75 protein-coding genes, 1 pseudogene and 1 riboswitch (2 of these 77 cut by a window edge) are annotated in these 115,343 nt (G+C 41.2%); of the genes and pseudogenes, 26 read left to right on the top strand and 50 right to left on the bottom strand.

The features are described 5' to 3' along the window. Window positions 1–215: the start of a hydrolase gene (locus tag AC07VK_RS22230; RefSeq protein WP_492959688.1), read on the bottom strand. It extends 418 nt beyond the left edge of the window; 215 of the gene's 633 nt are visible here — the first part of the coding sequence; its start codon is at window positions 213–215; its stop codon lies off the left edge, out of view. A 496-nt stretch (window positions 216–711) separates the two neighbouring features. On the opposite strand from AC07VK_RS22230, the gene AC07VK_RS22225 reads away from it, so the two are divergent. The 4 genes from AC07VK_RS22225 (at window position 712) to AC07VK_RS22210 (ending at window position 8,821) form a co-directional block, all read left to right on the top strand. Next, on the top strand, window positions 712–2,403 hold the full coding sequence (locus AC07VK_RS22225) for a sigma-54 interaction domain-containing protein (protein WP_492955034.1): 1,692 nt from the start codon (window positions 712–714) through the stop codon (window positions 2,401–2,403). 6 nt (window positions 2,404–2,409) lie between these two features. Continuing rightward, entirely contained in the window at window positions 2,410–4,764 is a 2,355-nt protein-coding gene (locus AC07VK_RS22220; RefSeq protein ID WP_492959690.1) for a tetratricopeptide repeat-containing sensor histidine kinase, read from the top strand. Between the two features lie 6 nt (window positions 4,765–4,770). Then, window positions 4,771–6,690: a sigma 54-interacting transcriptional regulator gene (locus AC07VK_RS22215; protein WP_492959692.1), complete on the top strand. Its 1,920-nt coding sequence runs from the start codon at window positions 4,771–4,773 to the stop codon at window positions 6,688–6,690. A gap of 175 nt (window positions 6,691–6,865) precedes the next feature. Next, entirely contained in the window at window positions 6,866–8,821 is a 1,956-nt protein-coding gene (locus AC07VK_RS22210) for a sigma 54-interacting transcriptional regulator (RefSeq protein WP_492959694.1), read from the top strand. 379 nt (window positions 8,822–9,200) lie between these two features. On the opposite strand, the gene AC07VK_RS22205 is transcribed toward AC07VK_RS22210, so the two are convergent. Next, a complete protein-coding gene (locus tag AC07VK_RS22205) occupies window positions 9,201–10,820 on the bottom strand; it encodes a Na+/H+ antiporter (protein ID WP_492959696.1) in 1,620 nt (539 codons plus the stop codon). Window positions 10,821–11,178: 358 nt separating this feature from the next. Here AC07VK_RS22205 and AC07VK_RS22200 point away from each other — a divergent pair, with 358 nt between their 5' ends. Further along, a complete protein-coding gene (locus tag AC07VK_RS22200) occupies window positions 11,179–11,997 on the top strand; it encodes an alpha/beta fold hydrolase (RefSeq protein WP_131032265.1) in 819 nt (272 codons plus the stop codon). A gap of 451 nt (window positions 11,998–12,448) precedes the next feature. Here the strand turns inward: AC07VK_RS22200 and AC07VK_RS22195 are convergent, their stop codons facing one another. From AC07VK_RS22195 to AC07VK_RS22170, 6 genes are all read right to left on the bottom strand, one after another. Further along, the gene (locus AC07VK_RS22195) at window positions 12,449–13,390 is read right to left on the bottom strand and encodes a hypothetical protein (RefSeq protein WP_492959698.1); all 942 of its coding nucleotides are present in this window, start codon (window positions 13,388–13,390) and stop codon (window positions 12,449–12,451) included. Between the two features lie 35 nt (window positions 13,391–13,425). Further along, window positions 13,426–14,634 (bottom strand): DUF4998 domain-containing protein, encoded by a 1,209-nt coding sequence (locus AC07VK_RS22190; RefSeq protein WP_492959700.1) that lies wholly within the window; start codon window positions 14,632–14,634, stop codon window positions 13,426–13,428. A 12-nt stretch (window positions 14,635–14,646) separates the two neighbouring features. After that, entirely contained in the window at window positions 14,647–15,915 is a 1,269-nt protein-coding gene (locus AC07VK_RS22185) for a DUF5000 domain-containing lipoprotein (RefSeq protein WP_492959702.1), read from the bottom strand. A gap of 12 nt (window positions 15,916–15,927) precedes the next feature. After that, window positions 15,928–17,853 (bottom strand): RagB/SusD family nutrient uptake outer membrane protein, encoded by a 1,926-nt coding sequence (locus AC07VK_RS22180; RefSeq protein ID WP_492959704.1) that lies wholly within the window; start codon window positions 17,851–17,853, stop codon window positions 15,928–15,930. Window positions 17,854–17,864: 11 nt separating this feature from the next. Continuing rightward, window positions 17,865–21,107 carry a SusC/RagA family TonB-linked outer membrane protein gene (locus AC07VK_RS22175; RefSeq protein ID WP_492959706.1) on the bottom strand — a complete coding sequence of 1,081 codons (3,243 nt, stop codon included), beginning with the start codon at window positions 21,105–21,107 and terminating at the stop codon, window positions 17,865–17,867. A 138-nt stretch (window positions 21,108–21,245) separates the two neighbouring features. Beyond that, window positions 21,246–22,655 carry an alpha-L-fucosidase gene (locus tag AC07VK_RS22170; protein ID WP_492959708.1) on the bottom strand — a complete coding sequence of 470 codons (1,410 nt, stop codon included), beginning with the start codon at window positions 22,653–22,655 and terminating at the stop codon, window positions 21,246–21,248. Window positions 22,656–22,890: 235 nt separating this feature from the next. Between AC07VK_RS22170 and AC07VK_RS22165 the strand changes: the two genes are divergently transcribed. Together AC07VK_RS22165 and AC07VK_RS22160 are read left to right on the top strand one after the other, a co-directional pair. Then, complete coding sequence (locus AC07VK_RS22165) at window positions 22,891–24,324, top strand: sensor histidine kinase (protein WP_492959710.1); 1,434 nt, start codon at window positions 22,891–22,893, stop codon at window positions 24,322–24,324. 13 nt (window positions 24,325–24,337) lie between these two features. Then, a complete protein-coding gene (locus AC07VK_RS22160) occupies window positions 24,338–25,042 on the top strand; it encodes a response regulator transcription factor (protein WP_492955022.1) in 705 nt (234 codons plus the stop codon). Window positions 25,043–25,272: 230 nt separating this feature from the next. Here AC07VK_RS22160 and AC07VK_RS22155 read toward each other — a convergent pair whose 3' ends face one another. The 5 genes from AC07VK_RS22155 to AC07VK_RS22135 form a co-directional block, all read right to left on the bottom strand. Next, window positions 25,273–26,196 carry a DUF4886 domain-containing protein gene (locus tag AC07VK_RS22155; protein WP_492959712.1) on the bottom strand — a complete coding sequence of 308 codons (924 nt, stop codon included), beginning with the start codon at window positions 26,194–26,196 and terminating at the stop codon, window positions 25,273–25,275. 112 nt (window positions 26,197–26,308) lie between these two features. Beyond that, window positions 26,309–27,988 carry a sodium:solute symporter family protein gene (locus tag AC07VK_RS22150; protein WP_492959714.1) on the bottom strand — a complete coding sequence of 560 codons (1,680 nt, stop codon included), beginning with the start codon at window positions 27,986–27,988 and terminating at the stop codon, window positions 26,309–26,311. A gap of 22 nt (window positions 27,989–28,010) precedes the next feature. Then, window positions 28,011–30,290, bottom strand: coding sequence for an FAD-dependent oxidoreductase (locus AC07VK_RS22145; protein ID WP_492959716.1), 2,280 nt, complete (start codon window positions 30,288–30,290; stop codon window positions 28,011–28,013). A gap of 14 nt (window positions 30,291–30,304) precedes the next feature. Continuing rightward, complete coding sequence (locus AC07VK_RS22140) at window positions 30,305–30,517, bottom strand: hypothetical protein (RefSeq protein WP_492959717.1); 213 nt, start codon at window positions 30,515–30,517, stop codon at window positions 30,305–30,307. Between the two features lie 5 nt (window positions 30,518–30,522). After that, complete coding sequence (locus AC07VK_RS22135; RefSeq protein WP_492959718.1) at window positions 30,523–32,367, bottom strand: glycoside hydrolase family 97 protein; 1,845 nt, start codon at window positions 32,365–32,367, stop codon at window positions 30,523–30,525. Window positions 32,368–32,582: 215 nt separating this feature from the next. Here AC07VK_RS22135 and AC07VK_RS22130 point away from each other — a divergent pair, with 215 nt between their 5' ends. After that, window positions 32,583–33,596 carry a LacI family DNA-binding transcriptional regulator gene (locus AC07VK_RS22130; RefSeq protein ID WP_492955017.1) on the top strand — a complete coding sequence of 338 codons (1,014 nt, stop codon included), beginning with the start codon at window positions 32,583–32,585 and terminating at the stop codon, window positions 33,594–33,596. Window positions 33,597–33,636: 40 nt separating this feature from the next. On the opposite strand, the gene AC07VK_RS22125 is transcribed toward AC07VK_RS22130, so the two are convergent. The 7 genes from AC07VK_RS22125 to AC07VK_RS22095 are packed head-to-tail and all read right to left on the bottom strand — an operon-like array spanning window position 33,637 to window position 49,566. Further along, window positions 33,637–36,477 carry a hypothetical protein gene (locus AC07VK_RS22125; RefSeq protein ID WP_492959720.1) on the bottom strand — a complete coding sequence of 947 codons (2,841 nt, stop codon included), beginning with the start codon at window positions 36,475–36,477 and terminating at the stop codon, window positions 33,637–33,639. Continuing rightward, entirely contained in the window at window positions 36,474–37,883 is a 1,410-nt protein-coding gene (locus AC07VK_RS22120) for an SGNH/GDSL hydrolase family protein (RefSeq protein WP_492959722.1), read from the bottom strand. The genes AC07VK_RS22125 and AC07VK_RS22120 overlap by 4 nt, the downstream gene beginning before the upstream one ends. Beyond that, complete coding sequence (locus tag AC07VK_RS22115; RefSeq protein WP_492959724.1) at window positions 37,876–41,286, bottom strand: hypothetical protein; 3,411 nt, start codon at window positions 41,284–41,286, stop codon at window positions 37,876–37,878. Before AC07VK_RS22115 ends, AC07VK_RS22120 begins: the two co-directional genes overlap by 8 nt. 8 nt (window positions 41,287–41,294) lie before the next feature. After that, the gene (locus tag AC07VK_RS22110; protein ID WP_492959726.1) at window positions 41,295–43,883 is read right to left on the bottom strand and encodes a glycerophosphoryl diester phosphodiesterase; all 2,589 of its coding nucleotides are present in this window, start codon (window positions 43,881–43,883) and stop codon (window positions 41,295–41,297) included. Then, entirely contained in the window at window positions 43,880–44,779 is a 900-nt protein-coding gene (locus tag AC07VK_RS22105) for a DUF5017 domain-containing protein (protein ID WP_492959728.1), read from the bottom strand. The genes AC07VK_RS22110 and AC07VK_RS22105 overlap by 4 nt, the downstream gene beginning before the upstream one ends. A 17-nt stretch (window positions 44,780–44,796) precedes the next feature. Beyond that, a complete protein-coding gene (locus tag AC07VK_RS22100; protein WP_492959730.1) occupies window positions 44,797–46,368 on the bottom strand; it encodes a RagB/SusD family nutrient uptake outer membrane protein in 1,572 nt (523 codons plus the stop codon). An 18-nt stretch (window positions 46,369–46,386) separates the two neighbouring features. Beyond that, a complete protein-coding gene (locus AC07VK_RS22095; RefSeq protein WP_492959732.1) occupies window positions 46,387–49,566 on the bottom strand; it encodes a SusC/RagA family TonB-linked outer membrane protein in 3,180 nt (1,059 codons plus the stop codon). A gap of 347 nt (window positions 49,567–49,913) precedes the next feature. On the opposite strand from AC07VK_RS22095, the gene AC07VK_RS22090 reads away from it, so the two are divergent. Beyond that, complete coding sequence (locus AC07VK_RS22090; protein ID WP_492959734.1) at window positions 49,914–50,930, top strand: GntR family transcriptional regulator; 1,017 nt, start codon at window positions 49,914–49,916, stop codon at window positions 50,928–50,930. 598 nt (window positions 50,931–51,528) lie between these two features. On the opposite strand, the gene AC07VK_RS22085 is transcribed toward AC07VK_RS22090, so the two are convergent. From AC07VK_RS22085 to AC07VK_RS22065, 5 genes are all read right to left on the bottom strand, one after another. Further along, window positions 51,529–52,662, bottom strand: coding sequence for a redoxin domain-containing protein (locus tag AC07VK_RS22085; protein WP_492959738.1), 1,134 nt, complete (start codon window positions 52,660–52,662; stop codon window positions 51,529–51,531). Window positions 52,663–52,674: 12 nt separating this feature from the next. Then, window positions 52,675–54,084, bottom strand: coding sequence for a RagB/SusD family nutrient uptake outer membrane protein (locus AC07VK_RS22080; protein WP_492959740.1), 1,410 nt, complete (start codon window positions 54,082–54,084; stop codon window positions 52,675–52,677). A gap of 9 nt (window positions 54,085–54,093) precedes the next feature. After that, window positions 54,094–57,372 (bottom strand): SusC/RagA family TonB-linked outer membrane protein, encoded by a 3,279-nt coding sequence (locus tag AC07VK_RS22075; protein WP_492959742.1) that lies wholly within the window; start codon window positions 57,370–57,372, stop codon window positions 54,094–54,096. Between the two features lie 147 nt (window positions 57,373–57,519). Next, window positions 57,520–58,677, bottom strand: coding sequence for a FecR family protein (locus AC07VK_RS22070; protein ID WP_492959744.1), 1,158 nt, complete (start codon window positions 58,675–58,677; stop codon window positions 57,520–57,522). Between the two features lie 108 nt (window positions 58,678–58,785). Continuing rightward, window positions 58,786–59,355, bottom strand: a complete 570-nt coding sequence (locus AC07VK_RS22065) for an RNA polymerase sigma factor (RefSeq protein WP_492955002.1) — start codon at window positions 59,353–59,355, stop codon at window positions 58,786–58,788. Between the two features lie 186 nt (window positions 59,356–59,541). Between AC07VK_RS22065 and AC07VK_RS22060 the strand changes: the two are divergent. Next, window positions 59,542–59,745 (top strand): annotated as a pseudogene (locus AC07VK_RS22060) (DUF2000 family protein); the annotation flags it as partial. Window positions 59,746–60,012: 267 nt separating this feature from the next. Here AC07VK_RS22060 and AC07VK_RS22055 read toward each other — a convergent pair. The 7 genes from AC07VK_RS22055 to AC07VK_RS22025 form a co-directional block, all read right to left on the bottom strand. After that, window positions 60,013–60,744: an SDR family oxidoreductase gene (locus tag AC07VK_RS22055; RefSeq protein ID WP_492955001.1), complete on the bottom strand. Its 732-nt coding sequence runs from the start codon at window positions 60,742–60,744 to the stop codon at window positions 60,013–60,015. 116 nt (window positions 60,745–60,860) lie between these two features. Further along, entirely contained in the window at window positions 60,861–61,820 is a 960-nt protein-coding gene (locus tag AC07VK_RS22050) for an AraC family transcriptional regulator (protein ID WP_492959746.1), read from the bottom strand. A 298-nt stretch (window positions 61,821–62,118) separates the two neighbouring features. Further along, window positions 62,119–63,681, bottom strand: coding sequence for a malate:quinone oxidoreductase (locus tag AC07VK_RS22045; RefSeq protein ID WP_492959748.1), 1,563 nt, complete (start codon window positions 63,679–63,681; stop codon window positions 62,119–62,121). A 31-nt stretch (window positions 63,682–63,712) separates the two neighbouring features. Next, entirely contained in the window at window positions 63,713–64,900 is a 1,188-nt protein-coding gene (locus tag AC07VK_RS22040; RefSeq protein ID WP_493052995.1) for a cation:dicarboxylate symporter family transporter, read from the bottom strand. Window positions 64,901–64,934: 34 nt separating this feature from the next. Further along, window positions 64,935–66,527: a phosphoenolpyruvate carboxykinase (ATP) gene (pckA, locus tag AC07VK_RS22035; RefSeq protein WP_492959752.1), complete on the bottom strand. Its 1,593-nt coding sequence runs from the start codon at window positions 66,525–66,527 to the stop codon at window positions 64,935–64,937. A gap of 10 nt (window positions 66,528–66,537) precedes the next feature. Next, entirely contained in the window at window positions 66,538–67,845 is a 1,308-nt protein-coding gene (locus tag AC07VK_RS22030) for a cation:dicarboxylate symporter family transporter (protein ID WP_492959754.1), read from the bottom strand. A 15-nt stretch (window positions 67,846–67,860) separates the two neighbouring features. Then, entirely contained in the window at window positions 67,861–69,213 is a 1,353-nt protein-coding gene (locus AC07VK_RS22025) for a hypothetical protein (RefSeq protein WP_492959756.1), read from the bottom strand. Between the two features lie 239 nt (window positions 69,214–69,452). Between AC07VK_RS22025 and AC07VK_RS22020 the strand changes: the two genes are divergently transcribed. The 4 genes from AC07VK_RS22020 to AC07VK_RS22005 all read left to right on the top strand — a co-directional run bounded on the left by AC07VK_RS22020 (window position 69,453) and on the right by AC07VK_RS22005 (window position 73,654). Further along, complete coding sequence (locus AC07VK_RS22020; RefSeq protein ID WP_492959758.1) at window positions 69,453–70,481, top strand: sensor histidine kinase; 1,029 nt, start codon at window positions 69,453–69,455, stop codon at window positions 70,479–70,481. Further along, a complete protein-coding gene (locus AC07VK_RS22015) occupies window positions 70,478–71,158 on the top strand; it encodes a LytR/AlgR family response regulator transcription factor (protein WP_492954993.1) in 681 nt (226 codons plus the stop codon). The genes AC07VK_RS22020 and AC07VK_RS22015 overlap by 4 nt, the downstream gene beginning before the upstream one ends. 521 nt (window positions 71,159–71,679) lie before the next feature. Continuing rightward, complete coding sequence (locus tag AC07VK_RS22010; protein WP_492954992.1) at window positions 71,680–72,618, top strand: hypothetical protein; 939 nt, start codon at window positions 71,680–71,682, stop codon at window positions 72,616–72,618. Between the two features lie 25 nt (window positions 72,619–72,643). Continuing rightward, a complete protein-coding gene (locus AC07VK_RS22005; protein WP_492959760.1) occupies window positions 72,644–73,654 on the top strand; it encodes an OmpA family protein in 1,011 nt (336 codons plus the stop codon). 120 nt (window positions 73,655–73,774) lie between these two features. Here AC07VK_RS22005 and AC07VK_RS22000 read toward each other — a convergent pair whose 3' ends face one another. From AC07VK_RS22000 to AC07VK_RS21970, 7 genes are all read right to left on the bottom strand, one after another. Further along, a complete protein-coding gene (locus AC07VK_RS22000) occupies window positions 73,775–74,161 on the bottom strand; it encodes a hypothetical protein (RefSeq protein WP_492959762.1) in 387 nt (128 codons plus the stop codon). Window positions 74,162–74,247: 86 nt separating this feature from the next. Further along, on the bottom strand, window positions 74,248–75,465 hold the full coding sequence (locus AC07VK_RS21995) for a serine hydrolase domain-containing protein (RefSeq protein WP_492959764.1): 1,218 nt from the start codon (window positions 75,463–75,465) through the stop codon (window positions 74,248–74,250). Window positions 75,466–75,959: 494 nt separating this feature from the next. Next, complete coding sequence (locus AC07VK_RS21990; RefSeq protein ID WP_492959766.1) at window positions 75,960–76,454, bottom strand: RidA family protein; 495 nt, start codon at window positions 76,452–76,454, stop codon at window positions 75,960–75,962. Window positions 76,455–76,529: 75 nt separating this feature from the next. Then, window positions 76,530–77,393: a subclass B3 metallo-beta-lactamase gene (bla, locus tag AC07VK_RS21985; RefSeq protein ID WP_492959855.1), complete on the bottom strand. Its 864-nt coding sequence runs from the start codon at window positions 77,391–77,393 to the stop codon at window positions 76,530–76,532. A 354-nt stretch (window positions 77,394–77,747) separates the two neighbouring features. Further along, window positions 77,748–78,854, bottom strand: a complete 1,107-nt coding sequence (locus AC07VK_RS21980; RefSeq protein ID WP_492959768.1) for a serine hydrolase domain-containing protein — start codon at window positions 78,852–78,854, stop codon at window positions 77,748–77,750. A 169-nt stretch (window positions 78,855–79,023) separates the two neighbouring features. Beyond that, window positions 79,024–79,653: a carboxypeptidase-like regulatory domain-containing protein gene (locus AC07VK_RS21975; protein WP_492954985.1), complete on the bottom strand. Its 630-nt coding sequence runs from the start codon at window positions 79,651–79,653 to the stop codon at window positions 79,024–79,026. Window positions 79,654–79,663: 10 nt separating this feature from the next. Beyond that, a complete protein-coding gene (locus AC07VK_RS21970; protein ID WP_492954984.1) occupies window positions 79,664–80,251 on the bottom strand; it encodes a hypothetical protein in 588 nt (195 codons plus the stop codon). A 212-nt stretch (window positions 80,252–80,463) separates the two neighbouring features. Between AC07VK_RS21970 and AC07VK_RS21965 the strand changes: the two genes are divergently transcribed. From AC07VK_RS21965 to AC07VK_RS21930, 8 genes are all read left to right on the top strand, one after another. Beyond that, window positions 80,464–82,470, top strand: coding sequence for a tetratricopeptide repeat-containing sensor histidine kinase (locus AC07VK_RS21965; protein ID WP_492954983.1), 2,007 nt, complete (start codon window positions 80,464–80,466; stop codon window positions 82,468–82,470). Continuing rightward, window positions 82,463–83,092, top strand: a complete 630-nt coding sequence (locus AC07VK_RS21960; protein WP_492959770.1) for a response regulator — start codon at window positions 82,463–82,465, stop codon at window positions 83,090–83,092. The genes AC07VK_RS21965 and AC07VK_RS21960 overlap by 8 nt, the downstream gene beginning before the upstream one ends. Window positions 83,093–83,497: 405 nt before the next feature. Next, window positions 83,498–86,635: a SusC/RagA family TonB-linked outer membrane protein gene (locus AC07VK_RS21955; protein WP_492959772.1), complete on the top strand. Its 3,138-nt coding sequence runs from the start codon at window positions 83,498–83,500 to the stop codon at window positions 86,633–86,635. A gap of 11 nt (window positions 86,636–86,646) precedes the next feature. Continuing rightward, window positions 86,647–88,116 carry a RagB/SusD family nutrient uptake outer membrane protein gene (locus AC07VK_RS21950; protein WP_492959774.1) on the top strand — a complete coding sequence of 490 codons (1,470 nt, stop codon included), beginning with the start codon at window positions 86,647–86,649 and terminating at the stop codon, window positions 88,114–88,116. A 4-nt stretch (window positions 88,117–88,120) separates the two neighbouring features. After that, on the top strand, window positions 88,121–88,789 hold the full coding sequence (locus tag AC07VK_RS21945) for a hypothetical protein (protein WP_494939829.1): 669 nt from the start codon (window positions 88,121–88,123) through the stop codon (window positions 88,787–88,789). 24 nt (window positions 88,790–88,813) lie between these two features. Next, window positions 88,814–89,767: a hypothetical protein gene (locus AC07VK_RS21940; protein WP_492954978.1), complete on the top strand. Its 954-nt coding sequence runs from the start codon at window positions 88,814–88,816 to the stop codon at window positions 89,765–89,767. Window positions 89,768–90,026: 259 nt separating this feature from the next. Further along, window positions 90,027–92,429, top strand: coding sequence for a glycoside hydrolase family 127 protein (locus AC07VK_RS21935; RefSeq protein WP_492959778.1), 2,403 nt, complete (start codon window positions 90,027–90,029; stop codon window positions 92,427–92,429). A 62-nt stretch (window positions 92,430–92,491) separates the two neighbouring features. Then, window positions 92,492–93,892, top strand: a complete 1,401-nt coding sequence (locus AC07VK_RS21930) for a DUF6055 domain-containing protein (RefSeq protein ID WP_492959780.1) — start codon at window positions 92,492–92,494, stop codon at window positions 93,890–93,892. 194 nt (window positions 93,893–94,086) lie between these two features. On the opposite strand, the gene AC07VK_RS21925 is transcribed toward AC07VK_RS21930, so the two are convergent. From AC07VK_RS21925 to AC07VK_RS21895, 7 genes are all read right to left on the bottom strand, one after another. Further along, complete coding sequence (locus AC07VK_RS21925; protein ID WP_492959782.1) at window positions 94,087–94,641, bottom strand: peroxiredoxin family protein; 555 nt, start codon at window positions 94,639–94,641, stop codon at window positions 94,087–94,089. A 36-nt stretch (window positions 94,642–94,677) separates the two neighbouring features. Further along, window positions 94,678–96,210, bottom strand: a complete 1,533-nt coding sequence (locus tag AC07VK_RS21920; RefSeq protein WP_492959784.1) for a RagB/SusD family nutrient uptake outer membrane protein — start codon at window positions 96,208–96,210, stop codon at window positions 94,678–94,680. A 10-nt stretch (window positions 96,211–96,220) separates the two neighbouring features. Next, window positions 96,221–99,232, bottom strand: coding sequence for a SusC/RagA family TonB-linked outer membrane protein (locus AC07VK_RS21915; protein WP_492959786.1), 3,012 nt, complete (start codon window positions 99,230–99,232; stop codon window positions 96,221–96,223). 15 nt (window positions 99,233–99,247) lie between these two features. Beyond that, entirely contained in the window at window positions 99,248–101,470 is a 2,223-nt protein-coding gene (locus AC07VK_RS21910; protein WP_492959788.1) for a transferrin receptor-like dimerization domain-containing protein, read from the bottom strand. 76 nt (window positions 101,471–101,546) lie between these two features. Next, window positions 101,547–101,651, bottom strand: a riboswitch (SAM riboswitch). 579 nt (window positions 101,652–102,230) lie between these two features. Next, complete coding sequence (locus AC07VK_RS21905) at window positions 102,231–103,409, bottom strand: serine hydrolase domain-containing protein (RefSeq protein ID WP_492959790.1); 1,179 nt, start codon at window positions 103,407–103,409, stop codon at window positions 102,231–102,233. Between the two features lie 109 nt (window positions 103,410–103,518). Then, window positions 103,519–104,073 carry a magnetosome magnetite crystal formation protein family gene (locus AC07VK_RS21900; RefSeq protein ID WP_492959792.1) on the bottom strand — a complete coding sequence of 185 codons (555 nt, stop codon included), beginning with the start codon at window positions 104,071–104,073 and terminating at the stop codon, window positions 103,519–103,521. A 495-nt stretch (window positions 104,074–104,568) separates the two neighbouring features. Then, window positions 104,569–105,969, bottom strand: a complete 1,401-nt coding sequence (locus AC07VK_RS21895; RefSeq protein ID WP_492959794.1) for a serine hydrolase domain-containing protein — start codon at window positions 105,967–105,969, stop codon at window positions 104,569–104,571. Between the two features lie 57 nt (window positions 105,970–106,026). Between AC07VK_RS21895 and AC07VK_RS21890 the strand changes: the two genes are divergently transcribed. Together AC07VK_RS21890 and AC07VK_RS21885 are read left to right on the top strand one after the other, a co-directional pair. Beyond that, window positions 106,027–107,769, top strand: coding sequence for a histidine kinase (locus AC07VK_RS21890; RefSeq protein ID WP_492959796.1), 1,743 nt, complete (start codon window positions 106,027–106,029; stop codon window positions 107,767–107,769). Between the two features lie 5 nt (window positions 107,770–107,774). Beyond that, window positions 107,775–108,473 (top strand): LytR/AlgR family response regulator transcription factor, encoded by a 699-nt coding sequence (locus AC07VK_RS21885; protein WP_494939828.1) that lies wholly within the window; start codon window positions 107,775–107,777, stop codon window positions 108,471–108,473. Window positions 108,474–108,573: 100 nt separating this feature from the next. Here the strand turns inward: AC07VK_RS21885 and AC07VK_RS21880 are convergent, their stop codons facing one another. The 3 genes from AC07VK_RS21880 to AC07VK_RS21870 all read right to left on the bottom strand — a co-directional run bounded on the left by AC07VK_RS21880 (window position 108,574) and on the right by AC07VK_RS21870 (window position 111,300). Further along, complete coding sequence (locus AC07VK_RS21880; protein ID WP_492959800.1) at window positions 108,574–109,113, bottom strand: 6-phosphogluconolactonase; 540 nt, start codon at window positions 109,111–109,113, stop codon at window positions 108,574–108,576. Window positions 109,114–109,596: 483 nt separating this feature from the next. Next, window positions 109,597–109,863: a helix-turn-helix domain-containing protein gene (locus AC07VK_RS21875; protein WP_492959802.1), complete on the bottom strand. Its 267-nt coding sequence runs from the start codon at window positions 109,861–109,863 to the stop codon at window positions 109,597–109,599. 288 nt (window positions 109,864–110,151) lie between these two features. Next, a complete protein-coding gene (locus tag AC07VK_RS21870; protein WP_492959804.1) occupies window positions 110,152–111,300 on the bottom strand; it encodes a hypothetical protein in 1,149 nt (382 codons plus the stop codon). Between the two features lie 558 nt (window positions 111,301–111,858). On the opposite strand from AC07VK_RS21870, the gene AC07VK_RS21865 reads away from it, so the two are divergent. After that, a complete protein-coding gene (locus tag AC07VK_RS21865) occupies window positions 111,859–112,671 on the top strand; it encodes a sensor histidine kinase (RefSeq protein WP_494939827.1) in 813 nt (270 codons plus the stop codon). Next, a complete protein-coding gene (locus AC07VK_RS21860; RefSeq protein WP_492959808.1) occupies window positions 112,668–113,405 on the top strand; it encodes a LytR/AlgR family response regulator transcription factor in 738 nt (245 codons plus the stop codon). The genes AC07VK_RS21865 and AC07VK_RS21860 overlap by 4 nt, the downstream gene beginning before the upstream one ends. Here the strand turns inward: AC07VK_RS21860 and AC07VK_RS21855 are convergent. Further along, window positions 113,402–115,343, bottom strand: the 3' portion of a protein-coding gene (locus tag AC07VK_RS21855; RefSeq protein WP_492959810.1) for a lantibiotic dehydratase. 1,073 nt of this gene lie beyond the right edge of the window; only the last 1,942 of its 3,015 coding nucleotides appear in the window; its start codon lies beyond the right edge, outside the window; it ends in the stop codon at window positions 113,402–113,404. The two genes, AC07VK_RS21860 and AC07VK_RS21855, sit on opposite strands and share 4 nt — an antisense overlap.

Raw genomic sequence — 115,343 nt, 5'->3', positions numbered from 1 at the left:
ATTTCTGGAAAAACAGGGCCGGCAAACGACTCTTCGGCAACTGTGGTTACAATAGTGGGTACGTTAAAGATTTTAGATGCACCACAAACAATGGCCACATTTGTACGGAGTTCGGTAATAGAGATGCTTTTTGTTGCAAAAGCCATCTGTCCCTCGAAATCGATTAATACTAATGCATGATTTTCCGGAGATAATAAGTCTGGTGATGGTTTCATAATTAAATATTTTTGTTTCCCTCACTGTTCCAAGAAACATACCATCAAGCAAATAGCTATAAATCAGAATATTACATAAAAACACACAAACTATGATTAACTATATATCGTTGATTTACGAATTTTATGTTTTGTTTTACCACAAAAGGGTGCTTTAATCGAAACCTGTTTTTTAACCACAGCGCGAATAAAGGAAATGCTTCTTAAGGAATCAGTACCAGTTAATGACAGGAAAGATGCTGAAACAAGTTCAGCAGGACGATGCGCAGGATTATTGCGCAGATATTAGATATGATTCTGCGGAGATCTCCTAAATCTGCGGGATAAATTAATTTAGCACCTAAATACTAACGAAAAAAAACAAATAAATATTAACACTAAAACACAACATAACTTACTAAAAATCAATACAAAATATAAACAACTAACGAAATTTCGTTACCGATTTAACAAACCGAAAGTCATTAATTAAAATTATAAACCTTACTTTAGCGACATGGAAAGCAAGGGCAATTTATCTGAAATTCAAAATCAAGAACATGCCATCCCAAATATCAATGGAGCAACAGTACTTGAAATCGAAAACGCCCGCTTGGTTAAAAAACTCGAACAAAAAGAAAGAGAAAATGCAGTTTTGTTATCGTTAAGCAACTCCATTGCTTCCATCAGGAATAAACTTGATCTCTTCGATGTTATAGACCTAAAGCTTAAAAAATTATTTGATTTTGATGACTTTGTAATCTGTTTGATTAATGACGATCAGGAGACCCATAGTGCTTTCATCTATAACCAAAAAGAGGATTTTCTTAAAACAGCCGGTATAGCACCAGAATCATCGAAGAAATACACGCTCGATGACGGCATGTGCAGGGCGATGATTTCTTCAGCAAAACCAATCGTTTTTAACGTAGAAGAAGTTTTAAAGTGGGATGACGCACCTGCCTGGTTATCATTTTGGCACAATAAAGGCATTAAAGAAATGATTGGCCTTAAAATGGTGGACCGATCAGCATGTATCGGTTTCTTTTACCTCTACACCAAGAACATGAATTCCTTATCGAATATCTATTTTGACCTGCTGCAGGGCATTTCGCAGCAGATTTCAATAGCGATATCGAACATCCGCGCAAACGAAAAAATAGAACAACAGCTCTTAGAAATCAACGCGTACAAACAAAAATTAGAGGATGAAAAAAGTTACCTTCAGGAAGAGATCCAACACAAATACAATCATACAGAAATCATCGGACAGAGCAAGTCGTTAAAAGACATTTTCCATCTGGTTGAGGCTGTTGCTGCTACCGATAGTACAGTACTTATTTCTGGGGAAACAGGAACAGGCAAAGAACTCATTGCAAGGGCATTACACAATTCCTCACTTCGCAGCAATGAATTGATGGTTAAAATTAATTGTGCCGCAATCCCTGCTAGCTTGGCTGAAAGTGAACTTTTCGGTCATGAAAAAGGCAGCTTTACAGGTGCAACCGACAGGCGCATCGGCAAGTTTGAACTGGCACACAATGGGACGCTTTTTTTAGATGAGATTGGCGAACTTTCCTTAGAACTTCAGGTAAAGCTGCTCCGCGCATTACAGGAAAAAGAAATTGAACGGATTGGCGGCAGGGATGTAATTAAAACAAATGTGAGAATTATCGCTGCCACGAACAGAAATCTGCTAAAAGAGGTAGAAAAAGGAAGTTTCAGGAGCGACCTATATTACAGGTTAAACGTATTTCCAATTCCAGTCCCACCGTTGAGGGACAGATTGGATGATATCCCCCATCTAACAGCCTTCTTCATTGAACGCATTTCAAAAAAAACAGGAAGGCAGGTAAACGCCATTTCCAAAAGCGCGCTGAACAAACTCATGCTCTACCCCTGGCCGGGAAACGTAAGGGAACTGGAGCATTTGATTGAACGGAGCATATTATTAACATCCGGCAATATATTAAAAGAAATCCACCTGCCTAAAACAGATAGAAATGAGGCAATTAACAATACAGATGAGCAAAAAATTAAAAGCATCCACGAAAACGAGCGCGACCATATTCTATCGGTTTTAAAACGTTGCAAGGGAAAAATATCCGGCATCGGTGGAGCTGCAGAAATATTAAATATCCCTGCAACCACCCTTAACTCAAAAATTAAAAAATTTAAAATTAAACGGGAACATATCCTGAATAAGTAACATTTAATGATAGAATTAAACAAACTGTTTAAAAAAGCTGCGTCAGTAAAGCACGTCAATAAAACGATCGTGCTCATCATGCTATTTGCAATTTTCAGTTTAATACTCATTAAGAGCAGTAATACTTCAGCCAGAAATCAGGTAGATCGTTTAAATCCCACAGATTCTCTTCAAAAGCTACAGAGACTTTTGGCTGATTCAAAACCCGATACAAACCGCATACAATACCTGCTAAACATTGCCGGTCATTTTATTAATCAACAAGAAAACCAAAGCATAAATTTAGCGAAGGCAATGCCTTATCTGCAAAAAGCACGCATTTTAAATGATCAACTTAAATCCCCAAACTCGGAATTCCGGATCCTTATGGCCTACGCCCGGTTTTTCAACAAAAAACATTTAAGCGTACAGCAGGCACTCACCTATGAAAAGGCAATTGCTGTTGCAAAAAGAATTGGCAATAAACATTTCGAAGCCAGCGCATGGTATGCTTATTCTGTTCATGTTCCCGATACGGTTTCTGATTATAAAAACAGAACATTTTACAACCGGGCAGCTACAGCACATGCCTTGTATAAAGAAATCGGCACCTCCTTCCAGGAAAAATACAGAGAGGCAACGCTTCTAAAAACAATGGCCGACTTCCATTTAGAGGAAGAAAAATTCGATTTATCGATAAAAGAGCTTTTTGAAGTTATAGCGCTGGATAAAAAATTTAAACTCCCCGACCTCCCAATGGCTTACGATTTACTTTCGGCAGTTTACGAACGAAAAGGAGAACTGAGCAAGGCCTTAAATTATGCTTTACTGAGTGTAAAAACAGCTCAAAGCAGTCATGAGGAAGTACTCGGCACCTATTTAAACAGAGTAGGTTCTGCCTATGAGGCCATGGGCAAAGCTAAAGAAAGCATAACCTGGTATCACAAAACCCTTGATAGTGGCGATAAAAAAGATCCTTTCCGCTTTGTTACGGCTTATTCCATTACGAGCCAAATGATCAAACTGGGTGAAGCCAAAAAAGCACTATCCATACTCCAAAAAACATGGAACGAAGTGAACAATCCATCAAGCGGGCATCAATATTTTATGTTTCTGGCATTTGGCGAGTGTTATGCAGCGTTAAAAAAGTACGATCTGGCTAAAAAGTATTTCGATAAACTGCTGGAAGATGCTACATTAAAAACATATTCCAACACTTTCCAAACTTCAGTTTTCTTCTCTGTAAGCGAATTTTACTTTGCCCAAAACAAATACGGGCTAGCTTTACAATTCGCTGAAAAGGCGAGAGAAAACCAGATCAGCATGACCCTGCCAAGACAGATCAGGTTAAATGAAATTCTTTACAAAATAGATGTAGCTACAGATCGTCCGGCTGAGGCCATTGTTCATCTGCAAACCTTTCATAAGCTTAGAGATTCGATGCTTAGCCAGGAAAATTTAAACACCATTGAGCGATTGAAGATTGAATTCCAGGCTTCGCAAAAGGAGAATGAAAATGAAATCCTCAGGAAGAAATCACAATTGCAAAGTCAGGAACTTAACCGCATTCAATGGATCAAAAATGCCACTATAGCCGGACTGGCATTTTTAACTATCGTGCTTGTTTTAATTTATGGCAGGTTTCGGTTGAAAAAGAAACTTCATGATATTTTAGTCAGGAAAAAAGCAGATATAGACCTTGCCTACGCTGAACTTGAAGTCAATATTCAACAAAAAAATAATTTAATTGAAGAGAAGGAAAGCTTAATTAAGGAAGTGCATCACCGGGTTAAAAATAACCTGCAATTAACAATGAGTTTACTAAACAGCCAAAGTTATTACCTGGAAGATTTATCGGCAATTGAGGCCATAAAAGAAAGTCAGCACCGTTTGAAAAGTATTGCGTTGATTCATCAAAAGCTCTATCAAACAGAAAATCTGGCTACCATAAACATTCAGCCTTATATTGTAGAATTGGTTGAATATTTAAAGGAAAGCCTGAACGATGATAAAAAGATCAGTTTTGAATTGGATATTTTAAATCTCGAACTGGATATTTCGAAAGCTGTTCCACTTGGCTTAATTATTAACGAGGCCATTACCAATATTTTCAAATATGCTTTTCCTAATCGGCATGGCGGAAAAGTGATCATTAGCCTAAAAGAATGCCATGCAGATCATTATCAACTATTTATTAAGGATAATGGCATTGGTTTACCCGCCGACTTTGATTATGAACAGAGCAACACATTGGGTATTATTTTGATGAAGGGACTAAGTGCCCAAATTGATGGTATTTTTACGATGGAAAGCAAAGATGGCGTTTCGTTAAGTTTGATTTTTATAAATAGAAGTGAAGATTTATTCCTGCTGAAAGATTAATTGAAGATGAGGACAGAAAAAATTCTAATCGTTGAAGATGAATTTATCGTTGCGCACGATCTGCAGATGATTTTGCAGCGTGCCGGCTATCAGGTTGTCGGCATTGCCGATTCTGTTAAAAATGCTCAGGCTCTACTGGAAAAACATCAGGTAGACCTGGTGCTTTTAGATATCTATTTAAAGGGCAGACTAACTGGTATTGATCTGGCCTACGATTTGATGAAAAGCCAGATCCCATTCATTTATATCTCTGCAAATTCGAATGAAAAAGTGCTGGAGGCCGCAAAGTCAACTTGTCCATACGGGTTTATTGTTAAACCTTACCGCGACCGCGACATTTTATTAAGCATTGATATTGCCAGGTACCGCAAGGAAAACAGCAATAACATGAAAATGAGCAGCGAGCGCTTTATGCAGGATTTCATTGTAGATATCTCGATGAAATCGTTAACCTGGCAAAAGAAAATTTTAGCCACTGCAGCTGCCTTCCAGCCATATATTCCTTTTGATTTTATTGCACTTTCTGGTATCGCAAAAGATGGAAAACGATATAGCGAAATTGGAATCACCAGAAAAAACTTTGACCAGTACGACTTATTTACAGCAAATGACTTCTTAAAATACGCGGGTTTAAGCAGGGCAGAATATGATACCATCAATCAACTGGTACCCGAAACAACAGCCGACGCCATTTACATTGGTGATGATTTTGAGGGGGTGAAAAAGGCTGCTCCAATGAAAAATTTAATCGCCACCACTTATCATCTTTATTCCAACCTGGTAAAAACATTCTACCTGGAAAACGGCGATCAGATCAGCTTTTCGTTTTACAGTAGAACTGAAAACATTTACCAACCCGCACACATGGAGTTGCTTAACTTTTTATCAGGCACTTTAGAGAAAAAATTGGTCCATATTATCGAGCTTGAAAAAGCGGGAACGGAAACAGTTTTACATCAGGAAAGCGGCAACTATCCTGTAGCGAAAAAAGATTTCGAAAATATTATCGGCAAAAGTACGGCTTTGCTCAGTGTTTTAGACAAGATTAAAATTGTTGCACCAACTGATACATCTGTATTGATAACCGGAGCGAGTGGGACAGGAAAAGAAGAAGTTGCCAAAAGCATCCACCGATTATCGCATAGAAGCGCAAAGCCAATTGTGGCCGTAAATTGTGCTGCATTGCCTGCAGATTTAATTGAATCCATTCTATTTGGCCATGAAAAAGGCTCGTTTACAGGCGCTGTTAACACCAGAATCGGAAAATTTGAAGAGGCTAACGGGGGCACCATCTTCCTCGATGAAATCGGAGAAATGCCCTTCGATCTGCAGGCAAAACTACTTCGGGCCCTGCAGGAGAAAGAAATTGAACGGATTGGTGGCAAACAGCCCATTGCTGTTGATCTAAGAATAATCGCTGCTACCAACCTCAATTTAGAGAAAGAGATTGCAAAAGGCAGATTTAGGCTGGATCTTTTCTATCGTCTTAATGTTTTTCCAATCCACGTTCCTCCGCTTTGCCGACGAAAGACCGACATCCCACTATTGGCAGAATATTTTGTTCAGAAACATGCAAAAGCAGTAGGTAAAAACATTACCGAAATTCCCACTGATTTTATGGATAGGCTGATGTTATATGATTGGCCAGGTAATATCAGGGAATTGGAACATGTGATACTGAGAAGTATACTGCTTTCATCAAATGGAAAACTTAATCCCGATCATTTGGAACTTGGAATTAAAAATGAGGAACCGCTTTCGCCAAATGGGATTAAAACGATTATTGACAATGAAAGAGACCATATCATCAGGGTTTTGGAGCGCTGCAAAGGCAAGGTTGCAGGCAGTGGTGGTGCGGCAGAATTATTGGGCATTCCGGCAACTACGTTGAGTTCTAAAATTAAAAAGCTGAATATAAAACGTTAATGACATTTAGTAAATCGACGATATATCATGAATACCAAAAACCAACCAGCACAATAAAACACTGATAAACAAAAACTTAAAGATTGGTATTTTTCTTGATTTGAATAGACTGTACCAATCAAAAAGGGACCTTTGTTGGCCTTGATTTATATCTAACGCTCGCCCGAAATAGAAAATGAAACAGAAAATCTTAATTGTAGAAGATGAATTTATTGTAGCCAACGATCTTAGGATCATGCTTGAAAAAGCTGGCTATAAAGTGTGTGGGATAGCACCATCGGTGGTAAAAGCGCTTGAGTTGATTGCAGCCAAAGAACCCGACTGGATACTGTTGGACATTTTTTTGCAGGGCGACAAAACGGGAATTGATCTGGCTGGCCAGCTTACCGAAATGGGAGTTCCTTTTATTTATATTTCTGCAAACACCAATCAGGGGATTTTAGAAGCCGCAAAAGCAACCCTGCCCTATGGCTTTCTGGTTAAACCTTTCCGCGAAAAAGACCTCATGGTAATGTTGGATATTGCCCGTTACAGACATGAACAAAACCTGAAATATAACCATCATAAAGAGCCACCGCTCCATAAACAGATTGAACATATTGCGCAAAAGCAGGAACCGGTTTCCCTGCGTTTGAAACAAATCAGTGCCGCGATACACCCCGTTGTACCTTTCGATTTTATGTGGATTACCAGATCAAAGCCACGCACAACTACGAAAGATGTTTACATCAACCGTGTTTCCGACGGAACATTCAATATCCTCAGCACCGACGCTTTATTGAAAAAAACCAATATTTCAGATCGTGATTTTAAAACCTGGAACAGCACTGCAATTGCCCATAATGGGAAATCAATCTTTAATGGATATGATTTTCGGAAATTGAGAATGGAAAGTCTATCGGTACAAGCACTTTCAGACCATTACAAACTTGAATCAGCCTTGATTACCGAGATTGAAATAGATACCGATGTATTTCAGTTCGTTTTTTTCAACCAGCTTTCAGATATCTACACAAAAGTTCATTCGGGTATTATTGGCCAGTTTAAGAAAAGCCTGGAGCTCATTTTAGCTAAAATTATTTTAAGTAAGGATAGTATAGCTCAAACTCCAGCTACGGGCTTACCTGTAGTTGAAAAGCCAATCATTAAAAAAGAACAAGCTATAGAAACCCAAAAGGATTTTAATGGCATTATCGGCAACAGTGCTTTACTGCACGACGCATTTAAGAAACTGGAACTGGTAGCACCAGATGATACTTCAGTGCTTATTTTGGGAGAAAGTGGTACCGGTAAAGAAAAAATCGCCCAGACTATCCATAAATTATCTCCCCGTAAAAACAAACCTTTAATTACCGTAAACTGTGCAGCCTTACCCTTAACCTTAATTGAATCGGAACTTTTTGGGCATGAAAAAGGTGCATTTACAGGTGCAAACGAAAAACGGATCGGTAAATTTGAACAGGCCGACGGAGGTTCGATTTTTCTGGATGAGATAGGCGAACTTCCCTTAGAAGCCCAGGTAAAACTATTAAGGGTACTCCAAGAAAAAGAAATTGAACGTTTGGGCGGAAATTACACCAAAAAGATAAACGTTAGAATCATTACGGCCACCAACAGAAATCTGGAGAAAGAAGTTGCAGAAGGCCGTTTCCGCCTTGACTTATATTACCGCTTAAATGTTTTCCCGATAGAGTTGCCTTCCCTGAGAGACCGAAAAGAAGATATACCTGCTCTGGCTGCTTATTTTATTGACAAATATGGCAAAAAAGGATCTTCATCGGTTACTTCAATATCTACAGATGTATTGAATGAAATGCAGGATTATTACTGGCCTGGAAATGTCAGGGAATTGGAGCACCTGATAGAAAGAAGTATGCTGTTAACTATAGGGGAAATGATTACTAAAGTTGATCTTCCAAACCCTACCCAGGCAGCAAGCTTTGCTCATGGAGATCATTTCAAAATTAAAACGATGGAAGAGATGGAGAGGGAGCATATTATGAGCATTTTGAAGATGTGTAAAGGCAAAATATTTGGCCCGGGCGGCGCGGCTGAAATCCTTAATATCCCTTCTACGACATTAAATTCAAAAATTAAAAAACTAGGAATAAAGTTCGAATTTGTTAAATAGGCTGTCAGGTAAAATTGAGGTTTTAGTCCAGAGTTGGTAGTTCTGAGTCTGGAGTCGATTAAGCACTGTGATTTGTTATCTTGAAAAGTAATTTATTGTATAAGACTGATATCAATAGCAGTGGATTTTAATGAATTAATATATTCTGCGGGGTCGTCATTCCCAACTTGATTGGGAATCGTAATGCAATAAGCTTTAAGATTCCCGCCTACGCGGGAATGACGACCCTAATCTTAGAATCTGTCATCGTAGCGGAGTCGCGAGGTATCGTCATCTCCGCAGTGTTCCATAGGAATTCCTTTGGAGAAGAGATCTTTGAACGATGTTAAAATATTTTATTTTGTAGCGCCCCGCCACTGCTGTATCAACCATTTAGCCATTATTTTATTGCTATTTTGCCATGTGGAATTTTAGTATCAGATAAATCGATCTGCATTTCCTGCTTCCTGATTATTTCATCACTAAATTGTTTCTCCTTGCGGATTTTGTGAAGTTCTTGTCGCTGGATATGATAAATATCTTTTAAGATATGGTTATAAACTTCCATCTCTGCATTTTCGATTGCTTCGCACTCCATCGATTCGAGTCTTCTGGAGGTATGGTTTAAGCTGTTCTCGAGTTCATTTTTCAAACCGTTTACCAATCCGATTCCTTCAATTTCCTCTGCATAGTTTTCCCTTAAGCGGTTTAATGAAACATTTAACAGCCGCTGTTTAATGCTGGCCTCTTGTTGCTCATCAGGCACCAGTGGATCAATTTCGTAAATGTTGATCGCCTTGATGATATAAGGCAAAGTAAGCCCCTGAAAAACCAGGGTAACCAAAATAACCACAAATGTGATGAAGATGATCAGGTTACGGTGTGGAAAATTAATATGGGCAGCAGTAGTAATGGGCAATGAAAGTGCCGCGGCCAAAGAAACTACTCCTCTCATTCCGGCCCAGCCGATAATTAACGGACCTTTCCAGCCTGGGTGGGCTTCACTCCTTCTTACCCTGGCAGATAGCCACCTTGGTATAAAAGCTACCGGATAAATCCAGGCAATGCGGAGTACAATTACAAGTGCACTAATAATTAGTCCATAACTAAAAGCTTCCCAAATTGAATAACCTTCTAAGCCGGCCATAATTACAGGCAGTTCCAAACCAATTAAAATAAACACAAAAGCATTTAGAATGATGGTTAATGTTGCCCAAACATTAATGGCCTGCAAGCGGCTTTGCCCATCTACAAAAATTTCGTGCGAACGATAAGATAAGAACAAACCACCGCTAACCACTGCCATTACGCCCGAATAATGGAATTGCTCTGCTGCCAGATACATAAAATAAGGCGAAATTAGCGTAATGGCAGCGTCGATACTTGGAGTGGTGGGTAAAAAACGGTGAATAAGATACAATACGTGTGCAATGGCCAAGCCGATCACAATGCCCATTACAGTACTTAAGAAAAAATCGCCGGCTGCATTCGAAAGTGAAAACTGTCCAGTAATTACCGCAGCCAGGGCAAATCGGAGTACAATTAAACTTGATGCATCGTTAACCAAACTTTCGCCCTCCAATATCGTGGTAATGCGTTTCGGAATCTTTATATTTTTAAGTACCGACGTGGCTGCAATAGCATCAGGCGGAGATACAATTCCGCCTAACAGAAAGCCCATAGCCAGTGTAAAACCGGGGATCATGGAGGAACTTAAAAATGCCACAGCCAGTGATGTAATGATGACCAAACCAAAAGCTAGCAAACTGATTGGTCTTCGCCAGCGCCAGAAATCGTTCCACGAAGTATACCAGGCAGCCTCATAAAGTAAGGGCGGTAGAAAGATCAGGAAGATCACTTCAGGATCGATCGACATGGCAGGAATCCCGGGAATATAACTTATTCCCAAACCCGCCAGCACTAAAAATATAGGGTAGGAAATTTTTACCTTTTGAGCCAACATGATTAACAGGAAAGCTACTGAAAGTAAAATAAGAAACTGAAGAAGGGTGTAATGCATGGCTTGTCTTTAACAAAGAATAAACCACAAATATAATCAACAAATAACCAGTTATTTGAGCTTTAAAGGGTTGTTGTTTTAACAAAACAGCTAACGATATAACGTGATTTTACCTGGAATAATTGCTAAAATCCGTTAAGACAATAACTAACGTAAATTAACGAAATAACGCAAATGAATATTCAACAAAAAACCACTAAACAATTAAAAATCAAATACTTAAAAATTGGATCACAAATTGTAATAAGTGAGTACGAAACTTAACATACAGTTTAATGGTTACCTTAACATCAATTATTAGTTTTGGGTAATTCGCAAAAACTGCTTTAAACAATTAAAATTAATCTATAAAAAAGCTATGAGTACAATTAAAGTAAAAGACGGAACTGAAATTTACTACAAAGATTGGGGAACAGGACAGCCTATCGTTTTTCATCATGGATGGCCATTATCTGGAGATGACTGGGATACACAAATGATGTTTTTCCTGAAACAGGGATATCGGGTGATTGCGCATGACCGCCGCGGGCATGGCCGCTCAGGTCAAAGCGCCAATGGTAATGATATGGACACCTATGTAGCCGACATTGCAGAACTTACAGCGGCACTCGACCTGAAAGATGCCATCCATATTGGCCACTCCACAGGTGGTGGTGAAGTAATCCGTTACGTGGCAAAACATGGAAAAGGCCGCGTTGCAAAAGCAGTTTTAATCAGTGCAGTAACGCCGATTATGATCCAAAATGAGAGCAATCCGGAAGGTGTGCCATTGGCGATATTTGATGAAATCCGTCAAGGTACAGGCTTTACCAGAGCCCAATATTTTTACGATTTCCCTGTAGCATTTTACGGCTGGAACCGGGATGGTAAAACCGTTCAGGAAGGAATAAAACACAACTGGTGGCGCCAGGGCATGATGGGGTCTGTATTGGCACATTATGAAGGGATTAAAGCATTTTCGGAATCAGATTTTACCGAAGACTTAAAAAGTGTGGAAATTCCGGTATTGGTGTTGCATGGAGAAGACGACCAGATCGTTCCTTTTAATCAGGCACCAAGAGCGGCAAAATTGTTGCCAAACGGTAAACTGATCTCTTACCCGGGTTTCCCTCATGGTATGCCTACAACAGAGGCAGAAACAATTAATAAGGATATTTTAGCCTTTATTAAATCGTAGAGCATTTATAAATCTGTCACATTGAGCTTGTCGAAATGCCTGTAATTTTATAAACAGGTTATTCGACAAGCTCAGGATGACAAATAACTAAAACGGGCCGTCATTCGCGCGCAGGCTGGAACCACGCAGTGCTCAGCGAAGCTAATCTTAATGCAAGCTATTAACCCTATCAAGGCATTACGATTATTCATAAGCTTTCTTTTCTTTAAATGTATTCATGAGCACTACTTTACTACCTGCTATCCGAACTGGATTGCTGTATAAATAAACATAGGCCTGGTATCCACCACAGCCTATGTTTTACTAAATTAATCAGCACATAATAAGAATCAGATCTCATTAAGGCTGAATTTATGACCGGTCCTCACCGGATACCTCATCCATTGATGTCTGCTCAGGCTCCTGATTTAACAGAACATCAAAGCGAATATTTTAAATGATAACAAGCACCTTATCTGCTGCTACCTTTAGTTTCATAGTTTAGTTTCGGAAAATCCTTTTGGGCCTGTTTAAACTGAAGATCATATTCGATCGGCCAACCAAAGGCTTTTTCTGCAACATCCTGTAGGTTTACTCCAGATGCACCACTCCAGAAATGAATAAATTCTCCAAAATTCAGATCTCTTTTGTACCGCCCATTTTTGTTTTTTGGAAAGTTTAGTGCCAGGAGTTCAAAATACCTATTGAGTAGCTTTCCTTCACCATACTTACTATAAATAGGGAAAAACCAGTTTTTGAACCACTGTGTTCCCGATCTCGGAAAGTCGTCGTACTGGGTCTGCATTTGGATAAATACTTCATGGGCTTCGTTGGTCATACCTATGTTTTTGAGCACATCATAATTAAAAATCTCCATAAACTTACTATCTCCCCACAGTACATCAGCAGGCGAGCCTTTTGTACCATGGCTGGCACTGGTTACGATATGTCCCATCTCGTGTATCGGCATGCCAATCTGTTCGCCTGTAGGATTATTCCATTGCGCTAAACCACAATCGATCACGTTCCGGTAATCATGGCTCGCATCAAAAAAAGGTGATGGATGCCCTCCTCCATAATCCTTACCCATTGCGCGGTGTAGGATTACATACAGTTTTGGGTCCGGTCCGAAATCGCCATAGTTGCGTTTAACGTAGGCCCAGCAGTCTGCCATTACAGCAATAGGCCATTTAACGTTGAGCGGCATGTTTTTATCATAAAAAACAGCCACATGTGCATTGCTTTCTATCAGTTTCAGTTCTTCCTGATGTTCAAACCAGTGCTCTTTCCATACAGAATCAGGGGTGTTTATCGCTTTGTTCGACTGATCCTTAGCCTGGGCTTTGGATTTTGAAACCAGTCCCAATAAAAAAATTGGGACTAGTAAATAAATGCTTGCTTTAGTATTATTCATAATCGTATTGTTCCTCCATTATACAGAAGAGCCCCCTATTTATTCCAGAACGATACTTCACTAATATTGCTGTAATAGGCATCGCCACTGGCCACTTCAATTACCCGAATCCGGATATACCGCATTGCGGGCAGGCCATCAGGCAAGGCAACTTTAAATGGTGCCGATCCATCATCTGAGCGTTCTACCGTTTTAAGCAGTGTCCATCCTCTTCCTTTCGATTCTGCTGTCCACCCTGGTGAATTGCCTGGCGACTGGGTTTCCGCTCCTGTAAGGTCGGCGATTCCCCAGATCTCAAATTTGGTAGGATTATTATAACCATTGCGCCCGATGATTTCAAACTGTGTAAGGTTCGTTATTGCTTTTCCCATATCAAAAGTGAAGTGATGCGGAAGCGGCGTTTTGTCATCGCTATGGAAAATATCCGGATATGCGGTTGGTGCTTTATTGCCATTCCAAAGTTGCGATAACGAGGTTTCGCTCGAATAAGTACCCACATCATTCGCTAGCTTTAGCGGACGGAACAGTGATTTATCCACCGGCACCATAATATTGCTCAAAGAATCGTAATCAGCTGTATAAAAGGTATCAATAGCCGATTTTACCGGCACATAGGCCGACCTGAAATAAATCTTTGTTCCGGTTTTGTAATCGGCCAGCCTGATCGAATTTTCATCAGGACTTAACGCACTTTTATGAATGGTACCATCTTTATAGGTATAGCGTATCTCAGTTGTAATATTGATGGTATCTGGTTTTTCAAAATTAAGTGTAATGCCGTTGTCATCCAGCTGATAAGGATCGGTTGAAACCAGAAACCTGTTGGTTAGACTCGATTTGTAGCTATCGCCATAAACCTTTACGTTGCTAATCTGAACAGGCACCGATTTATTGCCAGCCTTATCATAAGAATAAATGATAAAGGAATAATTATACTCTACCAGTTTGGGAATAATTATCGATACATCAGTGATAGTGCGGTCTGGCGCTTTCATTTCCAATGAATCTGCCGAATTGTTCCAGAATATCCGGTAATGGGTTACACTTGGATCGGGACTTGCCTTCCAGTTCAGTTTTATCCTGTAATTGCCTGGCGCTGCACCAACTTTGCCGGCAAAGCCTGGATATATGCGTTCTTTTCCATCAAGGTATTTTCTGTAATCAAGTGCATCCTTGCTACAGCCACAAAGAACTATAATGGCCATAAAAACCATTAAAATGCTGTTGATATGTTTAGTTGTCATCTTCTTTAATTTTTAATTGGTATTTCCCCAAAAAGATAATTCCATCACGTGGGCAAAATCTGCATTTCCCCAGGTCGAGTTAACGGCCAGCCTGATAAACCTCACTTTAGGAATATCAAGTGCAATGTTAAATTCAAAACCGGCTTTTACTGCGGCCAGATCCACAGGTGTGGTTTGTCCGGGTGCATTACCAGAGGGAGGCGGAGGACAGGTAAAATTCCCCAGGTTGATCCAATCGCCTACAACAGTTCCTTTTGCCGAGCTTACCGGTAATTCGATATCTGCCGGTGCAGTTTTGGCTGATCCCCAGAGTGTCCAGGCCTTAGGATTACCGTGATTATAAGAATAATCGTTACCATAGGCTTCTCCCCTTTCCCACAATTTATATCGACTGAGTTTGGCAAGTACACCCATATCAAATGTGCAGAGCTGAAGAGGCTTGCCATAACCGGCCTCTGTATGCCAGCCGGGATCGGAAGTATTGTTATCCCATAACCTCGAAGTATTCCAACCAAGGCCTGTTGCACCCAATGGAGAATCTGATGGTAGCCGATATTCGCTGAACTGCGCTTTTGGTACCATAATCTCAAATATGGGACTGATTGATTTATATAAGGTATCGGATATATTTCCCCATCTATCGGTTACATATACGCCAAAATCTCTTTTTAGGGTGTCAAATCCCCTTACACTAAAATTAATATTTTCGGCTTCGGTGTAGAACTGTTCTATCGGAAGCATTTTCCCAGTTGTTTTATCATTGGAAATCACAATCACCCCTATTGGTTTCTTAGCCGGGTTACTGGCGATTACATTTACCCCACCAAAATCAGCCTGAAGCTGAACTGTTGGATAAACGGACAGATAAGATGGGGTTGCAGGGTGTACACGTACCTGTACAGGATCACTTTTCACATTCGCACGCGATACTGCGTAAAGCGTAACATCGTAATCTCCGCTTTTTTCGAAGCCTTCTACCTTGATCGTGTCGCTATAATAAGAAGATTTACTCTGCCTTACAGTCCGCGAATTGATCCGGTATTCTGCCTGTACATACAGCAGGTTTTCGGAATTGGGCAGCACATAAGAAATTACCGCAGCTCCAGCCAGGTTTTCTACTTTTACTCCGGTGAGTGCTCCAGGTTTTGTCATATCTTTCGATACCACCTCATTAAAACCTTCACTTTCTTTACACGAGTAAAACGAGCAGGCCACAAGTAGCATGGCAATAAACTGCAATGCAAAAAGCCTGTTATATATTTTTGATCTAATTTTCATCATCTTCTATTTAATTTACCAATAAGGATTTTGAACCAGGTTCGGATTTACAATCAGGTCGTTATATTTAAGTGGCCACAAATAGTCTTTCAGGCCAAATACAGGAATTACCAGATTACGCTGACGGTAATAACCTTCAGGTGTGGTATCCTGGATATTCCAGCCCTGAAGTGGTTTGCTCAACACATCCTGCATCACTTTCCAGCGCCTTAAGTCCCACCCTATTCTTCCTTCAAAACACAGTTCAATGCGCCTTTCCTGTTGAATGATCGACCTGAGGCCATCTTTGCTGGAAGCCTTTCCTGGATTAGTAGAATAGCTTGCCCACGATTCTTTAACACCTTTTAAACCTGCACGTGCGCGTACTTTATCGATATAAGTATAAACATCTGCCGTAGGGCCATTTACCTCGTTAAGCGTTTCTGCGTACAGCAGATAAAGTCCGGCCAGCCTGATTAGCGGCATCCTGAAACTTGCCTGGGTAACCTCGGTACCAAAAACAGATTGGTAATTTACCAGTTTGCTTGGCCAGTAGCCCGATACATTAACCCTGATATTGTCTTTAGGGCCGGCCAATGAAGTTCCGCCACGGGCCTGCACATAGAGCATATTCTCAGGATCAGTTTGTCCATTGCCAAAAAAGCAGCTTCCATCGAAAGACAGATCGGCATAAAAGCGAGGTTCCCGGTCCATGTGCATTTTTATGGTCTGGTAACCGTTTTTTAAATAGTATTTACTTTCCGTACCTGCCGCAGCGACAGTGTAACGTCCTCGGTAATCATAGCCCGCATCTTCAGCCATTGGCACGCCATTTTTCGAATAAAACAGTTCGGCCATCCCAAGAGGCACGGCAAAATTGCCCGGTGCGCCGCCCATATTCTGCACCATGGCATTGGTGAGCCTCGGCATAGCCATTGATTGTAAACCGAATTCAGGATTCAGTGCCCAAATTACTTCCGCGTTTTTTTCCCAGTTTTCGGTAATACTCTGCCTGATGTCCATCACGGTTTTCAATGGCCCAGGTATAGTTGGAAGGTTACCCGGAGAGGTAAAACGGTAAAGTGAAAGGTTACTTTCCTCGCATGATTTTACTGCAGCCTGGCAGGCCAGCATGGCTTTGTTCCATTTTTCTGCGCTAAAGGCCGCAGGAAACAGGTTTACACCATCTTTATCCTTAAAACCAGTATAATCGGGATTGCCATTAAAAAAAGGACTCGCCTGTGTGGTAAGCACCTCAGCTTTAACTGATAGGACAATATTCTGTGTAATTCGGCCTAAACTCCTGGCAGGATCCTGTATGGTACGTGGAAGGTCGGGCGTGGCCTCATCCAATAACGATACGATATAAGCAAAAGCCTCGTCAACGGGCGCACGTTTTATCCTTACCTCATCCGTACCGGCATCTATGGGCAGGTTCTGTTTAATCAAAGGAATAGGGCCATACATCCTTAACAGATAAAAGTGATAATATGCCTTTAAAAACTTTACCTCTGCAATCCAGCGGTTTCGTTCAAATTGTGGTAGATCCTTCGGACGGTCGATATTTTCCAGAAAAATATTACATCTCCTGATTGCTTTAAAAATAGGCTGGCCAAGCTGTTCCCCGTCCCAATAATTTAAAGATGGATTATCCGTAGACTGTACACCCCTAATCAGGTGGAACCCCTGCTCCGCATCCCTGCTGCCCAATGTCGCCTCGGTTAAGGTGTTGGGGAAATAAATCTCTCCGGAAGTGGTAAAAGCAGCATCGTTATTGGACGGCCCCATGTTCTGCAGGGTAGAGTAACAGGTAAAAAGATAGTTTTCGGCCTCGTTTCTGTTTCTGAAAGCATAATCGATTGTGGCCACATTATCTGGCGTTACATCCAGGTATTTCTTGCAGGAAAGGACCATTCCCGAAATCACTGCAAGGAGTATGAGAAGTTTTATGTTGAATTTCATTACAAACGTGCTTATAGGTTTACATTGATGCCGATGTTATATACCTTCTGGATCGGATAGCTGAAGCCATTTGAAGCCAGTTCCGGATCCCAGTCTTTGAACCTGCTCCAGGTGAGCGGGTTTAAAGCATTGAAATAAATCCTGCAGTTAGACAGAAATGCCTTTTTTGATAACTTATCAGGAAAAGTATAGCCGATTTCTACCGACTTGAGCCTGATAAAAGCACCATCACGCATCCACCAGGAACTGGTTTGGAGGTTATTACTGATCTCGGAGGTGGTGGTTCCCAAACGCGGATACTTTGCATATAGATCCTGATTTTCTTCTGTCCAGTGGCTATCGGCAAAGGGCTGAAGTACCTGCCTGTTGGATAGGAATGGACTAACCTGAGATGGATCAATAAAGAAACTCGTCCGGCCTACACCTTGAAAGAAAAGTGAAAGGTCGATCTTTTTAAATCCCATTGACAGCCCTGCGCCATAAACAATTTCGGGTGTGGAAGGAAGGCCAATAAATACCTGATCGGCTTCGGTAATCTTGCCATCATTGTTTACATCGGTATATTTGATATCTCCTCCCTTAGGCGCCGAGGCGCCAGCGCCAAAAAGCTGCGTAGGAGAAGCTGCAGCTTCCTGATCATCAACAAAAAGACGTTCGGCAATATAGCCCCATCTTACGCCTATTTTCTGCCCGGAAAGTATCCTCCATGGCTCTTTATAGGCTGGCTGCTCATATTGTCCATATTTATTCTGCGAAAAGGTAAAGTTCATCCTGCCCGACATCCAGAACCCGCCCCTAAAAGTTTTACTGTAATCTGCTGAGAAATCAATACCTCTAGAATCTGCAGTACCCAGGTTGGCACTTACCCCCGATTCTAAGCCCATGCTTGATGGAATTGAAGCACGCTCCATCAGGATGTTATAACGGTGTTGTTTGTATACTTCGGCAATGATATTCAGGCTTTTAAAAAGGCTGATTTCCAATCCGATATTCGTTTGTCTGGAAGTTTCCCAGGTAACAGCATCATTTGCATAATTGGTAATGCTTACCCCTGGCCTGGTAACGCTGTTGGCCTGACCGAAATAAGCGGGGTTACCACCATTTAGGTTCACGTTGGAAAGATAGAAGAAACGCTGTGCGCCAATGGCATCATTACCTACGAGGCCATAGCTGGCGCGCAGTTTAAGCCTATTTACAGCATCTTTTAACCCTCCGTTCCAGAAAGCTTCGTTCGAAATCACCCACGAACCGCCAATAGTTGGAAAGAAACCAAACCTGTTCTTTTCGGCAAAGCGCTCCGATCCGTTGTAGCCAAAGTTAAATTCGGCAAAATAACGGTTATCGTAATTATAACCCAACCTTCCCGATAGGCCAACATTCCGATAGGGAAGCGAATATTGAAGACTGGATAAATTGGTTGCCGGATCTACTGCATTGGCATATAAACGCTGTTGCCTTGTGGCTACCAATGTACCGCTGATATTGTTTTTACTACCAAGCTGCCTCGAGTAATCCAAAACAGCCTGCATATACACAAATGTATTAATGTCTTTAAACCCTGGTTCAAAACTCAGGTACTCTGAAGCCTGGCCCGGCTGGTTGTTGATCCAGTTGAGGCTATATTGATTGCTGATCCTATCATAGGATGCCACATTGTAAAAAAACGGCGAATATTTTCTGGTCAGGTCGAAATAAGAATATCTATTGGTGTTAAACATTCCTTTAAAAGACAGGCCTTTGGTCAAGAAGTTAAGGTCTTGGTTCAGCTCGAGCTGGGCAGACATTCTTGACCTGGAAAAAGACTTATATCCCTTCATCATATCTGCATAAGGATTGGAAAAACCAACAGTATTTCCTGTGCCTTCGGTTGAGCTGTTTCCAAATAGGATGTGGGTATCGATCCCCAGCGAAGGATCGGCCGGGTAAAAGGCCGGGAATAGCACAGGGCTGGTATGAAGCGCCTTTTTATAAAGGTCGGCAGAGAAAGAGCCATCATCGGTAATCGGCCCGTTGTACTCATCAAAAGTTCCCGACAGCCTGAGTACCACTTCTGTGGTCGGCGTAACATTGATGTTTACATTTGAGCGGAGCTGGTAGTTTTCGAGTTTAACGTTATTGTTGAAATTATTCACCGGACTTACCTTTAATATCCCGTTATCGCGGTTATAAGAGGTACCGATGTAGTATCTTGCAATCTTTCCGCCTCCGCTTACGCTTCCGTTTAAGCGTTGGTTATTGGTGCTGGTTTTAAAAAGTTCATCAATCCAGTTTACAGCGGGATAAACATACTTGTTGCTCCCCGGCGCACCACTTAAAGTCTGCTCGCGGTTATAAATATCGTTCTGGCTAAACCTTGGCACGCCTAAAGGATTTCGTGTGGTGATGGCCTCATTGTACATCTTCATAAAAGTAATGGGATCGGCAATTTCGAGGTTTTGTGTAGCCTGCGAAATCGAATTTTCAAAACGTACATTTACTTTCGCATTGCCTTCAACGCCTTCCTTTGTGGTAACCAAGATTACCCCGTTAGCCCCTCTGGCACCATACAAGGCCGTGGCACTGGCATCTTTTAAGATCGAGAAACTTGCAATGTCGTCAACTTGTAGCCGAGCCAGATCGGTTGGCGTAAGCTCCACGTTATCCACCAGGATCAATGGATCTTGCTTGTAACCGAAGGTAGTTACCCCACGGATAAAAAAGGTAGAATTATCCAATCCTGGTTGGCCGCTCCGCTGGTAGGCCACTACCCCGGCAATCTGTCCGGCCAGGGCATTGGTTAGGTTGCTGGATGGGATCTTCAACTTCGAAGGGGTAATGCTGGTAACAGATCCTACCATGGCTTCTCTCCGCTCCTTCTTTCCAAAGGCGGTAACCACTACATCCGAAAGATTGTTATCATCCGAATGCAGTACCAGATCTACCTTTAACTTTAGCGGATCGGCTATAAAAGTGACCTGTTTGAAACCCACAGATGATACCACAACTGTAGATTTGGCTGTGGTGTTCAGCGAGAATTTACCATCGCCATCGGTAATGGTTCCCATGCCGCTCTGGCCTTTAACCTGAAGGCTTACGCCCGGAATGCCCAGGCCAAGCGAATCTTTAACGGTACCGGTAATTTTGATTGTTGCACCCTGTTGCGCATAAGTGGGACTGCCCAAAAGCAATAAACAGGCACCAAATACTGCGAACAGTACCCAGAGGTTTCCCAGATAAGGCAAATGCCTTACCTTAATAGTAAAATTTTGGTTCATAAAGTTTGGTTGGTTTTTATGTTAGGTTATTTTAAAAAATGTTTGTCGGTATCGCTTGGAGTAGTCAATTTCCATCCGTATATCAAACAAGAGCGGTTAATAAATTAGCCGGGCCAAAAATGATCCGGCTAACCCATCTTATTTTCTTTCGTTAAACACCTCTAGCTCAGCAATAGCGGGCGGGCTATCGAAGCCTGTAATGATTACCTTTATTTTTTCGCACCAGATACGCTCGAATCTAAAAATACTCACCTTTTTCTCCCCCTCATTTTTTGCAGCTAATGCATTCCATTTACCATTTGCATAGTACTGTAAACTGTAGGTAGCTTTTCGGTTATTGCCCGCAGTAAGTACCACCAGGTTACAGGGAACGGCTTTTTCGAAATTCAGTTCATACCATGGCGATTTTACGGTGTGATTGGACGACCAGCTCGAACCAAAATCATCATCATTGGCAAAATCCATGATATTCATATCATCGCTCCAGCTGCTGTTACTTTTTACGTGCTTGGCTATGTTGCTCGAAATAATCGGCGCAGCATGCGCAGGAATACGTGGAAGATCTGTAGATTTTTTATAAATCTGCCCCATTTCCTTAAGCGCTGCCAAAGCGTTATCATCTATTAAGCCGTTTTTACCTGGCGCTACATTGAGAATAAAATTGCAATATGCTCCGTTGTAAGGAATGATAAATTTGTTTACCAACTCAGGTACATTTTTTACCGGAGTGGTTGGGAAAGAGGTTTTCCAGAACCAGTTGGCCTGCAGGGGAAGACAGGCAAGTGCCGGGAGCTTGTTGTTTTCTTTAGAAATAAACTGCCCTGCACCCTGTTCGTAAGATTTGATATCGGTATAAAATAGCGCCTGTGTAGGATATTTTGCTGCATTTAAATCCATTACCAAACAGTTTGGCTGTAATGATTTAATCAGGTAGTAGATATCTTCAAAAGGTACCTGATCATAAGAAATCCTCGACCATGGGGCGTCCCACCCATCGATAATCAGTGCTGTGATTTCGCCATAATTTGTCAGCAGTTCGGTAATCTGATCTTTGATCATCTTAACATCGGCTGCTGTAATCTGGTTTGGGCGGATGCCATGGTGGGTATCCAATATGGAATAATATAACATTACCTTTAATCCGTTTTTGCGGAAAGCATCTGCATATTCCTTAACTACATCGCGCTTTAGCGGCGTATTCATTACGTTATAAGCTGTTGTTTTGGTATTCCAGATCGGGAAACCACTATGGTGTTTTGTGGTAAGGCAACCATAGGTCATGTTAGCAGATTTTGCGGCTTTTGCCCACTGGTCTGCATCGAGTTTTGGCGATTGGAACAATGAAAGGTCGGCATCAGGGTCAGACCAGTCCTGATCCATAAAAGTTGGCATCCCATAATGGATAAACATGCCCAGCCCAAGGTCAACAAAATCCTGTTGAAGTTCGGGCAGTGGCTTATTAGCCGATTTTTGTTGGGCCATTACCGGGTAAACAGCTATCGTTCCCGAAACGATAAGCAATAATGATAAAATCCTTTTAAAGGTCATTTCTCTTTTTTTGTTATGTGATTGGTGTTATTTGTTTGAAAGAGTTACTGGATTACAGATACTTATTCATCCCGGTAGATCAACATTGATCTGGTTTTTATTGAGATCTGTTTTCCAGTATTCAAAGCTACACCCGACATTGAAAGAATTTGTCGAACGAAAACGTAACAGAAACCTAACAAAAGCTTAACGTTATGGTATTTATGAAATAATACGGCTATTTTTAAAGGATAAAATGAAAGATCGTATATATAAATCAGTGGTGTTGGTCAGTTTTCTGATTTTGCTTCTGGTACAGCTCAGGTTAACCTATAATTCTTACGTTCTGAGAGACAGGGACTATAGCTTAAAAGAAAAAACGCTGATTAACGACGAATATGGGCGCAGTATATCTGAAGACAAAGTATATAAGGGCGGCGGAAAGATTATCGATTCGATCCTCTCCAGAAATATGCCCGCGCTCAAACAAGCATACTTAAGCAACAAAAAAGAATTTGTTAAACGCGCGCAGAGCGTTAGCAACACATTGTTAAAAGACCTGCAGAAGGAAAGCACTATGGATAGTGTTTTCCGCTCGATCGTTAAAAGGAATGGGTTAGATTCCAATCTGCAGTATTTGCTCACTTTCCAGTCAATAGAAATTAACTTTGATACCAATATCGGCAACATCCCCATATTTGACACCAGTACCGATACCTTGTTCAAAGCAGACCAAAAAACACCATTTGGCGTTATAATTGATGGCACACTGACTGATCCGAACGTTCAGAACAGGGTAACCAACCTCTCTGTTAGTGGCAAACTGGTATACGATTACAGAGTTACCTTTAATCTTTTTGTCGATCCTCCGGGCCGCACATTAAAAGTTGCCTATCAAATGCTGCCAACATTTTTATTGGTTGCACTTTGCATCATTATTATCGTAGGCATTAATTATTACACCTATATCAGCTGGATGCGGCAGAAAAAAGAAACGGATGTTAAATCCGATTTCCTAAACAGTATTAAACATGAATTTAACACCCCCATTACCACCATTTTGGTAGCAAGCAAAAGCCTGCACGAAGATGAGGTACTTAATGACAGGATACGCGTAAATGCACTCGTAAATATTGTAGAAAGACAAGCCCGACGACTTCACTCTCATATTAACCAGATGCTCGAGATTTCGGAAATCAACAACAACGTCCATCTGGAAGAAACAGACCTTAACTATGCGGTTCTTACTTTGGTTAACGACTATAAAATAAAAGTCCAGGCTCCAGACAGCCTTACTTTTGATCCTCATGGTTCGGAAATACTGATTATGATGGATCCTTTTGTATTTACCACCATGTTACAAAATATCCTCGACAATTCCTTTAAGCACAATCATAGCGATATAAAAATGACTGTACTCTTTATCACCACCAATAAAGATGGTTATACCCTTCACATTAAAGATAATGGGAAAGGAATTGAAGACGCAATGAGAGAAAAAATATTCGATAAGTTTTTCCGTGCAGGCAAGGATAATGCGGTTTCGGGCCTGGGGCTTGGCTTATATTACGTTAAACAATGTATTGATATTCATGGCTGGGAAATCAGCGTGAGAACAGAACCAGGAAACGGTACCGAATTTCTGGTGCATATCCCTAAGGAGCAAGCTATAATAAGTACAAATCATTAATCCAAAGAATTTTATGCTTTATGATATCGTAATAATTGAAGATGAAATAGACCTGGGTAATGTGATTTCGGAATACCTGAAATTGCGGGGATTTAGTGTGCTATGGTTCAAGACTGCTACAGAAGCATTGGTATATTATAGCGCAAACCGCCTTGATAACAAATTGGTTATTATTGATGTACAGTTGCCAGATATGAACGGCTTTGACCTGGCCTCAGAGATGGTAAAAATCAACGCCAGCCAACCATTTTTCTTTCTTACCGCACACAACGAGAAACAGGATCGTCTTCGCGGTCTCAAGATTGGTGCAATAGATTATATTTCGAAGCCCTTCGAAATTGAAGAGCTGGTACTTAGGATAGGCAATATCATCAATAAGTTTTCAGGCGTTCCAACTGTACAATCTTCATCCAGTTCAGGATTTATCAATATAGGCGATATCAGGTACCAAAAAGATCAGCTGTTTCTACAGATGCCCGACAGTAAAGAAGTTTCCTTAACCGTTAGAGAATCCGAAGTATTAGACCGTTTGGCCGGAAATATTAATCAGGTAGTTAAAAAGAAAGATATTTTATTGGCGCTGTGGGGAAATGACGATTATTTTAATGGAAAGAGCCTTGAAGTTTTTATTTCCAGGCTAAGGCGGCTCTTTAAGGCCTCAGACCACGTAAGCATAGAAAACGTATATGGCTTAGGCTACATTCTAAAGGTAAAATGATAAATTAGGAACAAAAAAAATGAGGCAAAATCATTCGAAAATGTCTTTGCCCCAAAAAGGGTCGTCAAAATTTCGGATAAGCAATAAATTTATAACTGATTTAAAGCGAATCGCAAGCTAGGCACTAAATTGACAGAATACAACGAGCATGCTAGACTGATGAAATTGAGAAAGAGAAGAGAAACGTAATTGTCAAATAACATTATTGAAGGAGATTGATATCACAAAAATCAGTTTTTGGAAACCTTTATAACCTTATTCGCAACCTCAAGCAGATAACTTTTAAAATCATCTGAAACAGATGCGGGTTTAAATCTTATTTTTTTTGGTGAATCCTTAAAAAGTATCCCGTACCAAATCAAACCGCCTAAATATTTCCCGGCATCATTAGCATGGTTTGGATCAAAGGCTAATTCTTGTTTGTTCCAAAAATAGCCCACATTGATAGAATGAGTTTGATCAGGTAAATTGGATGCAACAGGATGTTCAAAATTGAAAGTTGTATCCTTTTTATAGCCATATTTTTTATTGGTTGCCACTTCTTCAAACGCATCGCCAACAGGTAAAAGCCTGGCATTAAACTGTTTTGCTAGTTTGTGGTATGCTTCACGGGATTTCTGCCACATTTCCAACTGGTTTTTAGCCAATTGCGCTGGCCCAACTCTCCCGAATTTCTTTGCATCAGCACGGTAAGCCCAGGTTTGGTGAATCGCGATTTCTGCATTTGGCTGAAGTTTTTTAATATAGTCTACAAGTTTTTTCGCATATGGATTGTAGCTTGATGAATCGCCGGAAAGGTATGAATATTGCTGAATGGTTACTACATCCCAGGTACCCTGCGATAATAACATTTTCAACGATTTGCCTCCGTATGGCTTTCCTTTAACATCGGTTGAATCCTTTTCAAATTTTTCTACATAACCCCAATGTTGCTCCAAAGAATGACCGCCAAGTTCTGCCCTGCCAATAATTAAATTTTTACCCGTTTCTTTGGCCATTTGAGGCAGAAAACTGGTCGCATTTTGCGAAAAACTATTTCCAATTACAAATAAGTGTAATGTATTGTTATTGGTTTGGCTGAAAGCATTCAGACTAAAAACAAGCAAAAAAATGAATAATCTGCTGCTTCTGTACTTTAAAAAGAATTGTATCATATTAATATATTTTTGTTTTTACCTCGCCTTTGGATGGGCTTTCATGTATTTATAGCATTCTACTCCTGATCGTAAAAAAGCACCCACTCTATCAACTTTTGTACTGTTTGCCTTAAGCAATCAACTTTTTACTGGCCACCCGCCATATTAACCCTGCCGATATCAGGATTAGGCCCCCAACTGTCATTACTGTAATTGAAAAATCCTTTGCGATATACCCGAGTATTCCAATACCAATCCCCACAATGCCCATTGAAAGTGCAATTACACCTATTCCGAATTTATTTTGTTTTGCAGCCTCAATATGGAGGGCCGGATCTAGAACATTAACCGCGGTAAGCTCTTTTTCCTGCTCCATTTCTTCTACCTTAATGGAAATATGTCCCTTAGCAGTATAATATATTTCGAAAAACAAAAGAACCGCTATTGGAATGCCCATCCCCATGCAGGTTTCCATGGTACGATCAAGCTTTAAACCCCAGATACCGGGTGTAATTACTTTAAAGAACAGGTTGATCAGCAATGACGCCACAGTAGCGGTAACCACTGAAAATCCGGTTTGACGTTTAGAAAAAAGCGTCCAGATGATCGGTGCAAACAATGCTCCCCCTGCGATAGAGGCAGTACTTAAAACCACTTCAACAATTCCACCTGCACTTGGAATCCAAATGGCAACAACGATTGTTAATACGCCAAAAACCAGGGTAAAGAATCGGGCCATCCAGATCACCTCTTTTTCTGAAGCTTTAGGCCTGAGCAGGTTTTTATAAATATCCTGCGCAAAAACGGTTGAGGCCATATTAATCGTTGTATTGGCTTTACTGGATGTGGCAGAAACCATTCCGGCCAGCACAAGCCCTATCAAACCTGCCGGCATTACTTTTTGGATCAACATCATGTATGCATCCTCACTTTCCAATCCCTGAAGATTTGGATTGATTATCCGGTAGATCATCGGTGGGATCATCCAGATAAAAGGGCTTACAAAATACAATATAGTAAATATACCCGCTACCTTTTTTGAGTTTTTCTGGTTAGACACACTGGTATAACGTTGCACGTACGACCAGTTTCCGCCGATATAAAAGGTCTGATATACAATAAAAGCAAGCATAAATCCAAAGGTATAGTCCTGGTTAAAAGGCTCAAAGAAATGGGGAGGGGCTTTTGCCACAAGGTTTGCCGGTCCGCCGATCTGGGAAAAAGCAATAGGGATCACAATCAGTACCGCTGCTGTAAGTATTACAAACTGAACTACGTCAGTCACTAAAACCGCCCATAATCCACCAGCAGCTGTATATACCACAATGATCAACCCGATTACAATAATGCAGGTTTCTAGTGAGTATGGCGTTGCTACATGTACCATTTTACCAACCGGATACAATACTGCAGCAGTAGTGAACAGGCTCAGCAGTAAGGTCATATAGGTATAAAACTGTTTTTCGGCCGCACCGAAACGTTTGCCGATGTATTCGGCTGCTGTTGCAACTCCTGTTTTTTTCCATCTTCCGGCAATAAAAAAGGTGACAATTAAGCCACTGATGGCCATTGTTAACTGTATTGCATTGGCAACCAGCCCATGTTTATAAGCGATAGATCCCCAAACCACAAAGGTTCCGGCCGAAAAATAGCTGATAAACAAGGATAAGCCATTGATCCACCAGGGTGTTTCTCCCCCGGCTTCGAAAAAAGCTTGTCCGCTTTTACTTCCCACACGGGTAAATGTAAGTCCGATACCGAATATAAGTAAGGCAAAAACGGCCATTACCACAAAATCTAATTTTCCCATTTAATTTATCTGCTATTTAGTATTATTGATAACAACGCACGGAGAACAAAGCCGCAGGTACCTCATCTGAAGGATGTTCCAAATATATTGTTAGGCTGCTGGTCTTTAAAGGCTCAGTTAGCTCAATGATGTTCCGGGTTTGATAATTACCGGTTTTAGTAAAAACAACGTTCTCTTTATCGTCTTTAATTATATAATTTCTTACGCAAAACGGCATCACATTTTCGGGGTGCCCCATCAGGACAGACTCCATCGGATGATCAAAATCGGTATCAAATAATAACTCGATCCGTTTAACGGTCTTGATTTCTTTCCAGCTGATGGTTAGTGCCGGATTCTTATCTTCCCAATCGGCCACCCATGCATTTGGCGCAGAAACTGGCCTGTCTATACCATTGGTAACATTTGCAGCACCAAAAGCATTGATGCCAGATGCGTAGTTAAATGCAATATTGTGCCCTTCGGGCCTGCGCTTTGGGCACCAGAATTCAAACTCATCTACCCCGATATCCGCTGGCGGGCTTTGTTTTCCATAATTGGAGACCTCCTTATTAATGGCGTTGAACACAGACAATAATCCCGTAACCCGCTTCGCTGAGAACTGCAGTTTAACATCAGGATTCTTCATAAAGGTAAGAAATGCATAAGTTTCTTCGGGCATTGCCGCATCAAAGCTGATCTGCAAGCAATTGCGCCCAACATTTATTGGCAGTGAAACTTTACTTATGGTCAAATCTGGCGTATGGTTGCTCTTTTTACTGCTGATCCTAAGTTCCACTTCCAGCTCCGTTGCCACATCTCCTTCCGCATGTACAACAAAGGCCCCGATTGCACCTGCTTTTAGGGGGATCATCTGTGCAACAGAAAACTCAAGTGGCTTAAACAGTTCACTTTCAGGAAGACCTGTCAGCAATAGCTCGGAGGATGCTGTAACCTGCGCACTTCGTACAAGATCGAGCGCATCGTTGAGTACAAGATCCGGAATATGATGCCCACTGCGCAGCAGCTCAGTCTGTAGTTCGGGTATAAATCCTTTATGATAGATATCCGCTGGCAACAGATTTTTGTCTTTACAGATTTTCGCTGCCATGGCTACTGCCTGTGCCGCATGGGCAGCAGTAGCCATAACCCTAGTAGAGCCAAAGGCAACATGTGTTGCACTGATAATCCTACCAGCCAGAAAAAGATTTCTGATGTTGCGGCTGTACAAAGCGCGGTAGGGAATCTGATAAATGCCCTTGCTATGCCATTGATTGCAACCGGGTTTCTCGCTGAACACCCCGTCTGCAGGGTGCAAATCTATGCTCCAGCCACCAAATGCGACAGCGTCATTATGCAGTTGCTGATTAACGATATCCTGTTGTTTGATGATGTATTCGCCTTCGAAACGGCGGCTCTCTCTTTTGCCCGGTATGGTACCTACCCATTCTAGCGTCAGGTTTTCGGCTTCGGGAAAATTCCCTGAGTTTTTTACATAGTTCCATGCACCGTAGGCTACTTTCCAGAGTTCCCATTTTATTTTTTCGGTATCATGCACGGTATCCAGTCTTCCTCCATACTCCAGCCACCAAAGTTTGCATCCGTACTCCCTGGCATTAAAATTTTTAAACCTGGGGATTTTTGTAATATCATCCAGCGCATAAGAAGGGGCTACAAACTTTACGGGTTTGCCGGTATCCTTGCTGTAAAAATACAGGCTATGGCCAAGCAGTTCCCCATATTCTTTTGTTGGCGCAAACTGTTCTCCAAATTCTTCTTTGGCCTCGGCACCCATCCTAAACGCTGCACCTGCCAGAAAGGCCACAATGCCATCTCCTGATGCATCGCAAAAAAGTGGTGCGTGTACGATATATTCGGTAGAATTCTGACTGCAAAAAGCTTTTATGGCGCTCAGTTGATCTGCGGCTGATTTCTCTACATCATATACTCCGGTATTCAGTAATAAAGTAATATTTGGCTCTGAAACAACTTTATCGAGCAAAACCGTATCAAAAATCAACGGATTTCCTTCGGGGTTACGGTACATATTTTCAACCATCAGCTCATCCACAACACCACCTTCCCTGGCCCAGCGGTTATTATTTCCCATATGTGATGTAGCGCCCAGCATCCATAACCTTACCTCACTGCTCGCATTTCCGCCAAGCACGGGCCTGTCCTGTATCAGGACAATCTTTAACCCTTGCCTTGCAGCCGTAATTGCAGCACAGGTTCCAGATACCCCGCCGCCTATAATGGCAAGATCTGCCGCGAGTTCGTTAGATCGCAGCTGTCTCTTTTCGCCTCCTTGATTTGTGATCATAAAAATATTCTGTATTATTTTTTTCCTTCTGTTATACTTTTCCAATTGTCTGTTCTGAACGGCGACAAGGGAAATCCTTCTGCATTGAAAACATTGGCACCATTACTTTCTACCGGACTGCCGGTCCAGGCATACCTTGTGGCAACTTGTTTTCTTATATTCGATTGGCTAAATGCAGCCAGTGAAAACACAATCAATACTATAGAAGGGATATGTTTTTTCATCATCAGAATTAATTACCTGAGGGACTGATCTCCATCACCAGTCCGGCATTGGGGCCAATTACTGTTTGTATAACCTCAGTTGCACCGATTGTTGACCTTGTTCTCAAAAAACCGCCATCGGGTGCATCGTTGATCGCGATAACCTTATATTTTTTCTTCGTCTTTAAAAAATCTGCATTAAAGGAGATTTCTTTATTTTCCGTTGAACCATTAATTGCAGCGATGTACCATGTATCTCCTTTCCTTCTTGCGAAGGCCGCAATTTCTCCGATGGCACTGCATTTAAGTACAATTGTTTCATCCCAGATAACAGGCAGTTTTTTTAGCAAGGGAATAACAGGCTTAAACTGGCTATCTGTCAATAATTTTATCGGATTTTCGGCCATACACTGGAAGGGGGAATTAAACAGAAAAAACAATGCCAGCTGGTGTATATTGGTGGTATTGGCCTTGTTAGAGAACAAGCCGGGGGTATAATCGCCATGGCCGAGTACCAGCCTGGTAAAAGGTAGCGCAGCATTGTGCCAAGCTGGTATGGGTTCTTTCATGATATTCAGTTCCATCCCACGGATCCCCTCCCTGGTCATTTCATTTGGATAGGTTTTTCTTTCTCCGGTAGGCGCATGGCAGCCATGGAAGTTGACCATCAGTTTTCTTGCTGCACAGGCTTTTAAAAATCCGATCTCAAAATCGATCAGTTCTTTTGCCTCACTGTCCATAAAGTCTGTTTTTATACCAACAGCGCCTGCATTGCACACACTATCCAGAAAACTGTCTCTTTTTGAGGGCTCTCTAAGTGCTTTTGAGTTCTTCCATACCCATACGCCCACCTTTTTACCTGCTGCGAAACTGCAGATTTCAGTTAACTGCTTCCATTTGTCGGGCCAGATCGTTTCCCATCCCTCATCCAATAAAGTATATTCAAAATTCAGTTCGCTGGCAGCTGTTATGAATTTCATTTCTTCCTCAGGCTGCATATAGTTTTTATCCCTGGTAATCCAGCTCCAGACTGATCTTCCGGGTTTTATATAGCTTTGGTCAGCGTACAATTCCTTATCCGGTTCAGGGTTCAGGTCATTGATCATCGTACTATTCACCAGCGTATTCAGGTCTTTGGCATACAATAAAACCCTCCATGGCGTAATCAGGTTGCCCGTAACTTTAAACCCGTTCTTTTCTGTATAATCAACCTGCAATACCCTATTGTTTAAAGCTTTGAAACGCATTCCGCTATAATTATACAGCGCCGCTTCGGTAAGCATTGCGTATTTTTTGCACGGAAGTTCGAATAATAAAGGTTTCCCCTGTACGGGCCCCTGACCTGATATTATATCCAGGCTATCTGCCGTGGTATTTTGCCATAAACCTGCGTAACTTTTCAGCTTCCACGCACTATTCCGCTCAAAAAACCATACCCTCGATTTTGGAAGCACAAAGGAAGTAAGCTCTTTGCTTACATGTTGTGCTGCTTTGCTATCAAAAATGTACCGAAAGGCAGCCCCCTCATTGGAAAACCGAAATTCGATGTTATATTTTCTTCCTGCTTCTTCTAACAACAATGTGTATATATGATACACTTTATTTCCCGTACTGGCTGTACGCTTTGCTAAAATAGAAAGGCTGTTAACACGGCTCCCGTATGCAATGCCATCAATAACCAGCCCCATTGTGCCATTATTGACCAGTAACTGCTGACCAGCCTTTACGGTATAAAATAAACGTCCGTCACTTTGAGATATTTCAGCTGAAATATGACCATCGGGACTGATCATTTTAATTTCAGTATTCAAAACTGCCCCTTTCACTGTAGATACAAGAAGAAGTAGCTTGATAAATAATATCGCTTTTTTCAAGTTTGATGTTTTTGACCTTTTTAGGGTGAGATTTATAAATGGTTAATTCAAATATAAGGTACAGTAAAAGAACCTCGCAGCTTTCAAAAAACTTATTGCTTTGGGAACGGTCCCAATATTTGGGAACATTCCCAAAATCCTTTCCCCAATCAATTAATATGTTGTATATTGTAAATAATGAATTTTGTGATTGCACCACAGCAGATATTTTAACGATGAAAAAGCACCAGGTTACCATTATAGATATTGCCAGGGCACTTAACCTGTCGAAATCAACTGTATCAAGGGTTTTAACAGGCCATGCCAATGTAAGCCTCAAAACCAGGGAAGCGGTATTGGAACTGGCAAAAAAGCTAGATTATCAGAAGAACATGCTTGCCATAAGCCTGATCAGTAAAAAAACAAATACTATAGGCATCATCGTTCCCGAGTTTTCGAGTTCCTATTTTCCACAGGTAATCATAGCCGCGCAGGAAGTAGCTACCCAGGCTGGCTACAATACCGTTGTCAGCCAATCAAACGAAACCTACGAAACTGAAGTAGCCAACACCAAAGTGATGCTGGCCAACCAGGTTGATGGCATAATCGTATCTATTACCCGCGAAACCAAGAACTACGACCACTTAAAAATCTTTGAAAGAAAGGGGATTCCAATCGTATTCTTCAACCGTGTATGCGATGAAATGAAAGTTCCAAAAGTAATTGTGGATGATTTTGAGGGTGCTTACAATGCCGTTGATTATTTAATAAAAAATGGCAGAAAACGAATTGCCCATCTTGCGGGTCCGGTTTCGTTGAGAATAAGTGAACGCAGGCTCAATGGCTATAAATCTGCACTTAAGAAAAACAATATAGAAATAGATGAGGAACTCATCATTTCTTACGACCTGGGCCTTTCAAAAGTTAAGATTTATGTAAACCACCTGTTAAATCTGGAAAACCCGCCCGACGCGATCTTTGCGGTAAACGATCCAACGGCAATAGAAGCCATTCAGGTAATCAAAAAAAGAGGCTTAAAAATTCCCGAAGATATTGCCATTATCGGCTTTAGCAACGATTATGCGTCGGCACTAATGGCCCCCTCCTTAACAACTGTCGCTCAACCGATAGCAGAGATCGGGATGACCGCAGCCCAGTTGTTGATTGATCAGATCAACAGGGATGTGAGCGACTGGAAGGCCGTGACAAAAGTATTGAAAACAGAACTGATCATCAGGGAGTCAACCTGAAAACCTGTTGATATCCAAAAGCTATTGTGGGAAATAAATATTATTTGCCCAATTCCTTTTCTTTGGATTTCGTCAACTTTCCATTGATATCTGTTAATTCCAGGTGAAAACGAACCGCTTTATCTTGATCAACAGGCACTGTAAATTCAAATGGATATTCATTTTTATCAATGCTCTTTTCCTTGCTTCTATTGATTTTGTAGACCAACCTGGCCTTCTTCCATTTTGTATCATCTTCCTGAAGGAATACAAAAAGCTTTTGCGCATAAGCACCAAGTTTAAATAGTAATGCCTTTGTATCTCCTTCCGGGATATTGACATCATCACTTCTCTGGTCTTTTTTCACATTCAGGATCTGGTCCTGAAAAGCACTGCTGATTTTTACGCCCGGGATAGCCAGTGCAGTAATGCCGCCGGCAGGGACATTGATCTGGAAAGTACCCTCTTTTAAATTCAAAACTCGCACCGTTGGACATAAAGTCTGAACTCCAGTACTGCCTGAAAAATCTACCCTTGAAGCATCTACAGAAACACGAGTGCTGATATCCGCTCCGGATTGGTTCATAAAAGCAAGCAGAAGTGTATCTCCTTTTTTTGCACTGACATAGTTTAAACCAATATTTGCCGTCTTCAACAGACGGGACGGCATCCAGAGTTGCACATTTTCGAACTGAAAGAACCGGCCTTTCTTAGCGCCATAAAACTTATTCTGCAAATAGGCATATCCTTCTATATAATCGCTCGGAAAGTCTATCCTGCCACCACTTTTTACATAAGCATCTGAAACCAGATAATCAACAAACATAGAAGCCATGGGCAGGATATGATTGTAATGAAAGGAGTTTACACTCTGGTCCTTATGCTCGTGGAGTGGAAAATCGGCTTTTTCGTAGGCTGTCGTTCTCTCTGTATTGATATGATATCCCGGAAAACTTTCGGAACGGCCAACAATCGAAGCTTTAGCTACCTTCATTAAAAATGGATCATTGGTATGATAACCTATCCTTAACAGCCAGGGTGCATAGGTTGACATGAAAATACCCCTGTGCCCGGTTGAAGTTCCTGACGATTCTGGTGTAAGCCCCATCTCAGAAAGCCTCCATGCAGGAACTTTTTCTTCAGGATAATACATTTGATGATGTCCTTTTGATTTGAGGTACCAATACATCGGTGCTTTCCCTCCCTTATTTACAGTAACCAGATCATTCGGTATAGCAGGTGTCATCCAGGTAAATAAGGTATAATGCCTGGCCCCATCCTGTGCAGCTTCCAGATACCGGCGATCGGCAGTAAGTTCATATAACGCTAAAAGAGCAGACCAGTTATTGGTAAAGGTTGGCCAGAAGAAGTTGGAACTAAACAGGGGATCGCCAAACTCCTTTAACCTTGTATTTACTCTTTCTTTCAGATATTTATCGGCCAGGGCCTTGCTTAAACCTAAATAAGCAGAATCGGATGTCAGTTTAAACATAAACATCGCATTGACCCAGTTGCGGCCTTTCTGCTCTTCATCAAGATTTCTGACACGCGCCTTTCCAAACTCTTTTTTTGCCATCGTAGTATAAAAGGAGTTATTACCGCCAAAAACACCTGATAATACCTGTAATTCAGATAATGGCGCAATAGGCCCTCTCAACTTTCTGGATGGAGATTGAATTTTCTGATTGCTGTCAATCGCAAACAGGAACTTTTCGCGCGACAACATAAACTCCATTAAAGGATATGCCCTTTTATCAAACATTTCCTGATCATCCCTCACTATAGCCAGTTCAAGCGGGTTCAGACTTGAAACATTTTTTACTGCACCAGGCACATCCGTAGCATAAGCAAAGCCTTTCAGGCTATCGATAAACCAGGCAAAACGGGTTTTTGAATAATCAATCAGGTTATCCAGAGTTGTATTCATAGAAACGGTGGCATTGGTCCGGTAATCCTTAAATCCAAACACAGCTGTTGCCATTTGCTCATATGTTTTAGTGATGCTCAAGGGCTCAACAACAAGATTCATTGAAAACTCAAAAGAATGTCCTGCCATCATCTGCGAATTGAAACCACCCGGCATAGGAGCGAAAACCTGGGGCTGTAATGCTGATTTGTTATTTAGAAGTGCGATTCCGAACTGGCTGTTGGTTAAAAGCGGCAAAGGTTGAAAAGGCAAATACCTGGAGGCAGCCAGTACGCCTATTGAGTTATACCCGTCATTAACCAGTGTAGTAGGGATTGTTGCCATAAACGACGGAGTAAGATAGGGTTGCAGGGGAACCCGTTTTTCAGTCCAGATCAGGGGCTGCCATACTTCATCAACATGATCACTTTTAAAGGATGGCGCCCCGATGTAGCCCACACTATAAAAACCTTTCTTTTTAGGTGTAAACAAAAATTCTATTTTAGGATAAGGCAAACTACTTTTAATCAGCCACGCTTTTAGCGTAAATAAGGCATGTTCCGGAAAGATAAAACGAATGGAATCTCCAGAACTGATTGTTTTGATTGCGGTAAGAAAATGAGTTTTTCCGGCGTGATAGATATTGGCCGTCCTATCTTGCTCCGCACTTCTTAATATTTTATCGTCAAATCCATCTCCGGCAACACTGGCACTAACAATTTGTTGGTGATAATCGGCCAGACTGTCTGTGGTTTTCCAGGTGGGAATATTGTAAGATACTTTTTTTAAGCCGGAAGGTTTCAATGCCAGTTCAGGATCCTTTTCGTTCCAAATAACAACAAAATCGGGCTTAAACAGGTAAGTTTTGCCCTTTGATAAAATTTTAAAGCCCTGACTATCTTTTACAGTTTGCGCATTCGACTGCACATATAAACAGCATGCGATTGAAAAGCAAATGAATTTAATATGCTTTTTTAATTTAAAAATCTGTTTCATTTCAATAATGTTCCCCTTAATAAAATCCGGCCTAAGTAGATCACTGTCTGATTATATTTTTCAGGATGTTGAACAATATCCGCTCTCTTATCTTCAGGCAGTATCATAAGTTTATCGGCCTTCTGGCCAGACAGGGTTACTTTCACCAAATGATTACCCTGCGGTACTTTAATTACATCAAACTGTCCACGGTAACGGTTATTGCAGTAGCTGTTGAATCTGTTCAACACATCTGCAGCGGTTGTATCTTTTGCCTGGTAATAAATAAAACTCTCCTCCTTTTCTCTGCTTAGTTTTACAGGTTTCCCATCTATAATCCACTCCAATTGTCCAACCTCTGGTCCGCCAATATCAAATACGCCTAGCATATCTCCCTTAAAACGAAAACTAAATGTGGCCCCTGGCTTATTTGCAGAAAGTACATTAGAAAACCAGGGACTGAATTTTTTAAGGTTTGGATCAGTATCTGTTGGCAACACTCTCCAGCCCTTATCAGGAACCGGAAAAGTTGAAGGATCTACCATCATTGCGTCATCCCATGCGGCACTAATTAAAGGCTTTGGCAGTGCATTCTTTTTTAAAGGCTTTGCTGCCTCAATTTTTTTAAATGCACGGGCTATGGCTGCCGCATACAGGTTCCCGCCTGCTGTTGTCGGGTGGATTCCATCCTCAGAAAACAAAATTTTATTCGGATCAGCCTGGTTCCCTTTCCAAATCAATTTACCTGCCGCTTCCAGCGTTGCTGACTCCACACCTAAATTTACAGAAGGCAGTTCGTAGTATGCCGCAATCTGCTCCAGACCTTTGATATTTGGTGGCAGCTTATTTCTTTGATAAAAGGCCGTTTGCCCGGTTAAAATGGTATACAGCAAACAAATAGCTGTATTGGGGTTCTTCCTGATTGTTTGACGGATCATCCCTTCCATCCCGGCGGCATAAGCGCCGTTAACGGCAAACTCTATAAAAATAAGATCGGGCTGGTGGCTGAGCACCTGTTCATTGATCCTAAATGCACCAAGCTCTGTTCCTGTGCCCGATACACCTGCGTTGATCCATTGAAAGCTAGCCTGAGGATAAGTCTGCTCCAGGTACCGGGCCGTTTGAAGGCGATAACCAAAATTTGCCTGGGTGATGCTCCCTCCAATAAAAGCAACCACCACCTTTTTACCCGCATTTACTTTTTCAAAAAAGCCCGGAAGGCCTGCCCTGGCATTACATTCCAGCTCATTATTGAAATTACCAGCCTCAATTACAGGGATATTAGCTGCAGAAACGTCAAAATAAAGAGGAGAAGCCCCTGCCTGGGAGGCCGCAATCTTATCGCTATCGGGCCTGGTTTGAGAAAATGCAGTAGCAGACATTAATAAACAACCAAGCAATGCAGTTTTCACACCTTTTTTATTCATTACCATTGAGTACAATTTTTTTTAATTTTGTTTTCCCATCATTGCTCTTAAAAATGAGCTCCAGTTTTGCGCCCTCACCCATTGCCAGTTTATTAAAGCTCCATTCGTAAGGATATTGCTTTATTTCCTGTGTTTGATTGTTACAATTAACGGTTACGGAATATCCATTTAAAGGAGCTGTTTCTGCAAATCCATAACAGGTATCCCAACCAAAGGGAGAACGGATACGGAACAAGAATACACGTCCCCAGGGAGCCCCAAGATCAATCACCTTCATTCCATCTTTTACCGGCTGATATTTCTTTGCAACCGGAGCTGCCTTTAACGGAATAGCAATGGCCCTGAATCCTTTTGCAGGGACAACAACATCAATCTTAGCCGCTTTAAAATCCTGGGAGACTGACTGATCGCTTTGCGCATAAACCAGGGCCTTCCCATCCTTTAACGCAGCCGTAGCATCAGTCCATTGTACGGCTACTTTTTGCTCAGACTCAGCTTCCGAGGAAAGCAGGATCCAAAAGTTCTTATCCGAAATTGCAGTAATATAATTGATTCCCGGATTCTGAATATTTACCAGGCCCTTATGCATCCAAAGTGTGGCCTCCTGATCGCCAAAGATCTTTCCTTTTCCACCACCATATACCCGGTTGTTGAACCAGACAAATCCTTCCTGTTTACTATAAGGAAAAACTACATTTCCATTCGAGCGCTGTATACTTTCTGAGATGAGATAATCGAGACTAAAAGCGATATGCGGTGGGATATGATGATAATAAATGGAACTCACATCCGGCCCTTTATAAGGGAAATCAACCGACATGGGTATATCTGTAAAACCCGTACCGTAATACCCCGGATAGTTTGTATAACGACCGATTACTGCATTGCGGGCATAGGTTTCGTAGATAGGTTTGTGCTCGTATTGGAACAAGCGCAACAAATGGGGTGCCCAGCTACTCATAAATACCGGACGAACTGTCTGATCTTTTACGCGGGTAAAATAGGTACTGGGCTGCTCCAGGCCCAGGCCTACCGGCGATACCAGCCATTCGGGCACTTTCTTTTCCTGTACATCGCCATTTTTCCGTGGAAAGCCTAAACGATAAGGTTCGTTGCCTTTCCACCAGATGTGTGTAACGCCATCATAATGATTATTCTTGTGGATTGTTTGCAGGCTATCTTCCACTTTCGGATAACTGCGTATTCCCGCAATGGTAAAATGTGCTCCATATTCTGCGGCTTTCAGGTATTTTTTATCTTTTGTCGTTTCATAGAGATCCAGCAGGTCCCACCAGGGTGCATAAAAACTGGCATTGTAAAAAGGTACATGACTCAATACTTTACTGGTATTGTTATATATTTTTTGCTGAATAAAAAGATCTGCATCTTGTTTTGCCTGCTGCAGCCATTTTGCCTCTCCTGTGAGCTGGTATGCCCAAAGCGCCTGGTTCCATGAATGGAAATCTGTTGAGTAGCCTTTTGCCATCCTAAGGCTATCTCCCGGTAATGCTATATTTTTCAGCCAGGGATTCAATCCACCCAATAAACGATCCAATCCTACATAATAAGAGGTAGTGAACTGAGAGGTAAGCGGGTTGAACTCCAGTGTTTTTCGTGTAGCATTATACGCTGTCGGGACAATATCGGTCGCCCATCGGTACCCGCTTCTGGAAAGCGTAAATTCTATGGTTGGCAAAGACCGGCTGATGTAAAATTCTTCATCATTCTGCAATACAGAAAGTGCAATATTGGCCAATGGTGTGGCATTTACAACTGTAGGTGCTGTTTTGGGGTCACCTTCAATATCAAAAAAACCTTTTAGCTTAGTCGACCATCCCGCAGCATTGTCGTTTTTCACCAGCTCAATCATGTTGAATACCGCATCAGTAAGCGAAGCCTGTTCTTGTTTCCGGTAGTCCTTTATCTCAAACACTTCATTCGATACATAATCCATGGCCGAATCCCAGTTGCCCGACTTTACACCAATAATAAATCGTCTGTCGATCAACTCCCCTGCACGGTATTTAGAATCATTCATTCCCAGGACTGGAGAAAACATAACCGGCTGTATCTGGTTATTATGGTTCTTCAGTGTAAAACCCGCAGGCGCATAGTCTACCGAACCCCAGTCTTTTTTAAACAATTCAGGACTTGTTGCAACATAACTAGAAACAATACCTTGCCCTGTTTTCGAAGAAACAATGGCCAGGGGTTGCTGCATCATAGCAGTAATCATCATTTGCGGACCGTCAGAAAGCCGCTTATACTGAAACATGGGTGCCATCGATACGCTTTCCAGCTCCTGATCGGAAACAGGCTGAAAGGCTTCGATCCCCATACTGTAATATCCTGGCTGGGCAACTTTGCAGATCAGCCGCAGATCAATATGTTGCTGACCCAGATGTAATGTCCACAAACCGGTTATTGCAGAACCATTCCTGGTTACATATTGAACTTTTATGGTCTGTTTATCTACAGCTTCTGCAGTTATGGGAATGGCCTCGCTGAGGTTACCCGCCTCAAAAGGATTGAGATCGGCTCCAGGCTGGTAAACTGCATATTTCTGACCCTTAAAAACAAAATATGCTTTTGGTTTTTGGCTGTCCCAGGCCGGGTAGTATTTATTAAACTGGATGGCGGCAGCATTAGTACTGATTAAGAAAACCCTATGGTCTTCAATGTTCGCAGTACTTATTTGTTGCCAGGCCCCATCTTTTTTTATTTCTGTTTTACAAGCAATAGCCTTATGGTCGGCTCCCGTTCGTACAAACTGCACACGTACAGCCTCGTTTTCAATTCCTGCAATTACCTTATCCGTCTTGCTCAGTTGAAGTGCAGGGCTCGTGTTTTTCTTTTCCGCTGTAAGTGTTTCCTGCATAACAGGAAGCTTTTTCCAGGATAAAAGGATTTTCTTATCTATATCATTTGGATTGATGGTGCTATCCTGCGTAAAAAGAATAGCATCGCAGCGGCCAAAATTAAAATTATGGAGGCGCAACAGCACATCACTCTCCTGTAAATCAGCACTTCCGAGGCGCTCCCAGGCATATCCTGGTTTTCCATGTCCTCCTGCTTTTTTTAACCTCGCATTTCCAACCGACAGCTGGAATAACCGGGTACGTGGACGTGTAACAAAATCGAGGGTCCTTATCCAGATGGCATAACGACCTGCTTTTCCGATATTCATCACGGTTAATGCATCAGATGTACTATCCTGTTCTCCTTCTAAAAACCTTAAAATGCTGCCACTGATGCCGTCTTTATTGACTTCATTAAACCATTTGCCTTTAAACTGAAAATCAGTCCCCAACAGCAGGCTTTTTTCTTGCTGGGCAATCACAGTTCCTGTTGTTAAAAACAAGAATGCTGTTAATAATAAACATAGCCTGGTTTTCTGGTACATGTCTTAATTTATTTGTATGTAAATGCATAAACCTGGAGACCATAAGGTGCTATTTTTATAGGATCTCCTGTAGAAAAAGGAATTTTTAAACCTGATGCAGAAAAACATTTGGCGGTTTTCAAATCCAGGCTATGTCCTGAAATAAAACGGGACATATCTAACCGAAGGTTACTTTCCTGTATTTCGTCATCGTTATTCAATACAAACAGGTAAAACACTTTTTCCTGCTTATTCAGGGCGCATACATAGTCCATATTGGGATTGTTCAATGAAACCAGTTTCTCCATCAATGTCAGGTCTCCCTGCTTATCAAATATTTTTCCCTGCCGGAAGCCAAAGGTTTTGTGAGGGCCAACCTTAGGCGTAAGAAAGCCAGAAGGAAAATCGATCCTTCCCTGTGAACGTAAGGAAAGTTCTGCCATCAGGTAATCGGTGATCCAACCCACCTGCCACCAGGCATGATGAGGGAAAGGCCCGGCTCCTTTGTTCATGGCGCTCCAGTAATACGAAGCAACTCCTGTGGCTGGGTCTACAAAAGCATCTTTACTTAAAGCTGCTGTTCTTGCCATTTTGAGGTATAGCGAATCTTTTGTCAGTTGAAATAGCCTTACAAACATACCGGCATGGCTTGCAAGCATAATGGGGCCGCTGTTATTGGCGGAACCTAAAATCCCTCCATGTTCAAAGCTTAGCCCCACCTGGCTTATTTGCCAGTCTTCCAATTGTATCGCCCCAACTTTTTTGCTTTCTTTATTCGGAATTGGATGAGAATAGATGGAGGTTGTATAGAATTGTGCAGTTTTAATAGCAGCCTGTTTAAATCGTACGTCCTTTGTAATTTCAAACAGATCCAGCAAGGCCTGGGCACTTTGTCCGGTTGCAAAATCAGGTGCAAACCTGGCATCTCCGCAAACACCTAAAAAGTAGCCTTTATCTACAGCATTTTTGATGTACCAGTCTGCAGCTTTTACAGCCGCCTCCAGGTATTTTTTATCCCGGAGCGTCTGGTATGCAACTAACAATCCGTAAAAAGTAGGCCTATAGTCTTTCAGATCTTCAAACATAGGTTTTTGCGTGTCGTTATGATAGGCTACTTCCCAATAACCTTCTGGCTTCATTTTAGTCAAAAGCCAGTCGGCCGCCATACGCATACCCGATTTAAGCTGCTGATTATCTGGCTCAAACAAAGACACGTTGCCCATATCAAGCAACATATAATAAGTGGTTGCGATTGGCTCGGTATAAGGCCCCCACTCTTCGGTAAACCGTTTTGAATTGTAGAGGTAATATTGACCAGCTGCAGCTCCGTGAAAAAAACCTCCAGCAGTATTTTGTTGTGCCAATTTAAAGTTCAATGCATCTTTAAGCCGTTTTTGAACCAGAATCGGGTCTTGAGTGATATTCGCCAACATCCACATGGCTCCATAATCGGCATTTTTTACGGCGTCTTTTTCCGAGCCATATACGCCACCCAAATATTCCTGGGCACCAATAGTCCGGCCATGATAATCAAAGGTTCTCCACCGTGAAGTACTGTCCTTTTTCACATAGTCTAAAAGCTGTTCCATACGATCGGATAAGGACAGCTTGGTTTGTTTTAAATGCAATAGCTCATCAAAGCGGTAAACATCGTTTACAACATGCTGGTATGCCTGATACCAGCTCGAAGTATTGATGGTGTACCTGAAATTAAAAGAGATGCTTTCGCCCTTTTTTAAATACGACTTGTTCTGCCCCAGTACCGGATGATATAAGGTTGGGCTCAGTTGTTCCTGCCTATTGATTAGCGACAGGCCAAGTAGCCAGTTCGACTGGGTAGATTTATCATATTCCCATGGGTGCCTGGCTGTTCCCGGCTCAGCCGTAACGGCGAGTGTAATTCCATCTCTATTGGTGAGTATAGCCGTAAGTGCAGCCGCTGTTCTTTCTCTAACCACAACCGGCCTGTCCGGAATTCCATGTCCATAAGCATAAGCATCTGTAAAGTTATTGTTGATGGTACTGCCTTGAAACACACCGGGGATACAGCCCCATTCAAAACTTTTTTTGTCGTTGGTGCTCAATGCCGGAGTCGCTATGGAATAATATCCATCCCTATCGGCTGTTAAACGAATGGAAACACATAGGTCATTTTTGTAAACAGGATCTAGTTTCCATATGGCCTCTACAGTAGAGACATCTGTTTTTTGCTGAAAAACGAGGGTATTGCCAACCTGCTTATATTGCTGTGGATAAAATAAAATGGCACGCCCTTCTTTATTTAAGGAAACTGCAGATGTATTCGCCTTCCAGGTAGGAATGATATAGCGGTATTCAGGTTCAGGAAACTGAATTTCTTTCCCGTTTTTATCCTTAGCTTCCGAATCCATCCTGGGTTGATCTGCACTGTAAAGCAGGGTATATTGCCCCAATGTGCCAGATACGGAATGCCATCCGTTTTGTCCTTTTACCGACATCTGTTTTATTTTATATCCCTTACCGGTATCTTCCCAGTTCAGGCGAAGTACATCATTTGTTAATCGGGCTTTCTGCACTAGCTGGGCATAACTGCTGTTTGCAAAAGCAAGTAACAGCACAATTACAGGGTTTAATCTCATTGGGTAATGGTTAAATCTATTTCTTTTACAACTGTAAGTGATCGTTCTACATTGGCATTGGTTGCCACAAACGATACTTTATATACGCCAGCTTTAGTATAAACCCTGGTATAATCTGTTAGTTTCTGGGAAATATTCTTAATAGGTTCCCCTACGTCTGGCAAAATACTATTAGGGTTGAACGGTTTGGTTACTACCCAGTCATCATCAAGATCGGTACTGTTCCTTACAGTAAGCAACTGTGCTGAACTAATACTCCAATTGGTTGCAGGACCACTAAAATTAAAAGCAGTCCAGCCCGCGGTAGCCATAGTGGCCAGTACCGTTTCTTCTCCCTGCTGATTGGTGCTTTTAAGATCGAAAGAACGGACTACCCAACGGTTTTGCTGTGCTTCAGGTTTTATAACAGTAGTCTTATAAACCAAAGCCAGCGCCATATTTTTATTACGCGCGGCAAAAGTGTTCAGGCTGATATTTCCTGAGGAGGTTTGATCCAGGCCAGCAGATAAAACGGCTTTATCTGTAATATCTTCCCAGGTAGCAGCCTTTACATTTGTAGCATCATATATTCCGTTGAAATCGGTAGATACGTACAGTTTTATCACCGATTGATCGATGGGCATTAAGCCGAACTGGGCATAAGTTTTAAAATTTAAGGAAACCGCATTTCCTTCCACAACCGTTCTTTTACGGTACTCATATTTGCGTCCGGCTTCTCCCGACCAAAATACAATGTTCTCCGGGTTACCATTAATTACAAACCTAACGGGTTCTCCAGCTTTATAACTGTTTTTTTCCAACTCAACAGAAAAATCATCCTGCGGAGCCAGCTCATAGGTTTTCTGGCAGGAAGCCAGTGAAAATAATATAACTGATGCAATTAATAGCTTATTCATCTTATACAATTTTGTAGTTACCATCCTGTATTTTGTTTGATATTAGGGTTAACGGCCAGTTCGCTGTTAGGGATCGGGAATAAAACAGCACGATCTGTTACGCGCTGTGCCTGTGCAACAGCTGCGTCTCTTAAAGCAGTTGGCATATTGGTTTGGTATTCTCTTGCCTGTGTTTGCATAACGGATGGATAAATACCCCATCGTACAAGATCGTGTTTCCGGATGCCCTCGAAAGCAAGCTCACGTAACCGTTCATTCCTGATCAGATCAAGAAAATCCTGCTGAGACAAATTAGCAGCAGCATCGGCCGCTACATCGGGCACAAGCACATCTTTTCCATAGCCCCTTCGCCTCACCATATTTACCGCTTTATAGGCATTTGCAGAGGGGCCGCTATTGGTATAATTATCAGCTTCTGCAAACATCAGCAATACATCGGCATACCTCAGCAATGGCCAGTTTGTACAGGTATAGTTTTGATTTCTTGGTAAAAGAAGTTCATACTCGCGCCTCCATTTCCCATTACTACGGTCGTATATCTGATCTGCTGCCCAATTGGTCCGTACAGCCGTTTGTCCACTGGTCACATACCGGTAAGGCGCAACTGTCCAGTCCCTTCTCTGATCGCCATTGGCATAAGCATTGTAAAGCTTCGCCGTAGCATGTACATAATCATAGCCATATCCCAATTCAATATTTCCACAGGTAATGCCGTTATAACTGCCAATCATGCCGCCCTCTTGTATTTCGCCCTGGTTTACGCCTTTAAATTCTACTTCCCACATACTTTCCCTTGTATCGAAAATCTCCTGAACGTGGTTGATATAGATTTGTTTGAAATCGGGATTAAGGCTGTGCAATCCTGACAGCATTACTTTTTCTGCATAAGTTCTGGCATCAGCATACTTTGCAACATCATTTAGCGGGGCGCCCGCCATGGTCAGATATACCCTTGCGAGTATACCCTGTACAGTAGTTTTTGTAATACGGGTATTATAGCCATAATCAGAAACAGATTTCACCAGGCCTTCTGCCTGTTTCATATCGGTAACAATCCGTTCGTAAAGGTCCTTTAACGGAGTACCAGGGAGAGGCGGTTCTTCAGGTGATTTGCTGGATTGAAGCTTTAAAGGAACACCTCCAAACTCATCCGTTAACAGAAAATAATAGTAAGCCCTTAAAAATAGCGCCTGCCCTTTTATTTCGTTGCGTTTTTCCGGAGTCACCTTAACGGCCTTATCTATGTTCTCGAGTAACATGTTCGCTCGCTCAATTCCCGTGTAAAGCGTTTCCCAATGTCTGTTTAATTCCAGGGTCGAAGCATCTACAATATTGGCATTCATTCCCGATGTCTGGTTTTTCATGAAAAATTCGTCACTAAAAACCATATAGCATGACATACCTTGCGAATAAAGCCTGTTATCGCCCAAACGGTCGTATACTCCGGCCAATGCAGATTGCAGTTCACTTTCTGTATTGTAATAATTTACTGGCGATACAAAATCCTGTGGGGTTGTATCCAGGATCTTTGAACACGAGCTAACAACCAGTGCCAGCATCATCGCGATATATAATAAAGTTGTTTTCATTTGTAAAAACATTTATCGTTAAAAAGTTAGGTTCATACCAAAAGTGATGGTGCGCGCCCTTGGATATGGGCTCCAGTCGAAACCCGGTGTAAGTGCAGAGTGGCGCACTGAAACTTCAGGGTCCAAACCAGAATAGTTGGTCCAGGTTATCAGGTTTTGTGCCGAAACATTAAAGCGGGCTGATTGTATTTTCAGCTTTTTTGTTACCGAAGAAGAAAGGTTATAGCCTAACGAGACCGTCTTTAACCGAAGGAAGGAACCATCTTCTATATTCCTGTCGGAGAACACATTAGGGCCATAACCACCGGCTACAGGCAAATCGCTATTCTGATTTTCCAGAGACCACCTGTTCTCGTAGGTTTTAAACATATTCAGACTTGGTCTGGCTTCCGCGCCTTCAAATACAATCCGGTTCGCATTTAAAATGTCATTTCCGTAAGACCATTGTAAGAAAACATTAAGGTCAAACGGTCCATAGTTGAAATTATTGGAAAAGCCCCCAATGTGTTTTGGATTAGGATTACCAACAATCGTCTGATCATTTGCATCTACTACCCCATCTCCGTTAATGTCTTTATATTTGATGAAGCCCGGCTTAATGAGCGAACGGGCGCTCCCATTATTCGGTACATCAGGTTTCAGCTCATAGCTACCGTTAGACAATACATTGAAATCACTTAAAGGGTACACTCCATCAAAAACATAGCCGTAAAACAAAGCCACAGGGCGTCCTGGTAAGGCTATATAAGGTAAAGAGTTATTGAAATTGGCGTTCCAGTTCGAAACACGTGTAATCAAACTAGGCTGATCTCCATTCAACTCTTCGATCTGGTTGGTATTAAAGGCAATGTTAAAATTGGATGTCCAGCTAAATTTCTTTGTACTCAGGTTTATTGTATTTAAGGTAAACTCCAAGCCCCTGTTTACCACAACACCAATATTTTTAAATGCGGTAAGGTACCCAGTTGAAGTAGGCAATGAAGCATTCAGCAATAAGTCTGTAGTTCTTTTATAATAATAATCGGTCGTTAAACTGATGCGCTGCTTAAAGAAACTTAAATCTATTCCAAGGTCAAGGTTTCCGGTTCGCTCCCATTTAAGGTTCTCATTTCCCAGCCCAACAGGTACAGTTCCTTTAATGTATTGTCCGTTAAAATAATAGCCACTTCTGGTATTTCCAGTGTTGGCTCCTACTTCCTGATCCAAAATACTCAGGTACGCAAAGTCTGATACCCGGTTGTTTCCGGTAATTCCATAAGAAGCCCTTAATTTTGCGGAAGAAATAGCTTTAACTGATTTCAGGAAATTTTCTTCCCCAATATTCCAGGCAAAGGCCCCGGAAGGAAAATAGCCCACCCGGTTATCACGGGCAAATTTTGAAGATCCATCACTACGAAAAGAAGCCGTGAACAGGTAGCGCGAGTTAAACGTATAGTTCACACGCCCCAGGAAAGACACCAGCGTTGAATAACTACCTGAGGTCGTTTTTACCAGTACAGTCCCCTGGTCAAGTCCCCTGACACCCAATGACTCATTTGGCAATAAAATAGATACAAATCCATCCCCCTCCATACTATTTCTCTGCATGGTAAATCCAGCCACTGCATCTAAACGGTGTTTCTTGTTAAATGTCCTGTTAAATGTGAGCAGGTTCTCGTTCAGTAAACTGCGGATATTTTGATTTTCGATGGAACCATTAATACCGTAGCTTTGCCCGTAAACGGTCCGCGGATTTCCAGCTGCCGTATTAGCATTGTTAAAACGCTCAAAAACCAAACGGGTATCCGTCATCCCGCCGCTCAGCTTGAACTTAAAATATTTCAGGAAAGCGTACTCCGCAAAAGCATTGGCAGTAAGTGATTTGTTAAAAGCATACTGATATAAGTTGTTGGAGTTTACCACTGGATTTATCCTTAAATCTGTATTGCCGGCCACATCGTCGTCAAAAGGCTGATCAAGGAAATTTTCGTCATCCGCATTGCCTGTAACAGGCCTGTACCCCCAGGTACTGTACATCAAATATGAGCTGGCATTTCCGGCCGAGCTGCTGTTTAGGTTATCACTGGTTAGATTTGCTATCTGTCCTTTTTTGATTCCGTATGTATAATTGGTATTAATGCCAATTCTCATATTTTTCCCTAAACGCTGATCGATCTGAAACCGCCCCTGGTATCTCTTATATCCACCATTAATAACAATTCCATTCTGATCTAAATAAGAACTGCTCACCGAATATTTTGTAGCCGCAGTGCCGCCCCTCATAGAGAAGCTATGATTTTGCATAAATGCATTCTGCAATACATTATCCTGCCAGTTTATCCCACGCTCATTGCGGTAAGCATCTAAAGTTTTGCCGTCCTTAAGATACAAAGCGGTAGCAGAAGTTTTATTCAAGTCCAGCTGGTACTTCACAAACTCGTAAGGGCTCATCACTTCTATTTGCTTTGACGGGTACTGATAGCCCAGCCAATTGTTATAGTTAACTACCGGTGCGCCTACCTTACCTTCCTTGGTCTTGATAATGATTACCCCATTGGCCCCTCTCGCCCCATAAATTGCCGTAGAAGATGCGTCTTTCAATATATCTATTGATTCAATATCATCCGGATTTATGGTATTGTTGTCGGGATTTTCCAAAGGAAAGCCATCAATTACATAAAGTGGTGAGTTTGACTGGGTAATGGAATTTCCTCCGCGAATGGTGATGTTGCTAATACTGCCTGGCTGTCCATCACTAGAACCGACCTGCACCCCGGCCACCCTTCCTGCCAAAGCATCTTCAAAGGAAACCACTGGTGCCTTTTCCATATCTTTCATTACTACAGAACCGACCGAACCAGTTAGGTCCTTTCGTTTTACCTGGCCATAACCAACAATTACCACATCATCTAGCGCAGTGTTGTTAGGTACCAGCTGAATTTTATACTGGTTTTGACTGGTGATAACCACAGTTTTGCTGATATAGCCAACCATGGAGACCACCAATAGTTCACTTTCCTTTGCATTAGAAAGGCTAAAGCGGCCCTGATCGTCTGTTACGCGGGAAACTGTTTTCCCCTGGATGACTACTTTCGCACCCGGCAAGGGTTTCCCGGTTTCTTCTGTAACAGTTCCGGTAATGGTTTTTACCGCCTGGGCCAGACTGGATAGCGGAATACCCAGAACCAATAGCACCGTTAAGAGTAAGTTTGGTTTCATATTCATTGTTTATATTTGGTTGTATTCTTACTTCAGAAATTTACTTATCTGAAGTATATTTTTAAATGACTTGTTAAGGCATTTTAAAACCTCATCCAGATTTCGAGAATAGCAATTAGAGCAGTATAACAATAATTACTACGCACATCATCAAATGCTCACAACATTAGTCTGGTCTGGACTGGACTGGTTAGTAAACAAATATAATATATTTTATTTCTTTACAAAAGATAAAAAGACAAAAAAAAGCTCCATATACCCAAAATGTAGAGATTATTGAATAATTGTTAGGTGGGCTGGTTTGGTTTGTATGGTGTATTAATTACATTTGCCAAAATAATATACTTATGACCGCTGAAAACACACTCCAGAAAGGCAATCAAGGCAAAATGAAATACCAGCAGCTTGCCGATCACATTATGTCGCTGATTGAAATTGATCAGCTACATATTGGAGATCAGCTGCCTTCTCTCAAGCAGCTGCAGTTGCAATTAAAAATGAGTAAGGAAACTTTACTCAAAGGCCTAAATGAGCTTGTTGAAAAAGGCATCGTGGAATCTGTATACAGGAAAGGATATTATGTACGCAAAAAGGCCATTCATCATACGTTCCGCGTATTTTTGCTGCTTGATAAAATGAATATTCTGCGTGAACAGTTTTATAGGACACTTTTTAATCAACTGGAAAACCGCGCCGATATAGATATCTACTTTCACCACCATAACTATCAGGTATTCGAAAAATTGATCAAAGAAAACCTGGGATCATATACACATTACGTCGTTGCAACTTTTTTGAAAGAAAATGTAGCCCCGCTCCTGAACCTGATTCCCGACAAGAAAAGAATAATTATTGATTTAAACGAGCAAGGTTTATCAGGCAATTACAGTAGTATATACCAGGATTACGGCTATGACATTTATAATAGCCTTCATAAGCTACAGGCTGACTTAAAAAAATACGACCGGCTGATATTAGTTGCCCATCCAGAAGCTGTCCATGCCAGGCTGGTAATTGAGGGTTTTTTACATTATTGCACTGAAACTGAATACCCCTACCTGATACAATCTGAGATTGATGAAAAGACTTTTCAAAAAGGTAATGCTTATGTAACCTTCAGCAGGTACGACACCGATGATGTGATGTTAATTAAGCTCGCCCGAAAAAAGAAACTTAAGTTGGGGAAGGATATAGGTCTCATCTCTTATAATGATACACTTGTGAAAGAAGTGCTTGAAGATGGTATTACGGTCATCTCAACTGATTTTGAGGCAATGGGTAAAACAGTCGCACAAGCCATCCTGGATGAAAAAATCGTGATTACAAGAAACCCCACAAAAGTTATCAAAAGACATTCGCTCTAAATCTTCTTATTTAATCAATTTATGGCATCGGTTTCCGTTTTTGGGATCAGCCATAAATATCCATTTGGGCATTTCGGCAAAAATGGCCGTCCGTTCCGCGTTTAAGCTACTGCCCCATTTCGCTTTACAGTGACTACCTGTTCCGGGGCAAACTTGTCGTTCTGATCTTTCGATCGGCTTTTTCCGCGATTGGCCTTCGGGAACAATCATTCAATTTCTGCATAAAATAATCGCTCCTGGGCGCACATTGAGATCCCAAAGGACGCCATAAAGGGGAAAATTACGTTACAGGATTATGTCAGCAAGTGCAATTTAGTGCCACATGGGAAATGTAAATATCAAATGCATCTTTCTTACCGGATGCCAATGCAATTATTAAGGCAAGAGCATCCTTTGAATGGTTTGAAGAAGGTGAATTTTTAATTTTACGGCAGGGCACAAAAAATGAGAAAACACCGTGGGCGATATGGTAAAAAGGGCTGCTTTTTAACAAGCAGCCCTTTAAGGTTTTGGGCTTGCGCCCGGTTACTACCAATCAGCGGGAACGAATTAGAGCTGCTGAAAAAATCCATTGTGCTTCAGCTCGTGTAACTTCTTTTTAATATCCGTCCTTCAGTATACGTTCAATTGTTTTTTCAACATCCTCCCCCCTTAGGTTTCTCGCGACAATTTTTCCCTGTGGATTTATTAAAAAGTTAGAAGGGATTGCTTTTACCCCGTAAAGTGCCGCAGCATCGTTCTTATCAGTATTAGTATCTATCAACTGCGTCCAAGGCATACCATCGTCTTTTATGGCTTTTAACCAAGCATTCCGCATCTTTTCCTGGTCAATAGAAATACCCACTATACTGAACCCCTTGTCTTTGAAACGATTATACGCTTTGAGCAGCCTTGGATTTTCAGCACGGCATGGATGACACCAGGATGCCCAAAAATCTACCAAAACGTATTTACCTTTAAAATCAGTCAAATAAACGATTTTTCCGGCTGTATCTGGCTGACTGAAAACGGGAGCCATATTTCCTTTAGCTGTACGGGCTAAGCCATCAAGCATTGTTTTCATCTGTTTGCCGTCTGGCGAATTTTTTATCCGATCGGACAGACCAGCGAAAAGTTCCGCGCCATTCTCCTGGTCCATGTATGGTCCGGCAACATCGCGGATAACAAATAAGCTAATGTAAGAATTCGGGTTATCGCGTACAAAATTCTTATAGACCAGCTTTCGTTTTTCGGCCAGTTCTTTCATTTTAATCTGAACCGCTTGTTGTTGCTGTATAAGATCAGGTGCATGCTTAGGAATAGCCGAATATTGCTCCCTATACTTATTCATTTCCATTTTTAGAGGCTCATCCAAATTGTTCAGGGTGAGATAATCATCGTTAACCTTGGATCCCTTAATAATTGCATGTTTCAATGAATCTTTTGCCACAAGGGAAATCTGTCCAGGCTCTAAATATAAAATGATGGCGTCAGGTGATGTCTTTTTTGTAGCACGTTGTGGCCCGACAAATTGCAAATAACCACTTGTAACCGCAGGCATCGGCCCGCTCAGTTCGAAAACGCCGGAGCTAACCATGGCGCTATCAGCTCTGGTAATGCCGCCTATTTTGTAGGTCAGGTATACTTTGCCCGTCTTTTTGGTATCATGAAAATTTCCTTTCACAACATATTGCTGTTGAGCATGGGCAAAAAGCGGTAATAATGCGACCAGTATGAAGATATTTTTTATCATGTCGAAGATATATTAATAACCAGGGTTTTGAGTCAGGTTGGTGTTACTAGTTATTTGTACCGTTGGAATGGGATACAATTGGTCGGTTAATTGCCAATTTTGGCCTTTGATCGGACCAAGTACGGCTGTCGCCCTTCCAGTTCGCTTCAAGTCAAACCACCGATGTCCAAACTCCATGTTAAACTCCACTTGGCGTTCATGCTCTACAGCCAATAATAGGTTTGCCTTACCTGTAGCTGGTGTTCCACGAAGCCCGGCACGAGTTCGAACTACATTAAGATCACTTATTCCATCAGTAAGCTTATCTTGTTGTATCCTGGCTTCTGCCCTGATCAAATATTGTTCGGCTAAACGCAGCACCACAGCAAACTCGGTATTGGCGCCTGCCGTACTAGACTGATATTTTACCGAGTAATAGCGCCCCCCTGGCGACCTTCGCAACCAGGCGGTAAACCGGTCATCTTCATATTCAGGCCTGGCCAAATCCCGTTCAAAAGCAGCTACCAATTGTGCGGTAACTGGCTGGCCCGGTTCGCCGGTTGAACCCGTTAAGAACGCCCTTGTAATAAATGGGTAACCAAACTGGTTGGTATTGAACGCCCAGATGGTCTCGGTACTGGCTTTCAAAAATGTTGTGGAAAGTGTTGGCATGGTGAAAAGTGTAGCATTTGCAATTACTTTACTTGACTCCGTTTCCGCCAAAGCATATTCTTTCTGGTAAAGGTATACCCTTGCCAACATGGCTGTAGCCGACCAATAGTTTGCCCTGGTTCTAAGCCCTGCTGACCAGCTGTAGTCTCGTGCAAGCGAAGATTGTGCATCCTTTAAGTCTTGAATGATGAGTGCATAAACCTGATCAGATGGCGTACGCGGCATGGATATATTCGTTTGCACATCTGTTTTTGTGACTAATGGTACATCACCAAAAAAATTGACCAAGGTATAGTAGCAATATGCCCTTATGAACTTGGCTTCACCTATCAGCTGTCTTTTAAGCGTGGCAGACAAATCGCTGTTTTCCATTCCTTCTATAATTTTATTGGCGTGATACACGCTGAGGTAGCTACTAACCCAAATTGAATTGCTATTGATGTTTGTCGGATTTAGCGAATTGCTCTCAAAGTCATCAGGCGAGTCTGGAAAATAAGATTCGTCAGCAGATCTTGCCGGACAGTTGATGACGAAAGTTCCGAAAGTGGAAGCGGTAACAGTACCACCACCTGTTGTATTATACATAACAGAGTACATGCCGTTTACAGTCGCTTGAGCAGTTACCGAGTCGGTATATACGTTACTGCTAGTAAGTTGATTGACCGGCACACCCACTTCAATTAATTTTTCACAGCTATTTAAACCTATCATCAATAGTGCGAGTAACATTGTTGATGCAATGTTTTTTATATTTTGAGTCTTCTTTTTCATGATGTTTACTTAGAATGTAAATTGTAAGCCAGCCACAAACATTTTTAGGGGAGGAAGTACCGAACCTTGGGTTTCAGGATCAAGCCCCTTGTAGCCAGTTATTGTATAAATGTTCTGCCCCCGCAGGTAGATCTGCGCCCTTTTGCTTTTAATTGCACCCAACCATTTCTCTGGCAAATTATAGCTTAGCGAAACATTACGCAGCCTAATGAAAGATGCATCAGTCAAAACCGCGTCCGATCCGGCATAATTGACGTAAGAGCTATAGGCTGCTGAGCTGGTTAAAGAACTGGGTTTAAATTGCGTGTCCCTCAAATCATCTAGTTGACTACCAAGCAACCCAGGAAATGCAATCTGATTTACACCTGTTTGCTTAGTAAAATTAACCAAAATATCTAACCTCAGACCTTTGTAAGAGATTGCAGAAGCCAATCCCCCATAAAACTGAGGATCTCTTGTTCCGGCAACGTAGCTATCATTGGTCAAACCACTTGTTACAGCGCCGTTGCCATTTCTATCCTGAAATTGAGCTACACCATCTACAAATCCGGTATTTTGATATACAACGTATGAATTTAAACTTGATCCAACCGCATAGGTATTCCCATAAAGGGTAAATAATTCGTCGGGAAGGCTTAAAAGTTTATTTCTTGAAATGGACAAATTAAAGGAAACATCCCATGTGAAACCAGGCGATTTTATTGGAGTCGCATTCAGATCAAACTCAACCCCTTGGTTTTGTATAAGCGCATCTAGATTGGTAATGTAGGTGCTAAACCCTGTTTGTGCCGGAAGAGGAGCATTACGGACAACCATATTGTCTGAACGGTTTCTGTAAAAAGACGAGGTAAAACGTATTCTGTCTTTCAGAAAGCCCAATTCGAGTCCCACTTCCATTTTACGGTTGGCCTCCCACTTGAAATCTTGATTAGCGAGGCGAGTAGGATAAAATCCAGGGTTACCGCCATAACTGGAAGTTGTTGACGTATAAGTATCCATAAAGCTGTAATTCTCGAACTGGTCATTCCCTGTCACACCATAACTGCCACGAAGTTTTCCATAGCTAAACAGGTTTAGATTTTGGATGAATTTTTCATCTGCGAAATTCCATGCCCATCCCATTGAACCGAAATTCCCATATTTATTCCCGGGTCCAAAACGCGAAGACCCATCTCTACGAAATACAACATTAACAACATACTTATCCAACAAGTTGTAGTTTAAGATACCAAAGCCAGAAACATAGCGGTATTCAGAATTGAGGCTTCTCACAGTTGTAAAGTTTGCGGCATTTGTGTAACTGTCCATCAAACTTTCCGAAGCAAAGGTGTTCGCATTTATAAAATAAGGCTGATTGTTTTTGCTCTGCTGCCACGCTCCTCCCAATGTCGCTTTCAATATTCCTTTCCAAATTTTTGTCTGATAATCTAATTGAGGTTCTGTGATGTAAACTTTACCCTCTGTTTCGGAATAGATACCTGAAGATACAGGAGTAGAAAATAGTGGATTCTGGGTGCTTGCAGGGGCTTTTGCCTTTAATTCCTGCGATATGTTGTTGTAGCCCAAATTTACTCTGGCTGTTAAATGGTCGCTCACTTTATACGAAAGATTCCCACTGACAAGCAGGTTGCTTCCCTTATTTAACACCGATTGGTTGCTAGTAGCAATGGGATTGCTGAAGTTGGTAACCCAATAGAGTTTGCCGGTGCTGTCATAAAGCGGATAGTTAGCAGGAATATTTATCGCAGCCGAAGCAAAATCACTACCGAGCATATTATTGGAGGTCAATCCGAGTGAAGTGCCAAGATCCAGTTTAAGTCGATTATCGGCCGAAGTTTGTGTAGCACGGATATTGAAACCACCTTTTTGATATTTGCCATTCCCAAAAAGAATGGATGTTTCATGCCTATAGTTCGTACTGAGGAGAAGAGATGAGCGCTCATTCCCCATAGATAAAGAGGTACTAACTTCGTTTTGTTTGGCTGTATTGCCAATAAGCATATTTTGATAGTTGGTATTGGCATTTTGATCCCAAAGCATAAGGTCTGGGGCAAGAGCTACAGTTGGCGTTCTGTTATCATTGGCAAATGCTCTTCTACGAAGATCCAGGTATTCGCTTGATGAAAGTAGCTTTCTTTGATTTACCACCTCTGACAGACCGCTGTTGTAATTTACATCGAATGTTGCTTTTCCTTTTGCACCGCGTTTGGTTGTGATCAGGACTACTCCATTGGCTCCTCTTGACCCGTAAATTGCTGTAGCATCAGCATCCTTGAGTACTGTAATGCTTTCGATGTCATTAGTATTGATATTACTTAACGGATCGGTAAAACCATTCGGTTGCCCTCCCAAAGTTGTTGCTCCTGAACCTACCTGTTGATCCACTGGAACGCCATTAAACGGAATTCCATCTATAACATAAAGTGGGATAAGTCCGGAGTTGATAGAATTTCTACCCCTGATGAATACCGTTGTGGCCGATCCCGGCATGCCAGATGTTTGTTTGATTTGCATGCCCGGGACTAATCCTTGTAACATCTGCAAAGGATTTCCAAGAGGTTGCCTCTGTAATTGATTTGCCGAAATCTGAACAGCAGAACCTGTATTTAATTTTTCGGAGGTAGAATAATACCCCTTATTGATTATTACACCCTGTAGATTCTGTTCATCTGGCTCCAGTTTAATAGTCATAAAATCTGAAGAAGCCCTAACTTCTTTCACCTTATAACCTACATAAGAAATTACGATCACAGAGTTATCTGGAAGATCGTCGATTGAAAAATTTCCGTTTTGATCCGTCCTTACCGATCTATTCGTACCTTTAATGAATACATTAGCGCCAACTAGGGGTTGACCGTTTTCGTCTAAGACCTTACCCCTGACAATAATCGCTTGAAACTTGGCAATAATATTTTCTAATAAACTTTTTTCTTTTGCTTTTATTACTACGGTTTTATCTTCAATTGAAAAGGACAAGGGCTGATTGGCAAAAATCTTGTCCAGCACCTGAGCCAGTTCTGTGTCTTTCACGTTGATCCATACAGGTTTTGTGCCTTTTAGCAAATCGCTGGTGAAAATGAAGTTGTATCCGCTTTGATCGGAAATGCGGTCGAAGACCTTTCTTAGTGTGGCGTTTTTTTCGGACAGGGTGATGCGCTGCGCGAAGGTGGATGCGCTTACCTGCATAATAGCCATGATCAAGACGATACTGGTTAGCCTCATAATCAATAGAATTTGACGCAGGTATGCCTTGGGCACACCCCGTTTGTTAGTATTTTTTTTATACATTAGTAGTTAGTTTGGTTTAGCAGTAAGCTATTGCCTCGAAAACACTAGGCTGACTGCGGTTAGTTGATATATTTTTATTGACTTATAGCCAATTAGACCACCAGATCCCGATTCCACTCGGGATTTGGCGTTTTAGCCATTGCGTAATTATTTGCTGACGATAACTTTCCTCCCTTCTAGTTTAAAGTGAACGGCTTTTGATTTTTGTAATATTTTTAACACCTCTTTTATGTCGCTGTATTTGTCGATACGCGCATTGAATCCAACATCCGGCAATTGACCTTGATATTCCACTTCTATGTTGTACCATCGCGATACTTTTCGCATAACTGCAGAGATGTCTTCGTCATAAAAACTGAAATAGCCTTTTTGCCAGGCCATGGCTTCTTCCAGATCAACTTCAGTAACCTGAATTCCGTTTTCATCCAGTGCACTTTGCTGACCGGGTTTGAGAATTGAACTTTTTGCTTTGTTGCCCGGCATTGGTGTAATCTTTACCGCACCTTCCAGCAATGTAGTTTTCACCGCCTTTTCATCTTTGTATGCATTGATATTAAAATGCGTTCCCAATACTTCTACTTCCTGCCCATTGCTCTGGACCAAAAAAGGATGTACCTTATCTTTTGAAATTTCAAAATATCCTTCACCTGTTAGCGTAACGCGCCTGAACTTCGCTCTGACAAAACTAGTTGGGTATTTTAGGGAGGATGCAGAATTTAAAAAAACCAAAGAGCCATCAGGCAAACGTACCTGTGTTTGTTCTCCCCGCGACGTAGTTAGGGTATTGTAATCCGAGTTCTCGGAATTCTTATCTGTAACTTCATAAATGATCTGCCCGTCTATGTTTTTTGAAATTTTCACGCCAGACTGCAAAGCTATGTTTCCAGCCACCGCATCATTTATCAATATCTTCTTCCCGTCGGCCAGTGTCAACGTAGCGCCTTGCACACCTGGTTTGACATCATTGTAGTCAGCAATCTGATGGGTCGTGTTTTTGGTATCACTGTTGAAGTAAAATAGTCCGGCTCCAAAAATGATGGACGCAACAGCGGCAGTAATCGCAATACGCGGCCATAAAGAAACCACTTTAGGTTGCCTGGCAATGCCTGTCGCATCTTTAATGCGATTTAATATTGCCTGCTCATGCTCTTCACGGTTTTCAGCAATATCAGATGGCATCTCTATCGGAATCTGATTCTGCTCATTGAACCATTCGTCGAATTCCTGCTGTTCTGCTTTGGTAAGCGTGCCTTTCAACCATCTATGAGACAATTCCTGTAATCTTATTTTACTTTTTTCAATCATTTCCGATAGGTCTTATATAGACAAGTACCTGCTGAAAAGGGAAACTGTCAAAATGTGACAGATAAAAATGATAAAAAAGTATAATTAAGTGATATACAGAAAATTAAATCACAATAAAACGGTATGAAGAAATGATTTGAGATTAACAGCCAGCTTCTTTTTAGTCCTTTTAAGGTCTGAATTTACCGCATCCTCCGAGATACCTAATTTGAGGGCGATTTCTTTATGGCTAACATCTTCCTGTCTGCTCATTCTGTAAATGACCGCACTTTTCTCCGGCAGTTTACAGATAAATTCTTCAAGTCTGCTACGAAGTTCTTCAAAATTGAGATATTGCTGAGTAGAATCGTCTAAAATATCATAGGCTGCCAAACTCTGCTCTTCATGCAAACGCTGGTTTCGTTGTTTTTCAAACAATTTAATGATCCGGTATTTTACAGATACTATCAGGTAGTGAGAAAGTTCTGAGGTGATATTAAGGGAAGATCTTCTGTTCCACAAAGAAATAAAAACATCCTGTACTACATTCTCTGCATCCATGATGTCCCCGGTTTTCTGAATGGCAAAATAAAACATCTTTTCCCAGTAGCGCAGGTACAGATTTTCAAAAGCAAGTTCATCACCGCTTTTCAGCGATGAAATCAGTTCTTGATCAGTATATGATTTATAGCCTGCCATTTCACTATTTGAAATGGCAATTTAGCAATTTCCTTGACAAAGCCATACAATGTTAGCTGAAATCGCCTTACTCAAAATATTAAAGAATTGTTGTGTTTTCTCACCAAAAATTCAGAGCTGGTGGTATAAGATGACCAGTGACCAACCAAACTTTCTTGTCTTTCATTTTAGTTATCTTTTACTTCTTTTGCACAACAGGCTCGTACTTACGGGGAATATCAAGCAAACATTGAAGCAGTTTCAATAAGAGACATAATCTACCTTGGCATTACATTATCTGGAGATAAGAAAAGCATCAACAAAGCCACCAAAGGACTGGCTTTGATTAGTTGTATAAAAAATGGTTGGCGGTACAGCATAAAAGAATTAAATCGTGGCAGAACAACTTAATTTTGATATTGCGAGGGTGACACCTCCCAGTCAATTGAGTAGTTAGACAAAGATAATACCTCTTTGTCCCCTCAGCGAGGTTCAATTTACTGGGAGGTATGCAGGACCCTGGTTGGGTGAGCTATGGGGTCTTACGGCCCTTTACCAATGCTGTATTGATTGGATTCGTGATTACAGCGTTCCAAAGAAAGGGAGCGATTATAGTTTAAAACAAATAATCTGATACAGTCAGTTGCACATTCCGCGTTTAAAATTACAGGTTGGTATTTACCATGGTACAAATTCGCCTGATTGGGAAAAAGTTCCTGTTGGACCATTCTCATCAAGTAATGCCATGGCAACACCTGACTTAGCACCTTCTTCTGTAGTTAAGGGTGCCTGGTCTGAACCGATGGATGTTTTCACCCAACCCGGACTAACTGCATTCACTTTAATCTTGGAAGCGGCAAGGGCATTAGCCAGAAAAACTGTGAACTGGTTCAAGGCCGTTTTTGACGCACTATAAGCATAAGGTTTTAAAGCGTATAACCAATGTTCTTTATCTAAATGAACACCAAAGGAACCAGACAGGCTGCTAATGTTTACAATACGCCCCGCCTCGCTTTTTTTGATTGCGGGCAATAATGCCTGGGTCAGCTCTACAGTACCGAAATAATTAATATCAAAAGTATCACGCAGGGTTTGTGTGGGTACGGTTTCTGTGTTATTTCCGAACCACGCGCCGTCTAAAAATACGGCTGCATTGTTGATTAGAATGTCCAACACACCATATTCGCTTTCAATGTATTTTCTAACGTTATCAATATCAGTCGAATTACTGATGTCCAGTTGTACAAAAGTAACGTCTAATGATAAATCCCTTAAGGCTGCTTCCGCTTTTTTACCTTCGGTTTCATTTCTTGCCCCTAATAAAACTTTAATATTGTGAGCTGCTAGTTGTTTTGCTGTTTCAAAACCAATGCCTTTATTGGCTCCGGTCACTAATGCTATCTTTGTCATTTTGCAAATTGTTTAATTCCAATACAAAGGTAGCGTGGATGGCATGGCCGATGTTAGCGCAAATAACACCGATCCTTACTAAAATCAAACTTTCTTGCACCAACATCCAGGAGCAACTATTCCTTTTGTAATTTTCGGTAATCTGTAGGCGAAATGCTGGCATGCTTTTTAAAGAATAGATTGAAATGTGATGGCTCTTCGAAAGCGAGTGCAAAAGAAATCTCCGCAATGTTCCAGTTGGTTAATTTTAATAAAATCTTGGCCTCTTGAACAAGCCTTGTCGCGATGATCTCACTTACGGTTCTTCCTTTAGACAATTTTACCTGGCGGTTCAAATAATTGGGATGTAGTGACAGGCTGTCTGCGAAATCTTTCGCAGTTTTAAATTTGATTGTATCCTGAGGGGATTCTATGGGAAACTGCGATTCTAACAATCTTATAAAGGAACAGGCGATAACCTCGGTGGTATTATTCGTTTTTACGAAGGAGCTAAACGGCGCGAGCTTTTGTGCATTGAAAATAATCTCAAGTAAATAGGTGCGTAGCAGATTTTCTTTAAAAGGATTATCGGTCTGTGATTCATCAAACATTTTATTGTAGACCTCAATAAAGAGTTTCGTCTGCTCCTCTGTAAGGGAATAGATATTTTGTCTGCCTGGTTTATAGATTGGAAATTCAAGTAGACGATAACCGCTGTTAGCTTTGGTGATAAACTCCTCCTTGAAGACGCAGCTAATCCCGGAGTACCCTAAACCGGCCTCGTGAACCCCAAAAGGAATTTTGGTGGTGGTGAACAGTAAGGAGTTGCCCGAAATATCAATGTTCCTATCTTCAAACTCAAGCCGATAGTCACCTTGTAATAATGTAGCTGTGTAAAATTTCTTCCTGCTATATTCAAATGAAAAAATCGGATTACCAGTTATGCTGAGGTCCAGTATATGAAAAGAATCTGCACCATTCTGAATAGTGTCTGATAGGGCAGTAATATTTGCGGGGTCGATAGATGATGTAAAATCGGGGATTTTCATAAGCAAAAATAAAAATAAAAGCTGATCTCTTTCTACTGCAATAATCATATTTGGGAATATTCCCCTAGCTAATAATGAATTAATAGTTTCTGGGACAAGTCTATCGTGTCTCTTCCTGCTCTATAACTTCTCATTAAAAACAAAAGAGGACAACAAAAATCAAAGACAAGACAAAAATTTCGGGTAGGAAACCTTGGGGTCGGTTAAGTGAGGATGTAAAGAAAAAATCCGCTGTGAGATAAATTCAGGAATCCGCATAATTGAATATTCCTCCATCTTCCGTCAAGATTGTCCTAAAACGACAAGTAACTCTGGGACGAGACATTTCTCTATTTACACTTGTGTTTTAGTCGACTGTGAAATATTTGAGACCAAGCGAAGTGCTATTTGCCTTTCTGATGGCATTTGCCAAAGCCTTATCGTTTGAAAGTTTCTTCTGATATGATGGGATCATCTCCTTCATTTTCGATTGCCATTCTGGTGTATCCATTTCTTTTGGGAAACATTTTTTTAATACTGTGATCATGATATCAACAGATGTTGATGCACCTGGTGAAGCACCCAACAGAGCGGCTAAACTTCCATCTTTTGCACTTACCACCTCTGTGCCAAACTGAAGCACTCCTCCTCCTTTTTTATCTTTTTTGATAATCTGCACGCGTTGTCCGGCAGTTTCAAGTTTCCAATCTGAGGCCTTCGCTTCTGGAAAATATTCTTTCAGGGCATTTAAACGTGCTGCATTTGATTGGCTAACCTGACTAATTAAATATTTAGTCAACAGAATATTATCCGCTCCGGCAGACATCATTGGCCAAATGTTTTTTAATGTGATTGAACGGGTTAAATCGAGATAAGAACCTTGTTTTAAAAATTTAGATGAAAAACCTGCATAAGGACCAAAGAGCAAAGCTTTTCTACCATTGATAATTCTTGTATCCAGATGCGGAACAGACATTGGCGGTGCACCAACTCCGGCTTTACCATAAACTTTGGTGATGTGCCTGGCTATAATATCCTGATTATTGCATACCATCCATTCGCCACTTACCGGAAAACCACCGAAACCTTTTCCTTCCGGGATTTTCGATTTCTGCAATAACCGCAACGCCCCGCCTCCGGCGCCGATGAATACAAATTTAGCTTTTATGTTTCGCTCCTTTTCTGTTTTGTTATCCAGTACGGTAACCAGCCATGTACCATCTTCCAGGTGTTTCAGATTTCTCACTTCATGGTTCAGTGCTACCTTTACACCCTTTTCTTTTTTTAAAGAGGCCACTAATCCTCTTGTTAAACTTCCGAAGTTAACATCTGTCCCAATGGCCATATAAGTTGCAGCAACCTTCTGTTTTCTGTTTCTTCCTGTCATCACCAAAGGCATCCATTTAGAAAGTGTATCAAAATTTTCGGAATATTGCATGCCTTTAAATAGCAATTGCTTACTTAAAACATCATAACGTTTTTTAAGGTATTCTACATTTTTATTCCCCCATACGAAACTCATGTGCGGCACATTGTTGATGAACGATTTAGGTTCAGGAAGTTTTCCCTTATCTACCATGTAAGCCCAAAATTGCTTGGAAATTTCGAACTGCTCATTAATGGATACAGCTTTGTTAAATTCTATGGTGCCATCCGGACGCTGTGGTGTGTAATTCAGTTCACAGAAGGCAGAGTGCCCTGTTCCGGCATTATTCCATGCGTCAGAACTTTCAGCAGCAACAAGATCCAGCCGCTCATAAATATTAATTTTAAGTTGTGGATTGAGTGTCTTCATCATTGAGCCCAATGTGGCGCTCATTATTCCAGCCCCCACCAGCACAACATCCGTCTGCTCATCCACCTCTTTATTCTTGCATCCTATACCAAAGCCTACTAAAATGATCAGTAGGTATGAAATTGATTTTTTCATAATTTTAATTTCTAAATTTATTTACGGAGCACTATGACTCGCTCCTCGAAATGACTAATGCGGCAACGGCGTGCCCTATTGTATTGGTTATTGCCCGTGCTTCGCTCATAAACCGATCGATACTCAGCAATATGGCTAACCCTTCAACCGGGATTTTATGAATGCTGCCCACAGTGGTTACCAAAGCTAAAAACCCTGTTCCGGGAATCCCCGATGCACCCTTAGAAGTAAGCAAGATAACCATCACCATTCCACAAATTTCGGCAAATGAAAAACTTACATTGTAAAGCTGGGCCAGAAACATTACTGCCATCCCCAGGTAAATGCTGGTTCCATTTAAATTTAGCGAATTTCCCGTAGCAGTAACCAACATCACCACAGGCCTCTTAAGGCCAAGCTTTTCCAGTTTTTCCAGAAGCAGGGGGATCACAGAACTTGAAGAAGAAGTTCCCAGTGCATAAAGCAGCTCATTTTTTATCGAACCTAAAAACGTAAAAAGATTCACTTTTAAACCTGCCAAAAAAGAGCCAAGTACAATAGCAACAAACAGGAACATTGTGATATAAGTTCCGGCAAGCATTTTTCCTATTGGTACCAGCCTATCCAAACCAAAGCGGCCAACTGTATAGGCAATACCACAGAAGGTAACAATTGGAGCCAGTAAAAAAATAAATCTCAATAACCTGAGCAAAACCGATTTCATTTGTTCGAATACCTTTACTACCTGATCGTGCTTTGCCAAACGGTTGATAAAAATACCAATGGCAACTGCCAGTACAAATAACAACAACATACTATTCTGCATCACCACCTTAAGCCAACCCTCATAATCGGCAGAAATTAATCTGGCAGAGGGCATGGATTCAACCAAACTCCTGTCTATTTTCCCAGGGCGAATGATCAATGCACTGCAAATACCAAAAACAATGGCCAGTGTACTTACCACAGCAAAGTAAATAATGGCTTTAGCGGTAATTCTTCCGGCCAGTTTAAGATTTTCTAAACTTCCGAACACACTCACTATGCTGAGAAAAATTACCGGCGGTACAAAGGGCTCAATAACGGAAACGAATGATCTGGCCACCCACTGCAACTTCACTGCAAAACCAGGAAAGTACACCCCAACTATTGCGCCCAATAAAATGGCAGCAAAAATCTGTAAGCTCAAATACTTGTTCAGCTTATCAATAAACGGGTTTATTTTCTTTATCAGCGTCAAATTTTTGCGGATGATCTTCAATATAACAATATTTCTACACAAATGATGGTGCTGCATCCTTTATTACGGTGCTTGCCAATGCTGCGTAATCAGAAAAATGATCTTCAAACAAGAGCGCTAACTCAGCAGCTTTTTGATCATATTCATCTGCATCGTCCCAAAGTGACCTGGGATTTAGAATTTCTGCAGGTACCCCTGGGCAGTATTGCGGCACAGCAAACCTGAAAACGGGATGATGAGCGAACAGAACATTTTCAAGATGCCCGCCCATAGCTGCAGCAATAAGTGCCCTGGTATACTTCAGGCTGATTCTATTTCCCTTTCCATAAGCACCACCAATCCATCCTGTATTTACCAACCAAACATTTATCTCCGGATGCGCATCAAGTTTCGCGCCCAGCAGTTCGGCATATCTAAGCGGGTGCAACGGAAGAAAAACACGTCCGAAACATGCAGAGAAAGTAGATTGAGGAGCAGAAACACCCATTTCTGTTCCTGCAACCTTGGCCGTATAACCCGATATAAAGTGGTACATGGCCTGCCCTTTATTCAGCTTGCTGATGGGAGGTAAAATCCCAAAAGCATCGCAGGTTAAAAAGAAAATGTTTTTTGGTGTGCTGCCTGTAGATACCTTTTTGGCATTGTGGATAAAATCAATCGGGTAGGCCAATCTTGTATTTTCTGTTTTGGTTGTATCTGAAAAATCGACCGCTCCGGTAGCAGGATTAACCACGAGGTTTTCCAAAAGCGCACCAGGTTTAATAGCGCCGAAAATTTCAGGTTCTTTTTCAGGATTCAGATCAATGGCCTTCGCATAACATCCTCCCTCGAAATTGAAAATTCCCTCATCAGACCAACCATGTTCGTCATCACCGATCAGCAAACGGCTGGCATCTGCACTTAAAGTTGTCTTTCCTGTACCCGACAAACCAAAAAACAACGAAACATCGCCATTAATGCCTTCATTCGCAGAGCAATGCATACTTAACACACCTTTTTCTTCAGGTAAAATATAGTTTAACACGCTGAAAATTCCTTTTTTCATTTCTCCTGTATAGGCTGTTCCGCCAATGAGAATGATTTTGCTTGTAAAATTTACTACCGTGAAGTTCTTCGCCCTCGTACCATCCACTTCTGGATCGGCCTCGAAACCAGGCACCTGCAAAATGAGCCATTCTGTTTCACCGGCAATGACATTTTTTTCATCAGGCCTCAAAAACAGGTTATAACAAAATAAATTTGCCCATGGTGTTTCGTTCACAATTCTGATGCTTAAATGATGTCTCGTGTCGGCACACGCATAAGCATCCCTAACCCATACTTCCCTCTCGGCCAAATATGCCCGTATTTTGCTGTACAGGCCATGAAAATGTGCTTCAGAAATAGGTCTGTTAACATCGCCCCAATCTACAGTATCCCGAGTGGTATCGTCAATTACCGTAAATTTATCCTTCGGAGAGCGGCCCGTAAAAGTACCAGTATCCACACACAGCGCGCCACTGCTGCTTAAACTACCCTGTTGGCGTTCTAATGTTTGACTAACCAGTTGTTCTGGACTTAACTGATAATGCACCTGCTTACCGTAAACGCTGAAGCTTAATTCATTGAATGTTTCTGCTGTATTCATTTTATTAGATTTAGTATACAAATTCTTGCTTAACCATTTTCTTTTCTATTTCCATCAATTTGGGATCTGGCGCCACTTCAACATGGGGATGGAACTCATTTTCGCTTTTCGAAATCACAATAGTGGCTACGCCGTTTCCGATGATATTGGTAATGGCACGCGCCTCGCTCATAAACTTATCTACGCCAAGCAGAAAAGCCAATCCTTCAATAGGAATTTTATGGATGGCTGCCAATGTGGACGCAAGCACAATAAAACCACTTCCAGTAACGCCTGCTGCGCCCTTTGATGTAACCATCAGGATACCGATGATGCTGAGCATTTCCCATACAGAAAGCTGAACGCCGTACAACTGCGCAAGAAAAATAACCGACATAGAGAGATAAATCGATGTCCCATCCAAATTGAAAGAATAACCGGTTGGAATAACCAACCCGACTACAGATTTACTGCAGCCCATTTTTTCAAGTTTCTGCATAATGGAAGGCAATGCAGATTCTGACGAGGAGGTTCCCAGTACGAGTAAAAGCTCTTCCTTAATATATCTGATGAATTTCCAGATGCTCATTTTGTAGTATTTCATAATTCCACCAAGAATCAGAAAGATGAACAGGCCCATGGTTAAATACACTGTTCCCATCAATTTGGCTAAAGGAACCAGCGTGTGCAGGCCAAACTTACCGATGGTGTACGCCATGCCGCCAAAAGCACCTAAGGGAGCGAGATACATCACATATTTTAATCCTTGAAAAACAATTTTGGATGCATAACTCAAACCACTCACCGCTTTTTCACGATGCCTTGAATAATTTAAAATAATGCCACATACGATGGCCACCAGTAATACCTGAATGGTGAGGTTGCTCATAAAGAAACTTACCCAATCGAAACTTTTAGCGGGTGCAGATGTGTATTTTGAAGCATTCTGAATCTGTAAGCCAGATTTATCAATATTGCCCGGTTTAATTAAAACCGCCATCAGAATGCCGATAGCCAAAGAAACGGTAGATACTACTTCGAAATAAATCAGCGATTTAAGCCCGATTCGTCCCACCTTTTTTAAATCGCCCATGCCGCTGATGCCCAGAACAATCGTTAGGAAGATGATCGGGGCGATAAAGAGCTTAATGATATCGATAAAAGTTTTACCGATAATTTCCATTTTAACGGCCGTTGCCGGTGCATAACTGCCCAGTACTATACCGGCAATGATGGCCACCAGTACCCAAAAGGTAAGGTTAGATAAAATTCGCAGCCAAATGCTCCTGGAGCCTTTGATTTGCTGATCTGCTGGTTGAAGATTTTTTTTAATTAACATGTTGCGCTGTTTTTATTAATCTATATTGATATGGTACATGAGAACAAACATCATTTTCCTTTCAGAAACTTTGAGCTCAGTTCCCTGAAGTGTGTAAATGGGTCTGCTCTGGGCATTGAAAACAAATTTGGAAGCATGGTCTCTCAGCAATAGGCTAAGGCCAAAATCGTAGGTAAACATAGGGTCAGACAAGCGTTCGAACTTAGAATACTGAATCGCGATGGCAGGCATTAACCTGGCTTTCTTTTTCTGCTGATTGAAATAAGGAAGTGTAAAACCCGTCTGAAAAATCAAACTGTTTCCGGTCCCTACCACAGGATAACTATTGCCGGCACCGTTAAACGAGGCAGTTGCGGCATCCAGGCCGTTTGAAATGTTGTTAATTCCGAGGTTCCGAATATAACCAGGTCCATAATCATGGTGAAAAACCGCTGCATAAACATTAAATGAAGTTCCTTTTTGAAGGTTTATTGGTGTATCGAAAAATGCATCTGCGCTATAGAGTTTCATATCATTCAGCACAGTATCGGTACCAGCCAGGTGCCATAACAAGTCTTTTTGTAATTCGGCCCCGATGCCAATGGCAAGTACTTTTTTCTTGCCGAGATAACTCCCTGCAGAAGTGGGTCCCGCATTGCTTTCCTGCTCAAAAAACTGCCATTTTAAGTATGCAGATAGATTTGGTTTCACCGAAAGGTTATTGAAGCCCGAAACGTTCTGAACCGGCTTAGCGGTTAATGGCACATAAGGTTTCGCCAGAATAACACGATAATCCAGCCTGCCGAACTGGCCTTTTGCAAATATATTCAGGTTGCGTAGCGTCAAATCAGTGCGGTTTACATTTCCTAAATCCAAAAAAGGGACATCATACAGTAAGGTAGCCGTAGGTCCGGAGGCAAACCGTGTAAGCCCCTTCCAATTGGAACGGCCGGCACCCAAACTTAACTTCCCGCTAAATTTATATTCCCCAAACGCATCAAGCAGATCAAAGGCACTTTCATTGTCATTTAAATAGGTTAAGTTTGTTGTGCCGCCCTGAAAAACCAAGCTCAGGTTATCAATAGGATAAATGATCATTTTCATCCTTAACCTTCGTAACGAAAGATCTGCAGTACTTTTGGTTAGGCTTTCATTCACCTTGCTCCCTGGGTTTAACTGCGTATACCTGGCCCAAAACTGTCCGTAGCCCGAAAATTTTATAAAATGCGACTTATCTTCATTGAGGTAGGCAACGAGTGGTTTGTTCTGCTTTTTTTCCTGAGCGGATGCGTAATTAAAAAAAAAGCTGCAGATTACCCAGATGAGGTAAAACCGAACCATAAGATTTGGAGCGCCTTTCTTTTTATAAAAAACAGGTTTGTTCGCCATGGTTGATTGTTGCCTATTTATTGAAATAGTGAATCCTATGTTTATATTTGGTTAATTCAGATACAAAAACAGATGTAACTGAATATTAAAGATGAACATAAGTGATGCTGGAAAACATTTATATCAATAAACGACAGAAATTATAAGCGAACTACAGAAACCAGACAGTTGCAATGATTCTTTTAATCAATTTAGTCTTCCTTATCCTGATTCTCCGGATTTCTTTTGAAAAAAAGGTGATGGATTTTCTATTGAACGGAAGGTGGCCAGGCGTAATCACCATGCAACATATATTATTCTGGATTGCTTTTTCTGGTGTTAGCAGCTACATCTATTTTAGTTTCTTTAGTATTGGGGAGGCTGCCCTGGCGATGCTCTTTATGCTATCAATCAATATTCCGGTTTACCTGCTCTGCTTTAAGAAACTTGTTCCGGAATTTTATCAGCAGGCCAGATATGGCGAATATGTGCGTTATACCGCATCGCTATTTGTAATTTCAAGCCTGATCAGAATATTGGTTGAACCAGAACTTTTTAGCGCTTTTAGATCTGGAGATGGAAAATACCTTTTAATGGTCTATTTTATGCAGGCCATAATTATCCTCGTGCCTTCTATGCAAAGCATTTCGAAATACAAGCTCATTGCCGAGCGCGAGTTATCGGCGCTTAGCATCAGAAAAAAAGAGGCAGATATGGAACTTCTAAAATCTAAAATAAATCCACACTTCCTGTTCAACACGCTCAATAACATTTACTCGCATAGCTATGCTACAGATGGAAGTTCTGCTGATTTAATTAAGCAGTTGAGCCTCCTGATGCAATATACCACCTATGAAATTGAGAAAAAAAAGATCCCTGTTGAGCGCGAACTCCAGATGATTGCTGCGCTTGGTAAACTTTATCAATTGAAAAGTAACAGCGCGCTAAATCTGGTCATGAATTTTGATTCAAGTGAGCTTACCAGTGTTGTTGAAATTCCACCTACGATTTACCTTACACTTTTTGAAAATGCCGTAAAGTATTCGGCTATGGGCAGAGATGAACATGCACAAATTGCAGCTACGCTATTGTTCAGGCCATCGGAAGTAGAGTTTAATATTTTAAATTCCATATCTGAAAAGAAGATCGAGGATGATGCCATCAACTACCGTGGAGCGGGACTTAAGGTTTTAACCATGATTCTGCATCAGGAATATGGAGAAAAGTACGAGATGAAAACTGAACAAAACGAAACTACTTATTTCACTAAACTGATCATCAGCATATGAAACCCATAAAAGCAATTTATGTTGACGATGAAGCTCCGGCGCTGGATCTGATCAGCAAGTATTGTGCGTCGATTGACGAAATTGAGCTACTGGCCTGTTTTCTAGATCCAACGGAGGCTGTTATTTACGAGCGAATGGATGAAGTAGATCTACTTATTCTTGATATCGAAATGCCCGGAATTTCTGGTACAGAAATGGTTGGACTGGTGCCGAAGGGCAAGCTATGCATTTTCATCACTGCTGATCCGATCCACGCGGCAAAAGCTTATGACATGGATGTAATTGATTATTTGGTTAAGCCAGTATTTCCTGAACGTTTTTTGAAAGCCATTCAAAAAGCAACCGATTATTTAAAATTTACCGGGCTTGATCAGGAGAGCGATTTTCTGGTTTTTAAATCGGATTATATGGTAAACAAACTTCCAACAAAAGATATCTTATGGATTGAAGGTTTTGGAGAATACCTAAAAATCATCACACGCTTTAAACAATATATGGTTTTACAGCGACTGTCTGATTTTATGGAGAAAAATGAAAGATTAGGCTTTGTAAGAATCCACAAATCGTATATTGTTCACGAGAAAAGGGTAAAATCGCATAATTCACAATTTGTGTTCTTAGCTGACGAAAAACAATTGCCAATTGGCAGAAAGTATAAAAATTGTTTCCGCACCTAAGCATGTCTTATAGACTGTGTCAACTTAAACGGTAACTTTTGATTCTATATTAATATTGGTTCCTTGTCCATTGTCACTCGAAATAAATTCTAATTCACCGCCTAAATATGCTACCCTCGTTTTGATGTTACTTATCCCCATTCCTTCTTTTACTTTCAGGCTTCCAATATCAAAGCCTACACCATCATATTAAAAGAAGGAGCGTATATTTTTTTGGCATTTATATCAGGTTATGTAAATAAATCTGCTGCAGATATTGCCACAATTATAAATTTTAAACTTTAACAAGACTACACCACAATTATAGCAATTAATGTGGCTTAAAATCATTCCACAGGCACAAAATACCTAAAAACCAGTAGGAATAATCCCACGCAAACAGGTATTGTATGGCACGTGCTGCCGAAATAATTTTGTGCAAATCCTACTGAAATGACAGTTAGGATCAGAATACAGTTTAAATTATATAGAACATCTTTTGAATATCGCGATAATTCACCATTAGACATGAACCAACAGTTATGAAAAAATTACCTGTGTTTATATTTTACTTGTTGACCATCAGTTCCTGCACCACTCCTAATGCTAGTAAAAAGCCAGTATCGGAGAGAAAAGACCAAAGTGCTGCTCTTGATAATTCTCAAAAGTTCACCGAAGGTAAAATAGAGATCGAAATTAACATAACCGGAACATCACTGGGGGAAATTTTCCGAAGTATAGAACCTAAACAGGGAAATGTCCGTAAACAGCTTGAAAATGCTATCAAACTATCCAGCTCCAAAACAAAGTTAGAATTTGAAGCCATCAAAAATAAAAATCCCATGATGCTTCTCAACCTCATGTTATTACCATGGAAATCATTCATTTTCCTAAAGCCTGGTACGGCAACTGCGAAGTTTGATGCTTTAACTTATCATGGCGAAAATTCAGTAGATGATAAGTCAGGGCGCGGCACCTTTTTTATCAGTACACAGGATAAGAAAAACCAAAAAATCACCTTCACCTATCAAAAAAATGAGCTCGGTAAAGCAGGTATTCAATCTACGATAAGGAGTGAAGACTATGCAATACAAAAAACGCCTATTAGGGAGAACATCGCTGGCTTCATCTGCAAAAAAAGCATTTATACCTTAAAGAATGCAAATACCACAGTCAATCACCAGCAAGTATCCCATTCTCTTACAGTGGCGAAGATAGAGGTTTGGTCTTCAGACCAGATGACCTCATCAGTCAACTTTTTAAACCCCTTATATATCAATGAAAAAGACGGGATAATGAAACTGAAAATTTTCTATACGACGGATGAGCATATGGCCATTGTGTACCGCTTTAAAAAAGTAGAAGCCGTAAAAACAAGTCCTGAAGAAATGAAAATTCAGCAATCCTCACCCATCTATAAATATTCGAAAGATGCAATACACATCGCCGGTCAATTGATGGGCATCCTCTTTAACAGTTAATACGTTGAAATTACAATACATCCTTATGAAAAAAATAGTTTATTTCCTGTTATTCACATTACTGGTTGTTTCCTGTTCAAGTCCAGGCAACAAACAAAGTAAATCTGCTGATACTGTTCAAAACCCAGTCGCAGATTCGAGCAAAGCACAACCTATCGAAAAGCAAGGGTTTGATATTCGCAACATTCCAGTAACTAAAAACGATCTTGGTGTATTTCCCTATTTTTCAGCCCCTAAAAAAACTATTTACATTAACGGAGGCGGGAAGAAAAAAGACTTTGATCAAACATATGTCCCAATCAATGGGATATTGACTCCTGTTGAGGGGCCATCTTTTAGCGCATACATACAAACTGCTGATGGCGAAGAGTGGCAACAATTCTATGTAGATAAAAGCTATGAAGATATGATTATAGGTTTAGGAGGAGTAAAAATAGCTGAAGGAGTAGTAGCTAAAGAGGAAGTTGACCGTGTAGGAAAAGATAATCTGAAAAGTGGTGATGAAGGGTCTTTTGATTATTGGAGCAATATCCCTATTAAAACCTATGTGATCAAACGTTCAGATAGCGATATAGTTTATATACAGCTACAAACCACCGGTACAAGTGGCGCAATACAAATTGCGGAGAAAGGAAGTTTTCATCAGACGATCTCACTGATTAAAGCGGACGAAATTAAACAACAATTAGATCACGACGGAAAAGCCGTCCTATATATCAACTTTGACACCGACAAATCATCTTTAAAGCCTGAAGGACAAATCGCAGTGGAAGAAATCTACAAAGTACTCAATGCCGATATGAGCTTGAAAATTGCTGTCAATGGTCATACCGATAATAAAGGAAATGAAGAAAGGAATCTGATCCTTTCAATAGAGCGAGCTGCTGCAGTCCGCTCTGCGTTAATTAAAAAAGGTATTGCTGAGGACCGACTCATATCAAACGGCTTCGGCTCCAAAAAGCCACTGGTAAGCAACACAACAGAAGAAAATAAAGCAAAAAACCGGAGAGTGGATTTAATAAAGTTAAAAGACTAACCTAGTTTCAACCCCCTCGTTTAACATAAGAAATTTATAATGTAATTAGCCAGTTTTGCCAAGGAGATCCAGTTTCAGTAAAGATTTAAAATAAAATACATACTATGAGAAAGCAAACAACTATGGCTTTGCCCTAACCGCTTTGTCGAAAGAGAAAACAAGATGTTTTTGATCTATCTCAGATAGCGGAATTTCATAGGTACCTTTTCCCTGACCTGTAGTAAAATAAACTTTGGCTCTCTCGGTCTGGCCTTTGCCGAGCCCATCTTCAAACAGGGCAATTCCAAACAAGGTGGTATCTGCCGTGGATGAGGCAATTATACTTACTGTACCAAGATCGTAACTGCCGTTATTTTTCAGTGTTACTGTTCCATTTTTATAGGAATAAGACAGCCCTTTCACGCTCGCAAGATATGTTTTGTTTTTGCTGGTAACGGGTTTATAGGTCTGCGCCTGTGCTGAAAAACCGGCAATAAATAAGAAGAAAGCTAACCCGAATTTTTTCATTTATTTTTTTATAGAAATAATCCAAAAGAAAATGGTTTCAAAATGTAGCAGGTATCATTATCATTAACCATATCTACATTCATTTACTACCGCTGCTTTTTATTAGCATCAGCATTCAATGCTCTCCCGTACCTGAACAGCTCATTAAAGACACCCACATAGTATTTCATAAAATCGCTACTGTTTAAGGTGGTATTGGAAAAGAGTACAACAGCAACCTTTTTATCAAGGTCTGCCAGCATCTCTGTTTTTACCCCCGGATCGGTTCCGCCATAACCGATTTTTGTACCTCCATCCTTGGTGGCCCAGAATATGCCTGCATTTTTATTTGACAGGTTCATATTTTCTGGCTTATGGCCAGGCGAGAACTGAAAATGCTGCATGGAATCAACAGAGGATTTCTTTAAGATACGCTTTCCCTGATATTGACCATCCGCGAGCAGGGCGATAAAATATTTAGAGAGTTCACTTACCGATGTGCGCACGCCTCCGTCCGGATAGGTGGGCAGCCCATAATATGGAATTAGTTTTAAGGTGTCACCCTGTTTATCGTAACCTTTGGAATGAGCAGCCATATTTATCTCGGTACTGAACCATCCGGTATTTTTCATACCGAGCGGTTTAAAAATATTCTTCCTGCTATATTCATTCAATGCCTGTCCTGTTACCCTTTCTACTACATAACCGGCCAGGCCAGTCGCGATATTGGAATACTCCCAAAACGTGCCCGGTCTGTGGTTTAAAAAATTATCTTTTGAATAAAGCTGACCATGAACATCGAAATAGCTTCTTAAAAAAGCTTCCAGAGAGACCGGGGAATCCCCGCCGTAAAAATAAGAATCTTCATAAACAGGGCTTCTATCTGTTATACCGGAAGTATGCGTACCCAAGTTTCGGAGGGTTATCTTTTCATCCGGAAAATAAGGATTGATAACCTTAAAGGGCAGGTAAGTATTGATGTCAGCATCAAGGGATAACTTACCCTCTTCAACCGCCTTCAAAACGCATACGCCGGTAATAGTCTTGGTGATTGATGCAATATTGATGATGGTGTTTGGGGTAAAAGGTTTTTTGAGTTCCTTATTGGCATAGCCATAACCTTTCATCCAGACAATCTTTCCCTTTACGATAATGGCGGCACTGAGCCCTACCATTCCCGATTCATCAATGCTTTTTTGAATAATAGCATCAAGTTTCTTTGCACTCAGGTTCTGAAGTTCAGGCTTTTCCTGAGCAAGCAGACCAGAAGTTATTAAGCTGCAGAATAGTAATGCGAGTATTTTTAGTTCAAAGACTATTTTCATATTTCTGTTTTTTTCTTTAAAAGTCCAGAACCGTTCGGTTACCAGCCTTTCAATGGGTCAAAAGTAGCGAATGACGTTTTTCATAACTTAAAATGGCGATGAATAGGTTTGTTTTGAAGACAGAGAGCGTAGTTTAAAGGATATAACTGTTTATAGCTAAAAAACATGCAAACAACTGAAAAATCCGCCTATCCATCGACGGACGGGAGGAGAAAGACATAAATTAATCGTTTCTGCCCATAACAATATCTTTGTAGCTTTATTTACAATTGAGCTTGGTGTAAGATAAAAACAAATTAACTGATGAAAATAAAGTGTCTTTAGGCCGATGATGAACCACTGGCCGTACAGCTTATTAAGATCCATATTGTGCAACTGGATAACTTTGAGACCTGAGCTGCAGATCCCTCGAGTTAATTTACCAGTGATATTGGAAGTGAGATATGTCTATTCTAACCAATCTTTAACAATGGCTATAATGGAAATCAGCACCATTACTGAGCATTTCCAAGCACAGCGATCAGCTCAACCTCCAGCTTGGCCTCTCTTTCGTAAAGCCTGCTTACCTGCACCCAGCTTGCTGCCGGAAAATCTCCTTTATAAAAGTTTTTCCGTTCCTGGTTATATTTTTTCATTTCCTCTATATCTGTTGTGTAAAGGGTTTCTTTAACCACATCTCCAGGTGTTGCACCAAAAGCGGTAAGACATTGGGAAAGGGATTTATAGAGCTCACGGACGCCCATTGCACTGAGATCGCTTGTCGGTATCCCGGAAATATAAACCGTGTTGCCGCACTTGATTACCTGTGCATAACCTGCAGATTCATTTTGTTTGTTTGCAGTTCCCCAATGCCATTTTTCCTTTGTCAGCGCAATGGATTTTGTCTTACCTTCCGGTTTAGCATCTTTCAGCATCTTAGCTTGCTGGGCGTAGGCACATGGCAAGAATGCCATAAAGAGAAATAAAACAGCAAAAAAGGTCTTATTCATTGTTCGTTCTTTTAGATGTGGATTGATTTTATGCCCCCAGAGCACTAGCCGGGTTGAGTGCCTGTAGGATACAAGTCAATTTTCGTTAAGCTTTTGTTTGTAATCCTTTTGTAGTTCCTTTATTGAGCGATAATAGTTTTTTTTATCAATGAATGCCTTCGGATAAGAAGTACCTGACCGGACCTTTTCGAGAAGACTGAACTGAACGCCATGTGATGCTACCCAAATATCGAATTTGATTTTTCTCATAGCCTTCAGTGTGCAGGCATAATCTCTGGCTATATTGGAGTAGGCACTTAACTGGGAAAACTTTTTATCTGTCGGAATAGTTGGCAGATTGGCAATTAGCACCCTGTATTTTCTTCCATTCTCCCAGAGATTAAAAATGTAACTGCAGGAGCCCTTGGTATGGCCGGGATGATGAAGCATAACCAGACTCGTATTACCCAGGTTAATGCTATCCCCTCCGCGAAGAACCCTGTCTACTTTTATCGGTTCAAATACGCAAACATCGCCTTTTAGATCATAGTCGGAAATTCCCCCGTCAGCTATTACCTGGGCATCGGCATAGTCCACCATCATTTTGGCTCCTGTTATCTTTTTTATTTCGGCCATGGCACCCACATGGTCATAGTGCGCTTGCGTGGTCAACAGGATTTTTGTATCCGCCAAACTAAATCCCAGTGCCTGGATGTTTGATTTGATGAGTGCAGCTGAGGCGGCAAGACCTGTATTGATGAGGATATTTCCTTCAGTGGTAACGATAAGATAACAAGCCAGATCTGCAGTACCTACATAATAGAGGTTGCCTGCAACTTTAAAAGGAGCAATAGGCTTAGACCATTCCGGGTGTGATTTAGTGTCAGGCTCGAGTACCCGCTGTGCATGGATATCGGCATTACCGGCGAAAAGAAATAATAAAAGCAAGATTTTTTTCATCATGTTTAAACTTCTCTAAAATATCTAAAAGTGTTTTTAATACCTTGATTTATATTTGCACATTTTATCTATATCCCCACGCGATTTTTCCTTTATCAGTCGGAGCTATCCGGTTTTGATTTCATCTGAAGGGAGTTTAGGTTTACTACGCTATCCATGATATTCTTTAATTTGGATTTTAAAGCTCGCTGTCTGCAAACGGTATCTCCTGTGCATAGATGGAATGTAGTCCTACCATCAAAAAAACAGGTAAATTGAAAATGTTCTTTTCATATCAAAGGTTTAAGTTTTAATCTGAGTGCCTGATTGTATTGTCATGATATTAAATTCAACCAGTTAATCAAGTTGGTCCAGCTACTGAGTGCCGGGACTTTTCTTCCCGAATTGTTTGAGGGCCAGTGCTGCAATCTCTCCAGTAACCTTGGTTGGCGAATTACAGTCGCAGTTGCTCATCGCAATAACGTAAATGTCTTCAGAGGGAATGTATACCGCCATGGTTTTAAAGCCAAAGATGCTTCCGCCGTGTTCCCGCGTGGGTACTTTGCTGATGTTCCTGATGTGCCATCCGTAGCCATAGCCAAAGGTTTCGCCATTGTTAAGCTTATAAGTGCTGAATGCTTTTTTTGTTTCCTGTACATTTAGCAACAGGTTTTGGTTCAGTGCATTTTGCCATTTTAGCATATCGCCTGTTGTTGACATCAAAGACCCTGAAGCAAAAGGAACACTGAAGCTGATAGCTGTCCTGTTTACATAGCCCGATGTTTTCTTATGATAGCCATAGGCCCTGTCAACAATGACAAGCCGGTCACTGGCATATCGGGAGTTATCCATATGCAACTTTTCGAAGATATGCTTTTGGATAAAATCCTCATAACTTTCCCCAGAAATAAGTTCTATGAGGTAGCCTAAAAGCACATAACCGGAATTGTTATACTCAAACTTTTCCCCTGGCGCAAAATCCACCGGCTCGTTTTTGAAAAAATCCACCATCATTTTAGGTGTCATTTCCTTCTGGGCAATCTCTGATAGTGTTTTCATTTTGGTGAAATCCTTTATTCCCGAGGTATGGGTAAGCAAGTGATGTATGGTGATTGCCTTCCCTCCGGGATAATCTGCTATATACTTAGAAAGGGGATCGGTGACCTGTAATTTCCCCTGCTGTTCTAGCATGAGAATCGCCACCGCAGTAAACTGCTTGGTCATCGAGCCCAGCTCGAAGACATTTTCAGCCTTGAGATCATTGCCTACTTCCAGATTTGCTTTGCCAAAAGTTTTCTCGTAGACTGGTTTCCCGCCATGGGCGACCATAAAAACTGCACCCGGACCATTTGGGTCAGAGAATTCTTTTAAGATGAGGCTGTCAATGCCGTGCTGGAGGTTTTGGGCCTTGAGTATCCCAAAGGATCCAAGGATAAAGAACAACCCGCATAGCAGGCTTGGGTGGTATTTAAACACTTTCATATGATTTTTATATTCAACTCTTAGACGCACTGGAAATAAAAGTGGTTACAGCTAAAATGTTTCTCCGGAACACCACAATTGAACTTATCTCAAGCTTCATAGCGAAAAAAACCAATAGTTTATTTTTTCAGCGCTGAAATCCTAACGTTACTTACCGCGGCACCTATTTTTAATGCAACTTTACCTTCAGTATTTCTCCGTTCTCCTTTATCTCCACAAACTCCTCGATCCGGTCCTGGATATTTTTGGAATACTCTTTTTTCTGATAATAATCGGTCTGCCCGCCATAATTATTGTAACCGGTACCTGTATAGGCATTATATGAGCCCCTAAGGGTATAATCCAGCATTCCCTGCAGAAAGTACCTTCCAGGCTTCATGTCGGGAAAGGTGAACTCCCCGTCGCTATTGGTGACCGCTTCGAGCCTGTAGCGGTATGCATCTTTGGAGAGATACACAAAGCGTCGTTTTCTGGTATTCTCCTTTTCTTTACGAAGCTTATACCAGTCTTCAAAATAAGGCGTTACCGGCAAAAGTACTACTGTCATGTTGTTAGCGAGTATTCTGGGCGAAAGCGGAACGCTATATCCGAGCGGGTGTTTCTGCCTGGTAAATGCTACGCCTTTGATGACGGCGGTGCCTTTTGAGAGCATTTTTTTTGCCTGTAGCGAATCAAAAACGACTTCCGGATAAATGGCTTCAATTTTATCTTTTTTCTCAGGCTCTTTATATTGCGCTGCAGCATGAAGCCCAGCGGAGATGGTAAAAACGAATGCAATAAAATATTTTGTAGTTTTCATCTTATCATGTTTAAGGGTTGACAATTGTTTTATAAGGGAGGTTAAACGACCCCTCGCTCACGCTGATCGACTGGCCTGCCATATTTCTTAGCGTACCAGAAAAAGTGCCTTTAATTCCTGTTTTACTAATGGATTCTATTTTCAGCGTGAAAATGTCGTTCGCAAAGGAAGTATTGTACAACAGCGTTCCATCCGACTTCTGCACAGCATAACGTGCAATCATTTTCTGCTCGGCAGGTGTAGCATAGCTGCCTGGTGTGATATTGCCGCCAAGTTTCCAGATTTCAAAGTCCAGCGATGGAGGTACCGGTCCACCTGAAGTTGGATAAGATGTTTCATAACCGCCGACAACGATATGCTCAAAGCGGCCGTCGGCACCGCTTCCCTGAAAATTCACGGTATGGAAATCGATCTTGCGCCCATCCAGTCTGGCGTTGAAATAATAATCTCCGGTTAGCTCACCGCCTCCCCCATCCTTCTTACAGGCAGATAAACTTAAGGCAATAATGACCAGATAGAGCAGCTTACTGAAAAAAGACAGGTGATCCCGGGGGAATGCGATGGATCGGAGCACATCTTTAAAACTTAGTTTTTTCATGGTATATATGTTTCAAGGTATGTGGGCAAAGCTATTATAAGTATGGGCCAAAAGGAATACCACCTTTTGCCGTTTTTTTTCTACTGGTTTTTAGGTATTTTCTATTGTTGAAAGAAAAATACAGATGGGTTGCAGATTAAATTTTGATATTTACAGACAACTTGGAAGGCTGTTTAAGATCGTACAGCCGACCGGGCAGCGATGGATAAAGCATGAAAAAAATAATTCTTCTACTACTGATATCCCAGGCTTTCAGATACAATGGATTCAGCCAGCAGCAGGTACCATTGGACGAAAAGCATCATCTGGATAGCCTGCAACAGGTATTAACGCAAAAAAGCCCCGACAGCGCCAAGGCCATTGCCAATTACGAACTGGTGGAATACTGGAAATTCAAGGATACCATTAAGAGCAAATCTTATCTGCAGGCAGCCAGAAAGGTCGCGGGCAAAGATCCTTATCTGAATGCACTTTCAAGTTTCTATCAGGGCCAGTACTATTTTGCATGGAATAAAGAAAAAGCATCAGTGGCCTTTAAAAAAGCAACCCAGACGCTTTCAGCCTTCAAAACAAAAAAAGCCTATGCCAAACTTGCCGCTGCCTGGTATAATTATGGCCTGATGAATGTGGATAAGCAGGGATATGATTTTTTAACGGCGATAACCCTCGAAAAGGCTATTCCTAATGCAGAGAAAGCTGGAAAGCCAGCCTTACTTGCCTATTTTTATAACCAGCTATCCACCATTTTAATGAACAACTATCAGTTTTCAAAAGCTGCCGACTACAACCAAAAGGCAATCGGGATCCTGGAAAGCGAACGGCAGCAACTAACCGATCTGCTCTTCGCCTATCTTTCTGGGGTAAGCATCCATTGCTACGACAAGCAGCCATTAAGGGCATGGAAACTGCTCCAACAGGCTCAAAAACTTTTAAAACCGCACCCGGAATCACTCAACTATACACTTTATTACTATAATGAGGCGCTTTATTATACAACCACCGAGGCTTACGGTAAAGCGCTGAAAAGTGTGGATGAGGGGACATTGTTAGCTAAAAAATTTAATCAGAAACAACTTTATAGCCAGTTGTTTTTCCTCAGATATAATATCTACAGCCAGCAGAAAAAATATGACCAGGCCCGGCGGGTCCTCTTGGATATTGTAAGGGAAGGAACTTTGACGGCCAAGATCAATGATAGGGCAGAAATTTATTCAGAACTGGCCAAAGTAAGCGAAAAGCTAGGGGATTACAAAGGAGCCTTGCAGTGGATGGACAGGTCACGGGATGTGAATGACAGCATCAATGCCAATCAGACCAAAGTTAAGATCAATGAGCTCGAAACCAAATACCGCAGCGCGGAAAACCTGCAGAAAATCACAGCCCTTCAGGCGCAGAATAAAGCGGCACTGCTCGCCTCTCGCAATGACAGGCTGTACAAACTATTACTTGGAACCGGGTGCTTTTTTCTTTTGATGCTCCTGATTGGAGTTTTGTTTAGCTCCCGAACCAGGCGCAAGCTCGCCACCGAGCGCGAAATCAATTACCGCCGTCAGATGAGCGAGCTGGAACAAAAGCAGCAGCTAAAGGTGACAAAGGCGATGTTGGACGGCGAAGAGCTCGAGCGTGAGCGGGTGGCAAGAGATCTTCATGATGGCCTTGGTGGCATGCTCGCAGGGGTAAAAATAGGACTCTCCGGCTGGAGCGATACCAGGGCCGGGCTCTCGGAAGACCGCGACCTGAACCGGATTATTGGGCAGCTGGACAGTTCAGTGAGCGAACTGCGCCGCATTGCCCGTAATATGGTCCCTGATACGCTGCTTAAGTTCGGACTGGAGGTGGCCATCAAGGACCTGTGCGAATTCTACATGCGCGACGGCCTGAAGATCACCGCTGAAACCTTTGGCTTCCGCGGGGATATTGCAATGAACGTACAGCTGAATATCTACCGCATACTGCAGGAACTCCTCTCAAATGCCCTCAAACATTCCGGGGCAAGCAATATCCTTTTGCAGTGCAGTCAAAATGAAGACACCGTTTTTATTACATTTGAAGACAACGGAGTAGGTTTCGATACAGCATCCCTGAAAGGCAAAAAAGGGATGGGCCTTGACAACCTGAAAAACCGCGTAGCATTTCTGCAGGGGAAATTTGAGCTCCACTCCGCCTTAGGCGAAGGAACAGAAATCGATATAGAACTAAAAACCAGAGCCGATGGATAAATTGCTTACTGTAATAGTCGACGATCACCCGATCGTTGTTGAAGGGCTCAGGACCCTGCTGAAAAATGAACACAACCTAAAAATCGTAGGTAGCTTCCATAACGGGACAGACCTGCTCCACTATATCCAGACCAACCGGGTCGACTTGGTGCTGCTGGATGTGACCCTGCCTGATATCAATGGTATGGAACTCTGCCAGATGATTAAGAAAGTATCCCTGAATACCATCATACTCATCCTCAGCAACCACACAGAACGGAGCATCATTATGCAGACCATCCAGAACGGAGCAAGCGGATACCTGTTAAAAAACAGCTCACTGGATGAACTCCGGAAATGTATTTCCGAATCGGTACAGGGAAATATCTGCTATAGCCGTGAAGTCATGGAGATCATCAGCCGCCCAACCAAAAATGAACTGCGGAGTGCGCCACAGCTCACCAGGAGAGAAAAACAGATCCTGAGCCTCCTCGCACAGGGAAAAACAAGCCAGGTTATCGCAAATGAACTCTTTCTCAGCCCCTTGACCGTTGATACCCACCGGCGGAACCTGATCCAAAAGTTCGAGGTTAAAAATGTTGCTGAGCTTATTACCGTCGCCCATCAACAGAAAATCCTGTAACCTTTATCAATATAAAATTTTGATCGGGGCTTTATATAATTTGCGCTATAAATACTAATGCCTTTAAAATGACGGCAAAACTAGCCCTGGTATATGCAAAAGTTGTAGACCAGTGTACATTTGAATAATCTCAAGAGGTTAACAATCAGAACATTCATAAAATGGGATTTTTTTTAACATTTCCCGATGACCATTCCTCATCAATAAATCTAGAACGAAATCTAACTTAGTGATAACTATACCTTTTGCAAAGGGCATTATTCTACATTTCGGTTAAAAAGTGATCTAAATCAGGTAAAATAATCATTACGACTGAACACTTTTAATGGCTAAATTTATAAACGTTATAACGACGCTTAAACTAACCAAAAAACTAATAAACTAATAAACTAATCAATTAAGCTAATGAAATTAAACTTTACTTTGAGGTGGGGTAAGTTATTAGGCATCCTTATATTTCTGATTATGCCTTTTCTTACCTTTGCACAGACCAAAATTACCGGTACGGTAACTGATGGGAAAAACGGGCCCATACCCGGGGCATCTATTAAACAAAAGGGTACAACTAATGGGACCTCTTCTGATATTAAGGGAAACTTCTCGTTAACCTTAAAGGAAGGATCTTCGATCTTGACGGTCAGCATTGTTGGCTATAAGACAAAAGAAATATCTGTTGCAGGCAAGACAGCCATAAGTATTGAGCTTGCGGAAGATAACAATTCCCTGAATGAGGTGGTTGCCATAGGGTATCAGAACATCCAGAGAAGAAAGACCGCTGGAGCAATCTCGTCTGTAAAGGGAAAAGATTTTGAAAACACGCCTTATTCTACTTTTGATGCAATGCTACAGGGAAGGGTTGCGGGATTAACCGTTTTAAGTACCTCAGGCGAACCTGGAGGAAACAACATTGTTAACATCCGTGGTGCAAGCAACGTAAACTTAGGTCAAAGCAGCTCACCGTTATACGTTATTGATGGCGTGATCTATGATGTAAATGACATTGGGTCAGCCTATGGGAGCAGTCCCTTGCAGGCGATCAACCCCAACGACATCGAATCTGTTGACGTACTAAAGGATGCATCTGCTTCAGCCGTTTATGGTGCCAGGGCTGCCAACGGCGTTATTATTGTTAAGACCAAACGGGCCATAGCCGGCGCGCCACCTCAGATTAGAATTTCAAGCTATTTTGGAATTGCCAATAAACCGGCATTGAAGCCTATCCAGACAGGTACTGCAGAGAGAAGATTGAAAATGGACTTACTCTATGGAGGTAACGCATCGTATGACCGGCTCAAAAATCTGAATATGATGTTGACCGACAGTTTAAATACTGCCTTCAACAACAATACAGACTGGCAGGGATTATTTCTTCAAACGGGAAACATCAGCAATATTGATGCAAGCATAGCAGCAGCAACGGATAAATATTCATACAGATTCTCTTTCAACCGTTATTTTGAGGAAGGGGTAATGAAAGGTTATGATATCAACAGGGTTACGCCCAGCCTGTTCTTTCAGGTATCACCTACCCAAAAACTGTTGATCCAGACAAATCTTTTTGTCGGCCTAACCAAGGCCAAGCATGGTCAAGGTGACCAAAACAAATACCCATTCACTACCTGGGGCTTTCCCTCATCCTTTTGGAGTATCGGTCCTACAGAACAGGCATTATATACCGGCAGATATGATGAACTCAGGGACGACGATAAAACCACCAGTCTGAACGGTAATACAATGGCTCAATACACCATTATACCTGGCTTAAACTTAAAAAGCACGATATCGTACAATGTAAACAATAATACAAGAAGCTATTTTAAACCAAATCTTTTAAGTTCCAGCGGCCAGAATGAAGCTTATGGATATATCTATCAAACTAACCGATGGGAATTGGAAAACACATTGAACTACTACAAGTCACTGAAGAGCGGGCATAACTTTAACATTGTCCTGCTACAGGGAATGGAAAAAAACATACTCAATAACACCTACAGCTCCAGCATAGGAAATTCGGATGCAGTAAAAACGGTTACAGGCATAGCCGCCGGCCCAAATTTGTTTGTAAGCAATGATATCCAGCAACGCTCCCGTTTATCATGGATGGGAAGTTTTGTCTATGATTACAAGGGAAAATACCTGTTACAGGCCGTTTACCGTGCCGATGCATCTTCAAGATACAGTGCTGATAGCCGTTGGGGCTCGTTTCCATCGGTATCGGCAGGGTGGAATGCATCTGAGGAAAGTTTCTTCTCCCCGGTAAAGAATATTCTCTCCTATTTAAAGCTTAGGGCCAGTTATGGAGTAACCGGCAATGATCCCGGAGCCTATTATGCCCAATACCAATCGTTAATAGGTGATGCAAGTTATCCAACATCAGTACTGGCAAATGGTGTAGGTGGCTTCCAGAATACCTATAATGGCACACAGGTATTATACCCAGATTATTACGGGGCAGCTTCGGCCAGTTCGATTAGCTGGGAAAGAAGTCCACAGTTTAATGCGGGAATCGATTTGGGACTGTTTAAGGACCGGATAACCTTAACAGCCGATTATTATATCCGGGACTCTAAAAGCAAGGTATTCCAGGTGGCCGTACCGCTTACCAGCGGATATTCCCAAATCTCAAACAACTATGTTGATCTGCGCAATTCGGGTGTTGAGTTAACTTTAACTACGAGAAATTTCGGTCCGGCTTCAAAATTTCAATGGACAACCAACTTCAATATAGCCTACAACGATAATTATATTACCAAACTGCCAAACGGGGGAAGAGATTTCACTTTCGGGCCACCCTGGCTACAACAAACATTGAGCGTTGGCGAACCTCTGTTCACCTATAAGGTCTGGGACGTTAAAAGTATCTATTCAACAGACGCCGATGTTCCTGTAGACCCGAAGACAGGCAAGCGGATTACCCACTTCGGCGGGGCACAATATAGTGCAGGTGATCCGGCAAGGGCAGATCAGAATGGAGATTACAACATCGATTATAATGACTATGTATCATATGGAAACCCAAATCCGGATATTACAGGTGGTATGAACAATTCATTTTCTTATAAAGGCTTTTCTCTTGATGTTCTGGTCACTTTCATTTCAGGTCGCAGCCTACGCAATGGTTATCTTTCAGACAAATTTCAGGATGCCGGAACATCGGATCCATACTTCTATTGGGGGCCCCGATCTGGACCGGCATCAAACTTTAATGTTTCGGATTTCTGGTCTAAACCGGGAGATATTGCCAAATATCCCGGACTCATAACCAATACTGTAGATAAATGGCACATTGGCCAGAGCATGTACGTCGAAAATGCAAGCTTCTTACGTATCAAAAACATCAGGCTGGGTTACGCTTTGCCTCAAAAATTCACAAAAAAAATAGGCATGAACATGATCAGGTTCTACGGTGTGATGGACAATGTAAAAGTATGGTCTAAATCTACTGTGCCTGATCCGGAAGCTGTGGGAGTGGATGGCTATTCCGGAGGAAACGACTATCCCATTCCTAAGAAGTACACATTCGGCATTGATTTAACATTTTAAACATTACTACAATGAAAAGACTAACAATATATATATGCTGTGCAATCGGATTGAGCATAGCAACTTCATGCAAGAAGTTTCTTGATGAAAAACCCATCAGCACATCTACCGATATTACCTTTTGGAAAAATGAGAACGATGCGGACAAGGGTATAGCAGGAGGTTATGCACTATTGAGAAAAACCTTGAATAAGGCAAATGGACTTGCTTTTTATGCCTATGGCGATCTGCCAACCGATGAATTCACTTCAGTGACTTCTTATCGTTTCGACAACATTTCCACAATAAGGTGGTCGATAGCTGTTGCAGCTGCAGAAACAGGAGATCCAATGATGCAGATGAGAAGGTATGATAGCTTTTATAGTGCTATAGATCAGGTCAACCGCTGTATCAAGTTTATCCCAACCATACCAGACGATAAATTTTCTTCTTCTACATCAAAGAACAACCTATTGGGTGAAGCCTATTTTTTAAGGGCATTCAATTATTTCTATATGACCAGAATCTGGGGAGATGTTCCCCTGGTAACGCAGACCGGGGCGATTGCAGATGCCGTTGATATTCCACGCAACAAAGCATCTGAAGTTTTAGCGCAGTGTTTAAGTGATGTTAACATGGCTATAAGTCTGTTGAGCTGGGATTATGCGAACGCAACAAATAGGGCCGTTAGGGCCAACAAAGGTTCAGCTTATGCCCTTCTGGCACATATTTATGCGTGGCAGGGCGATTACCAGAACTGTAATTTAACCGCAGACAAGATTATCGCCCAAAATTTTTATCAATATGTAAGCAGGGATAGTTATCTAAACATATACAAAGGTAAGTCTACTGAGGGCATTTTTGAGATTGCTCAGAGCGGAGAGAACGAAGGAAATGTCTTCAATATTGCAAATTATACTTTGAAAAGTCCATACTTGACCACAAATACCGGAAATGCAATTTTTCCGCTTAATACGATTACGTTAAAGAACCTTTTCGATGACCCGGACGATGAGCGGTATTCCAATGCTTTCGCACTGACAAATTCAACAGATCCGATCTGTATCAAGTATGCTAATATTACCTACGTTAATGGCCAAAACGTAATTACCCCGGTTGCTCACAATAACATCATCATTTTTAGGCTTGCAGACATAAAGCTGTTAAAAGCAGAGGCACTTGCGGCGTTAAACCAGTTTGATCAATCCAGAACCGTACTAAATGAAGTTAGAGAGATAGCTGGTGTAGGCGCTTGGAATGGGACAAATGCGAACTTATTTGAAGCTATTATAGACGAGCGGGGAAGAGAACTTTTCTTGGAGGGGCACCGTTTTTATGACCTGGTCAGACTTGGGAGAAAAACCGGTATTATTAAATTCGGTGATGATAAAATGAGCAAAAGTGATTTTGATGCCGGTAAATATTATTGGCCGATAGACCCTGCGTTAATGGTTATAAACAAAAAGTTAACACAAACTCCTTTCTGGAGCTCAAAGATGTAAAATAATGAAAAATAAAATGTTGTATTTTATAATATGCAGCCTAGGGCTTGCATATTTTACAGGCTGTAAGAAGAGTGAATACCTGACAGAAGGCGGATTAAGTGTTGGCAAAACCTCACTAACAACATATGATTATCTCAAACAGCACAAATACCACTTGTTTGACACGCTGGTTATGGTGATTGATCACTATAATATGAAAGAGGAAGTAAATGGTGCTGCAACTTTTTTTGCCCCGACCAACTATTCCATCAACAGTTATCTGAAAATAAAAAGAGATTCTGTCAGACGTATTGATGAAAACAATAACTATAATCTAACCGATATGTATAAGGATATTAACGCTGATTCGCTTAGGATTTACATTTCAAAGTCAAGGATAACATTAATGACAGCACCGCTGCAGGCAACCATTGTGAATAATGCAGCAAATACGCAAACAGCAATCCAAAGGATTTTGCAGCCAAAGCCAGCCGAATCCTGGTCATCTGCACCAATATATTATCTCTATTATATAAAGGTCAGGGGTACCCTGGATCCGCCAAATGTTGTTGCCCAGCCCAATGATCCAAACGTAGATCTTAAAGCACAGTGCCAGACAACTGATATCGAACCATCATCGGGCGGCATGCTCCATGTGCTAAGCAATAACCATACATTCATCAGATTCTAACGGGGAATCACAATAGGTACAACCATGAAGAAAATATTATTAATTTCATCCATATCTGTTCTAGCTTTGACCGGCATTTTATTTGGCTGTAAAAAGGTGGAAAAGGGTTTCATCAGCGACTATATGTATTACAGTCCGAACCCTTTAATTGCTACCCAGGGAAATGTAACAAATTCCAACGCGCTTGAATTAGACGGAACCACGGGGCCGGTGAAGGTTAAACTTCTTGCTATCAGAAACGCAGACACCGGGCAGCCAGCACCAGAAATGACAAAAGAGTTTACCATTAAACAGTTTCTCGGTCAGATTACCAGTGCAGATTCAACCGTTGCATTGGTAAACAAAAAAATCGTGCTCAAACCTGCTTTACCGTTAGAGATCAGCGAGATTGGGGGAAGAATATCCCTCTCCCAGGCAACAGCATTTGTTTCCACTGGAAATTATGTAATCGATGTTGAGGTAAGCAACATCAAAGGTACCCGCCAGATTTTAAATGCATGCAGGATACAGCTATTACCCAAGGCATATTTTGCCCTTGATGACGGGCCGTTTGTTACCACATCTGATCCTGATGCAGAAACAGGTTTCAGCGATAGGGTAAATCTGCCCGTAACCGTTACTTACGACAACAAGGGACCTAACAAGATCAGGTTTGTGTTTTTAGACAAAAATGGCGCTGCCTTTGATCCTTCCGCCGGACAGGTAATCACCAGGGGAGATAGAGGTAATTTTTCGCAAATGAACCCATATTTTCCTGTGGTAAGAACAACAACTGCACTCGAATGGGAGTTTATAGATCTGCCAAACGGTTTCCCGATTAAGGATGGTAATAACGGAACAGGAAATTATTACCGCATCCCCGCACGGTTTACGGTAGAAAACAGGAATGCAAATCCGGTATTTTTTGGTTTTAAGGCATTATCTGCAGGCAGCTATACTGTAACTATAAAAATACCCACTATTACAAAAAAACCCTAGTTAGGTCGTTGATGATGAGGCCCAGGTTGGAAATAAAACCATCTGGGTCCTCTTTTTTAAGGATAACGATTTTAGTGTTAAAACAGCTGGTTCAAAAAAGAAAGCCGCTTTTTTGACCTAATAAAAAAACAAAGTTGAACAAGAAATCATTTCAGCCATTATCCTCTTTAAGTATAGTATAGCCTTAATAGATCGAACTTATCCATTAAGACATTGAGCGCTTTACATCTCAATTAAAATAAGTAATAACCATAAAAACATGAGATTAAAAAACAATAAAATTGTAGTGGTCAGCCTTTTCCTTGCGGCTACTTCTGTTTGCGTTTCCGCACAGACAAAAGACTACCCCATTCAGCCAGTGGCATTTACAAAGGTTCATGTCCAGGATAATTTTTGGCAGCCAAAAATGGAAGTTAATGCCAGTGTTACCATTCCATATGTAATTGCACAATGTAAAGCCAATGGAAGAATGGATAACTTCCTTCGCGCAGGAAAAAAAATTGCCGGCGATAAGATGAGTGAATTTCCATTTGATGATACCGATGTTTATAAAGCAATAGAGGGCGCTTCTTATTCCATACAAAATAAAGCCAACCCGAAACTCGCCGCATATATAGATACCTTAATTACAATTATTGGTGGCGCACAGGAACCAGATGGCTACCTCTTTACTTTTAGAACTGTTAATGCAAAAAAACCTCATGAATGGATTGGTGCAAACCGCTGGGAGAAAGAAGAAATACTGAGCCACGAGCTTTATAATGCAGGCCATCTTTACGAAGCAGCTGTAGCACATTATCAAGCAACCGGCAAAAGATCTTTGTTAAATATTGCGATTAAAAATGCTGATCTTCTGGTAAAAACTTTTGGTCCGGGCAAGATTGAGGCTTACCCCGGCCATCAGATTGTTGAAATTGGGTTATCAAAAATGTACCGGGTTACCTCCAATAAGAAATACTTAGATCTGGCTAAGTTCTTTTTAGATGTTAGAGGGCCAAACGGAGATTCTTACAATCAAGCACACAAACATGTTGTTGATCAGCATGAAGCCGTTGGACATGCAGTCCGTGCAGCATATATGTATACCGGAATGGCCGATATTGCTGCATTAACCGGAGATACCAAATATCTATCGGCAATAGATGATATCTGGGAAGATGTTGTAAATAAAAAACTATATATCACTGGTGGCATTGGTGCTACCGGTGCTGGTGAAGCTTTTGGTGAGGCCTACCAACTTCCAAACATGTCTGCCTATGCCGAAACCTGTGCAGCTATTGGCAACGTTTATTGGAACGAAAGAATGTTTCTTTTACATGGAGATTCTAAATACATTGATATTTTGGAAAGAACATTATACAATGGATTATTATCTGGCGTTTCATTGAGCGGAGATCGATTTTTCTATCCAAATCCACTGGCATCAATGTTCCAGCACCAACGTAGCGCCTGGATAAGCTGTGCCTGTTGCATCAGTAATATGGCCAGATTTTTACCATCATTACCAGGTTATGTTTATGCACAAAACCAAAATGATTTATATGTAAACCTTTATATGGGGAGTACCAGTAAAGTTGCACTAGCCGTTACAAATGTAGAAGTGGTTCAGGCTACTGATTACCCGTGGAAAGGAAATGTTGACATTTCCATCAATCCGGAGAAAACAGCAGAATTTACTATGAGGTTAAGGATACCCGGATGGGCAAAAGAAGAAGCTTCTCCAGGGAATCTATATTCATTTCTAGATAAAAAAGCCACACCTGTTACCATTTCAGTTAATGGAAAACGGGCCGATTATACCAGCGAAAAAGGATATGCCGTGTTAGCCAGAAAATGGAAAAAGGGCGATCGCATTTCAATTGTTCTTCCAATGGAAACCGATAAGGTAATTGCCAATAGCAGCGTAAAAGATGATGTTTCCCGTTTTGTACTCGAACGTGGCCCAATAGTATACTGCCTAGAAGGACCAGACAATAAAGATAGTTTGGTACAGAACATCATGATTGACAAAAATGCTATTGCCAGCACACAATACAATGCTAATCTTTTAAATGGTGTCGATGTCATTAATATTCCCGGGCGAAGCACAAAGAGACAGTTAAATAGCGATAGTCTTTTAACTGTTGATCAAGATGTGAAAGCCATTCCCTACTATGCGTGGGCAAACAGGGGGCCTAGTGAAATGACCGTTTGGATACCTTACGAAAAATCAGCAGCAAGACCAAAACCAGCAGCGACAATTGCCAGTAGAAGCACAGTATCCGCATCTCTAAAAAACAAAAGAATGTTTTCTGCAATAAAAGATCAATACGAACCTGCAGATTCTAAAGACACCAATTTCCCATACTTACACTGGTGGCCAGCTAAGAATACCACTGAATATATTCAGTACGATTTTGCATCAGAACAGACGGTAAGCGAATCGAAAGTTTACTGGTATGATGATGGCCCCTGGGGTGGTTGCCGTATACCTGTCTCTTATAAATTATTGTACAAAAAAGGCGAACAGTGGCTTCCGGTAGAAACAACCACAGCATACGAAATCAGTAAAGACAGATTTAATGTTCTCAAATTTAAACCCGTAAATACTACTGCGTTAAAAATGTTGATTCAACTTCCTGCAGAACATGCTACGGGTGTGCACGAATGGGCAGTGAAATAAAATCAAATTACTAAAACCATAAAATCCAGGCAGTTAAACTTTTACTCACATAAACCATATAAATGTTCGGACATAAAAAACACGCTACCAATACCACGAAACCTTTGTGTAACCTTGGATTATTAACGGCTATAATGATGTGTATTTACCCAAATGTAGCCAGCTGTCAAACTGTTGAAAACACAAGTACGGTACCTAAAAAGAAACGCTACATTCCTGGAGAAGTATATATGGTTCCAAAAGGGAATGATTTTAATCTAGATGACAGTGAATTTAGTAATAAAAGAATGATTGAATCAAACAATATCGCCATTTTTTGGTCGAAGGAATTTGGCACTGATCTTTCTAAAAATGCTGATCCGGCACTGCGTTTAAATATGAAACAGGTTATCACAGAGTGTGATCGCTTTTATAACTTTTATGTAGACAGTTTAGGTTTTGTAAATAAAGGACAATCAGTAACCGATAAATACAAACTTCTAATTTTTATATTCAAAGGTAAAGAAGGAACTGCTTTTGGAGGTGGTGAAGAAAACAAGATTGGTATCGCATGGACTCCTCTGTCCCGCATTAGCAAAACTCCATTTGGCGCATTGGCGCACGAAATCGGTCATTCCTTTCAGTATCTGGTTCATGCAGATGGCGCATGGGCATTTACTGATGCTGCAGAAGGTAGCCATGGTCAAGCCATTTTCGAAATGACTTCGCAATTTATGCTCTGGCATGTATATCCCGAATGGATGACTTTTGAAAACTACCATCTACAGGCCTATTACAAAAAAACACATTATGCTTTTTTGCATGAAACAAATCAATATCACTCGCCGTATGTGCTTGAGTATTGGGCAAATAAACACGGCATTAAATTTATAGGAAAATTGTGGCAACAAGCTTTAAAGGGCGATGATCCGGTTATGACTTATAAAAGGATTACGGGTACGAGCCAGCAAAAATTTAACGATGAAATGCATCGGGCAGCAACTAAATTCATTACCTGGGATTTAGATCAGGCTAAAAAAGCATCCAAATCTTATTCAAACCAGCATGTAACCGTTTTGGATTCGCTGGCGGATGGATGGCTTCGGGTATCGCCAATTAATTGCCCACAAAATTATGGTTATAACGGCATTAAATTAATTACACCTAAAGCCGGAACGGTAATTACACTTGCTTTTAATGGTCTAGCTGGCGCCGATGGTTTCAGAAAAATAAATCTTCAGTATGCAGGCTGGAGGTATAGTTTTCTTGCAGTTAAAAAAGGCGGAGAACGAGTTTATGGAAAAATAGAATCTAATCCGAAAGGATTTGCGAAATTCATTGTACCTAAAGAAACCGAATATTTATGGCTTATTGTAAGTGGTGCGCCAACAACACATTGGGAACACATTACAGATGGAAAAGATGAGAACGATGAACAATGGCCCTATAAAATTAAACTATCTTATACTACTGTTGCAAAATAATTATTAATTGATTTAGTTAATTAAGCAGGGATTTTTCATTCCCTGCTTTTTATTTTATACTGCAAACAACCACTTTAGATGGCTTTGCATTTTTCTTCAAGCCATAAAGCTTCCGCTTCACTTAAATCTGGGGATAGAAAGAGAAGAGGCTGTTTTCTTTTGAAGAAACAGCCTCTCCAAATTAAACAAAATTCTTACTTACTTGTCTTTTCAGTTAATCCTTTAATGTTTTTAACCAGAAGACTAAATTCTTCCTTATCATACAATCTGGTCAAAAACCTGATATAACCATCCCTGTCGATTACTACATTACGTGTCACGCCCGCTTTTTTATCGGCAAATTTCTGGAAGATTTTAGCGCCGGGATCTAAGGCCAATGGATAAGTGATATTCATGTCTTTGTGAAATTTCTGTACCACATCTAACGGTTCATCCCGATCAACACCGATCAATACCACATCTTTATCTTTATAGGCCTGCCAGATGTCCTTTTCTAAATAGGGCATTTCTTCTCTGCATACCTTGCACCATGCAGCGGTGAACTGTAGGATGACGATTTTTCCTTTTAATTCTTTTAATGTGGTTTTCTTTCCGTCATGGAGAACAAGTTCAAAATCATCAGGGGCCTTATCCCCTACTTTTACCAGATAGCCTCTGCTATCGGCATTTGGGTTTTCGAATTTTGGTTGTTGCGCAAATCCACTAAGTGTAAGCAAAACTGCGGCTAAGGTTAATAGTTTAATTTTCATAATATTTAGTTTCTAAAGGGTGATAATATTGTTTGGTTATTTTTCAGCGGCTTTCCAGCCTTCATCAGGTGCGGTGGCGACTTCGCCATATTTTCCTTTTTCACCGAAGTAGGCATTTCCTCCGAAAGTATAAACGGGCTGTTTTACCAGATCGAGCTGGAGTTGCGGCAAAGGATATTCGGTTGGCGTACCGCCTACGAGTAAATTGTTCCTGCGCATAAACGTAAATGGCAGAAATGCACCACCGGCGCCATCTATTTCAATTGCATATTCATAATGTAATTGCTTCCTCAAATCAGCTTGGTTTGCAGCAACATCAGGAAGCGTTCCCGCGGCTTTTCTTGCAGCTGCCGGATCATTTAGTATGGCAGCTGCGCCAGCGTAATCCTTCAGCCAAAATTTGGATTCAGCCTTTAGTAACCTGATCTCTTCCGCCAGGAAATAAGGATTAACTGCACCTGGGGAGTTTAGTGTGTTGGCTGTATTATACCATCTTTTTCGGTACCAATTGGTAAAAAGCCCACGTCCGCGCGATTCGATAAATATTCCAAAACTCGTGGTGTATCCAAAATAACCATCAAAACGTTTATCATTGCTGCTAATGTTGGGCAATATTCCGGTTAAAGGGTAAAATTTAGGGGTATTTCCGGTTTTGTCGGCCAAATGGGCGATTTTAAGATCTGGCGGCAACCAACCGGAACCATCTGAGTTACGCTGTAATAAATTAGTCAATAACTGATTGTAATAACCTCCTGTTACTGTAGTGATTACAAAATCGGTGGTAAATCCTTTTTCGGCATAAGCCAAAACTTTGCTCCATTGTGCATCGCCAATTTTTTCTGCTTCGGTTTTATCTCGGGCCTCAGAAGATAAAATCCTGGCAGCCATCGAATTGGCCAGTTTAATAAAATCGGCTTTGCTGAATGTTTTTCCACTGAGGAAATCGAATTTAAACTGTGTATTCGCTTCAGCGAGCGTTATAGATTTATCAATCAGCTTAATTCCATTGGCAATTAAGGCCTTGTAAGAATCCGGAAAATCTTTTGTGCTTAAGTTTACGTCATCCACGATAATGCCACGATCGAAAATAACACCGAGATAGCCCTGGGCTATGCCTTTGGCATAATAGGCGGCTATAAGGCAATCCTGCGTTCTATCTGCCCCCTGTGTATCGTAAATCTTTTTACCCTGCTTTTCAATAATATCCAATGCCAGCGTAGCATCTAAATTGGCCTGATAAAAGTTATTGTAAAAAGTATTCCAGGTAACTGCACCACGGTAAGAAGTATTGTTATTGAGTCTCAGGCGCGGTTCGTTTGCAAAATCCCACCAGGAAGAATTTCCGTTGGTATTAGTGGTCTGATCGGCCAAAAGGCTGAAATGTGTACCCGATGCACTTGTAGAAGTACTAAACACAGTTTGAACACTACTTGTTGTGAGCTTAAGCCCGAGATCTTTAATCTGATCGATGGCTTCCTGATTGGTTAGCGTTGTTGGGTTATCGAAATCTGTTTTTTTGCAGGCGCTAAGGCTTAAAGCAATAAGCGATATGTAGAATATATTTTTCATTTTCTGTTCGTTAAAAGTTTAGCGTAAGTTTTGCGCTGTAAATGCGGTAAGTTGGATAATCGTAAAAATCCTGATTGCCCTCTGGCGTTACTCCGGTAAAGGATGTCCAGGTATATAGGTTACGGCCAACTAATGCAAGTCTGGCATTACTTAATACCCGGTTTATCCCAATAGCTTTTAGCGGCAGCTTGTAGCTTAACGAAACTTCTCTTAACGACACGTAGCTGCTGTTCTGCAACCAGTAATCAGTGGTTTGCTGGGCATTAAAAACCGCTGTAGTAAAGGCAAGTGGCAAACCTGCCTGTGCTGCCTGATCAGAAAATGGGGAACGGTATTGATAGGTAAGGTATTGCTGGGTTTCATTATATTTCTGGCCACCTTGCTTCCAATCCAGAACGGCATAAAGCGATAAAGGACCGATATTGAAGGTGTTTGAAAAACCGACAATAAAATCGGGCTGTGCATCTCCGATAATTTTCGAATTACCAGTAGCTGCATTTTGGTACAACAAAGGTGTTTCAGCTGCAGTACCCTGCTGGCTTTTCAGAACCACAAAACCCAATTGGTTAACAGCAAAATCGCTCAGCCTGTAAATTCCACCTGCTGCATTGGTAACCAACCCCTGTGCATTGGTTTCCAATTGATCGAGACCAGTGAGCACACTATAACCATAAAAAGCAAAAGGGCTTACTCCAGGTGCTTTTCTAAAATCGCCATCGGTAAATTCTGGTACATCACCCAACGAGGTAATTTTACTTCTAATTCTGCTAAAGGTAATTCCGGTGTTCCAGGTAAAGGCATTTTTGGTAATCACATTGCCATTAATTTCGAGTTCGAGCGAGTTCGATTTTACAGCGCCCAAATTCCCATAAATCCTTGCCGACCCCGTGGTTGGTGGAAAAGCTGGCACCAGGATAAAATCATTTATACTTTTAGAAAAAGCATAATTGGCCTGAACATTAATCCGTTTAAACAACTGCGCATCAATACCAAATTCGAGTTCGGAGGTGATGGCCCTTTTAAGATCTGTATTTTCACGTTGATTATAGCTTACGCCACCAGAACTGGATAAGGAAACCTGACTATCCTTAGCACCAAAGGGAGGCAAACTTCCGGCCTTACCGTAGGCTACCCTCAGTTTTAATTCGTTGATGATACCCAATTTCACATCTTCTGTTAAACGGTATGCGGTAGATACCCTTGGAAAAAACGCTGTTCCAACGTCAGCACCAAATCTGGAACTGTTATCCAAGCGGCCCAGTACATCGACAAAAATCTTTTCTTTCCAAGCGGCTTTTAAGTTTAAAAAGTAACCGTAGTTAACTGTTTGTTCCCAGGTAGAGCCAATGCTTCTACTATCGGCAGATGCAGCTCCTAAACTTTTAACCGGTGCGCTTAGATTATAGCCAGAGCCAGATAATGAAGTAAACCTGTTTTCTTCGTATACCGCCTTTAGCGTTGCTCCGAAATCGAAATCGTTGAATTTATTGTTATAGTTTAGCTGGGCCTGACCGTTTTTGGAAGTGGTTTTTGATGTCTGTTCGCCATAATAACCATTGTTGCGGGTAATGTCGGCAGAGATTGTCTGAAAGCCAATCGGATAATAATCTGTTTCATTGTAGTTTTCATTCTGTATAGAAGTGTATACCTCCGCATTCAACTTATCGGTAAACTGGTATTTCACTTTTATTCCGGCAAGCAAATTATCACTGTTGTTTTCATATTCACGGTAACTCAGTTGGTAAAAAGGGTTGTTCACATTGAAGTTCTGGATATCAAAACCATAGGGTTTAAAAGCATATTTCCCGGAAGCATCGCGCTCCTGCAGATTGATGAAAGGTTCGTAAAGTGAAGTAGCATACAACAATGAACCGCTACCACTTGATGAGATAGATGAAGAAGGCGTTTTGTTGTTAAAGTATTGCAGGCTTAGGCTAATTTCTAAGTTTTTATCCGGTTTATAGCCAAAATTAAATAAGGCAGTCTGTCTTTTATCGGCTCCTACAGGTTCGGCAACCCCACCTTTATATTGGTTTTGAAAAGAGGCATACAACGTATATTTATCGCCTGCAGTTGATGCAGAAACAAAATTTGTAAAATACGGATTGTTGTTTAACATATTCGCCACATTATCGTATACATTTGGATATGGGTGAAGGTTAAGGGAATAACCGTTAGCTTGTACATCGATTGTCCTGGCGTTGCCATTAAGCACAAACGAGCCATCGGCATTAACCTTAAAATGGTGGAACTGAGCGGTTGGCGGCGTATTTTGCACATTGCTTAAGCCAAATTCATTGTCGACAATAATATTTACCTTTCCAGTACCTTTTCCTTTTTTGGTGAGCACCTGGATAATTCCACCTTCACCCCTGGTACCATAAAGGGCCGAAGCCGCTGCACCTTTAACCACTTCAATCGACTCTATATCCTGTGGATTTAAGTCAGACAGGTTTAATGCTGTTACAAAGCCATCCACCACCAAAAGCGGCGCAATATTGCCCGATACCGATTTAGCGCCACGCAGATAAACTGTTGCCCCCGAATTACCAGAAGATTGGCTGATCTGGATCCCTGCAACTTTTCCTCTTAAAGTTTGAGAGGCATCTGTTGCCGGAACGGTATTAATCTGATCGTTATTCACTTTTGTTAGCGCAAAGGTCAGCTTTTTACGACTGGTACCTTCGGCAACGCCAGTAACCACCACATCAGATAAAAGATGGACATCTTCTTTCAATTCCACATTAATTTCCGATCGGTTATTGATGGCTACAACCTGCTCTAGATAGCCCTGAAAATGAATAATGATACTATCAGCTTTTTGAGATATGTTTAAATTAAATTCTCCTTTACCATTGGTACTGGTGCCGATTTTCGTGCCTTTTAACTTTATGGTGGCACCAATAAGCGGCTGCTTATCTTTACTGTCGGTAATCTTACCGCGAATGGTATTTTGAGCAAAAGCCTGCATACTGCTAAGCAAAACAAAGCAGACTATCAACTGGGTAAAAAATAGTTTCATGTTTAGGGATTATAATTAAGGATGATTGGTTTGGTTGAGAAATTGAGTGAGTTTTAAGATGGAGGCTGTTAACACGAGAATTTGTTCCTGTACTTCTTTTGCATGATACTGCTCAATGGCTTCTCTCACACCTGGGAGGGTTTTAACGCCATAACCGGTATATAAACCAGGGGCATAAATGCTATGTCTATACCACGGTCGCCCTGGTAAACCTGCTTGTAGAAGCAATTGTTTTTCAGCCTGAAAAAGTAAGGTATTCAGTTGGTCAGTTTTAGTATCCGAAGCAAGTGCAGCGGTTACGGTCTGACTAAGTTTTGATGAGACTGCTTTTAAACTATCTACTGCTAAGTTCAGTGCTTTAAAATCAAATTCAGATAATTCGACCTGTACAGGAGGATTTTTCAAGTTTTCTTTAGGATCGTTGGCAAGCTGATAAGCACCGTTTGAAATGAGCTTATTCTGGCTTTGCGCACCTTCCCGGAGCTGCTTTGCCAATGTACTTACTTCAGTAACGTAAGTCGCTATTTTAGCCTGAAGATTAGAAAAGTTGAACGGAAGTACATCTGCATTGGCCAAACGCAATACCGCCCTGCCAGCTGTTTGCGATAGGGCCAATCCGTATTCAAAACCCGGATCTTTAAACTTCACAAAGTTGTCGTAAGTATCGAAATTGGTATGGTACTCCCCTCCTTCATCCTCACCACCGAAACCAAGGCTTAAAGTAGGGATACCAAGGTGCTGTAAAAATGCAGAATAATCAGATCCTGTACCTAGCGCACCCAGATCAAGCGTTTGGCTGTCCTGTATTTTCTTACGTTCGGTAAGCGAGGCTGTAGAAATGGCTTTATTGGCTTTCCAGCGTTCAAAAATATTAGAACCCACCTGAGGATCTTTTACATCTTTTGAAATTTCAGAAACAAAATTTTCTAAAGCATGCGAGCCGCCTGCTTCTAAAAAGCCACGGCCATTGCCATCCGAATTGATGTAGGCAACCGCTTTACTGTTTAACTCGTCTGCATGGTCTTCTACCCATTCTGTAGAACCTAAAAGCGATTGTTCTTCTCCATCCCAGGCAATATAAACAAGTGTTCGTTTAGGTTTTATACCTGCCTTTGCCAATTTTCCGATAGATTTTGCTTCTTCCAAAAGGGAGGCCAATCCACTTACCGGATCTGCAGCGCCATTTACCCAGGCATCGTGGTGATTACCGCGGATGATCCACTGATTTTTAAATTTACTTCCCTCAAGTTTTGCTACAACATTGTATGCTGGCACAATATCCCAGTTAAAAGCCAGGTTTAAACGAACCACGGTACTTCCATCGCCAATGTGGTAGGTAACGGGCAAGCCGCCGCTCCAATCGGTAGGTACTACCTGACCTTTAAGTGCAGCAAGCAATGGCAAAGCATCATGATAACTGATGGGCTGAACCGGAATTTTAAGAATCGTTTTGGCATCGCCCCGCTCCAACCTTTTGGCATCCTTTGTAGAACCGATTCCAGGGGTCAATGGATCACCGGGATAAATTACCATATCCATTACCGATCCCCGTTGAACAGCAAATTCTGGCTTGTAAGCACCCTGTGGATATACATCGCCTTTCACAAAGCCATCATCTTTTGGATCCGAATAAATGATACAGCCCACCGCACCATGTTCGTAAGCTATTTTAGGTTTAGTGCCCCGCCACGACCTGCCATATTTTGCAATAACAATCTTGCCTTTTACGCTGATGCCTAAACGCTCCAACTTTTCATAATCAGCTGGCAGACCATAATTTACAAAAACAAGGCCTGCACTTACATCGCCATCGGCACTCCAGGCATTGTAAGGAGGCAACTGCCCTTGCTGTGCGGTTGCTAAATCTTCCTTAACAGCCTTTTCTTCAAGCGAGGCGCTGTATTTGTTGCTTCCTAAAAGTTCTACCGATCGGGTTTTAGGTGTTGGAAATAAAACATAATAAGTCTCTATTTTTGCATCCCAGCCATAGCTTTTAAACTTTTTCAGTACAGATTCTGCTACCGTTTTACTGCCCTTAGCGCCCAAGTGATGGGGGTTGGCAGAAAGCTCTTTTATGGTCGCCCCTATATTTTCTTTATTAAGCCCAGCATCAAATTTCTGCTCAATATCTCGCTGTAGCGGAATGTTTTGAATTTTAAATCCACTCAGTTTTTCCTGCGCCAATAAAGGAAGCCAGAGCAATTGAATAGCCGTGAAAAAGGTAAAAGTTTTCTTCATTTTCTGATTTTTTAGGAGTTCTTTACCAGAAAAACTTTGAGCGACCTCAAAATAATTAGCATGCGGATGCATAACCAACTTATCTTCTCCACCCTTGGGCAGAAAGGAATTAGCACCTTTTACAAGTGTATAGGTTGCTCAGACGTCTTAGGGCCCTTCCCTCAGTCTTTCTGGATAAGTATTATATAATGATGCAAAACTAGAAATAATAATCTAGTATTCCTATAGGATTTGTATTATTTATTTCGATAGCATGTTTGTGAAAAAAAATATACCAGGGCATTTTAGCAGGTTTTTTGGCCAACGTGTGTATTTCGGTGAAAGTTGACTCCTCTGTTTCGGGCCAAACTGGCCACCAATTTGATTACCGGACCATGCACATCTAAGTTCCTTTCCCTCTGAACAGGTGGTCACTTTAAAGCGAAATGGCGCGACAGTTTAAATGCAGAACGGACGTACACACCAGCAAAATCATGCAAATATCCGCTGTAAAAGACTTAGTCAGGCGGGGTTCAAATTTGCAAAGGAGATATACCTTAAAAATAATTAAATGTATTGTTGGCTAAAAAATAAAAAAAGCCATTCAATCCTGAGTAGGCTAGTTTAAATAAAAAGTGTCCCCTATCATAGGGATTCGTAGATATATTAAATTTCCATTTCAAAATGTCGCTGAATCTAAATTGAAAAAACGGATGTTTTAGATAGGATAATTTTAACAGTTTCATTGTAAGGATTGCAACTCTTCTTTTTAATTATCAGGTTATTTCACAACTTCCTCCTTGGCAGGCTCGCCCAAATGACCAAGCCATCTCAGCGGCGAATAGGTATCACCGATGCAAATTTTTAAAATTTGGGCGTTGGCTTTTTCAAAATTTTCACTGTTGCTCAGTAAAATTACAGCGATTCCAGCTTTAGGAAAAGCTACAGCATAATTCTGGTTAGCATCACCATGCCCGGTATGGAAAAAGGCCCGTCCAAAAGCCGACTTGAATGTACCAATGCCCAGCCCCCATGATAACCCGATAGCATTATTTTCATTTGTAATGCTGTCTTTCAAAGGACCAAACCCACGTTTACTTTTCACCGGGACCTGTGCACGAAGCATCTCATGATAACCTGATCTGGATAAACCGTTTTCTTTCATTAGGTTGATCATAAACCGAGCATAATCTTCGGCTGTTGTTGACATCGAACCTGCAGCACGGCTACTCTCCCGTCTTTCAGAGCCATATTTCTTTCCGTCTTTGAAGTAAGCATAAGAAAAATTGTTTTCAAAGGATTTTTCCCAGATCATACTGGTGTATTCCATCTTTAGTGGAATAAAAACTTCTTCACGTGCGATAATTTCGAGTTTCTTTCCCGTTAACTCTTCAATCATAAATCCCAACAGATTAATGCCCTCATTGGAATAATAGAACTTTTCACCAGGTTTGGCAATAAGATTAACTTTGTTGCCATACAGCTGGCGTAAAACGGGTAAACCAGAACTATGACTTAACAGCATCCTGGGCGTGATCAGATTAAATGATGCGGTGTCATCTCCAAGATCTTTCCATTTTGGATACTCAGCTATCGGTTTTTTAAGATACAGGTGAACTGGCCTGTCAAGACTGAATATTCCCTTTTCCACCAAACGCATAAAAATATATGCACTTACCGGTTTAGTTAGTGAAGCGGCGTACATGACGGTACTGTCATCCAGCTTCCTTTTATTTTCAAGATCCTTAAAACCAAAACTGGAAGAATAGACGATATTGTTATCGTTAACGATCGCTACCTGAAGCCCCGCAATCTTAACACTGTCAACCAGACGTGATAACTGCTCTTCTAAAACTTGGGCTGTTATCTTTTTTCCGTTCAGTTGTTTAACCTGAATATTGTTTTGTGCAAATAGTGGTAGCATGTAAATCCAGCATGCCAGCGTTAATAGTTTTTTCATCTTGAAAGTATTTAAGCAATGCAAATTTAACCGTAAATAGCGATGATTACCTAAGACACTTTCACGACAGGTTCACGTCATTTTGATCTGGAAGGCATATTTTGATGCCTCACCTCAGAAATTTAAAGGTTAAAGGATAGAGCGCCTTTTGCTTGTTAATTGTCCTGAAAATATTAACAAGGCTCATCACTAGCGTATAAAAATAGATTAATAATACCAGGGGGAAACCGACAGGAAACAAAAAGATCATTAAGAAAATCGCTGGAACAAAAGCAATCGACATGGTAAGCTGAAAGTTTACAACCAACCTTCCTTCAATGTCATAAATTAACTGCTCATCTTTTTTAAAAAACCAAAGAAGACCAGGGAGAATGATATTAAGAATAGGAAAGCAAAGTCCTAACAGCGCCAAAAGGTGAAATAATACAATCATTTTATCTCCTCTAACTTTCTGCTGAATGGGTAACAGCGCTTGATCTTCAACCAAGTGCTGCGCTTCGATACCCAGCGCATCAGCGAGCATTTTTATTGTAGCCAGATGCGCTTCAACCTTACCACTTTCGATACGCTGGATAGTCCTGGTGCTTACCCCTGAAACTGATGAGAGCTGTTCCTGACTAAGGCCGCCCTTACGCCTGTAATAAGCTAATTTAGAAGTACTCATTCCCAAAAATAATGAATTGAAGCATCTTAGATTGGTGGATTGGACAAAAAATCATAATCATTTAATCGAGACGCATTTGCTGCAAAAGCTAAGATCATTTATAAATAATTAAATAATTTATTTAAGTAAACGCTCAATTTTTTTGATTACCAGCACTTTTTTAATTAGAAAGATCTGCCATAGATAATAATGGCTATGTTTACGCTCGCAGGTTCGGGAAGAATCTAATAAGGAAGCTGGTGGAGCTTTTCATGGCGGCAGGAATTTGAAATGAGGAATGTTCTACCCCATATATTTATGCCAAACAATTAAAGTCAACACCGTACAAATCATTCAACACGACATAGAGGCTGCAGTCTCTCATATATTCCTGCCACAAAATTAATTCTGTTAGTCAAAACCTTTTTCTGAATTCTCAATGCCTCAATAAGGGGATTAACCTGAATAAAAGGTTTATTTCAATAAGTTATTAAGACAGTGAAGGAAGGCCATTTTTTATTCCATTTTTTGAAGCGAAGCCAATTCGTTTGCAGCATTTTTATTTCCGTTATCCAGTGCCACAGCCTTTTGAAAAAATTCTATCGCTTTCGATCGTTCCCCCAGTTTCACCAGAGCCCCAGCCATAAGCTCATACCCATATGAAAGATCTTTTGCAGGAGCAGGTACTAAAACAGCCATTTCAAAAATGCTCACCGCATCCTTATGGCGCCCACGGCGCTGGAGGTACTTACCTAAGCTGATCAAGTCCCCAGTTTCAAATGAAAAATCAAAGTTTTCCTGCTGTTCTGTTTTAAGTTTTTCGTAATAGCTCATTCCTAAACCGAAATCCGACAGTACCTTCTCCCTCACGGCCAGATAAACAGACCGTTTTGGAACAACTACGGGCCAGTGATCAAATGATGAAATAATTGCGGATTTCAAACCATGCACCTTCATTTGCTGTTGATTGGTCATCATTACAATAATTAGCTGGTCTTTGAGCGAATGGTATATCAGTGCTTCGAAATTACTATTTGATCCCTGATGCTGGTGCCAGGAAAGTTTATTGCCCTCAAACCCTACAGCGCCCAAACTGCTTTCTCCTCCTGGGAAATTTATGGCAAGGGAACGGTATGATTCTTCATTAATCAGTTTAAATCCATCCACAGCTGCTACCCATTTACAAAGATCAGCTGTAGTAAGACGCACCCACCCGGTCATGCCCTGCAGATAAGGTGTAGGATGTCCCATAACATCAAAAGCCTTAGCCATTTTTTTGCCATTGGATGGATAGTCCACTATCGCGCTATTCATTCCGAGCGGTCTGAAAATATATTTATGTATAAAATCTGCATACCGCATTCCACTGGCCTTTTCAATAACCCTCATCTGAAGAAAAACATTATAGTGGTTATAGATATAACCTGTCCCCGGTTCAAAACTCAAATGCTGAAGTCCTTTCAGGTTTTTCCATATAGCCTGCTCGGTTTCCAAGGCCAAAGGATCGAAAAGCGGGATACCTGAAGTATAATTGATTAGATTTCTGACCTTCACTTTTTTTGACCAATCTGGAAGGCTATCGATAAATTTAGACAGCGGATCATCCAAGTCAAGCTGGTTATGCTCCTTGCACATCATGATAGCAACACCATTAAATTCTTTGCTTACCGAACCGATATCAAATAACATCGCAGCATTGAGCTTAGTCTTCAATAAGGGGTCAGCATATCCAATACTAGAAGAATAGATGGTCTTACCGTTTTTAGTTACGATAATGTTTCCGTTGAATACCCCCCTATTGGCTGCGAGGTTCATTACAGAATCTATACGTTTAGTTATATTTTCCTGGGCTAGGACATTATTAAAGGTGACTAGTATCAGCAAGCCGATAGCTGCCAAGGTTATAGCTTTGTTCATGGGATTATTTTTTAGACAATTATACCTGTCCTTCTGCCGGCGGTCAACAGATAACTTGTGAACGTCATTTCCGCCATTCGAACGACAGAAAAAAAACAGGACAAAGAATTATCTTTGGATATGCATCCGTTTAAATATCTCATTGGTATCATTTCTATTTTTGTCATCCTGCTAACACCAGCCTGTAGGCAGGATTCCATCCGGCCTAAAGAGATCAGACTGAAAACCGGAAATAAAAGTGAATGGTTGGGACCGAAAACCGATGACAGTGCCTGGGAAATGGCAAACGGTACAGATGCGAAGGGAAACTTTATAGTACGTTTCCATTTTAAACTGTCGAATGACCTTCGGAAATCATTCCCGCTTGCGGTGAACATTGTGGCATTAGGATCATATGATGCCTTTTGGGACAATAATAAAATCGGCAGCAGTGGAAAGATCGGAAATAATATTAAAGAAGAAATCCCAGGCTACCATAGCATGGTCCTTCCTATCCCTGACTCGCTAGCCAAAGCTGGAAATCATGTGCTAGCCCTGCGGATATCCAATTTTCATTATCAGCGGAAGTATTCCTTCTTCAATGCCAGGATTGAAAGTTACCGCCAGCTCATGAGGTTCCCAATGTTAATGGCCCTTTTAATGGCTGTCCTCGCAGGTTGTTTCCTTACAGGATCGATATATTATTTGTTCCTCTTTGTGCAGCACAAAAACGAAAAACCCTACCTATTTTTTGCGTTCATCTGCCTACTTTTCCTTTCCTTATTAGTATGTGAATACTTGCCTATTTTATGGGCTTACCCTTATACTTTCCAGCTGACAAGATTAGAAATTATCGGTATGCTGGCAACAGTTATTGCCTTTCTGATCCCCTCTTTTCTCAATAGGATGTTTGCGACCTTTAGTAACTGGCCATTCGACCTTGTTTTGTCCATAACACTTATCAGTGTTTTCATCCTCAATCACGGACATTATGACCTAAGTGCGCAGTTAATGGGATTGGTTATGGCCACGGGCAGTTTAGCTGTATCATCATTTGCAATCAAAAAAAAGAAAAAAGGAGCCTGGCTGATATTGATTGCAATTATTTTGGGGTTGGCAGTTTCGTGGTTTCTTTATTATGACTACAGTCTTTATATAGCCTTCGGGCTGTTGTTATTGGCAATGCTTTACCTATTAAGCGAACGCTCGAAGGCGATGGAAACAGCTTACCGCAGAAGCCTGGTAATTTCCGAACGTTTAAAAACCGACCTTCTAAAAAAAAGCATACAGCCTCATTTTATCATGAATACCTTAACAGCTCTTCTCGAACTTATCGAAAGTTCTCCTGATCTGGGAAAAAAAATGATATTGGATCTTTCCTCCGAATTCGAAATTCTATGCTCAATAGCCGAAAAATCTTTAATACCATTGGCAACCGAAATCTCCCTGTGCAAGCACCATATGGAAATTATGCAGATGAGAAAAGGAATCGACTACCGATGGGAAAGCATCGGAATAGATAATGGTGAATATCTTCCGCCTGCTATTATCCATACACTACTGGAGAATGGCATTACCCACAGTAAGCCTTTAGAGGATGGAACAGTGAGATTTCGTCTGGAATATGAACAGACACCGAAAGAAAAAATCTATCGTTTCCAAACTCAGGCCGTCAATCGGACAAAAAGAAAACTAAGCTATAACGGCATGGGGTTTTACTATATCGAAGCGAGGTTACGTGAGGCTTATGCCGAAAAGTGGGAGTTAAATTATGGCCCCGGGGAAAACGGCTGGACTACAACAATCAAGTTACATAAATGAGAATATTGGCAATAGAAGATGAGGCAATAATAGCCATGCGGATCGAACGCATGGTAAGAGAAATCCTTGGAAAAAAACTGACCTCTTATATAAAAATTGAAGAACTGAACGAAGCAAAGGTTTTTCTTGCGTCGAACCCTATTGATCTATTGCTTCTAGACCTTAACCTAAATGGAGAAAACGGCTTCGATATCCTGGCGGAAATCACCTCAGGTGCTTTTCACACAATTATCATCTCAGCCTACAAAGACCGTGCAATAGAGGCTTTTGAATTCGGTGTACTTGACTTTATACCTAAACCCTTTGAACAGAACAGGCTGGCACTGGCATTGTCAAGGTCACTGGGAGAATCAGCAACTGCACATTCCCCGAAATATCTGCAGGTCAAACAAAAAGGAAAGGTGCTGATGATTAGGGTTAGCGATGTGATTTACTTCAAGGGCTCTGGCATCTATTCAGAAATCCATACGATAAACGGCGATATATTTCTTCATGACAAATCACTTGAAAAACTCAACCAACTACTTTCCTCTTCTTTTGAGCGTATCCATAAATCGTATCTGGTAGATACTGGATTTATAAAAGGCATGATTTACAAAGAAGGTGGAAGTGTTGCTGCTGAGTTAACGAATGGGATAGAATTACCTATTGGGAGAACGAGATATCCAGCCTTAAAGCTGAGATTTAATGATACCAAACTGTAACAGATAAGTTTTTCCCGATTTTCGACCACGTTGACGGAGCGTTTTCAAAACATGACTCCTCTATTAGGTTTAGTCCAGCCATTTTAAAAAGCCTGTGTATTTAAAGAATATGTTTCGCGCTATTTGTGTCCAGAAAGACAACTGTTCCGCGGTGTGTTCTCAACACAGTTGATGGGAACGCAGTATCGATTGGCCGAGTAAGTGTATTGAGTACGGCCTGCGCTTTTGTCTCTCCGGGAACTACACAGTTAATCACTTCGGCGCCCATCAGGACGGGAATTGTTAGCGTAAGGGCCCTTAGGGGTACCTCGCCCAGTGTTGCAAAACATCCATCATTTACCTGCTGTTGTCTACAGGCGAGATCCAGTTCAACAACTTTAACTTTTTTGCTATCGTCAAAATCAGCCACAGGCGGATCATTAAAGGCCAGGTGTCCATTCTCTCCTATTCCCATGCAAACGATATCAATCGGATAGTCTACCAAAAGCTGTGAGTAGCGATGGCATTCTTCTTCAATATTGGCAACATTTCCATTAAGGTAATGAACGGATTTAAAGTTAAATTTATCAAAGATCCTTTCTTTTAAGAAGTTCCCGAAACGTTGGGGCGCATTTTCGCCGAGATTGATGTACTCGTCCATGTGAAAGGCATTAATGTTTTGCTAAACAATAATTCATCCGTCAACTGTTTTACTTTCTTAACTTTTTATTCCTCAAAAAACGATCCTGCGATTAATCAAATGATAAAATCCTATGAAGTTACCTGATTAAATGTTTTTACATTTGCCAAATCCTACCGAACTAAAACATGAAAACTTCAAGTAACGCAAATGACAAGTACTTGCTCTACGAAATTTCGAAGGGTAACCGATCAGCGTTCGATATTATTTATACTGTCCGACCAACAGATAAGTCCCGGGAGATAATTTATAATTATCTATCCGTTGCGTCAGGATCAACATATTAGTTCTCTTGAGGCTAATTAGAATCCATCTGAATAAAGGCGTTTCTTCCAGTACCTTAATGGGTTGCCTATTGAATAAGTGAAATCTAAACGAATAGGATCAGCAAGACAAATGCCCTGAGGTTTTTTATTGCTCCCTGCTCATTTTTACCAAATGTTTTCACTTAGCGGATTCATCAAACCCGTCGCTAAAGAACTCAGCAAGGGTAATATCCAATGCTGAAAGCACTTTCAGCAAAGATGAGAAATACAAATCTTCCCCATTTTCATAGCGCCAGAGCTGCGTACGGTTAAGGTCATGTTTAAAGGCAAATTTTTCATAGTTCCGTTCCCCTTTCGCTTCCCTAAGGTAACGAATCCGTGCACCAAGCAATTTCAAAACTTCCTTTATATTCTCGCTCTCCTCTTCGTTTTTGGCTCTACTCATAACGTAAAGTAAACCAAAATGATGCGCGAGAGGTACTCTTAAAAAGAAACAGCACAATAGATACATCTTATTAGAAACATATTTATTATCTTTATAAAGCTGCAGATATTAAAAAATATATGAAAAAGGAGGAATTATTACAGACCCCTATTGACAGACTTGGTTTTAGTACTGAATTCTGTGAAGCTTGTACTTCAATGCATTTCAGCACATTGAACGACATCACATCCCTTTTGCCTGAACGACTAATCAATAAAAAAGGGTTTAGCTATAACTGGCTGGGGGAGCTCAGCGCATACTTAGATAACAGAGGACTGTTGCATTTATTGCAACGGCCATAGGAAAAAAATTACGGTTGATCCGCAGGACCATACGCTGTAACAGATCCCTCACGCGTGCGGCAGTATGCTGGTCAATACTATAAAATTCTTTACTGAGGCTTCCTGGGGAAATAACAGCTTGTCTTTTACTTTGATAGTGACTCGCAAAAAATTTAAAAATGAACTGAAGGTTTTGAGTGGCGAAAACACTTTCTTCGTACAGTAAACGAATCAGGCAGGACATGTGCGCAACTGACATTTCCAGTGGTATTTTTGGAACAGCGACTTCACTCCCTTTGCACAAGGATTTCTCTGTCAATGCGATTTCTTCCGTTAACCAATTTCCTATCATGTTTTTTATGGAAGGCCATGAGGGGTCAAAAGCTATGTTTTTCACTTCGGGAGACGACATAACTTCTGCTTTCTGCTCAACCAAATAATTAAGTCTTTCCTGCATACCTCTAAAATCACTAAAAGCATTCCTAATTATATTCTGGTAGTAAACAAAAAAAGAAAGGCTATTGAAATTTGAACGAATAAGTAGAGAAACCAGTAATTTTTCCGCGTCATCCGAATCATAATCAAGTGAACCTAATTGACGAATAATATATCCGAAATAATGTAATGAACGAAAGGTAAATTTTACTTTTCCAATATCTCCGGATATTACATTGAACCCTTTTAATAGGCAGGCTACCAGAGAAGCATTTAGGTCGCTTGACTGCAGCGTTTTCTGGATAGCACAAATATCTCTGGTAAGTTTAGAAATTAATCGTTTATGATAGGTTATAGGTGCAATCGCATCTTCATTGAAATAACTGCAATAGTATTTCTGTAGGTGGTCTATAAGTGCTAAAAGTTCATTTTGGAGAAGTACATTTGTTTCTGAATCGTGGGAATTAGATAAAGTATTGGAGATGGTTGATATAATATCAAGATGATAATAAAAATAACGCACCAGGCTATCCTCTGGCGTATTAGAAAATATTGCTTCTTCCCATGCTATATAGATTTGACCAAAGTGAGTTTCAAGATTAAGTAAGGCTGAATTATTGCTGTCGCAGCATTCTTGCTCAATTAATATTTCTTCTATATCCTTCAGTTCATTCTTAAGCATACCCTAAAGATTTTCCTGGTGCATTTTCATATTTTCATTTATTGGTTGAAAATATGAGTACTTGTTAGGATCGTCGTTGTTACCGTTGTTGTATCAGTGTCAAGACTTTTAATTTGGTCATTAAAGGTTTTGTAACGATTAATGATCTGCGTTTTTTTTTGCGGAAGTTTGTTTGATTTAATCATATTTTTATTTTTTTATGTTAATTTAAGGATGTGTACAATAATTGCATAGTTTATTACAAATTCAAACGAGTTGGGAGTTAAAATGCTGGACCCGATGATAAATTTGATAAAATCGATACTATCTCCCCTAACTCGAAAATCAGTTATAATTCACGCTGTTTGCTGGATACTCTTTATTAGTTATGAGTTAGCATTAGTGTATTATCAGATTGGATCTTTAGAGAGGCCATACATTTATATTGTATTTTATACTATAAATATAAGTTTGTTTTACATCTACCTTAGCCTTTTAGACTTTACCTTCAGTGACACTAAATTTAAATACCTCAAGGGTTTCTCTGGGTACTTAGTATTACTCGCATGTTATGTTTCAGTGAAAGCCCTTGCCGACTATTGGCTAAGCAACCCGCAACCCTCCCAATACAATCCGTTTGTATTTATTCAGAATTTTTTTCCTAGAAATATTGGACGGGCATTGTATTTTACTTTACTTGCTACATTTTACTGGTCCGCAAAACATATCGCTAATTATAGAAGTCAAGCTATCGAAGCTGAAAAGCGGCAATTAGTTATTGCAAAGGATAACGCAGAGTTAGAAGCCCAGCTTACCAAGTCCCGAAATGCCTACCTGCAACAACAAATCAATCCACACATGCTCTTCAATGCACTTAATTTTGTTTACAACAGCACACAAAAATATTCTGATGATGCCGCTCAGTGTATCTGGTTGCTCTCGGAGATTATGCGTTTCAGCCTCGAAGAGGCAGGTCCAGACGGAAAAATCAAACTTGATCGAGAAGTTGAGCAGATTGAAAACCTCATCGCGATCAATCGTTACCGGTTTAAAGAGCCTCTATATCTTAAGCTGGAAATGCATGGCGATTTCGGTCGCTATAAGATAATCCCGCTTATTTTGCTTACGCTGACAGAAAATCTGTTCAAACATGGAAATTTGACCGAAGTCACCGCTCCGGCTGTACTGAAGTTAACAACAAACGAGACCGGACAATTAACTTTCTACAGCAGGAACCTAAAAAAATCAAAGAACGGACATCTCCGTCAGCGAAAGGCACTGGGTCTACAAAACATCCGGCTCCGCATGGATTCATTTTATAAAGACAACTATAAACTGGAAATCAACGAACCTGGCGAATTTTACGAACTCACTTTAACCCTTAAATTATGAGCTTAACTTGCTATATCATTGATGATGAATATCATTCTATTGAGGTACTCGCTAAGTACGTCAGTCAAACTCCAGGCCTCGAACTGGTTGGCAGCTCCACCAACCCGCTTTTAGCGCTGGAAGAATTATGCAATATCCTAACACCCGATATTGTTCTTTTAGATGTCGATATGCCACAACTCAATGGCCTTGATGTGGCAGACCTTATAGGTTCAGCGAGCAATATTATTTTCACAACCTCCTACCGAGAGTACGCACCGGAAGCATTTGAAAAAGATGCAATAGATTACCTGCTAAAGCCCATCAATTACGCCAGGTTTTTAAAGGCAGTTACCAGAGTACGCTCAAATCTCAGCAGTCAGACAAATCAAACCGCTGCTACCCCCTTCTTTTTCGTCAAAAGCAACATTAAAGGAAAATTTAACCGGATCACCATCGCGGATATCCTTTATATTGAAAACATAGGCAACTACATCATCATCCATATGAATGACGAAAAAGTAACCACTTACCTCACTTTAGCGGAGGTTCTTTCCAAGCTGCCTCTTGAAGGTTTTTCAAGGATCCATCAGTCTTATATCGTCAACCATGCAGCTATCCATTCGTTGGAATACGCCCAGGTAAGACTGAGCGGTGAGCTGAGTATTCCGATTGGAGCGACTTTCCGCACCGCCTTCCGGGAAAAAATCCAGCCTGCTTTACTTATCAGTAAAAGGGACAAAAGTGATCGTTAGACCGAAGTCCTTTCGCGGGCCAAACGGGAGGCGGTATATTTTTGCAGGCAATAGTAAACGAGCAACTCCTGTTGCCTTTGTCTAACGGAAAACGTCCGGTTCAGTTGCATATGCACCAGGTCTGCCAAAAGCTCCATTCTTTTATCATTTGTATAGCTGCTTGTAAGCCCGTCTAAAACAGACATCTGCTTTAATAGCGGTGAAAGATGCTTCGATAATGCTTTACCTTCCAGCAAGTCCGCTATCATTAATTTCTTCTCCCGGTACTTCTCATCCATTGCGACCTTCAGCGTTTTATCTGCCCTGAACTCCGCCATAAACTGATCCGTGACCTTACCAAGGTAATCCATGGAAGCAACCAGAGATGGAAAAAAGCAGCTGACCATGTGACAGGCAGTCAGCAAGGCCAGTTCAAACTCGCTAAGCTGAAAGGGATTGTTCCCCTTTAAAGTTAACGCAAGGACAGTAAGATGGCTTCCCGCGCAAAAAAGTTCCTCAATAGCTGAAATGAGATCGGCCCCATAGCGTTCGATTTCCCTCCGGTAGGTATCTCCCTGGAAATCCCGGATGAGTTTATCATGTCCGGATGATTCAATTTTTTTACGCAAGGCCACGAGTATCACGCCAAGATCATCTTCCTCCGCCTGTATGCGCAGGCGCAGGTGATAACCTTTATCGCTGTAGCGGATAAAAAACCACTTTTTTATCCGCTTTTTTTGACCTCTAATGAACGGTAAAATCACTTTACTAAGGATTTCATCCGAAGCGCGTGGAATGCAGAAAATTTTAAGGTAAAGCCAGTTACTCCCCATTAAAAAGTCGCGTTGTTTTTCGCCGTTAACAGTGGCACTTTCCTTTTTTGAAGGTTTATAAATAGTATTTTCATGGGCAAGAAAAGCGATCATTTGCCCCGCAAGTGGCTTTTTACCGGACAGGATGGAACGGTCTGGCAATAAATATTCCTGAATGGTTATCCGCTTTAAACCAGCAATGCACTGCAGAAAAAACCTAGCTTCGGTGGAATTGGCCAGATCAAAAACCAACTGCTGGTCTGTTGCCCCTATGGTGATGTGCCGGGGCAGGTGGTGCTTTCTGCGAAAACCATCCAGGGTTTTAAATGGATCAACATTATCTCCTGAAGTTAAAGATTTTATGTCTGATTCCTTAAAATTCCATTTCGCCAGACAGAGGATCACCCTACCGTAACAGACCCGTGGATAAAAAGTCAGGCCCGGAAAAAAATTTTCCAGGCTAAATGAAAGTCCTGCCTGTACCCCCTGAAATTGCAGATCACACAACAGCCGGAAAACCGGCGAATGGTTATTTCGAAAGTTATAGGCGGTTGCCAGACGGGGAATTACTCTTTTGTTTAGCTTAGAAGACTCTAATATCAATTCACCTCCTTTAAGAGAAAGCATGAGTTCGCCTGGCAATACCAGTTTTTCAGCCGGCTGCGAAGGAAATACATTCAGGGGTATCTCGTGTGAATAAATGGGTTTGCGACGATTGATATTGTCAACGTGGCTATCAGACTGTTGGGCAATGTCGGCAAAAACAACTTCCGGGTTTGCGGTAGTTTCCTTTGCGGCAAGCTCGCGGCAAAACTGGTGTACCGGATCACTAAAGCATGAAAACCTTCCAATCAGCGAAGCGGCAGTTACCCCGCCCGAACTTTCGATGATCAGGTGCTCGCCAGTCGAGCGGTACATGAGCGCCTGCGTCTGGGGCAAAGGCAATACTGCCTTTTTATGATTTTCGAGTTTAATCACATCATCTTCGCTGATCTGAAGGGGCGACCAAGGATCGCGAAGGGTGTCCCCAATCCAGAGTTTGAATATAAACTGCTGGGAGGCATGCCATCCAAGTGTTCTATTTTCTTCTTCTGACACGGGGAAAGGAATATTCTCCAGGATATCCTGATCAGGCATGGATGGCTCC

It is taken from the genome of Pedobacter sp. GW821-FHT01D05 (assembly GCF_059422505.1).
Note: the sequence above shows the minus strand (reverse complement) of the source record. Positions and strands in the feature narration are given on the sequence as shown.

Excerpts from the sequence above, each read along its gene's own strand:
- AC07VK_RS21980 (WP_492959768.1), bottom strand. The coding sequence starts at position 78,854 with ATGAAAGTGTTTAAATACCACCCAAGCCTGCTATGCGGGTTGTTCTTT.
- AC07VK_RS22055 (WP_492955001.1), bottom strand. The coding sequence starts at position 60,744 with ATGACAAAGATAGCATTAGTGACCGGAGCCAATAAAGGCATTGGTTTT.
- AC07VK_RS22180 (WP_492959704.1), bottom strand. The coding sequence starts at position 17,853 with ATGAAATTCAACATAAAACTTCTCATACTCCTTGCAGTGATTTCGGGA.
- AC07VK_RS21935 (WP_492959778.1), top strand. The coding sequence starts at position 90,027 with ATGAGATTAAAAAACAATAAAATTGTAGTGGTCAGCCTTTTCCTTGCG.
- AC07VK_RS22130 (WP_492955017.1), top strand. The coding sequence starts at position 32,583 with ATGAAAAAGCACCAGGTTACCATTATAGATATTGCCAGGGCACTTAAC.
- AC07VK_RS21905 (WP_492959790.1), bottom strand. The coding sequence starts at position 103,409 with ATGAAAAAACTATTAACGCTGGCATGCTGGATTTACATGCTACCACTA.
- AC07VK_RS21950 (WP_492959774.1), top strand. The coding sequence starts at position 86,647 with ATGAAAAGACTAACAATATATATATGCTGTGCAATCGGATTGAGCATA.
- AC07VK_RS21960 (WP_492959770.1), top strand. The coding sequence starts at position 82,463 with ATGGATAAATTGCTTACTGTAATAGTCGACGATCACCCGATCGTTGTT.
- AC07VK_RS22225 (WP_492955034.1), top strand. The coding sequence starts at position 712 with ATGGAAAGCAAGGGCAATTTATCTGAAATTCAAAATCAAGAACATGCC.
- AC07VK_RS22125 (WP_492959720.1), bottom strand. The coding sequence starts at position 36,477 with ATGAAACAGATTTTTAAATTAAAAAAGCATATTAAATTCATTTGCTTT.
- AC07VK_RS21975 (WP_492954985.1), bottom strand. The coding sequence starts at position 79,653 with ATGAAAACTACAAAATATTTTATTGCATTCGTTTTTACCATCTCCGCT.
- AC07VK_RS22160 (WP_492955022.1), top strand. The coding sequence starts at position 24,338 with ATGCTTTATGATATCGTAATAATTGAAGATGAAATAGACCTGGGTAAT.
- AC07VK_RS22205 (WP_492959696.1), bottom strand. The coding sequence starts at position 10,820 with ATGCATTACACCCTTCTTCAGTTTCTTATTTTACTTTCAGTAGCTTTC.
- AC07VK_RS22150 (WP_492959714.1), bottom strand. The coding sequence starts at position 27,988 with ATGGGAAAATTAGATTTTGTGGTAATGGCCGTTTTTGCCTTACTTATA.
- AC07VK_RS22210 (WP_492959694.1), top strand. The coding sequence starts at position 6,866 with ATGAAACAGAAAATCTTAATTGTAGAAGATGAATTTATTGTAGCCAAC.
- AC07VK_RS22195 (WP_492959698.1), bottom strand. The coding sequence starts at position 13,390 with ATGAATAATACTAAAGCAAGCATTTATTTACTAGTCCCAATTTTTTTA.
- AC07VK_RS22080 (WP_492959740.1), bottom strand. The coding sequence starts at position 54,084 with ATGAAAAAGAAGACTCAAAATATAAAAAACATTGCATCAACAATGTTA.
- AC07VK_RS21900 (WP_492959792.1), bottom strand. The coding sequence starts at position 104,073 with ATGAGTACTTCTAAATTAGCTTATTACAGGCGTAAGGGCGGCCTTAGT.
- AC07VK_RS21915 (WP_492959786.1), bottom strand. The coding sequence starts at position 99,232 with ATGAAACTATTTTTTACCCAGTTGATAGTCTGCTTTGTTTTGCTTAGC.
- AC07VK_RS22085 (WP_492959738.1), bottom strand. The coding sequence starts at position 52,662 with ATGATAAAAAATATCTTCATACTGGTCGCATTATTACCGCTTTTTGCC.
- pckA (WP_492959752.1), bottom strand. The coding sequence starts at position 66,527 with ATGAATACAGCAGAAACATTCAATGAATTAAGCTTCAGCGTTTACGGT.
- AC07VK_RS21995 (WP_492959764.1), bottom strand. The coding sequence starts at position 75,465 with ATGAAAATAGTCTTTGAACTAAAAATACTCGCATTACTATTCTGCAGC.
- AC07VK_RS22190 (WP_492959700.1), bottom strand. The coding sequence starts at position 14,634 with ATGACAACTAAACATATCAACAGCATTTTAATGGTTTTTATGGCCATT.
- AC07VK_RS21965 (WP_492954983.1), top strand. The coding sequence starts at position 80,464 with ATGAAAAAAATAATTCTTCTACTACTGATATCCCAGGCTTTCAGATAC.
- AC07VK_RS22065 (WP_492955002.1), bottom strand. The coding sequence starts at position 59,355 with ATGGCAGGCTATAAATCATATACTGATCAAGAACTGATTTCATCGCTG.
- AC07VK_RS21870 (WP_492959804.1), bottom strand. The coding sequence starts at position 111,300 with ATGCTTAAGAATGAACTGAAGGATATAGAAGAAATATTAATTGAGCAA.
- AC07VK_RS22045 (WP_492959748.1), bottom strand. The coding sequence starts at position 63,681 with ATGAAAAAATCAATTTCATACCTACTGATCATTTTAGTAGGCTTTGGT.
- AC07VK_RS21895 (WP_492959794.1), bottom strand. The coding sequence starts at position 105,969 with ATGAACAAAGCTATAACCTTGGCAGCTATCGGCTTGCTGATACTAGTC.
- AC07VK_RS22095 (WP_492959732.1), bottom strand. The coding sequence starts at position 49,566 with ATGAAACCAAACTTACTCTTAACGGTGCTATTGGTTCTGGGTATTCCG.
- AC07VK_RS21860 (WP_492959808.1), top strand. The coding sequence starts at position 112,668 with ATGAGCTTAACTTGCTATATCATTGATGATGAATATCATTCTATTGAG.
- AC07VK_RS22140 (WP_492959717.1), bottom strand. The coding sequence starts at position 30,517 with ATGATGAAAAAACATATCCCTTCTATAGTATTGATTGTGTTTTCACTG.
- AC07VK_RS22185 (WP_492959702.1), bottom strand. The coding sequence starts at position 15,915 with ATGATGAAAATTAGATCAAAAATATATAACAGGCTTTTTGCATTGCAG.
- AC07VK_RS22070 (WP_492959744.1), bottom strand. The coding sequence starts at position 58,677 with ATGATTGAAAAAAGTAAAATAAGATTACAGGAATTGTCTCATAGATGG.
- AC07VK_RS21930 (WP_492959780.1), top strand. The coding sequence starts at position 92,492 with ATGTTCGGACATAAAAAACACGCTACCAATACCACGAAACCTTTGTGT.
- AC07VK_RS22000 (WP_492959762.1), bottom strand. The coding sequence starts at position 74,161 with ATGAAAAAATTCGGGTTAGCTTTCTTCTTATTTATTGCCGGTTTTTCA.
- AC07VK_RS22025 (WP_492959756.1), bottom strand. The coding sequence starts at position 69,213 with ATGGCGAACAAACCTGTTTTTTATAAAAAGAAAGGCGCTCCAAATCTT.
- AC07VK_RS21920 (WP_492959784.1), bottom strand. The coding sequence starts at position 96,210 with ATGAAAAATATATTCTACATATCGCTTATTGCTTTAAGCCTTAGCGCC.
- AC07VK_RS21910 (WP_492959788.1), bottom strand. The coding sequence starts at position 101,470 with ATGAAGAAAACTTTTACCTTTTTCACGGCTATTCAATTGCTCTGGCTT.
- AC07VK_RS22120 (WP_492959722.1), bottom strand. The coding sequence starts at position 37,883 with ATGAATAAAAAAGGTGTGAAAACTGCATTGCTTGGTTGTTTATTAATG.
- AC07VK_RS22165 (WP_492959710.1), top strand. The coding sequence starts at position 22,891 with ATGAAAGATCGTATATATAAATCAGTGGTGTTGGTCAGTTTTCTGATT.
- AC07VK_RS22050 (WP_492959746.1), bottom strand. The coding sequence starts at position 61,820 with ATGATTATTGCAGTAGAAAGAGATCAGCTTTTATTTTTATTTTTGCTT.
- AC07VK_RS21970 (WP_492954984.1), bottom strand. The coding sequence starts at position 80,251 with ATGAAAAAACTAAGTTTTAAAGATGTGCTCCGATCCATCGCATTCCCC.
- AC07VK_RS22105 (WP_492959728.1), bottom strand. The coding sequence starts at position 44,779 with ATGAATAAGCTATTAATTGCATCAGTTATATTATTTTCACTGGCTTCC.
- AC07VK_RS22155 (WP_492959712.1), bottom strand. The coding sequence starts at position 26,196 with ATGATACAATTCTTTTTAAAGTACAGAAGCAGCAGATTATTCATTTTT.
- AC07VK_RS22100 (WP_492959730.1), bottom strand. The coding sequence starts at position 46,368 with ATGAAAACAACTTTATTATATATCGCGATGATGCTGGCACTGGTTGTT.
- AC07VK_RS22200 (WP_131032265.1), top strand. The coding sequence starts at position 11,179 with ATGAGTACAATTAAAGTAAAAGACGGAACTGAAATTTACTACAAAGAT.
- AC07VK_RS22115 (WP_492959724.1), bottom strand. The coding sequence starts at position 41,286 with ATGTACCAGAAAACCAGGCTATGTTTATTATTAACAGCATTCTTGTTT.
- AC07VK_RS21945 (WP_494939829.1), top strand. The coding sequence starts at position 88,121 with ATGAAAAATAAAATGTTGTATTTTATAATATGCAGCCTAGGGCTTGCA.
- AC07VK_RS21875 (WP_492959802.1), bottom strand. The coding sequence starts at position 109,863 with ATGAGTAGAGCCAAAAACGAAGAGGAGAGCGAGAATATAAAGGAAGTT.
- AC07VK_RS22175 (WP_492959706.1), bottom strand. The coding sequence starts at position 21,107 with ATGAACCAAAATTTTACTATTAAGGTAAGGCATTTGCCTTATCTGGGA.
- AC07VK_RS22090 (WP_492959734.1), top strand. The coding sequence starts at position 49,914 with ATGACCGCTGAAAACACACTCCAGAAAGGCAATCAAGGCAAAATGAAA.
- AC07VK_RS22220 (WP_492959690.1), top strand. The coding sequence starts at position 2,410 with ATGATAGAATTAAACAAACTGTTTAAAAAAGCTGCGTCAGTAAAGCAC.
- AC07VK_RS22215 (WP_492959692.1), top strand. The coding sequence starts at position 4,771 with ATGAGGACAGAAAAAATTCTAATCGTTGAAGATGAATTTATCGTTGCG.
- AC07VK_RS21990 (WP_492959766.1), bottom strand. The coding sequence starts at position 76,454 with ATGAATAAGACCTTTTTTGCTGTTTTATTTCTCTTTATGGCATTCTTG.
- AC07VK_RS21880 (WP_492959800.1), bottom strand. The coding sequence starts at position 109,113 with ATGGACGAGTACATCAATCTCGGCGAAAATGCGCCCCAACGTTTCGGG.
- AC07VK_RS22015 (WP_492954993.1), top strand. The coding sequence starts at position 70,478 with ATGAAACCCATAAAAGCAATTTATGTTGACGATGAAGCTCCGGCGCTG.
- bla (WP_492959855.1), bottom strand. The coding sequence starts at position 77,393 with ATGAAAAAAATCTTGCTTTTATTATTTCTTTTCGCCGGTAATGCCGAT.
- AC07VK_RS22020 (WP_492959758.1), top strand. The coding sequence starts at position 69,453 with ATGGATTTTCTATTGAACGGAAGGTGGCCAGGCGTAATCACCATGCAA.
- AC07VK_RS22075 (WP_492959742.1), bottom strand. The coding sequence starts at position 57,372 with ATGTATAAAAAAAATACTAACAAACGGGGTGTGCCCAAGGCATACCTG.
- AC07VK_RS21940 (WP_492954978.1), top strand. The coding sequence starts at position 88,814 with ATGAAGAAAATATTATTAATTTCATCCATATCTGTTCTAGCTTTGACC.
- AC07VK_RS22010 (WP_492954992.1), top strand. The coding sequence starts at position 71,680 with ATGAAAAAATTACCTGTGTTTATATTTTACTTGTTGACCATCAGTTCC.
- AC07VK_RS22005 (WP_492959760.1), top strand. The coding sequence starts at position 72,644 with ATGAAAAAAATAGTTTATTTCCTGTTATTCACATTACTGGTTGTTTCC.
- AC07VK_RS21925 (WP_492959782.1), bottom strand. The coding sequence starts at position 94,641 with ATGAAAATTAAACTATTAACCTTAGCCGCAGTTTTGCTTACACTTAGT.
- AC07VK_RS22170 (WP_492959708.1), bottom strand. The coding sequence starts at position 22,655 with ATGACCTTTAAAAGGATTTTATCATTATTGCTTATCGTTTCGGGAACG.
- AC07VK_RS22110 (WP_492959726.1), bottom strand. The coding sequence starts at position 43,883 with ATGAGATTAAACCCTGTAATTGTGCTGTTACTTGCTTTTGCAAACAGC.
- AC07VK_RS21955 (WP_492959772.1), top strand. The coding sequence starts at position 83,498 with ATGAAATTAAACTTTACTTTGAGGTGGGGTAAGTTATTAGGCATCCTT.
- AC07VK_RS22030 (WP_492959754.1), bottom strand. The coding sequence starts at position 67,845 with ATGTTAATTAAAAAAAATCTTCAACCAGCAGATCAGCAAATCAAAGGC.
- AC07VK_RS22145 (WP_492959716.1), bottom strand. The coding sequence starts at position 30,290 with ATGATCACAAATCAAGGAGGCGAAAAGAGACAGCTGCGATCTAACGAA.